Here is a 115,343-nt window from a genome sequence, read left to right as displayed (position 1 = left end):
TCCTTTTTTCTTGTAATAATGAAAAAAATCAGAATACAACACAATCTTCTGATACCAAGAAAGCATCAGAAATAAAGAAAAGGCTTGAAACCTATATCAACCCATTAGATATCGATTATACCTATATGGTGTATAATTCAACGCAAAATAAATCGTACCGTTCAGGTGCAGATCCAGCGGTTATAGAGTTTAAAGGAGAATATTACATGTTTGTAACTCGTTCTTTTGGTTATTGGCATTCTACCGATTTGATAAACTGGAATTTTATTAAACCAGAACAATGGTTTTTTGAAGGTAGTAACGCACCTACAGCTTTTAATTACAAGGATTCATTGGTGTATTTTGCTGGAAATCCTGCAGGTTACGGAAGTATTCTTTACACAGACGATCCTAAAGGAGGAAAATGGACACCAACCGCTTCTATATCTACAGACATTCAAGATTCTGAATTATTTATAGATGATGACGGACAAACTTATTTGTACTGGGGCTCTTCTAATGTGAATCCACTTCAAGTAAAAATGTTGAATAAGGACGATCGTTTTTTAGAAACAGGTGTTCGTAAAGAATTGTTTAACCTCGATGAAGAAAAACATGGATGGGAACGTTTTGGAGAAAACAACTTTCACCCAACTTTAAAGGAAGGCTATATGGAAGGCGCTTCTATGACCAAACACAACGGAAAATATTATTTACAATATGCAGCACCTGGCACACAGTTTAATGTGTATGCAGATGGAGTTTATATTGGAGACACTCCTTTGGGACCTTTTAAATACATGAAAAACAACCCGATGAGTTTTAAACCAGGCGGATTTACAAATGGTGCAGGACACGGAATAACGGTAAAACAAACCAATGGTCAATATTGGCACTTTGCAACCATGGCGCTTGCTTCTAACTCACAATGGGAGCGTCGTTTAAGTATGTTTCCTACTTATTTTGATGCTGACGGATTAATGTATAGCAACACATCCTATGGTGATTATCCGCGTTTTGGAGCAAATCATCCTACAAAAGCAGGAGAACACAATGGTTGGATGTTATTGTCTTATAAAGGAGCTGCTACCGTCTCTTCTTCCTTAATGCAAATCAAGAAATTTACGTCTGATGATGATGCCGTAGAAATCACAGAATTACCTTTAGAAAAGAATACTGATGGTCAAATAATTTCTAAAGTATTAACAGATGAAGATCCTAAAACATTTTGGGTTGCAGACGCCAATGATGATAAACAATGGATCTCCATTGAAATGCAAAAACCAGGAAATATCAATGCTTTTCAATTGAATTTCCATGACCATGAATCAGGAATCTACACACGTACCGAAGGATTAAAACATCAATTTACTATTGAAACTTCGGAAGATGGTGTTAATTGGGAAACAGTTGTAGATAGAAGTAAAAGTGAAAAAGACACACCAAATGCTTACATTGTTTTAGACGACCCTGTAAAAGCAAAGTATGTACGTTATAACAATATAAAAGTACCTGGAGCAAACTTTGCAATGTCCGAGTTTAGAGTCTTCGGATTAGGACTTGAAGATAAGCCAACAGGAGTTACAGGGTTCAAAGTAAAAAGAGAAGCAGATCGTAGAGATGTCTCTTTTTCTTGGGATGCCCTAAAAGGTGCTCAGGGTTATAATATCCGTTGGGGAATTGCAAAAGATAAATTATATCAGTCATGGCAAGTCTACGATACGACAGAACATTTTATGCGTTCTTTAGACAGAGATACACCCTATTATTTTACTATAGAAGCATTTAGTGAAAACGGAATTTCAGTAAAAAGTGATATCATTTATGCTGAATAAATAGTAACAAACAAAATAATTTTAGATACTCTAAAGCATAAAAAAACTCCGAATTTTCATTCGGAGTTTTTACTTTTGATAAACTAATAAATAGTTTTACTTATTCATTGGTTTATCTAAATTCATATACATAACATCTGTATCGGTAGCTTCTTTACCTAATAAATATTTACTAAAATGATCTGCTCTTAGCCAAAAAGAATATTCGGTCATATTACCAAAACCATGTCTTTGTCCTGGCATAATCATGTATTTAAAACGTTTATTTGCCTTAATTAGTTCGTTTGCCATTCTTATGGTTCCAGCAGGATTTACGTTATTATCCATATCCCCATGGATCAACATTAAATGTCCTTTTAAGTTTTTTGCCAAAGATTGATTGTCATCAATTTTATATACATGAGAAATTTTTCCCTTCTCATCTATTTCTTCTTTTACACCATTGTGCGTTTCACTCCACCAAGAATTGTACACATTATTATCATGATTTCCTGCAGATGAAACTGCAGCCTTAAAGAAATCTGGATACACTAACATGGCTGCTGTAGACATAAATCCACCACCAGAATGACCGTAAATTCCTACTTTTTCAATATCAATAAAACTATGTTTGTTTGCCAATTGTTGTGCAACATACTTTTTATCAGCCAAACCATAATCACGTAAATTACCGTAACCATAATTATGATACCATTTAGATCTATCTGGATGTCCCCCTCTATTTCCTAAGGTAATTACCACAAAACCAACTTGCGCCATTCTATCTACACGATCCATTCTAAAAGAAAAAGATTTATTTACCGCTTCCGTTTGCGGACCAGGATAAACATATTCTAATAAGGGATAAACCTTTGTAGAATCCATATCAAAAGGCTTATACATTACTCCGTAAATATCGGTAATCCCATCATCTGCTTTTACTTTAAAAGTTTCCGGAAATTTATATCCTGATGCAAATAACTGCGATAAATCTGCCGTTTCTAAATCCATTACTTTACGTCCGTTCGCATCTATAAGTTCAGATTTTGGTACGGTATTTACTCTAGAAAAGTTACTTACAAAATACTGATTAGAATCTGCCATAGAAGAAGTTGCTGTAAAATCTCCAGGATTTAAAGTCTTCATTCCCGTTCCATTCAAGTTAATTTTATAAGAATGTGCGTAATAAGGATCTTGTTTTTTGTTAACTCCGTTTGCAGAAAAATACAAAGTTCTTGAACTTTCATTTAAACCTGCAAAATTAGCTACATGATAATCGCCTTCCGTAACTTGGTTTTTTAAGTTTCCTTCTGTATCATATAAATAAAAATGTGCCCAACCATCGCGTTCTGCCCAGTGCAACATTTCTTTTTCATCATTTAATAAAATCAAAGGACGATCTTCTATATAGGTATTAAAACGCTCTTCAATTAAAGTTTTATATTCTCCTGTATTAATATCAGCAACATTTATATCAAACTTTTTACGATCTCTAGAAATAACACTGAAATATACTTTTCCTTTTTTAGATAAAAGCAAAGTAGGTTTAAACTCATCGTCTCTACTAGATTGTTTTCTTGGTGCTCTAAAAACAGAAATACTTTGTTGTTTAATAGTATCTAAAGGTACTTTTACGTGCGATTTTGTTGGAATATCAAAAATTAGTAATTCAGATTTATAATATTCTTGTTCTCCTGGCATGTGGTATTTATAGGTTTCTAAGGTTGGTCTTTTTTTACCTGTAGAATTAATTACCCATAAGTCTTTAATATGTCTAGAGTCAGATTTTTGAAAAACAAACTTTTTAGAATCGTGAGACCAAATACCACCAACACCATTTTTTTTGTCTTTGTTTTTTTCTTTATCAACATTATCTCCTCTAGAACCACGTCCGTAAGCATAATTTTCTTCACCATCTTTTGTCCATTGATTTTCTACAACTGTACTATCTTTTTTGTCTTTAATAAACTTTTTAAAGTTTATTTTATCCATCCAATACAAGTTGTAATTTTTAGAATACAAAACAATAGAGCTATCTGGTGCAATATTTGCCCATTTTTTCCAATCTTCTTTTTCTTTCTTAATGGTATCAATAATTGTCAAGCCATTTCCACCTAATTTATACTCTAAATGGTAGACTTTTTTCTCCATTTTAGGTTTTTTAGACTTTGCTTTTTTGGTTGATGTAGAGTCTTTTTCTACCTCTTTCTTTTCTTCTTTTTTATCATCAATAACTTCAACTTCTTCTGTTGATGTTACTCTAAAACGAATAGCATCTTCTGCTTCATTAAATTTAAAACTAAAACGAGGTAAGTGTTTTGCGTCGTATGGATCTTTAGTCATTTCTGTTAACCACTTTGCCATCTTTACATTATCGAAAAGTGTTTTTTTAGATTTTTTATCTGCATCCACTAAATAATAATTAGCACCTTCTGATGTTTTATAAGCATACCAAAAACGGTTTCCTTTTTTTAACCAATGCGGACTTACAGATGTAGAGTGCACCATTTTTGCCAAGTTTTTTGGCGAGTACTTAGCAGCAGCTCTATAATTAGGGGTTGGAGTTTCTTGTGCAGAAATTGTTGAAACAACAATAAATGGCAAGAATAAAAGTAAGAATTTTTTCATGAAGTAAAATAATTTGAATTAGTTGACGTAAAGTTTCTCTAAAACAAATTATCTCACAAATTTTTAAGATTTATTTACAAAAAGTTTAACAATTCAATAATTAATTTAGATTCCGTTTTTCAATAAAGAATCTCTTTAATAACTGAGAACATTCGTTTTCTAAAATTCCACTAACAACTTTTGTCTTTGGATGTAGTGTCGTTTTTAAATTTACAAAACCTCTATCTGGTTCTGTTGCTCCGTAAACAATTTTACCTATTTGCGCCCAATAACTTGCACCAGCACACATTTGGCAAGGCTCTAGCGTTACATACAACACACAGTCTTTTAAATATTTCCCCCCTAAAAAATCAGCAGCAGCTGTAAATGCTTGCATTTCTGCATGTGCAGTTACATCGTTTAATGTTTCTGTTAAATTATGTGCTCGAGCAATAATTTGATCTTTAAAAACAATAATTGCGCCTACAGGAACTTCGCCTTTATCAAAAGCAGATTCGGCCTCTTGTAAGGCTTTTTTCATAAAATAGGTATCGTCAAAAGGTTGTATCATGTATGTTGATTATAAATATCAAAATTAAGTAAAATATTTACGATAGATTTGTATTTATTAACTCCCGTTTTACGGACGCACTATTTGATGTTGTATTTTTACGTTTGAATGAAAAATTTGTTAGACAATATATTAAACCCAGAAGATTTACGAAAATTAAATCAAGATCAATTACCTCAACTCGCAAAAGAATTGAGAGATTTTATTATTGACATTGTAGCTACCAAAGAAGGACATTTAGGTGCTAGTTTAGGCGTTGTAGAGTTAACGATTGCTTTGCATTATTTATTTGACACTCCTAATGACTTATTGGTTTGGGATGTTGGCCATCAAGCATACGGACATAAAATTTTAACTGGTAGAAAAGACGTTTTTCATACCAACAGACAATTTGGTGGAATTGCAGGTTTTCCGTCAAGAAAAGAAAGTGAATACGATGCTTTTGGCGTAGGGCACTCCTCTACTTCTATTTCTGCAGCTTTAGGAATGGCAATTGCATCCAATATAAAAGGAGATACAGAAAAACATCATATTGCGGTTATTGGAGATGCTTCTATTGCAAGTGGAATGGCGTTTGAAGCCTTGAATCACGCAGGAGTTTCTAAGGCAAATTTATTGATTATATTAAATGACAATGCTATTGGAATTGATCCTTCCGTTGGTGCTTTAAAAGAGTATTTAACAAAGGTTAAAACTGATAAAAGACTGGCGGCTCAAAACAATATTATAAAAGCTTTAAATTTTGATTATTCTGGTCCTATTGACGGACATGATTTACCAAAAGTTTTATCAGAATTAAAAAGATTGAAAGATGTTAAAGGTCCAAAATTCTTACATATAATTACTACAAAAGGAAAAGGTTTACAGCAAGCAGAAGAAGACCAAGTAACCTATCATGCGCCTGGTAAATTTGATAAAATTTCTGGAGAGCGATTAAAAATAGCCAAAAGTTTATATACAAAGTATCAAGATGTTTTTGGAAAAACAGTGGTAGAATTAGCCGATAAAAATGAGAGTATTGTTGGCATAACTCCAGCGATGTTAACGGGAGGTTCTCTAAAATTCATGTTAGAAAAGCACCCAAAGAGAACTTTTGATGTTGGTATTGCAGAACAACACGCAGTAACCTTAGCGGCAGGTATGGCAACGCAAGGTTTAATTCCGTTTTGCAATATTTACTCTACTTTTTTACAGCGTGCTTACGATCAAGTAATACATGATGTTGCTTTACAAAACTTACCTGTTGTTTTTTGTTTAGACAGAGCTGGTTTGGTTGGTGAAGATGGCGCAACGCATCATGGAGTTTTCGATTTAGCATATTTGCGTTTAATTCCGAATTTAATTGTTTTTGCTCCAAGAAATGAAATTGAATTACGTAATATCCTGTACACCGCTCAATTAGGATTAAAAAAACCTATTGCCATTCGATATCCAAGAGGAACAGGAGCAATTATCGATTGGAAAAAACCTTTTGAAAAAATAGAACTAGGAAAAGGAGTTTGTTTACAAGAAGGAAATAAAACAGCTATTTTATCTATTGGAACCATTGCTAAAAATGTTTCTGAGGCTTTGGAATTAGTAGAAAATCCAGATCACTTTTCTCATTACGATATGCGTTTTGTAAAACCTTTAGATGAAAATTTATTACATCGTATTTTTGATAAACATCAAACCATTGTAACAATTGAAGACGGAACGATAAAAGGTGGTTTTGGAAGCGCTATTTTAGAATTCGCATCAGAAAATAATTATCATCATAAAATAAAAACGATAGGAATACCTGACAATTTTATTGAACATGGAAATGTTTTAAAACTGCAACAGACACTTGGTTTAAATGCAGAAAAATTAGCTAGTACGTTTAATGTATTCACATAAAAAAAGACGCTATTAAGCGTCTTTTTTATCAATCTAAATTTATTTATAACTCTTACATTGGAAAATCCATTGTTTTCTTTTTAGTTAAGGCTACTTTAAAGAATTTCATTTTTTCATTTTGCAAATAACTGATTACAGCTTCTGTATCCTTTAATACAAACGGAATTTTTTCTTCTTTTATCTCAACTGATTTTTTTGAATTAAATACTGGTTCTAAGCTATCTGTATTGTTATCTTGTTTAATAAATGTTTGATATTTACCCAATCCTTGGTTTTTTAAATCAGCATATTTATCTTTAAAATAGATCCCTTTTATCTTGATATTTTTAGTATCAAGATTTGTGTTTTCATCTAACATTAAATAAATACTGTATCCAGAATCACCACCTCTAACACCAGAACTTTTTGTTTTATAATAAGATTCTAATATATTTAATTCGGGCTTTTTTTCTAGTTTATAAGAGTTTGCGCATCCTAATAAAAAAATTAAAATACAGAAACTAATAAAATTTATTTTAGACATATTTTTAATTAATTTTTAATGAACTTAAAATTCTGATTTTTACCATCAACACTTAAATTTATAAGGTAAACACCATCATTTAAATACTCTACATTAATTTTTTGGTCTTTTAAAACTCCTTTTTTAACAACCTTTCCTGTTAAATCTGAAATAGTATAATTTAAGTTTTGGCTTAAATCTAATGTGTTGCTTTGTAAGTTAAGTTCTTTTTTAGTTGGGTTTGGATAAAATGATAATTGAAGAGCACTTGCATAAGAGTTCGTAGAAAGTGTACCTTCTATAGTTGTTTCATACATTCCGTTACCATGCGTTCCTATTAACAATTTATTATCTGCAGGACGGTACGCTAATGAACTAATTAAAGCCAAGCCTATATTACTTTCTCCCTCCATTTCCCAGTTTACACTTGTTGGATCTGTAGAACTATATAAACCTCTTGCAGTTCCTATAAAATAGACAGTTTCTTCCCCTACTTCCGTTATTTCTGCAGATCGGATTGAATGGGCATTTAAATTTCTTTCTACTAAAGTCCACGTTGGCAATTCATCCGTAGCATTTGTAGTTAAAAATATATTTGAAATACCATAATTTGCATATACTACTAAAACAATATCTGGGTTTGTTGGGTGAATAGCAATATCACTAACAATAGTATTGGAAGAAGTAGTTGCACCCGTTGGAGTAATATCTACAGCATCTAAAAGTGTGCTTGTAGGATCTTTTGGATCTTTTAGTTTAAAAACTCCACCTTTATCTCCACCAATTAATAAGTAACTTAAAGCAGAAGAATAAGTACCTCTTGTTGTTGCAAAAGTTCTTAAATTTTGAACATTTGATAAAGTACCAGCATCCGTCCATGTAGAATCTGTTACAGCAGCAGAGGCATTGGTTTTATACAACTTACTTTTTGCAGCATAATACAAGTAATCCGTATTGTCTGGGTCTAAATAGTAATAAGTAATAAATTGAGCATCAACCCCCGTAGGCGCATCTTTTGGTGTTATTTCTCTAAAGCCATCAGGATAATTTGTATAAATTGCCCCTTGTTGAAACCCTAAAAAATACTGTAATGCTGTATTATTATCTCTTCTTGTAAGACCAACGGCAACTCCATCTCCACCAGCAAGTTGGTTCATTGTAGTATTATTAGCGAGACCAACATGTGTACCACCAATAGTAGTTCCATTATCTTGTGCCCCACCCATAATAATGTTACTTCCTGTAAAAGGATCTAAAGTAACATGGTAATATTGATATGTAAGATAATTATTATTTAAACTTAACCACGCTATACTTGCCTCATTAATATCTAGTGTTTTATGTACTCCTCCATCGGTACCACTATAAAAAACATCATTATTGTTTGGATCAAATTCTAAAACATGTATATCTGGATGATGATTTTCGTATTGTGAGTAACCAGTGTTATTTGCATAACCTCCAATTCTAGAAAATGAAACATCAGTTCTAATATCTGCTATTTTATAGGCATTAGTACCTCCAATTGTTACAAAATTTTCATTATCTGGTTTTACTGTTACTACCAAATCATAACCTCCTTGAACAGCAAAAGGGTCATTTCCATCAGAATCACTACCGGGTTCATCTGGTAATTTAGATGAATAATTTGTCCAAGTAGTTGTTGTAGCATTGTACTGCCATAAATCTCCCTCTAAACCACCTGAATTACCGTTTACATATAACGCATATATTATATTGTCTGCAGATGGTGCTTCACCTAAAACTATTCTACCTGCAGCAGACCAATCTGTTGGCGTACCATTTTGTGCAATTTGTGTCCAAACGCCATTTCCTGTAGGCGACATCCATACACCTCCTAAAGAAGCACTTCCATCAAAACTAGCATACACGTTACCATTAGGTGTTATTACTAAATCTGTTGAACTTGTAGAATTACCTTCTAACTTTAATTCTTGATTTAAACTCACACCATCATATCTATAAATTCTTCCAGAAGTTGCTATGAACAGTTCTCCTGTTATAGGGCTAACTTCTAATGAGTTTGTAAAATCGAAATAACTATCAAATACAGTATGATCGGAATCTGTACCAGGAATTACACTCCATGTCAATCCACCATCTATAGATTTCCAAACACCTTGACCTTTATAAGCAGAACCTAAACTTGCGCTATTTCCAGACCATTCTCCAGTTCCGTAATACCATATATTTTGAAACCCCTCTCTAGGATCTTGTGTTAATGCAGAAACGTTATGGATTTCTCCTAATGGCGTTACTTTTGTCCAACTTAAGCCTCCATCAATAGTTCTAAATAAACCACTACTTACACCTCCAGAAAGCATTGTATTACTAGATGTATCTGAAATATCTACAGCAAAAGCTCTGGTTCTTCCTCCTAAATTTGAAGGACCTCTAGATGTATATGTACTAGATGTCTTTTTTCTAAGTTTTTTTTGAGCCATTAGCCCAAGAGAAGTATTTAATTCCTTTAATTTTTCCTCTTTAGGAATCTCTCCCGTTAATGGGTTTTTCTGCATATTTGACTCATATTCATCTCTTTTAATTGAATATAACTGTCTAAAGTTCTTAGGTTTATTTTTAGGTTTTAATTTACCTTCTAATGTAATATTAATGAATTCTTCGCTATTATTAGTCTTTTGATTTGTGATATAAAATACACAAATAGCAGCAATAACAATAAACGGAATTAGTAATTTTTTTTTCATATTAATTTTTTAAAAATATATTCTCTAATATTACACTATTATTTCTAAATAATATTTCCCTTTAATTTTTTATGTGTTCTAATCGCATAACTATCAGACATTCTAGAAACATAACTGCATACTTGCATAATTCTTTGATACAAACTTGTTGATTCTGTTTGATATTCTTCAGGTAATAAATTCAACACTAAATCATCAAAATTAGATTCTTTACCATCAAACTTATTATTTAAAGCAGTGACAAAAACATCTAATAAATCAGCAATAATTCTATAACCAGCAATTTCTTTTTCTACAACATCTTTGCTTTTATAAATTTTAGCAACACTTAGTTTGATAATGTCTTTTATTTGCGCTTCATATTTACATCTATCTAATAAAGACCTCTCAAAGGTTCCGTTTAAAATAGCTTCTTCATTTGCTAAGAAAATGGAAACTGCTTCGTTTATTAACACCCCAATTGCCAAAGCTCTTAAGTAACTTATTCTGTCTGTTTTATGTTGTAGAGAATGATACTTTTTAATATCGATTGTATCTTTCACCAACTTAATCATATATTCTAAAGCAAACTCCTCTTCAATTAAGCCTAAATTAATTCCGTCTTCAAAATCTATGATTGTATAACAAATATCATCTGCAGCTTCTACTAAATATGCCAATGGGTGTCTATAAAAAGAAATTGCCGAAGTAGATTTTTGTTTCATCCCTAAATCTTCTACAATTTCTAAAAAAGCTTCTTTTTCAGATTGAAAAAAACCATACTTTTTATCTACAATATGGTTTGTAGGTTTCTTTGGCAGACTCTCTTTTGGATATTTTAAAAAAGCACCAAGTGTGGCATAGCTTAAACGTAAACCACCAGAAATTCCTTCTCTCGATTCCGTTAAGATTTTAAATCCGTTTGCATTCCCTTCAAAATCTATTAAATCTTGATATTCTTTATCAGACAATAGGTCTTTATATTTTAAACCATTACCTGTTTTAAAATACTCGCCTATGGCTTTTTCTCCAGAATGCCCAAAGGGCGGATTTCCGATATCGTGCATTAAAGAGGCAGTTCCTACAATAGCTCCAAAATCGTTAAACGTATATCCTAATTCTTCTAATTTAGGATGACGTTCTAACAACACCTTACCTACTCTTCTACCCAAAGTTCTTCCCACAACAGAAACTTCTAGACTATGTGTTAATCGTGTGTGTACAAAATCTGTTTCTGATAAAGGTATTACTTGTGTTTTGTCTTGTAAACTTCTAAAAGCAGATGAAAATATAATTCTATCAAAATCTACATCAAAACCCAAACGAGTTTCATCTTGAGTTGCTCTTGGGCGTTTTTGTGTATCGCCAAAACGTTTTAAAGAAAGTAATTGTTCCCAGTTCATTTATTTTAATAATAAAGTTTAGTTGGTAAAAATACAAACTATTATTTTGAGGTGATGTTTTGATTAAAAAAACATTTTTTTATCAAAAAATTAAGAGAAATTTAATGTAAAAAAGTTTAAAATGTTCTCAACTTAACTTATTTTTATGAAAATTTTTTAATGAAAACTAAAATATTATTTCTTATTCTAATTTTACCTACCATAACAAACTGTAAGTCAGTAAATGTAACAGACCACGACGACGCTATTACAGAAAAATATTGGAAACTTAAAACTTTATATGGAAATGACATTAAAATGGAAGACAACCAAAAACGTGAAATAGCTATCACCTTAAAAACAAAGGACAATAGATTTAGCGGGTTTGCAGGTTGTAATTCTATTAATGGCGAGTATATTTTAGAGAAAGGCAATAAAATTAAATTCACAAAAATTATTTCAACAAGAATGTTTTGTAATAATACCGATGAATCTAAATTATTAAAAGCAATTAATTCAACAGATAATTATACTATTAAAAATAATAGATTATCTTTAAATGTTGGTAAAAGAGCGCCTTTAGCAGTTTTTGAAGCTGTTTACATGAATTAAAAAAAGATGCGTATCCATTCAATTATCAAATTTATAAATTAAGCTATTATTCATGATAAAAAAATTATTTATTACCCCGTTTCAAAAGTTTGTAAAAATTGAAAGTTTTAGCGGAATCCTGCTACTAATATGTACTTTAGTTGCTTTATTTTGGGCAAACTCACCTCTTCATGAAAGTTACTCTTCTATTTTAGAATATAAAGTTGGTTTTTCAGGCGAAAGTTTTGAATTAAAAAAATCTGTTTTATTTTGGATTAATGATGGTTTAATGGCTATTTTCTTTTTCTTAATTGGATTAGAAATTAAACGTGAAATTTTAATTGGAGAACTAAACACAGTTAAAAAACTAGCTTTCCCTTTGTTTGGAGCTGTTGGTGGAGCACTTATTCCTGTTGGTTTATTTATGCTTTTAAATCAAAATCCAGAAACCTTTAAAGGTTGGGGAATTCCTATGGCAACAGATATTGCTTTTTCTTTAGCTGTATTAAACACATTAGGAAAACGTATACCTCTTAGTTTAAAAATATTTTTAACTGCTTTTGCAATTGTAGATGATATTGAAGCCGTTTTAGTAATTGCTGTTTTTTACAGTGAATCTATTCAAGTTGCATTATTATTGATAGGCTTAGGATTAATAGCACTATTGTATGTATTAACAAATAGAGGGTATTACTCTAAATTTGTGATGATTGTTGTAGGTATTATCGTTTGGGTATTGTTCTTAAAATCTGGAGTACACCCTACTGTTGCGGGTATTTTAATTGCATTTTCTGTACCAATTAGACAAGAAATAAAAACAACTACTTTTCTTTCTCAATTAGAAGGTATTTACAATAGCATTAAAAGTGCACCTGTATTAAAGGAACCTATACTATCTAATCAACAATTAAAATTAGTAAATAACTTAACGCATTGGAGTAAAAAATTTCAATCTCCTTTGCAGCATTTAGAACATAACCTACACAATTGGTCGGCTTATTTTATAATCCCTGTTTTTGCACTTGCCAATGCAGGTGTGTTAATAGATAGTTCTGTTCATATAGACATGGCTTTAGTCTTCCATATTATACTCTGTTTAGTATTAGGTAAGGGACTAGGTATACCACTAGTTATATTGGTTGCAAAAAAGTTAAATTTAATTCAAATACCTGCAGACATTCACTTTATACAAATTTTAGGAGTTTCATTTATTGCTGGTATTGGGTTTACTATGGCTATTTTTATTGCTGGTTTGGCCTTTTCAACATCACCAGAATTTATTAGCTCTGCAAAAATAGGTATTCTTTTAGGCTCGCTTATTTCTGCGATAATTGGTTATCTTATTTTAAGATTTGCACCAGTTAAAGACTTTATTAAACTTTAGTAAGTATTTAAAATATTATTTATAAAAAAAGAGAAGCTTTTAAGCTTCTCTTTTTTTATATAATTACATCTTGTTTTCTAAAATGGATTCTTTTTTCTGATTGTAATAATTCAGCAAGGTATTTACACTCGTATTGCCATTTATTAAAGCAAATGGACTTCTGTAGCACAAAAACCACACTAACCAAACCTCAACAGGTATATAAAACTGTATTTTAAAGCGATTTTAGATAGATATATAAACTTTTATCACTTCTACAAGACTCTATTGGTTTTTAATAATAAAACCTCTTACGTGTTTTATTTTAACTTATTTATTTTTCTTATTTCAGTTCACTTAAAAATACTAGAGATTTAGTGATATTTTAAAGCATCTCTATGAAGATTTAAAAGAGAAATCTTTATACTAAAATAGCACACAAACAAGTTTAGCCCAGATTGAAACATTTGTTTGAGCTCTTTTTTGTCTTATTCTGAAAAAAAAGCGAGTGCCTTTCGACTAAGCTCAAGATAAACTCCAAGCTCTAAATAGCTTCAATAAAAAAAAAGAGAAGCCTTTCGACTTCTCTTTTTTTTATTTAATTAAGCAACTCTCCAAAGTGATTTAATTTCTTCACATATAAGCTCTACTTCTTTTATCGATTTATTATAATCTTTAGGAGCAGAAATTGTACTACTTCCAAAAACATCTATGGATAAACACAATTCCGGTAAAACCTCTGCATTGTATTTTTCTGATAACTCCAAAAGGTATTTATTCAATATTGTAGCAATAAATCTTGATTGTTTATTATCAAATATGTTCCTACTTGAAAGATGTAGCTTAACAGCTCCAATATATCTAGTATCATTATGATGAATAATAAAAATAATATCAGGGGAAACCTTTACTTCAACATTATTAATAAATGTTGATTTCACATTTTTCTCTTTAATTATTTCTAAATTATGATTTTTGAAAAAAGCAGGTATTTTAAAACCTAGAAAGCGTTTCATTGCGTCAATTGAAACTTGTCTATTAACAACTTGTTGAGGCTTACTTACTATTTTGGTTTTTAGTCGCTCTATACCTTCTATTAAGAAATCTCTTTCACCTTTATTTATTAGAGATTTTTTTATACAAGCTCTAGAGGTTTGATACCATCCAACCCTAAAAATTGATGGATCTTTTTGATCTCTAATTATTCTTCTTTTTTTTGATTCTGTACCTTTAAAAAAATCTACTAAAGGATTTATTGAAATTTGATATTCCATTGTTTTTCTGTATTATAGAGTTAATAACTATTTATATTTTTGTTAATAACTCCGTTATCAAGTCTAAAACATGGCCATAACCCACATATAACTTGTTAAAAAATTAGAAAAATAACTTGGTAAAGAGAATCGTATTTTGTAGTTTTGAAGAACAAAATGGAAGGAGATTGAGTAATCTCAAAATTCTTTTTAATTAACTAACTTTTAGCCGGGAAGCAAAATTTAGAAAAATTACACCAAGAGCGATATTTCAAGTATCGCTTTTTTTATGCTTATTAGTTTTATCTCAAATAAAATATTTTAATCATTTCATATTAAAGAGAAGCCTTTCGACTTCTCTTCTAATTTATTTTATTACTAATTACCCTTCGCAACTAGCACATTCTTTCTTTTGCTTAAATTTCTGAGCAGCATTCATACTGTGTTGGTAATACATAGATTTTACACCTAATTTCCAAGCATTAATATAAACCGAATTCACTTCTTTAATTGGCATATCTGGATGTACCATAATATTGATAGACTGTCCTTGATCTATATGATTTTGTCTATTAGCTGCCTGATATACAATTACATTTTGATCAATTTCTGAATAGGTTTTAAACACATCTTTTTCTGCTTCTGTTAAAACACTTAAATGTTGTACAGAACCATCATTATCTCTAATACTTTTCCAAATATCTGATGTATTGTGTCCTTTTTCTTCCAATAATGCTTCTAAAATTGGATTCTTAATTGTTGTTTTAATTTTTGCAATATCTTTTACATAGATATTAGACCAAATTGGCTCAATTCCTTGAGAAACTTGTCCTAAAATAAATGCTGATGATGTTGTTGGTGCAATTGCATTTAAAGTGGTGTTACGTCTTCCGTATCCTTTTAATACTTCTGGCTCACCATACAACTTCGCCATTTCTTCTGATGCTTTGTAAGATTTCTCTTTAATTACCTTAAAGATTTCACTGTTTAAAGCATACGCTTCTGCACTGTCAAAAGCATGCATTTTAGATTGTAATAAAGAGTGCCATCCTAAAGCACCTAAACCTAAAGCTCTGTTTTCTTTAGCAAAATTATACGCTTTTTCCATAAAACGGAACGTAAACTGATCGTCTCTATCGTCTGAATCTTTATATACTTCTAACTTAGTGATAAACTCTTGCATTACTGCATCTAAGAAATACGTAAGAGTTTCAACTGCATCCGTATCTTTCCACTTATCATAATGTAATAAGTTTACTGATGATAAACAACATACAAAAGACCAATCTTCATTAGAAGGCAACATGATTTCTGTACATAAGTTACTCGCATAAATTTCGTGGTTTTTGTCTTTGTAAACATCTACCGTTCCGTTATTTGCGTTGTCTCTAAAAAGTATATAAGGATATCCTATCTCTCCTCTTCTTTGTAATATTTTAGCCCAAATACCTCTTTTTTCTACATCACCATCAATCATTGCTTGCATCCATTCGTCACCAACAGTAACACCATGCGTTAATTCTTGAATTGGGTTTCCTTCTGTTCCTATTTCTAAAAACTCTTTAATATCTGGATGATCTACTGGTAAATATGGAGAAAAACGTCCACGTCTTACAGAACCTTGACTAACAACATCTACCATTTTTTCGAACAACTGCATAATGTGTACAGAACCAGAAGATGAACCGTTGTTTTTTACATCGGCACCTCTTTTACGCAACTTACCAAAGTATCCAGAAGTTCCTCCTCCTAATTTAGACATCATACCAACTTCTGATTGAGAGAACAAAATATCTCCCATATCATCTGCCACATGCGATCCAAAACAGCTAATTGGCAAACCTCTTTTCTTACCAAAGTTAGACCAAATTGGTGAAGCTAAAGAGTAATACCCCTCTGCCATATATTTATAAAACTTATCAGAAAACCCATCCATATTTAAAATACGCTCTGCATTGTCTGCAATTTCACGTATTCTTTCTTCTGGTGTAGTATCTCCTGTTAAATAACCAGATTGTAAAAATTTACGACTATTTTCTGTTAGCCATGTAATTTCTGGCTGGTCTTTACCTTTAAGCATTTCTTTCCTAGCAGCGTTTCTAACTTGAATTAACTGTTCGTGTTCTGTAAGTTCTGTTGTTTTTGTTTCGTTCAAGTTCATAATTTAAAATAAGTCGTCGCTAGTTATACTTTTTGTTCTTTTACTATAGTTGATTGATCTTTTTACAAAGAAATCACCATGTTTGGTTCCAATAATTTCATCATCAAACCAATCTGTTTCTGCTAATAATTTTTGATCTACCTCAAATACTTTTGCAATACCAATACTTTCTAAAGAATTATTAAATCTATTTTTAATAAATTCATTAATTACATCTTTAGGTAGAAAGTCTAATTCTCCTTTTTCGAAAATCCAATCGATTAATTTACTTTCAGAATTAAAAGCTTCTTTACAAGTTTCTTGAACCAATAAATTGTGCTCTTCACTAAACCATTCTGGGTTTTCTTCTTTTATAATTTTGATTAAATCGATACCAAAATCTCCATGAATCTGCTCTTCTTTAGAAGTCGCTTCTACCACGTTAGAGATACCTTTTAATACATTTTTATGCTTGTTAAAAGCCATGATAATCAAAAACTGAGAAAATAAAGACACGTGCTCTATAAATAAAGAGAACAATATTATAGACTCAGAAAACTCTTGATTGTCTTCACTGTTTACATTCTTTAACGCGGCTTCTAAATAGTTAACACGTTTCATTATAACAGGGTTCTTCTTTAAGTTTTTAAACTCATTATTTAACCCTAAAATCTCTAATAAATGAGAATACGCATCATGATGACGCACTTCACTTTCAGAAAAAGTTGCACCTACAGAACCAATTTCTGGTTTTGGCATCTTTTTATAAATGTCTCCCCAAAAAGTTTTAACAGCAACTTCTATTTGAGAAATTGCCAACATGGTATTTTTTATCGCATTTTTTTCTACCTCGGTAAGAGAGGTTTTAAAATCCTGAATATCACTTGTATAATTAAATTCTGTATGAATCCAATAAGAATGTCTAATAGCATCTACATATTCTCCTAAAGCAGGATAATCGTAAGGCTTTAAGTTAATTCTCTTCTCAAAAATATTTGGTTTTCTACTTCTAGTTTGTTCGTCTCTATATAATATGTATGCCTTTGCAACGTCATGAAAAGGACTGTCCATTAATTTATATTCTACGATATCTTGTACTTGCTCTACTGTAGGAATATAATCTGGTTCATTTAACCTTCTTTCTAATAATGTACCATGTACAATATTTGATATAGCAATAGCATCATTTCTAGAACCATTGTTAACGGTAAGCATTGCTTTTTCTATAGCATTAATAATTTTCTCTAACTCAAATGTGGTTGTTTCTGAGTCTCTTTTTATAATATGCGTAATTTCCAAGGTAAATGAAGGGTGTTTAATTGTTATTTTTAGTGTTAACAAAGATTGGATTTTTTGCTCCAAAATAAAAGTTATACTTATTCACAAAACCCTTGAAGTTTTTAACAAATTAACAGTTTTTCGAAATTTAACGCTAAAAAAATGATTTTTTAAAAATCTCATTACCACACAATTATCAATACAAAATCGCTGTAACTACTATCGGTATTGAGTTTCTTAAAAGACCTCTATTAAATAATTTTTGTAACAATTATTTACTTTTTCACACTTACAATCTGTTACGTTATACTTACAAAAAGAAAACAATTATTTAAAACCACATTTTGGTAATATCAATTAATATAATCTTATATTTGCAGTATTATTAACATTTATATTATATTATTTTGAAAAAAGGGACAGTAAAATTCTTCAACGAATCTAAAGGATTTGGATTTGTAACAGAAGATGATTCAAACACAGAGTACTTTGTACATGTATCAGGATTAATTGACGAAATTAGAGAAGGTGACGCAGTAGAGTTCGACCTTAAAGAAGGTAGAAAAGGTTTAAATGCAGTAGACGTTAGAGTTCTATAATTTTAAATTTTTTGAAAAGAACAAGTCGCTTAATTTTTTAAGCGGCTTTTTTTTGTCTTATTTTTTTTTACAAAACAGGCACTTTATAAAAAACAAAGGATCATTTTAACTAATTGAGTATAATTATTTAGAAAACGAAGCTGTTTTAAAAACATATTGGCAAGTATTTCCTTTTTTACAAGAACAAGTCGTTTAATTTATTTTAAACGAATTTTTTTTGCCTTATTTTTGTAAAAACTTTTATTTATAATGAAAAGTAGCTTCACAAAAACTGTACAAATTGCCATTATATCTGTTTACTTAATTTTTTTAGCAGGCTCTGTTGTTAGAATGACTGGCTCAGGAATGGGATGTCCAGATTGGCCAAAATGTTTTGGCTATTATATTCCGCCTACAGCGGAAGAACAAATTACCTGGAAACCAAATTCTGAATTTAAAAAAGGTTTTATCATCATTAAAGATGAGGCGCTGTTTGTTGCAGAACACGATATTAAAACGACGGAACAATTCAATAAAAGTAATTGGGCTACTTATACAAAACATGATTACGCAAAATTTAATAAATTTCACACCTGGACAGAGTACATAAACAGGCTATCATCTGTTTTAGCAGGTTTTGTTTTCTTATTCTTAATATACGGTGCTACAAAATTCTGGAAAACAGATAAAAGAATTCCTATACTTGCTTATACTGCTTTCTTTTTAATGTTGGTAGAAGCTTGGTTAGGAAAAACAGTAGTAGACACAAATTTAAAACCTTCTATAATAACTATTCACATGGTTATTGGTTTAATTATTATCGCGCTGTTATTACAATTAAAATTTATTACTTCAGATAAAAAGAAAACCTACAATTACAATTCACTATTTAGTAAATTACTTATTATTTCTGCCGTATTTTCTTTAATTCAAATAGCAATGGGAACTCAAGTAAGGCAATTTATAGACGAGCAAGTAAAGCTTTATGGTTTCGAAAACAAAGATTACAGTTTAATGAATCCGAGTTTTAAATTCTACTTTCATAGATCTTTTACCATTGCAATTGTATTGATAAACTTTGTTTTATTTTACATAAATCAGGCTAAAAACCTAGGATACAAATTGGTAAATTGGGTAGTTGCATTAATCTTTTTAGAAACCATTACTGGAATGTTAATGTATTATGCCGAGTTTCCTTTGGGTACGCAAGCAACACATTTATTGGCAGGTGCTATTTTATTTGGACTACAGTATTATTTATGGTTGCAAAGTAGACCGGTTAAGTAAACAGTATTCAGTAGCAGTTAACAGTTGCTCACTGTTGTGTAAGTTGCATACTAAAAAAATTGACCACATAGAAACATAGAAAACACAGTTTTCTTAAACTTTTAAACTTGTTTAAGACGCCATCTGATATCCGCTAGCGCGAGCGTCCCGCTCGTGCAAACACCAATAACACGTGGAGTAATTTCCACAAACTTACTCAACAATATTTTAAGAAAAGATACGAGCGAGACGCCCGCACCAGCATTGAGAATGTAACTAAGAGCCGAAAACTAGAATTAAGGATGTGCATTCACCCAAACTTCTCCGTCTGAAAAATATTCTTTTTTCCAAATTGGAACCGTTTCTTTTAAAGTATCAATTGCAAATTCACAAGCTTCAAAAGCGGCTTTTCTATGCTTAGAAGACGTAGTTATAATCACTGGAACTTCTCCAATTTGCAACATTCCTTCTGCGTGATGAATAGCTATTTTTTTAATATCGAATTTTTCTAAAGCCAAATCTGCAATTTTTTGCATTTCTTTAATCGCCATTGGTTTATAGGTAGAAAAGTCTAATTGCGTAACTTCTTTTCCTTGAGTATCATTTCTTACCGTTCCTATAAATGCAGAAATTCCGCCACAAGAATCATCTTCTACAAAACGATAACATTCTTGTAAATCTAATTTATCTGAAGTAATTTTTATTGAAGTTCTTACCATTGTTAAGCAAAAATAGGGAAACAAAGTTGTATTTTTGCAAAAATAAATGAATCGTCTTTACAAGGGATTTTCTGTACATTAAGAATTAGTAATATTCAACAGAGAATACCTCCAAAAGTTACATTGACAAAAATTATCAATATGAAAAATATCTTTAGAATTGTAAGTATTTTAGAAGGAGTTTCTTATCTATTATTATTATTTATTGCTACACCTATAAAATATTTACAACACGATGATTCTTATGTAAAAATGTTAGGAATGCCTCATGGAATCCTTTTTATGTTATATGTAGTATTGGCTATTGTTATCAAAAAAGAAATGAATTGGAACAATAAAACTTTAGGGATGGTTTTAATTGCTTCTGTGATTCCTTTTGGTACTTTTTATGTTGATAAAAAATATTTTAAGAAATAGTTGTTACACTGAGACTCGCAGAGAAAACACAGAGATTCACTGAGGGTAACTAAAAATCTATTCAAAAGAGATCACAAGAGTACCTCTTCCCTATGGAAAGATTAAGATAGACTTTAATGTTAACCTCCGCTAACTGGTGGAATTATAGCAACTACATCATTCTCTTTTAGAAGAAAATCATCAGTTGCATAACTTTCATTAACAGCAATTGCATAAGAGTTCAACTTTTCTAATTGCTGATACTCCTCTTTTAAAGAGTTTTTAAAATCTGCAACAGTAGCAACATCCGCTATATTAAGTTCTAAAGCTGATAAACCTACTAAATCTGTGGTTATTCCGAAAAAAAGTACTTGAATTTTCATGTATCAAAAATATTAAAACATACTCAATCGAAGCAATAAACCTTCATCTTTAATTCCTCCGTGAAAAGATCTTACATAATCTACTCTTAAAAAACGCCATTTACCAAAACCTATATTATCTAAACCAATAGAGTATTCTGTATACGGTTTTTTATCTGCCATCACTAAGGTTTTTGCTCCACCAACTAAATGAAGATTTAATTTATTTAACAACGGAATCTTCCCTAAAACAGCTCCTTTAAAATCATGCTGAATATGTGCTTCTGCATATTTATCATTGGTATAAAATTTATAATATTCTAACAAACCAAAGCTACTTAACTCACGATCTAACGGAAAAAGTAATTGGTTTCCGTTGGCTTGTAAAAAGTCCATAAAAGCTATGTCTTTCTTTTTAAGAAATACTCCACCCCTAACATTATAAGAAAATTCACCATAATTTCCTGCATTGATATCTTGTGTTAAATTTGCTGTGAATACATCTGAATTTAATTCGGAATTAGAAGCTCCAAAACGTTTGGTATAATTAACATTCAATGACGGATATTTTTCATTGTCTATATTTTCTTTTCTATCAGGATAAGACAAATATTTTTGTCCGAATACAAAAGTAGCGCCTACATTTAAAGTAGCAATTTTATGCTCTTCAAACACATCAATAACATCTGAGGGATTATTAGGCTTATAACCTCCGTTTTTATCTTGCTTTGCAAAAGAGTAATCTGTGGTATTAAAAAGTGGTTTTCTATTTGCATATTCAAATGATGTAGCTAGGTAAATTCCATTTACAATTTCTTCTGAATAATTAATTTTAGCAAACTCCTTTTCGTAAATTCTTAAATAATTTAACCTCCTCATCAAAGAACTCACGGTGTTATTTAATTTCATTAAAGGATTTCTACCATTAAACTGAGCCGTTGTAATCCCTCCAGAAATTGTCATCTTAGGTCTAGAAATATCATTCCAATTTTTAGTTAAAAAGAAAGTAGGCCTTATACGTTTGTCCGAAAAGCCATAATTTACCTTTCCTCCTACATTCCACCATTTCCCTGTATCATTTTGCTTTTTAAAGTAACTACCTCCTAAAGAAACATTAAAACCTTGTACCGTATTAAAGTTAAAGTCATTAATTAAACCATTGTAAGAAATAGCCCATTTCTCATAAGAATTCCTATACGTATAACCTGTTATAGCAGAGAGTAAATTAAACTTGTTTTGTTTTTTATTTACAGAATCTAAATATTTTTTAGATTTTCTTACCACTTTTAAACTGTCTTTAAATTTATAATCAACAGTTTCTTCCTCCGTTAAAGGTACAGGTCTTAAGGTATTCCAATACAAGGTATCTTTTTCGGTTGCTTGTTTCTCAAACGATAAAACCTCATTGGTAAACGTGTTTTCGTTATATTTTGGTGTAAAATTATATGCAGAATATGCTGATGAAAAGCGCCCATCAAAATTAAAACCTAATGCATCTACTTTAAAATCTATACTCTGACTTATTAGCACCCAAGCATCGTTTGCTTCTGAATAATTATAGTTTTGTTTTAGATTTAATACATCTACAATTGGTATGTTTACCTGCGCTCCGGTAACGGAAACATCTGCACCATAAATAGCCCAATCATCTTCTACAATGTATAAATAACCATTAAAAACGCGATCATTTTTACGCTTTGGAAGTAATTTTATTTTATTGATGAGTTTTCCATTTGTATCATAAAAAGATCCTTCTAACTTAAAGTTATAATAACCAAAAGCATTGGTAGATATTGGCGAAATTAAATCGCTACCAAAAGTAACACTATTATCATAAAAATTAATATTTGCATCTTCTGCCCTATTAAAACTAATACCATTATCTGTTCCGCTTACTTTAGAAGCAATAATTTTTTCTTTAAACTTTTTCGGGTTTTTCTGAAAATGAATTTCAGAAACCGTTTCAGAAAGATAAATAATTCCGCTTCTTGTAGAATCTAAAGCTCCACCAAAATCGCCCAAATTTTTACCTAAAAATTTCTCTGGAGCATCTTTAATTTTATACAAACCTCTAGAGTAAAATTTAGCAGTATACTTTGCATATTTATCAGTATTTTTATCCTTATTTGCTATTGTGTTTCTAATAATTCTATTAGCAGGATTGTCTTTTGTAGAGATAGAAATTCCTGCCAACTGTACGTTTTCTTCTTCTAATTGAACATTTAAGTCAAAAGGAAAAGACGTAATATTTATTTCCTTTTTTAACGTTGTATATCCTAAAATTTGAAAAACAACAGTATGTTTTCCTTTTTTAGTAATGTTTAAAACATATGCTCCGTTATCATTAGAAGTTGTTCCTGTAACGGTTTCATCCAAATAAATACTTACAAATGATAAAGGCGCATTATTTGTATCTGTAATGTTTCCTTTTACTTGTGCTAAGACAGATATTGATACCCAGAAAAATAGAAGAAAAGTATATTTTTTCATAGTTTAGTTGTGTTGATAAGAACAAACATAAACTTTATGATCGACCTAAATCTTTAAAATTTGTTAAACAACAAAAAATAGTGCCCTAACATCAAGGTGTTTAAAAAAATAAAAGATCTAATTTTATAAAAATTAACGCCTATCAAAAGATTTGAAAATAAATTCTCTCTTTCACTGAAAATCATATATTTGTAAGCTTAAACAAGCAAAGACTTATTATATGAGCGATTCTAGAAAAAGACACGAAGCTTTATTATATCACGCAAAACCAAAACCAGGAAAAATAGAAGTGGTTCCTACTAAAAAATATGCCACTCAACACGACTTAGCTTTGGCATACTCACCAGGTGTTGCAGAGCCTTGTTTAGAAATTGAAAAAGACAAAAACAATGCTTATAAATATACAGCTAAAGGAAATTTAGTTGCTGTAATATCTAACGGAACTGCCGTTTTAGGTTTGGGAGATATTGGTCCGGATGCCTCTAAACCAGTAATGGAAGGTAAAGGGTTACTCTTTAAAATATTTGCAGATATTGATGTTTTTGATATTGAAGTAGATGCAACAGATGTAGAACTTTTTATACAAACGGTAAAAGCAATTGCACCTACTTTTGGTGGAATTAACTTAGAAGATATTAAAGCACCAGAAGCTTTTGAAATTGAAAGACGATTAAAAGAGGAATTAGATATTCCTGTTATGCACGATGACCAACACGGAACAGCAATTATTTCTGCTGCAGCCTTAAAAAATGCGATTGACATTACCAATAAAGATATTAGTAAAGTAAAAATTGTAGTTAACGGAGCTGGAGCTGCGGCAATTTCTTGTACCCTTTTATATTTAAAACTAGGTGCAAAGAAAGAAAACGTAGTAATGTGCGACAGTAAAGGTGTTATTAGAAGTGATAGAGACAACCTTACTTCACAAAAAGCAGAATTTGCAACCGATAGAGATTTACACACTCTAGATGAAGCAATGCATGATGCTGATGTTTTTATTGGTTTATCTAAAGGAAATGTAGTTACCCCACAAATGCTTTTAACCATGGCTAAAGACCCAATTGTTTTTGCAATGGCAAACCCTGTGGCAGAAATAGATTACGATTTAGCAGTTGCTACAAGAAAAGACATTATAATGGCTACGGGAAGATCTGACCATCCTAACCAAGTGAATAATGTACTTGGATTTCCATTTATTTTTAGAGGAGCTTTAGATGTTAGAGCTACCAAAATTAATGAGGAAATGAAAATGGCAGCCGTTCATGCTTTAGCAGATTTGGCTAAAAAATCGGTACCAGAACAAGTAAACATTGTTTATGATGAAGTAAGTTTAGCGTACGGAAGAGAATACATTATTCCAAAACCATTTGATCCAAGATTAATTTATGAAATTCCACCAGCTATTGCAAAAGCAGCAATGGATTCTGGTGTTGCTTTACAACCTATTGAAGATTGGGATAAGTATAGAGAAGAATTAATGGAGCGCTCTGGCTCTGGAAATAAAGAGATTAGACTTTTACACAATAGAGCAAAAAGTAATAGAAAACGTATTGTCTTTGCAGAAGCAGACCATATAGATGTTTTAAAAGCTGCACAAAGAGTACATGATGAAAAGATTGGTCATCCAATATTGTTAGGAAGAAAAGAAGTAATCTTAGCTTTAAAAGCAGAAATAGGTTTTACTGAAATTGTGCCAATTATAGATCCAAAAACTGATGAAGAAGCAGAACGTAGAGAGCGTTTTGGAAAAATTTATTGGAAAAATAGAAGACGTAAAGGACGTACTTTATCTGAAGCGACAAAATTAATGCGAGAACGTAATTATTTTGCTGCAATGATGGTGAATGAAGAAGAAGCAGATGCATTAATTACAGGATATTCTAGACCTTACCCAACTGTTTTAAAACCAATTTTAGAACTAATTGAAAAAGACAAAGGAATTACTAAAATTGCTGCAACCAACTTAATGTTAACCAAACAAGGTCCGTTATTTTTAGCAGATACTACAATTAACATAAACCCTACGGCAAAAGAATTGGTGAAAATTTCGCAAATGACTGGTAATTTTGTAAAAATGTTTGGTATGAAACCAAACATGGCAATGGTTTCTTTTTCTAACTTTGGATCTTCAAGTTCAGAAACTTCTAAAAAGATAACCGAAGCTGTTTCTTACTTACACAGACACTTTCCAGACACTATTATTGATGGAGAATTACAAGCAGATTTTGCTTTAAATCCAGAAATGTTGGCAAAAGAATTTCCGTTTTCGAAACTAAATGGTAAAAAAGTAAATGTTTTAATTTTCCCTAATTTAGAATCTGCAAACATTACTTATAAGTTAATGAAACAATTAAACCACGCAGAATCTATTGGTCCAATAATTTTAGGATTAAGTAAACCTGTACATATTTTACAATTAGGTTCTAGTGTAGATGAAATGGTGAATATGGCTGCATTAGCTGCCGTAGATGCTCAAGAAAAAGAAAAAAGAAGTAAAATTAATAATAATTTAGCATAAGATTAATTTGATGTAAGAATCGGGTTTAAATAAAATAGAGATTAGACATTTATTTGTTATCATTTAAAGTCTAATCTCTTTGATTTATAAAATATAAATTGCGCTCACACCAAACCTAAAATAAATTCTTACTTTAGAGGCTTAGAAAAAGAAATATATGATTACACAAGTTAGAGGAAGGTTGGTAGAAAAAAACCCAACAGAGGTTGTTGTAGATTGCAATGGAGTTGGTTATTTATTACATATTTCTCTAAATACTTTCTCTAGTTTACCCGATGATGAAGCTGTTGTTTTATACACACATTTATCAATAAGAGAAGATGCACATACCCTTTTTGGTTTTTTTACAAAAACAGAGAGAGAAGTTTTTAAACTGTTAATTTCTGTTTCAGGTGTTGGACCAAGTATTGCAAGAACGATGTTGTCATCTATGACATCAGAAGAAATACAACATGCTATTGCATCAGAAAATGTTCCACTCATACAATCTGTAAAAGGAATCGGTGCAAAAACAGCACAAAGAGTTATTGTAGATTTAAAGGATAAAATTTTAAAAACCTTTAATATTGATGAAGTTTCTACTTTTACAAGCAATACCAATAAGGATGAAGCGTTATCTGCTTTAGAAGTTTTAGGGTTTAATAAAAAGCAATCAGAGAAAGTGATCTCAACAATTTTAAAAGAAAACCCGGAAGCTACCGTAGAAAACTTAATAAAACTAGCCTTAAAAAATTTATAAGAATTTTGAAAAATTTTTTGAAAAAAATATTTTTATTTCTTGCTTTTGCTTTCATAGCAAACACCTCTTATGCGCAAACAGATAAGGATACAGATTCCATAACAGTAAAAAAGGACACTCTAGACTTAAGATATAACTTTAAAAAAGAGCAAACTGGTGGTTTATTTTTAGATTATCTGGCAGAGAAAGAAATTATTTTTGATAAAGATTTAAACAGGTATGTAATTGTAGAAAAAATAGGCGATTATTATACAAAAACACCTATTTATCTAACACAAAAAGAATACGCAGATTATCGTTTAAGGCGAGATATGACGCAGTATTATAAAGACAAAGTAAGTGCTACGAACTCTAACAAAAAAGGATCTAAAGAAGCTCAAAAAGACCTACTACCAACCTATTATGTAAAATCTGACTTATTTAAAACTATTTTTGGAGGAAGTGAAATTAAAGTAACCCCTACCGGAAGCTTAAATTTAAAGCTAGGTTTTATTTATCAGAATACAGAAAACCCGCAATTATCCGAAGAAAACAGAAGTAGTTTTACCTTTGATTTTGACCAACAAATTAACGCAAGTATTCGTGCACAAGTAGGTACACGTTTAGATTTTACAGCAAATTACGACACACAATCTACTTTCGATTTTCAGAATTTAGTGAAAATTGGGTACGAGCCAACAGAAGATGATATTTTACAAGGAATAGAAGCTGGTAATATTTCTATGCCCATTAAAAACTCATTAATTAATGGGGCACAAAGTCTATTCGGTGTAAAAACACAGTTAAAATTTGGTAACACAAATATAACCGCTGTTTTCTCACAGCAAAACTCAGAAAGTACAACAACAGTTTCAGAAGGTGGTGCTTCTATACAAGAGTTTCAATTAAAGGCTACAGATTACGATAATGACCGTCACTTTTTCTTATCGCAATATTTTATAGACAACTACGCAAATTCTCTTAAAAATTATCCTTTAATTAATAGCCAAATTAATATTACAAGGGTAGAAGTTTGGGTAACCAACACAAGTTCTAGCACAGAAGATTACAGAAGTATTGTAGCTTTAGCAGATATTGGTGAGTCTGATACCGATGTTTTAGTAAACCAAACAGGAGCAGTACAACCTACAAGTCCGCCAACAACAACCGGAGGAAATATACCAACAAACGAATCTAATAATTTATCTAATTTACTTACTACAACTAGTGGTATTAGAAGTATTTCTACCATAAATAGTACCTTACAACCTTATAATATGAGTGAGGGTACAGATTATTCTGTGTTAGAAAATGCAAGAAAATTGAACACTAGTGAGTTTACCTTAAACTCTCAATTAGGTTTTATATCTTTAAATAGTAGGTTAAATGATGGTGAAGTTTTAGCTGTTGCTTATGAATATACTGTTGCAGGAGGAATTAGTGGCAGCACAGAAACTTCTTTTAAAGTGGGTGAATTTTCTAATGATGGTATTCAATCTCCACAAACTTTAGCAGTAAAATTATTACGTAGTGAGATTTTAAAAACAAAGCGTGCAAACATAAACACAGGTGAAGATGAAGCTTTTCCTACTTGGCGTTTAATGATGAAAAACGTCTATGCTTTAGGTGCCTATCCATTATCGCAGGATGGTTTCTATTTTGAAATTCAATATAGAGATGATCAAACAGGTATTTCATCTAATGTTTTACAAAATGCAAATACTGCAGGTATTACCAATTTACCATTAATACAAGTTTTTAAATTAGATCAATTAGATCAAAGTCAATATAGAACTCCAGATGGATATTTTGATTTTGTAGAAGGCATTACTGTTAATTCTCAAAAAGGATTTATCTTTTTCCCAGAACCAGAACCTTTTGGAAATGATTTGGTACAACAGAACACCAATGATGTTGGTTTAGATGAGACTGTAGACAATAACTATTTATTTAAAGAACTCTATTTAAATACAAAAGTAAACGCGCAAAACAACTATCAAAATAAAGATAAATACTATTTAAAAGGATATTTTAAATCAGAAAATTCTGGAGGAATACCAATTGGTGCTTATAATGTACCTAGAGGATCTGTTACAGTTACCGCAGGTGGAAGACAATTGGTAGAAGGTGTAGACTATGTGGTAGATTATCAATTGGGTCGTGTACAAATTATAGACAGTGGCTTGCAAGCTTCCGGAACGCCAATAAGTGTTTCTACAGAAAACAACGCTGTATTTAATCAACAACAAAAAACATTTATGGGAGTAGATGTTGAACATAAATTTTCAGATAAATTTATTATTGGAGCAACCATTTTAAATGTAAATGAAAAGCCTATTACTCCTAAAGTAAATTTTGGTTCAGACCCAATAAACAACACCATGTTTGGGGCAAATATAGATTACACAACAGAAGTACCTTATTTTACAAAATTGGCAAATAAATTACCCTTTGTAGACACAGATGTGCCTTCTAATTTATCGGTTAGAGCAGATATGGCATACTTACTTCCTGGTACGCCAAGTGGCATTGATGTAGCGGGTACTGCAACCTCTTATATAGATGATTTTGAAGCTTCTCAAATACCTATTAGTATCTTATCACCATTAGATTGGCATGAAGCAAGTACCCCCAAATTTTTCGCAGGTTTTAATGGAGATCAAGAAGATTTATCTTACAATTATCAAAGAGGAAAATTAGCGTGGTATAATATAGATCAAATTTTTTACGGTGCTGGAGATACACCTCCAAATATTAACGCTGCAGAACTTTCTAGAGCAGAAACTAGACAGATTAATTATAGAGAATTATTCCCTAATGTGCAGTTAGATATTACACAGAACTCAGTAATAAGAACTTTAGATTTAGCTTATTTCCCATCAGAAAGAGGTTCTTATAATTTTGATACCGGTATTAACGTAAAAGCAGACGGAACTTTCTCTGACCCACAAAATAGATGGGCAGGAGTTATGAGAGCTTTAACAACCAACAATTTTGATCAAGCAAATGTTGAATATGTGCAGTTTTGGGTAATGGATCCTTATGAAAATTATTCAATTACTGAAACAGAAGGTTTACCTATAGGCATGAATCCAGAAGATCCATCAAACCAAATTGGAGATTTATACTTAAACTTAGGTAATGTTTCTGAAGACATCTTAAAAGATAGTCGTAAAATGTTTGAAAACGGTTTACCAGAAACTGGTGGAGAAATAAATACCGTAGAAACAACTTGGGGTAAAGTACCAACAAACTCCTCTATAATTTATGCTTTTGATGAAAATGATGAGTCTAGAGCAAATCAAGATCTTGGATATAATGGTTTAAATGATGCTGAAGAATTTGCGAAGTACAGCACAACCCTTCCTAACTTTAGTAAATTAAACCCTAATGATCCTGCATCAGATAATTTTCAATATTTTAGAGGTAGTGAGTTAGACGCAAATCGTGCTTCTATAATTACTAGGTATAAAGATTATAACAATACACAAGGAAATTCTCCAACCTTAAATCAGTCTACAGAAAGCTACCCTACCTCATCTACAACCTATCCAGATGTAGAGGATATTAATAAAGATCAGACGATGAATACCGTAGAAAGTTACTACGAGTATAAAGTTTCTATGAATAGAAACGATTTGGTTGTTGGTAAGAATTTTATTGTTGATAAAAAAACAACAGATGTAACTTTAGAAAACGGAGCAAACCAAACAACAACTTGGTATCAATTTAGAGTACCTATTAGAAGCGGAACACCTGTAAATGGTATTTCAGATTTTAATAGTATTCGTTTTATGAGAATGTTTTTAACTAATTTTAAAATACCGGTAGTACTTCGTTTTGGAGAGTTAGATTTGGTGCGTGGAGATTGGAGACGCTATACAAAAACATTAGACGAATCTATTTCTACACCAGAAGATTTAGATGAAAATGAATTAAAAGATTTTGAAGTTGGTGTTGTAAGTATAGAACAAAATGAAGGAAGCTACATTCAGCCTCCAGGAATAGAAAGAGAGCAATTACAAGGTAGTACTAGCGTACAATTACAAAATGAACAATCTGTTACCTTAAAAGTAAATAATTTACCTGCAAACGAAACCAGAGCCATTTATAAAAACATAAGCATTGATTTAAGAAGATTTAAAAACTTAAAAATGTTTATGCACCTTCAGAAAAATGAAGGAGCACTTGCTATTAATGATAATGATTTTTCTGCAGTTATAAGATTAGGTACAGATTTAGATGATAACTTTTATCAAATAGAACTCCCTTTAAAAGTATCTCAAAATGGTACTTCTGCTTTAGATCTTTGGCCAGAAGCAAATAATTTAGATGCCTTTCTAGAAACTTTTGGATTGGTAAAATTAGAAAGAGACAGAGCTGGTGTTGCCATTACAGATATCTATACTTCTATTGAGCAAGATGCCGAAATACCGTATACAATTTCCGTAAAAGGAAACCCAACGTTAGCAGAATTAAAAACAATTATTTTAGGAGTAAAAAACAAAACAACATCACCAATTAGTGGTGAGGTTTGGTTTAATGAGTTACGTTCTTCTGGTTTTGATAATGAAGGTGGATGGGCAGCTGTACTAAATGCCGATGCAAATTTTGCCGATGTAGCAAATATATCTTTATCAGGTAGTATGTCTACCATTGGTTTTGGTAATGTAGAAGACAGAGTAGGACAACGTAGTTTAGATGAAACAAAACAATATGATGTTGCTACTACTATAAATTTAGGTAAAGTATTAACTCCTAAAAAATGGGGAATTCAATTACCAATGAGTTATAGTATTGGTGAGGTTTATATAGACCCAAAATACGATCCTCAGTTTCAAGACGTAGAATTAGCAGATGCTTTAGGTGAAAATGAAAATAGTGAATTTTCTAGAGATTATACCAAAAGAACAAGCATTAGCTTTACTAACGTTAAGAAGAATAGAAACCCTAATTCTACAAAAAAACCTAAGTTTTATGACGTAGAAAACGTAGCTGTTTCTTATGCTCATAACAAAGAATTTCAAAGAAATTACAACATTAAAAAAAGAATTAACGAAAGTGTAAGAGCTTCTGCATCTTATAATTTTAGTTTCGATTCTAAACCATTAGAACCATTTAAAAATAATGATTCTATTTTTAGAAATAAATATTGGCAACTTTTAAAGGACTTTAATTTTAATCCAATTCCTAAAACTTTTGCAATTAATTCTAGTATCAACAGATATTATAATGAACAACAATCTAGAAATTTAGTGTCTGGTTTATCAGAACAACCAGAGTTAAAACAGCGTAGATATTTATTTGATTGGGATTATACTATTGGTTTCGATTTAACAAAATCGTTACAAGTAAACTTTAATGCCACCAACAGCTATATTTACGATACTTTTGGTAGCGATGATGAAATACAAGTTTTTGATGACTTTTTTAATACAGGAAGAGCCAATCATTACCATCAAGCATTAAACGGAACATATAATTTACCAATAGATAAAATTCCTTTTTTAAAGTTTATAAAAGCAGATTATGCATATACAGCAGATTTTGATTGGCAAGCAGCGCCACAAAGTACCATAGACGTTAATGGTCTAGATGTAGCTTCTGTAAACTTAATAGGAAACACCATACAAAATGCAAATACGCACAATTTAAATACCACTATTAATTTTGATGCTTTTTACAAAGGGCTTGGTTTCGAAAAATTATTATTGACTAAAAATCAACGTAAAAGTGCAAAAGGAGATCAAGGTGCAAGTTTACCAAGAACTCCAGGAAGAGTTAAGCAAAACAAAAAATTATCTATCGGTAAAAAGATCTTAAAAGGTACTTACGATGTTCTAACTTCTGTAAAACAAGGTAAAATAAGTTATTCAGAAAACAACGGTCAATTATTACCAGGGTATACAGAAGATGTTGGTTTTTTAGGCGGAGCTCCTACCTCTTTCGCTTTTGGTAGCCAAGTAGATATTAGAAATAAAGCTTTAGAACAAGGTTGGTTTGTATCTAGAAACAATGGAGAAGAATATTACAGTAAAACTTACAGCAAAACACATTACAATAAATTAGATTACACATTTACACTAAAACCAATTAAGGATTTAAATATAGATGTTAGAGGTAATAAAATACAAACAAGAGATCTCTCTCAGCAACTAGACCTTGTATCTGGCAGCAATGAATTTGAAAATACTCCTTTCTTTGAAACAGGAAACTTTAGTACCAGTTACTCTATGATTTCTACTGCATTTACAGACGGAGATGTTTTATTTCAGAATTTAAGAAATTATAGAAGTATCATTTCAAACAGATTAGCTACAGAAAATGTAGTACCTGCAAGTGGTTTTGGTGCCAATAGTCAGCAAGTTTTATTACCTGCTTTTATAGCTGCTTATTCTGGTAAAAGTCCAGATAAAGTAAATACAGGTCTTTTTAGAGATATTCCTATCCCTAACTGGACATTGCGTTACAATGGTTTAATGAAGTTTAATTTCTTCAAGAAGAACTTTAGTAATTTTGTAGTTTCACACGGTTATAGATCTTCTTACACTGTATCTAGTTTTACTAATAATTTACAGTATGATACCAATAATCCGTATGCAAACTTAAATGCTGCCAACAATTATGAATCAGAATTGTTAGTATCTGCAGTTACTTTAGTAGATGAATTTTCTCCACTAATTAAACTAGATATGAAAATGAGAAATTCATTCTCTTTAAGAGGAGAAATAAAAAGTGACAGAACGCTTACCATGAATTTTAACAACAGCACCTTAACAGATATTTCTGGAACAGAATTTATATTTGGAATGGGCTATGTTTTTGAAGACGTAAAATTCAATACGCGTTTTACAGGAAAGAAACAAACACTAAAAGGAGACGTCAATTTAAGAGCAGATGTGTCTTTAAGAGATAATATTACACAAATTAGATCTGTAGATGAAGATAATGATCAAATTAGTGGTGGACAAAAACTTTTTTCTATTAAATTTACCGCAGATTATAGATTAAGTAATAGTTTAACCGCATCATTCTATTACAACCATCAAACATCTAGATATGCAATCTCTACCACTTTTCCTAGACAGGCAATTAATGGAGGATTTAATATTATTTATAACTTAGGAGGAAATTAAACATAACATAACAACAAAAACTATTTAAAAAAATGAATTTACCATCAGAATTAAAGTACACTAAAGATCACGAGTGGATTAAAATTGAAGGAGACATAGCAACTGTAGGAATTACAGAATTTGCACAAGGAGAATTAGGAGACATCGTTTATGTAGATGTAGATACTTTAGACGATACTGTAGAAGAAGGAGACGTTTTTGGCTCTGTAGAAGCTGTTAAAACTGTTTCAGATTTATTTATGCCTTTATCAGGAGAAGTAATAGAGTTTAATGAAGAATTAGAAGAGGAACCAGAATTGGTAAACTCAGACCCTTATGGAAAAGGTTGGATGATTAAAATTAAAATATCAGATAGTTCACAAATAAATGATTTATTGGATGCAGCAGCGTATCAAGAGCTTATTGAAGGATAACCTTTTTATCATTGCAATATTCATAACAATTACAATTGCTTATTTGAGTTTAAGGAGAATGCCTAAGATAGAAATAGGTATCGATAACGTTGATAAAATATATCATCTTATTGCCTACTTTACACTTTCTGTAACTTGGTTATTCTCTTTTTATAGAAAACCAACTCTAAAATATGTGATTGTTATTTGTTGTATTTTTTTTGGCATAATTATTGAAGTTTTACAACAGACATTAACTACATATAGAACAGGAGATTATAAAGATGCAATAGCAAATACAGTAGGTATTCTCTTAGGTTTTATTATTTTTAATCTAATTTTGAAAAAAAATACAGTTAATTCATACTAAGACTTGTATATAAACCAATAATTTAATTAAATTAGCGAACTATTAAAAACTCTTTACAATGGAAATTAAAAAAAACCCGAAATCAAATTTAGAAAATTACAGTAAAATTTTTATGCAAATAGGTTTGGTTTTAGCACTATTTGTAACTTACGCAGCTATAGAGAACAAAACTTATGATAAAGTTATTGGAGACTTAGGTACAGTGAGTATGAATGCTGATATGGAAGAAGAAACAGTAATTACTGAAAAAATAGAACCTATTAAACCAAAAACTCCACCACCTCCAGCACCAGAGAAAATAGAAATTGTAGAGGATGAGGAAGAAGTTGAAGAAACTGTAATCGAATCTACTGAAACAGATGAAACTGAAGCTGTAGAAGTTGAAGAAATTGTAGAAATTCAAGAAGTAGAGGAAGTTGTAGAAGACGTAAGTTTTATGATTATTGAAGATGTACCTGTATTTCCTGGATGTAAAGGAAGTAAAAACGAGTTAAAAGCTTGTTTTAGTAAAATGGTACAAAAGCACTTCTCTAGAAAGTTTGATGCTAATTTACCAAACGAATTAGGATTATCTTCTGGTAGAAAAAGAGTATTTATAGGTTTTAAAATTGATAAAAACGGTAATATTGTTGACGTTAACGCAAGAGCTCCACACCCAAAAATTAAAAGTGAAGTTATTAGTGTAATGAAAAAATTACCTAAAATGAAACCAGGTAGACAAAGAGGTAAGCCAGTAGGAGTAAAATATAGTATTCCTTTTACTTTAATTGTAGAGTAATTTATAATACATTATATATAAAACGTTTAGAGATAAAACTCTAAACGTTTTTTTTATGCCTTAAAATTTTTTAATATTCATAAATTATAACAAATTAAATATGAAAACTTACTTAATATTAATATTTTCAATTCTACTTTTTTCTAGTTGTAACAAAGATATTAAAAAAACAGAAAACTTATCACCTTTAATAGACTACCAATATCTAATACAAACAAATAACGATTTTAAAATCCCTACCGAAACTTATAAAATTCGTTACAAATCTGATGGTCTTGAAATAACGGGTTATCTAACAAAACCGAAAGATTTACAGAAATATCCTACCATAATTTATAACAGAGGAGGTAATAGAGATTTTGGTACTTTTACACCGAAAAGTTTAATATATCAACAATATTTAGCCTCAAATGGTTTTATAATACTGTCTTCTCAATTAAGAGGAAATATGCACAGTGAAGGAGAAGATGAATATGGAGGAAAAGATTTAAATGATATCCTTAAACTTATTGAAATCAATAAATCCCTTAAATTTTCTAATCAAAATATTGGAGTATACGGAATATCAAGAGGAGGTCTAAATGCATACCAAATTTCGAGATTAACCGATGAAATTAAAGCTATTGCGGTTGTTGGTGCTCCTACGGATCCAAGACTTGATTTTGATACTCGACCAGAAATGTATGAAAAAGTATTAAAAGAATTAGTTGGTGACACTATCAATTTTAAAAAGGAGTACGACTATAGGTCTCCAATAAAATGGGTAAATGAAATAAATGAACCAACGCTTATTTTACATGGATCGGATGATTGGAGAGTAAAGCCCATAAATGCAGAATTGATGATTGAAGAAATGAAAAGACTGAATAAGGAATTTGATTATCAAATTGTAGAAAATGGTGACCATGGATTAAATACTCACCGTAATATTAGGAATGAAAAAGTAATAAACTGGTTCAAAAAGTACTTAAAATAACTTGATGTAGCGATATTATGTAACGATACATAGCACAACAAGCTCATTAAATAAACTAGAATTAAAAATAAAAGTAGATAGGCTGTTCTTATATTTAAAACTAACAAACTATATTAAAACAGTTCTTATTATAGAAATGAAAACGTTTTAATAAATAACCAAGTGTAGTTGGTCCATAAAAAAACTCCAAAAAATTACTTTTTTGGAGTTTCAATAGCCCGTTAATTGGCTAAACAAAAATAAAAATTATTTATTAGCAGCAAATTTAGCTTCATGTTTCCATAAATTTACGCTAACAATTGCATTGTTGTTATAATTAATTTCTTTTAAAGATTCATCATTCCAAACAAACCACTTCCCTACTTTTTTGCCATCATTGTATTTGGCAATTTGAGTTTTATTCCCGTTTTTATCAAAACGAGTCCATTGACCTGTTAATTTTTTATCTTTAAAGTACCCTTCAGTACTGATAGAACCATCTTCGTAATAATAAGTAGCTTTCACTAAATCTCCTTCTATGGTATAAGTTGTTTCTCTATCTTGTGCGTATCCTATTGTTGCTACACAAAGAACTATAAGTGTTAGTATTTTTTTCATGATGATAATTTTTTATTGTTACATTACATGTTCAAATATACGTAGAAACTTACAATTAAGCAACCTTTTGGTAACATTAATTTAACATTGAAGTTTTAAGAATAAAAACAATACCTTTACTATATATAAATTTAAAACAAACATGATGGCAATTATGAAGGTTATTGAAGTATTAGCTAATTCTGAAAAAAGTTGAGAAGAAGCGACTAGAATAGCAGTAAAAGAAGCTTCTAAATCAGTAAAAAATATAAGATCTATTTTTGTACAATCGCAAAGTGCTGTTGTTAATAATGATGAGCTTGCTGAATTTAGAGTAAACTTAAAAATCACATTCAAGTAAATTAAAAGATAAAAGAACCTACGGTTTTTTTTGATGAAAAATTAAATCAATCTAACTAATACAACACAATGAATACTATACAAATAATTCTTATCAGCTTAGTTGCTATCATTCATATATATATCGTTTATTTAGAAATGGTTGTTTGGACCTCAGAAAAAGCAATGAAAGCCTTCGCTATAAAAACCAAAGAATTTGCAGAAGAAACAAAAGGAATGGCTGCAAACCAAGGTTTATATAACGGCTTTATAGCTGCAGGACTAATATGGTCTTTAATAGCTGTAAAAGTAGATGTTGCAATCTTCTTTCTATCTTGCGTTGCAATAGCAGGACTTTATGGAGCCTATTCTATAAAGATAATCCGCATACTTTATATACAAACGATACCAGCAACCCTAGGTATTATTTCACTTTTAATATTATAGTTAAACTTTTTCTTGTTCAATAAGAAACCTTTATTTTTGCATTTAATTCTTAAACAGAAGATAAAAAATGAAAAAATATTTAGAGTATTTAGAAGGATTAATTATTGAATATACGCCTAAAGTATTAGTAGCATTAGCCATTTTAATTATTGGTTTATTAGTTATAAAACTAGTTGTTAAAGGTGCTAAAAAGGCAATGAATAAAGGTGGTATTGACATTACGCTTCAAACTTTTTTAAGTAATTTACTTGGTTGGGCACTAAAAATATTATTAATTATAGTTGTTATCTCTAAACTAGGAGTAGAAACAACCTCTTTTGCAGCAATTATAGCAGCAGCAGGTTTAGCTGTTGGTTTAGCACTGCAAGGATCTCTTGCTAATTTTGCTGGAGGTGTTTTAATTATGATTTTTAAACCTTTTAAACTAGGTGATTTTATTGAAGCACAAGGTGAAAGCGGAACTGTAAAACAGATTGAAATCTTTACAACGAAACTAAACACTACAGATAATAAAGAAATTATAATTCCTAATGGAACGTTATCTAATGGTAATATTGTTAACTATAGTACAGAAGCTACTCGTCGTGTAGATTTTACTTTTGGTGTGGGATATGATTCTGATATAAAGAAAACAAAAGATCTTCTTTATGGCATTTTAAACAACCATCCATTAATTTTAAAAACTCCTGCTGCTGCAGTTAATTTATCTGAATTAGGAGACAGTTCTATCAATTTCTTTACCAGAGGTTGGGTAAAAAAAGAAGACTATTGGACAGTTAAGTTTGAAGTTATGGAACAAGTAAAAGAAGCTCTAGATGAAGCAGGAATTGATATTCCTTATCCACACAGAGTAAACATCAACAAAAACGAATAATATTTTAAAAGGTAGGTTTCTTTTTCTTTTCAGGAATAACCACAAAATCTTTTAAGTAAAATGGTTCAAAATAAGCGACATCTTCGATGTCGTTTTTTTTGTACTTATCATAAGATAATATTGCCATTTCTTTCGCAGAAGGGAACTTATCATCAATAAAAACAGCATTTTTATGGGTAATTATTTCTTTACATTTATGCGCTCCATCACCTAAAAAGTAAACGGTATTTGTTTCTAAATAATCTGAAAAAGAATTTTCATCAATTATCTCTGCTTTAATATCTCTTATTTGCTCGTAATCCTCATTAAAAACAGTGGAATACACCTCCATTCTTCTAGCATCTAACATCGGTATAATAATACCTTTGTCCACAGAAGTAGCATGCGCTAAAGATTCTAATGTTTTAATAGAAATTAAAGGCTTATCAAAAGCAAAACAAAGCCCTTTTGCAGCAGAAACTCCAATTCTAAGACCAGTATAAGATCCCGGACCTTTGCTAACGGCTACAGCGTCTATTTCAGTAGAAGTAATATTTACTTCATTTAATACATCTAAAATAAAAGGGTGTAATACTTCTGCGTGAGAATAATTACCATTATTCAATTCTTTTATTGCTATAACTTGTCCGTCTTTTGCAAGACTTACAGAGCAGTTCTTGGTTGCCGTTTCTATGTTAAGGATAATTGCCAATTGTTCTATTTTTATGCAAATATAAGTTATAGAAAAAAGAAAACCTCGCAAATGTGCGAGGCTTCATAAGGAATCTTTATTTTTTTATTCTAGAATCAATTCTCCAGAATAGAATTGTAAAACTTTTGTTTTAAAAACATAATCGTATTTAGAGCTTATCATGGTAGCTTCTGCATTTACCAAACGGGTTCTTACTTGATCAAAATCAAACAAAGTAATGGTTCCGTAATTATAACGCTCTTGTGCATTTTTAAAAGCTTCTTTCTGTGCTTCTAAAGAAATAGTTGAAGCTTCGTAGGTTTTTAATGCAGACTTAACATCTAAAAAAGATTGTTCTATCGTTTGCTTTAAATTTAATTTTTCACTCTCTAATTGAGTTTCAGAAATCTCTTTATTGATCATCGATTTAGCAACACTATTTTTTGTTTGAAATCTGTTAAAAATAGGAATACTAAGAGAAACACCTAATCCGTGTTGTAATCTGTCTTCAAACTGGGTGAAAAAAGAAGAGTTTGTTTGATTTGGTAACAAGTTATTAAACTGATGATAATAAGAATTACCAGAACTAACTGAATACGATAAAGTAGGTAAAAAAGCTCCTTTAGAAATATCAATATTTAAATCTGCATTTTCTATAGCCAATTGAGCTCTTTCGATTTCTGGCATTTCCTCTAATGATTTTTCATATACATCATCAGAATTTTTAAATAATAAAGTTGATGTAGGAGTACCAACATCTATAGAAGTAATATCGAAATTTTGAACTGGTACTTGTAATAATTGCGCTAAGTTTAACAATGCTAAATCTAAAGCATTTTCTTGTGCAATAACATTTTGTAAGTCGGTAGCAGCTGTAGATTGTGCGTTTAAAAGATCTCCTTTAGCAATAACTCCAGAATTAAATCTACTCTCGGCAGCTTCAATTTGTTTTTTACTAATCTCATACTGCACTTTACCAGAACTTAAGTTTTCTTTGGCAAATAATATATTTAAATAACCATTTACAACAAATAAAGAAATATCATTTTCTATTTTCTTTAGATCTAACAAACTAGATTTTACACCTAATTGAGCTTGTTTATAAGTGTTCGTATTTCTAAAACCATTAAAAATAATTCCGCCACCAGATAAACTTAAACTAGATGAAAAATTATTTGTATTTTTTAATACTCCGTTTTCATCAGAAGATAAACCTGCATTAAATCTTCCTCCAGTAGAAAGGTTTAAGTTTGGTAAAAAATTTCCCTTAGCAATAGCAACGTCTTTTTTAGCTAGCTCTAAGCTTAATTTATTTTGTTGGATAGAAATATTTTTCTCTAAAGCTTGATCTACACATTCTTTAAGTGTCCATTGTTTCTGAGAAAAGGTAGTAATAGTAGTTAAAAAAGCTACAAATAGGATCAATTTAGTTTTCAAAACGTATTATTTTTTAGTTGATATAATATAAATTGTAATTACAAAAGAATAACTTTTCTTTTGAAGTTAAAAATAAGACGACTAAAAGTAAAATTTGTTACAAAAAAAAACACTTATAATCCTATTTCTCATTTATCCTTTTATATCTATAAATTACAAAAAGTAAAAGACCTACTAAAAGATAGGGAAATACCATTAAATAGGTTATTCCATTATTAATACCTTCTGCCATAGAACTATCTCCATTTTCTACAACAGCTTTACACATTGCACATTGAGAAAATGAAATTTTCGATGTAAAAAACATCATCAAAAACAATACTAAAACTCTTTTTTTATACATAATAAGGAGATATCATTAAATAGACAATCACACCCGTAATGGCAACATACAACCATAAAGGAAATGTAAATTTGGCTATTTTTTTATGTTGTGGAAAATTACCCAATTTTGCTCTCATATAAGTTGTGAGTACAAATGGTATTACAATTATTGATAAAATAATATGCGTTATTAAAATAAAATAATAAATATATTTTATAGCACCCTCACCTCCAAATTTGGTAGAGTTTGAGGTCATATGATATCCAATATAAAGCAAAAGAAAAATAAGAGAACATGCTATTGCAACTGTATTAAGTTGCTCGTGTAATTTTACATTTCCTTTTTTAACTGCAATAACTGCTGCAATTAAAAGAACAGCTGTAAAGCCATTGATAGAAGCGTAAATTGGTGGTAAAAATGTTAACGGTTCTACATTAAAACCTAAATCTTTTAGATTAACACCAAACAAAGCTGCAACAGCTATAGGAATTACAATGGATAAACCAGTTATAATTTTCTTATACTTTTTTTCTTGTGCTAAATTACTCATTCAACAAAATTTTAATATCTTCTTTTAATTCTTTAACCTGGTCTGCAAAACCTTGTTCAGACAAAGCTCTGTAATACATAATAGGATTACCGTACTCGTCTTTTCTAGATCTAATATTTCCTTCGTTATCTACCAAAGCAAATAAGCCAGAATGTTCAAACCCACCATGTTCTTCAGCACCTTTACCCGCAAACAGTTTAAAACCTTTATTAGCTAAATCATACACTACATCTTCTCCTTTACCAGTTAATAAGTGCCAGTTTTTATGAGTAATCTGATTCACTTTAGCATATTCCTTTAAAACTTCTGGAGTATCAATTTCTGGCGTTATAGAAAAAGAAGCTATTCCAAAATTATTATTGGAAGCAAATTCATCTTGAATTGTAATCATCTTTTGATTCATTAAAGGACAAATAGTTGGACAAGTAGAAAAGAAAAATTCTACCACATATACTTTTCCTTTATAATCTTTATTGCTAATAGTTGTTCCGTTTTGATCTACAAACTCAAAATCTGGAACTTTGTTAAATGTATATAAGTCATTTTTGCTTGTTCCTTTTTTATCAACCATATTCAATCTATCTTCTTGAACAAGATCATTGTTATTTATTCTGCTATCTATGTTTCTAACAACATAAATTCCGAATAAAAGAATAATAAATGAAACACCTATATAAGAATACTTTTTGTTCATAACCCTACTTCTTTTCTATCTGCTTTGTTCTTATTATTTTCTTTAAAAGCTGCATAATACTCGTAATAAAGTACCAATACATCATCTTTTAATTTTGCGTTTAACACAGAAACTGAATTCATATTATAGCCAAATAATTTTCCATCAACGCTATCTGCATCATTCACTCTACCTCTTAAATCTCCATTTTTATCAATCAAAAAAACATTAGATGTATACAAGTTAGATAATGTATCATTTGAATTAAACCCAGCGTGTAATGCTTTAATTTGTTCTTTAGAGCCTGCTGTAAATTTCCATTTTACCATATCGGTAAAAGCACCTATTTCTTTTTTAAGAACAGCTACCTCATTCTCTTTTCCTTTTGGATAAACAGCAATGATTTGAAATTGATTATATTCTATAAATTTCTTATAAATTTTCTCATTCAAATTAAAGAATCCACCCTTATTAGAATCCATATCGTTTCCTAAAAAACAAACAACAGAAATCTTTCCTTCAAATGTGTTTGATGAATCTAACGTAGAAATATCTACAACATTGCTTGTAACAACAGGTAGTTTACTAAAATTATTTGTTCCGGTTGATAAAATTAAAAAACAAATTAATGGGAAAATAAAAAGTAAAAATAAAACAACTCTTTTTTTAGTAAGTTTCATCATTGTTAAAAATTATAAATTAACCGCAAAAAGCGTAAAGTATTTATTTATCATCCCAGGTAAGTTCTTTCTAAGTCTTAATTGGTAATAAAGAAATTCTAAATATTTTATTATTAGTCTTAGATTATAAGAACCTATATTTTGTATATAAAAAAAGGTGGTTAAAACCACCTTTTTAAATTTTTAAATTACCATTTTACAAGTGGTGCTAAAACGCTATGTAAATAATTACCTTCTATTAAAAAGAGTGTTAGTAAATAACAAATTAAGAAAACAGAGGTCCAAACTACAGAACGTCTTAACCATTTATTTTCTGCTTCTAAGTGCATAAATGCCCATGCAATATAATAAGCCTTTACTAATGTTAAAATGATAAATATCCAGTTTAAAGGACTTGTACCTAAAATACTAGTAAGGTGTAAAGATGCTGGTTTTATAATACCTAATACAACCTCTACAGTAGTTATAAGTGTTAATAGTACTAAAACTATCCAGATTCTTTTTGTGTTTGATTCGTGTGCGTGTGCCATTTTTTAATCTTATTTTAGATTCCTACTTTCGCAGGAAAGACAATTTAATTAGAACTTTTAGGCAATGCCTAGAGGTCTTTATTTTTTATACTAAGTAGAAGAATGTGAATACAAATACCCAAACTAAATCTACAAAGTGCCAATACAACCCTACTTTCTCTACCATTTCATAATGTCCTCTACGCTCATAAGTACCTAGTACTACGTTAAAGAAAATAATGATATTAATGATAATTCCAGAAAGTACGTGAAATCCGTGAAAACCTGTGATAAAGAAAAAGAAATCTGCAAAACTTGTGTTTCCATATTCATTAACTTGTAGGTTAGCTCCTTCAACAACCATTTTTGTTTTGGCTAATTGCGCCATTCCTTCTTCTCTAGAAAGGATTATCTTTTGTTTTGTTGCTGGGTCAATCAATTCAGAACGAATTAAAACGTCTGGATTTGATTTGTATGATTCCTGAATTTGAGCAACAGAATACGTAGCAATCGCTTCTTCTTTCTCAAACCACAATCCGTTTTCTCTTTCATGTAATACTCTTCCGTCTGTTCTTTCTCCTACAACAAAATCAGACAATGCTATTTGATGAAATATTGGTTCTCCATCTGCATCAACACCATCTTGTGATGCAAATTGTAAAAGTCTACCATCTGTAGTTTTTACAGCACCATAAGTACCATTAATAAAGTTTTTCCACTCCCAAGCTTGAGAACCGATAAAAATTATTCCAAAAATAATAGTAGCAAACATGTACCAAGCTACTCTTTTTTGTTTCATTTGATGACCTGCATCAACGGCTAAAACCATTGTTACAGAAGATATAATAAGAATAAAGGTCATTAATGCAACATAATACATTGGTGCATGTACACCATGTAAACCAGGAAAATGCGTAAATACTTCATCGGCGATTGGCCAAGAATCCATAAATTTAAATCGTGTTAAACCGTAAGCGGCTAAAAACCCTGAAAAGGTTAAAGCATCAGAAACGATAAAATACCACATCATCATTTTACCATAACTTGCTCCTAGTGGTTTTTGTGTCCCACCATTCCAAGTATCTTTACCATCTGTAGGTATAGCAATATTTGCTTCCATATAATAATCTCTGTTAATTAATTCTTAGTTAGTTTGCCAAAAATAACTATTTTTCATCACCTAATAAAATAGAAAAAGAAAAATAGATAAATCCATAGTATATCTACAAAATGCCAAAAGATTGCACCTAGTTCAAACCCAAGCATATTGTCTGATTTGTATTTGTATTTAAAATGATTATAAATAACAACCAAAAGCACTAGAACACCTGCTAACAGGTGTAAAATGTGCATAAATGTAATCCCTATTATAAAAGATGTTGATACAGTACTCTCTGGTCCTGTAAAAAATAATCCCACACTTTTTAACTGATTAAAGCCAACATATTGTTGCCAAATAAACCCTATTCCTAACAATAAAGTAACCACAACCATCACTAAAGAGAGTTGTCTTTTATCATTTTTTAAGAATTTTTGCGAGAAAAAAAGCGTAATACTACTTGCAACAATTAAAAATGTACTGATATAAAATGATTGCGGTAAGTTAAAAGTAACCCAATCATCTCTTTCCATACTTATTACATAAGCACTTGTTAGTCCTGCAAAAAACATAACCATACTAATCATGGAAATCCATAACATAGGTTTTGCAGTCTTCTTCTTAGCAATCACTAATTCTTCCTCTATTCTCTGTTCTCTTACCATTATTAATGTAAAAATTTATCAACTACGTATACAATTTGCACTACTGTAATATATAAAACACTAGACAACATTAATTTTCTTGCATCAACATTATCTTCACTTTTATGCAACTTAACCCCAAAATATAACATATATACTCCTAAAAGAGCAACAATTACGGCCGTTATTGGGTGAATGTAGAATGCTCCAGATAATTTTAAAACCGGAGAAATCGATACCAATATCATTATTACCGTATAAAAAATAATCTGCTTTACGGCTCCTTTATTTTTTTGCCCCATTGGCAACATATTAAAACCTGCTTTTTTATACTCTTCATGTTGTAACCAACCAATAGCCCAAAAATGTGGAAATTGCCAGAAAAACTGAATCATAAACAAAAAACCTGCTTCCATACCAAATTCATTGGTAGCTGCAACCCAACCTAACATAAAAGGAATGGCTCCTGGAATGGCACCAACAAAAACAGATAAAGGTGTAACTGGTTTTAAAGGTGTATAAACACTTGTATATAAAAATATGGAAATAGCGCCAAACAAAGCTGTTTTAGCGTTGATACTATATAAGATAGACAACCCAGAAATGGTAAATAGAATTGCAATTGTAAGCGCAACATTAACAGACATTCTACCGGTTGGTAAAGGTCTATTTTGCGTACGTTTCATAATAAGGTCTGTATCTTTTTCTATAATTTGATTAAATGCATTTGATGCACCAACCATAAAAAAGCCTCCAATAGCTAACATTAGAAGTGTAAAATAATTTACAACATCTATGGCCAATAAATAACCGGCAACGGAAGAAAACACAACACTTAATGACAAACCAACTTTTGTAAGTTGTTTAAAGTCTGAAATTATAGCTTGCATAGATATTTTATTGTCTGTAATTACTGTTGATTCCATTCTATAAAAATAGTTTGCAAAGATATTTGTTAATTATGACTTTACCACCCTTTTAGTTGGGTTTTAACTATAAATAAAAAACCCACTCAATAAATTGAGTGGGAAAATTGCTATGAAAAAGAAAAAGTGTGACTTAATTAAAAATCACACTACAAATGTATGTATAAAACTCTTATGTTTTTCTTAAAAAAATACTAAAATTTAAAAATCGAAGTACCAATTAAATAAATCTGCCCTTACACCAACTGAAAACCAAACATTTGAACCAGATGGATAACTTGTTAAATCTGAATCTGAAGAGAAATTTCTGTAAGATAAACCCGCAAATAGATTTGTATTCGTAGAAGGATTAATTAAATAATTGGCTTGTACGTCTGCAATAAAGATATTTGCAGCATTACCTTGTGCAAGCTCTATACCCGTATCTGATAATCTATCGTTATAAGATTGATAAATATCACCACCATAACTTATTGCCTGATCTTCTAAATCGAACCCTTTTTTACCTACAATAATTTTTGCACTACCACTCCATCTATCTTTTTTATATCTGGCAATAGCAATTGCTTCCCAAAAATTAGCACCCCACAAATGCCCAAGAGGCTGACTGTAATTACCGTAATTTAATATTGGTGATTTATGTGCAAAGGTATAAGGACGCGCACGATTGTACTCTAACTGTAAAAACAAATTATCAACCTTAAAAGCATCAAAGTATTTTACACCCAATTGATATGCAAATTTATGTTTCCAATCGCTCATATCACTAAAGTTCCCTACAGAAAACTCATCAATTACTAATTGAGAATATAAAGAGACATTATTATTAAGCTTATATTTTCCTGTTAAACCAATAATTGCGTTTCCAGAATCTTCACCTCTATTAAACTCTAAAGACCTGTAAAATATAAGTGGATTTAAAAAACCTGCGTCTATTCCGTTTTCTCCAGCAGAAATTGCTGTTTCAAAAAATCCTAAATTTAATTTATCTGTAACATTCACACTCAAATAATGAGCCGCCACATACTTTCTTGCATGTTCATTAGGATCTGACACTGAACTTAAAGACGGTTCTGTATTCCACATCCAAATATTGGTATATTGTATTTTCCAAATATCTAATTTCATTTTTAAATAGGTAGTTGGAGAAGAAACGTCAGACAAAATAAAAGACCTATATCCATCTCCTATAAAGTTTTTACCATTTCCAAACTGAAACTGCATGTATTTATTTGGTGTATATGCCAAATAACCTTCTGCCACAGGATAATCGTGTGAATCCTCTTTAAATCCTTTTGTTTTACCTCTTCCAGGAACCAAACCTTCGGAGTTTTGGGGTCTTACATTGGCTGCATTATTTGTTACAAAGCTATTTACATATTCTGCAAACCTACCTTGACTTTCTGCATACGTTGTAGAAAATGAAAAGTTGTTTCCAATTTCTCCATTTACATTTATAATTCTAGAATTATTAAATGTATAATCTACATCAGAGTTATCTTTCCCTATTTGAAGGTCAAACAGCAAATCTACTGTAAGCCAATAATCGTCTTTTTTAACTTGTACCAAATGCTCGTTCCATACCTTTTTACCTAGCCAAGTATCTTTATTTGGTTTTAAAAACTTCTTTTTTTCCTTAGTTAAATCGTAATATGGCTTTATATCATCATACGAATAAGGTTTAGAAGCAGTGTGTGTTCCTTTTGCTTTATGCAACGCAAATTCATAATCTACATAACTTCTATGTGTAAAAGGTATATTTAGTTTACTACTATGTTCTAAAAAAGTAGAATCTGCAATTCTCTTTTTTGCCACAACATCGATTAAGCTTTCTTTTTTAATTTCTAATACAGTATTGTCTACAAAAACATCACCATCATCAGTTAAAGGAAATTTTATAGGAAGCTCGAATTTCATTTCTATTGCATGGTCATTATACCAAGCAGGTGTAATTTTAGAAAACACTTTAAAAGCTCTCTTTACCTCATCTCTAATTTCATCAAAAGGTGTGTCTACATATATTAATTTAAACTCTCCTTCTGCTGTAACCGCAAAAATAGTATTGGCAGAACCAATAAAACCTTCTTCGTTTGCAATTGCTGGTGTTTTAAATTCTGCAAAAAACAACTCTTTTGTTTGAGCATAAAAACAATCTTTTAAAGATTGAACTTCTACATCTTTACAAGCATCAAAAACGGGGTACTTTTCTTCTTGTGCAAAATATATTGAGGGAAATAATAAAACTAGAAATATGTATTTTTTTATCATCCTATAACTTTATAATGGTATTATTTTTTAATTGATATGTTTCATTACTCTCTTTACAGATTGCAATTCCGTTTTTATTAAATTCTAATCGATGTCCGTATTCACTTACCCAACCAATTTGTTTAGATGGATTGCCAACAACAAGTGCAAAAGGTAAAACTTCTTTTGTTACCACTGTTCCTGCTCCAATAAGTGCATATTCTCCAATAGTATTTCCACAAATAATAGTAGCATTTGCTCCAATACTTGCTCCTTTTTTCACTAAAGTTTGTTGGTATTCATTTTTTCTTTTGATAGCACTCCGTGGATTGATTACGTTTGTAAAAACCATAGAAGGTCCTAAAAAGACATCATCTTCACAAATTACGCCTGTGTAAATAGATACGTTATTTTGCACTTTTACATTTTTACCTAAAATAACTTCTGGAGAAACCACTACATTCTGACCAATATTACATTGTTCACCAATAATACAATGAGACATAATATGACTAAAATGCCAAATTTTGGTATCCTTTCCGATACTGCAATCGTTATCTATTACAGCCGTTTCATGTGCAAAATATTCTATCAAATTTAGTATCCTGAATTACTGTTTTGTTCTTTATTAACAATCTCTTTAGAAGATGATGTGCCAATTCTATCTACTCCTAAAGCAACCATTTTTAAAGCCGTTTCATAATCTCTTACGCCACCTGCCGCTTTTATTTTTAATGGTTTTGCATTTTCTGCAATTAATTTCATTGTTTCTAACGTTGCTCCGTTAGGCAAATTGTTTTCTGTTTTAAAAAAACCTGTTGATGATTTCACAAAAACATTCTCTGCATTTTCTTCGCCAAAATCAGTAAAAACAATATTTTTAATTAAGCGCGAAATTACAATTATTTCTTTGTTTGTTAAGGCAGCAACTTCAATTATCCATTTTATTACTTTGTTATTATCCAAAGCAAGTGCAATCCCTTTTGTGATTTCATTGGTAACCAATTGTAATTCGCCTCTTTTAAAGGCTTCATAATTCACAACAAAATCTAACTCATCTGCACCCAAATTAATAGCTTCTTGTGCTTCTTCTAATTTTTCTTGAATAGTATAAGTTCCTTCATGAAAACCAATTACAGTTCCAATAAGAATACTTTTATTTGCCTCTTGAAGCATTTCCTTAGCTAAAGGAATGTATTTAGCACGAATCATAATTAATTTATAATCGTACAAAATAGCTTCTTGAATTAAATCAATAACATTTTGTTTATTTTCTTCTTCCGTAAGATTCGCTTGACTTGCTGTTTTTAAGTAAGTAGCGTCTAAATATTGACTGATTTTCATCTTGCTAAAATAACAAATAATAAAATATTTTCAACATAAAACCCAACCTTTTGGTTGGGTTTTATATTATTCTAAACTAAAAGCAATGGGCAAACTGTACCTTACTTTAACAGTTCTACTATTTTGTATACCTGGTTTAAATTTTGGTAACTTCTTAATAACTCTTAACGCCTCTTTTTCTAATGTTTTATATGCAGTCCTTATTTTAACATCAACTATTTCTCCTTTATCATCTATAACAAACTGCGTATAAATTTTATGTTTACCAGCATGCAATCCTACTTCATTTGCCAATTCCACATCAAAATTACACTGTACAAACTGTTTCATTTTTTTCTCAAAACAAACCTTATTTTCTTCTTTTGATAAATTATCACATCCTTTAAAAATAGGTGCATTTTGTATGTTGATAAAATCTACATCTTCTACAAATTTCTCTTCAACATTAACCTCTACAACATTTTCGATATCTATTAAAACAGGATTTTCTACTTTAACATTATCAATAATATTTTCAATGATATTATTATCACCTTTTACAACCTCATCTACAAGAAATGGTACTGCTTTTACAATCTCTATTTTAGGAATAACTTTAGGCTCTTTTGTAAAAACAACCTCTGTATCTGGTTCTACATAAACGACTTCTCTTTTAGTAGTTTCAAAATCGGCCACTATTTTCTCTTCGGTTTGGTGCTCTAGTGTTATAAAGATAATAAAGAGCACTAATACCAACCCTAGCTGCGTAAAAATATTAGAAAATTTCTCTAATTGTTTTCTTGGTAATTTCTTGGTGTTTCTCATAATTCAAAAGTTTTTAAATGTTAAAACTTTGTTAAAACAATTAACGTGCCATAAAAAAAGCATCAAATTTCTTTGATGCTTTTTACTTCTATTTATTTCTGATAAAATAATTTACTTATTTTTCTAAATGTTTTGCGGCAATTACCTCTAATTCATCATACCAATCTTGTCCAAATTTCCTTATCAAAGCTTGTTTTACAAACTTATAAATAGGTACTTGTAATTCTTTTCCTAGAGAACAGGCATCATCACAAATTTCCCATTTATCATAATTTACAGCAGAAAACTCACTGTATTCTTTTATTCTGATAGGATATAAATGACAAGAAACTGGCTTTTTCCAATCTATTTCTCCTTGGTTATACGCTTCCTCTATTGCACAAAGCGCTGTCTTTTTTTCATCAAAAATAACATAAGCACAATCCGCACCATTAATTAAAGGAGTTTCTAATTCTCCCCACTCACTGGTTACCCAAGTACCTTGCTCTTCAATAACAGCGATTCCTTCTTTTCTTAAAAAAGGTTTTACTTTAGGATATATTCTTTCTAAAATTTTGGTTTCTTCTTCATCTAAAGGAGCTCCGGCGTCGCCATCTACACAACAGGCACCTTTACAAGCAGATAAATTGCAAACAAAATCTTTTTCGATAATATCTTCTGAAACTATAGTTTTTCCAAGTTGAAACATATCGCAAAAATAGTATTATTTTTTTCTATAACTTTACGTTTTCCTAAACAAAGTTGTCTAATTTTGCAAAATATATAAAAAAATTATGAATTTTAATTTTAAAGAAGCCTTTACAGCCTTTATGGTTTTGTTTGCAGTTATAGATGTTATTGGTAACATCCCTATTATTATAGATTTAAGAAAGAAAGCTGGCCATATTCAATCAGAAAAAGCAGCTATTATTGCGGGTGTGATTATGATTGTATTTTTGTTTTTAGGACAAAGTTTACTAAAACTAATTGGTATTGACGTACATTCATTTGCTGTTGCAGGTGCTTTTATACTTTTTTTTATTGCTTTAGAAATGATTTTAGGAATTACACTTTATAAAGATAATGAAGACGATGTAAACGCAATTACCGCTTCTGTTTTTCCGTTAGCTTTTCCTTTAATTGCTGGTCCAGGAAGTTTAACAACGTTACTTTCATTAAGATCTGAGTTTTATTTAGAAAATATTATCATTGCTGTTTTAGCGAATATTATTTTAATATATATTGTTTTAAAGACCTCTTCTAAAATAGAAAAGATGATAGGTCCTATTGGAATACAAATAATTAGAAAAATATTTGGTGTAATCTTATTAGCTATTTCTGTAAAATTATTTGCAGCAAATATTAAAGTGCTATTTATATAAATGAATTTTGATGTTCTAATTATTGGTGGTGGTGCTTCCGCATTGCAGTGTGCCTTGGTATTAGGTTCTGCAAAAAGTAAAACTTTTGCAGCTGGTAAAACTATTGGAATTATCACTCACCAGAGAGCTTCTCATTTACAAGATGCCTTATTTAATAATGTATTAGGCATACCTGCCCAAACTTTAGGTAAAGACATATTACTTAACGGTAAAAAACAGCTTTCTACTTTATACCCACATGTACAACAAATAGAAAACGAAAAAGTTATTTCTATTTTAAGCAGCGAAAACGGGTATGAAATAACAACCAACCATACTACGCATTTTACTAAGGTTGCAATTATCGCTTTAAATTACTCTAAACCTTTTACAATAGAAGGACTAGACTCTTTTATAGAACCTCATAAAAGAGCTAACCCAGCAAAAGACAGAATTCAACTTAAAAATAAAAACCACCTTATAAAAGACGGTTTATACTGTTGTGGCACCATCTCTGGTTGTAGAAGTCAATTTGCAATTGCTGCAGGAAGTGGTGCAAGTGTTGCTACAGATATTCTTACAATTTGGAACAATAATACACCTACCAAAGTACATGACAAAGTATGATGAAAATCATATTTTAAAGTCCTTTAAATTATTAATTTTACAATAGAAAATCAAATTTACAAGAATTCGATAATCTATCAGCTATTTTTTAATAACGAAGTTAAAATTATACACTTTTAAAGGATTTCAAAATGGACATTAAGAAAAACCCAGAACAACAGTTAGAAAATTACAGTAAAATTTTCTTACAAATAGGGTTAGTATTAGCCTTATTTATTACCTATACTTTAATTGAGCACAAAACTTATGAAAGGAATGACCTAAAAAGTTTAGGACAAGCAAACATGATTGATGATATGAAAGAAGATATTCCTATCATTGAAATGCAAGAGGTAATACCTCCACCAAAAAACACACCTCCGCCTATTGTAGAGCAAATTACAGTGGTAGAAGATGAAAAGGAAATTGAAGAAACAGTAATCGAATCTACAGAAACAGACGAAACAGTAGGTGTAGTTGTAAATACCGATGATATTGTTGAAGTTGAAGAGGTAGAAGAAGTAGTAGAAGATATTCCTTTTATATTAATTGAAAACGTGCCAGTTTACCCTGGTTGTAAAGGAAACAATAAAGCATTAAAAGACTGTTTTACAAAAAAAGTTACAGAATTTTTTGGTAAAAGATTTGATATTAATTTAGCCTCTGAATTAGGCTTAGACCCAGGTAAAAAGAAATTGTTTGTAATTTTTACAATTAATAAAAAAGGGAAAATAGCAAATGTTAGAGCGAGAGGACCACACCCTCGATTAGAAAAAGAAGTAGTAGAGATTATTAATGCTTTACCTACAATGACTCCAGGTAAACAAAGAGGTAACCCTGTAGGTGTTAGCTACAGCATACCAATAACATTTGAAGTTAGAACATAAATAAAAAGAAAAACCCAACTTTAAAGTTGGGTTTTTCTTTTTTTACTCAAAATCTACACAGTAGCAGTAACCTTTAAGGTTTAGAAGCAATCTCTTATGATTTGTATATAACCAAAATCTTCTTTTTTATACCTAATTATAAAAAATAAGAAATTCACCTATTGAACAACCTTACAATGTTATCTATATTTGTAGTATAAAACAAGTACATGGTTGATAATCAAATAAATTAAATCATACTAAAAAAATATTTTATTAAAATATCTTCCCCCACTATTTTAATAATTCATTAATATATTAGTCCCCCAATTATATTAATAAAAAAGCTAAACAACCCCCTTAAAGTTTAGCTTTTTGTTATTATATAAACTTTGTAAACTAAATAATATTTTTTGGAATTAAACCTTTTAAAGATTAGCAACCTAATAGTTATGCTATCTTTATTGCCTCAATTAATTCATCAAAATCTTTAGCTTTATCAAAAAAGGCAAACGCTCCGTATTTAAAACACGTTTTTCTTAGCTCTGTACTTATAGAAAAAACAAAGACTTTAGTATCCTTTTTATCTTTCTGAAGCATTCTTAACAACTCTATCCCATTACCATCAGGTAACTTCAAATCGAGTATTATTACATCAAAATTAGTTTTGTTGAAAATAGAAATTGCTTCATGCAAAGATTTTGTCAAGCAAATATCTCTTATACTATCAATTTGCTTAGCGGCATCAAAAATATTCCTCCCTATAAAAGGGTTATCTTCTACTATCAGTAAATTATGAAATGCTGCTTTCAATATAAGGTTGGGTATCTTAATTAAAAGGCAAGATAAATGGTTTTTACAGATATTTTCATAAGCAAAGTGCTTATCATTCTATTTTAACAGCTATATAAAAAAGTATATACCTATTAAATACCTAATGAAGTTAACCCTTCTTGAATGGCATATTTTGTTAATTCGGGAATAGTGAATAAGTCTAGTTTTTTCATAATGTTATTTCGATGTACATCAACCGTTTTAGGACTTAAAAATAAAATTTCTCCTATTTCTTTAGAAGAACGCCCTTCTGCAATTAACTGTAATACCTCTTTCTCCCTAGAACTTAATTGTGTTTTTTCTATTCCTTTAGGCTCTTTTAATACCGAAAGAAACTCTTGATTAATATCATTTGAAAGATATTTTTTATTTTGCATTACAGTACATATTGCTGTAATCAATTCATCTGAATCTCCATCTTTTAACAAATAAGCAAAAGCACCAGCTTTAAACATACTCTGTATAAACTGCTTACTGGAATGCATAGAAAGACCAATTATCTTTATTTCTGGATTGTTTTTATGAATCTGCCTTGTTGCTTCTACACCATTTAAACCAGGCATAGCAACATCCATAACAACAACGTTTGGCAAAAGTTTTGGACATATTTTTATAGCCTCTCTACCATCGGAAGCTTCGCCAATTATGTGCATATTAGACCTCTGCTCTATAATGTTTCTTAAACCATCTCTTAATAGCTTATGATCATCTACTAATACAATTTTAATATCTTTTAAATAACTCATTTAGATAAAGGTATAAAAATTTTAACAGTTGTACCCATATTTATTTTTGATTTTATTGTAAATTTTCCTTGAATGTTTTTAATTCGTTCCTGAACAGTAAACAAACCAAAACCAGAACCTGAATGATTGTGAAGACTACTCAATACTGCTGTATTAAAACCAACTCCATTATCTGTAATAAAAATATCTAACCCAAACTTATTCTTATCAAGATCTAAAGTTATTAAAGATGCATCTGCATACTTTATAGCATTGGTTAACACTTCTTGTATGCTTCTATACAGTAAAATAGATTTTACTTCATCAAGATTAATATTATCTACATTACTATTAACTACGCAAGCAATCTTATGTGTAGTCTCTACATTATCAAACAACCAACTTAGCGCTTCAATAATACCTAATTGATATAATACCGGAGGTGAAAGTTCGTACGTAATTTTACGGCTATTTTCTAAAGCTTCAGAAATATGAGTTTCAATAAATTTTAAATCCTCATCAATAAATTTTAATTGAGGTCTTTTTTTCAACTCATTAATTTTCATTTTTGAGATTACTAAAGACTGACTTAAATGATCATGTATGTTTGTTGCAATTTCTTTTTTCTGTTTTTCTTCTATCAACGTCATTTCTGTCGTTAATTTCTGAAGTGATGATTGGTATTCTTCTATTTCTTGCTTCGCCAATACCCATTGTGTTATATCTCTTGCTGATGAAATATAGGAATTAATCATATTATCTTTATAAACTGGAGAAGATAAAAACTCTAACCAAACGTAATGACCTTCTTTATGCAACACTCTACAACTAAATGCATCAGTATACATATTACTAAATGTTCTTTCAGACATTACTTTTAATAAAGGCTTAATATCTTCTTTATGAACAATACCAAACACTTTTGTCCCTAAAAGCTCTGATTGCTCATAACCTAATAAGTTATGTATAGAAGGACTGATATATTTAAAGGTACTATCAACTTCATGCAAACAGATTAAATCATTAGAGTTATCCGTTAATATACGGTACATCTCTTCTGCTTTCTCAATTTCACTTCTTGCTTTTTTTTGAGCAGTAATATCTTGATTGGTACCTTTTAAACTGACTACTTCCTTATTTTTACCAAATATGGGCTTACATATAGACCTTATGGTTTTTTCTACATTATTTGGTAAACAAATTCTAAACTCAATATCATAAGGCATTCCTTTAATGTAAACTAAAGATGCTGCATTTTCAAAATAATCAAGGTCATCTTTATGAATTCTATTTAAAATATCTACTTGCTCTGGTGTTGGTTTATTTAAATCAAAATCCCAGATACGAAACGTTTCATCTGACCATTCTGATTTTTTTGTTGAAAAATCAAACGACCAACTACCAACTTGGGCTAACTCTTGTGCTTCTTTTAACCTATTTAAAGATTCTCTTTTTTCAGATTCAGCATCTTTTATATTTTGTACACTCTGTATACTAACAGGAACTGTTTTTTGCTGTTCTAAATTTAGAGGAATTGGAATTGAAATTAGAGCCGCAAACTCATCACCCTTAAAAGTTTTATAATTTACTTCGGATGTAAATGTTTTCTCCTTTTTCCAAATTGAAATGATAAATTCGGCAAATACTTTATGCGCACCTGTACCAAATGTGTTTTCCATGTTCTCTTCTAAAAACTCTTTTTCACTATTTGCTTTAAAAAGTTTTACAGTAGCCTTGTTCACTTTGTTTATGACTACCTTTTTAAGTATCGAAAAGAACACCTCAGGATGCTGCTCTAAATAAACTCTAAAATTAGATATTTTAAGCTTTTTAAGTTCTTCTAATTGTTCTGTTACTGCAGATAGATCTACATTCCAAACAGAAATCGTTGCATTATCAAAAAGATTTCTATACCTCTCTGTTATTATTAAATTTTCGTTTTCTATTTGTTTTCTCTCGGTAATATTTTGAAAAACACCTCTTCTACCGATAACCTCTTTTTGCTCATTAAATAAAGGTTGAACTATCATTCTTGCCCAAATCTCTTCATTTCTTTTATTAATTAATTTTAGCTCTATATCATAAGGGCTTCCATTAAACTCAAGATCAAAAGTCACTTGTCTTATCTTCTCTTGAGAATCTTTATCAAAAAAAGCAATAATTTCTTTTAAAGATGGTACTGCACGTTTAGGATCCAATCCAAAAATATAATAAAGATACTCAGACCATTTAACAGTATTTGTAGAAACATCATATTCCAAATACCCTATTTTAGCCATTTTACTAGCCTCATTCTTAGAATATTCACTACTTTCCAATAACTCTAAAGACCTCTGAATATTTTCTCTAGAAAGTTCTAATGCAAACTGCGCTTCTTTAGAAGCTGTAATATCTTGAAAAACTCCTCTTCTACCAATAACCTCTTTTTGCTCATTAAATAAAGGCTGAACTATCATTCTACCCCAAACCTCTTCTTTCTTTTTATTAATTAACCTAAGTTCAATATCATAAGGAATACCATGTTGCTCAAGATCTAAAGTCACTTGTTTCATCTTTTTTTGCGACTCTTTATCTAAAAAATCAATAACTTCTGTTAAAGGCGGTACTGGTTCTTTTGAATCCAATCCAAAAATATGAAATAGAAACTCAGACCAAACAAAAGTATCTGTAGCATTATCATATTCCAAATACCCTATTTTAGCTAAATTACTAGCCTCGTTCTTAGAATATTCACTTTTTTCTAACAATTCTAAAGAGGTTTGAATATTTTTCTTAGAAACCTCTAATTCAAACTGTGCTTTTTTAGACGCAGTAATGTCTTGTAAAACTCCTCTTCTTCCTATAACTTCATTTTGTTTGTTATAAACAGGCTGACCAAAATTTCTTACCCAAACTTCTTCTTTATCATTGGTAACAAGCTTCAACTCACAATCTAAAGGAGTCCCATTTTTAATCAGTTCTTGAGTTGCTTTCGTATACCTCTCTACAGATTCATCATCAAAAATTGCAATAACATCTTCACGTGATGGAATCCCTTTTTTTATATTAAACCTTAAAATATCATAAACATAATCAGACCATATAAAAGTATCCGTTGCATTATCATATTCTTGGTAGCCTATTTTAGCTATTTCACTTGCTTTTCTCAAGGAATATTCCTTTTTCTCTAAAAGTTTTAAAGCATTTTCTATCTTTTCTTTAGATAGCTCTAATTCTTGTTGTGCTTGCTTAGATTCTGTAATATTCTGTAAAATACCTCTTTTACCAACAATTTCATTCTGTTCATTGTAAATAGGTTGCGCTACATTTCTAACCCAAACAACTTCTTCTTTTAGATTAATAAATTTCAATTCTAGATCATAAGAAATACCACTAATAGTAAGTGCTGTAGTTGCTTCTACAAGTTTTTCTTGAGATTCTTTATTCATTTTCTTCAAGAGCTCCAGCTCTGATGGAATTCCATTTTCAGAATTTGATCCGAAAATACGATGCACGTATTCAGACCACACAACAGTGTCTGTTAACAAATCATGTTCCCAATATCCTATTTTAGCTACTTTACTAGCCTCATTCATAGAATTCTTTCTTATTCTTGACAGTTTTAAGGAAGTCTGAATCTCTTCTTTAGAAAGTTCTAATTCTAGTTGAGCTTTTTTAGAAGCTGTAATATTTTGTAAGACACCTCTTCTTTTAATAATTTTATTTTGTTGATCGTAAACAGGTTCAACTGCTATTCTAATCCAAACTTCCTCATTTCTTAGGTTTGTTAATTTCAACTCAATATCAAAAGGAACACCCTCTGTATCCAATCTAAAGGTAGCTTTCCTCATCTTTTCTTGAGATTCTTCGTTAAAAAGTTCTGCAATTTTTTCTCGTGAGGGTACGGGTTGTTTTATGTCAAACCCAAAAATATGATATATATATTCTGACCAAATATAACTTTCAGTTGCAATGTCATCCTCTAAATATCCCATTTTAGCCATCTTACTAGCCTCACTCTTAGAAAACTCACTGCTTTCTAACAATTTTAAAGACTTCTGAATCTTTTCTTTAGAAACCTCTAATTCTAGTTGAACATTTTTAGAAGCTGTAATATCTTGCAAAACACCTCTTCTTTTAATAATTTTATTTTGTTGATCATAAACAGGTTCAACTGCAATTCTAATCCAAACTTCTTCCTTTCTTAGGTTTGTCAATTTCAACTCAATATCAAAAGAAACACCCTCAGTATCGAGTTTTAAGGTAGCTTCCCCCATCTTTACTTTAGATTCCTCGTCAAAAAAATCTGCTATTTCTCTACGTGAAGGCACTGGTTGTTTTATATCAATCCCCAAAATATGATATATATATTCCGACCAAGTAAAAGTTTCAGTTGCAATGTCATACTCTAGATACCCTATTCTAGCCATTTTACTAGCTTCATTTTTAGAGAACTCACTAATTTCCAACAACTCTAAAGACCTCTGAATCTCATCTTTAGAAATTTCTAACTCTATTTGAGCATTTTTAGCAGCTGTAATATTATGCACTACACCTCTTCTTCCAATAATTTCATTTTTATCGTTGTAAACAAGATGAACCACTTGTCTTACCCATAACTCTTTATTTTTTTTATTAATTAATTTCAATTCAATATCATAAAGAGTGCCTTTTAAAGTAAGGTCTACAGTAGATTTTGCTAACTTTAACTGAGAATCTTTATCGTAAAAAGCCACCATTTCCTTACGTGTTGGAATATCCTCATTTAAAGCCAAACCATAAATTTCATACACATAATCAGACCAAACAAAAGAATCAGTTGCTATATCATACTCCCAATGCCCAATTTTAGCAATCCTACTAGACTCAGTTAAAGAATGATCTCTCTTTTCTAAAAGATGTAACGAAGATTGTATCTTTTCCTTAGACAGTTCTAATTCAGATTGTGCCTTTTTCCATTCAGAGATATTTTGCAACACACCTCTTCTTCCAATAATTTCATTTTGTTTGTTATATATAGGCTTAGCTACATTTCTTACCCAAACCTCCTCGTTATTTCTATTAATTAATTTTAAAACAATATTATAAGGTGTGCCATGTGTATTCAACTCTACAGTGGCTGCTAATAATTTATCTAGCGACTCTTTATCACAAACCTTTACTGCTTCTTTATGTGGCGGAATTCCTTCATTTGGGTTTAATCCATATATATGATAAATATAATCGGACCATGTATATGTATCTGTTGCAGTAATATAATCCCAATACCCTATTTTGGCCATTTTACTACTCTCATTTAAAGAGTAGTCCTTTTTTTCTAATTCTTCTAAAGAATTTTGAATCTTTTCATTAGAAAGCTCTAAGGCTAATTGGGCTTTTTTAGAAGTTGTAATATTCTGTAAAAGACCTCTTCTTCCAATAACTTTATTTTGTTTATCGAATACAGGTTGCACTATATTTCGCACCCAAATTTCTTCCTTTTTTTTATTAGTTAACTTTAATTCAATATCATAAGGCGTTCCATTTGAATTCAACTCTAAATTTACTTGCACAATCTTTCTTTGAGATTCTTCATCAAAAAGTGCTACAATTTCTTCTCGTGGAGGAATTCCTTTTTTAGGATCAAATCCAAAAATGTCATAATGATAATCAGACCAGATAATATTAACCTGTTCGTTATTATACTCCCAATAACCAATTTTTGCCATTCTACTCACTTCATTCAAGGCATAATCCTTTTTCTCTAAAAGCTCTAGAGAAGATTGAATCTTTTCTTTTGACAGTTCTTCTTCAAATTGTGCTTTTTTAAAGGCTGTAATATCCTGCATAATACCTATTCTACCTACAACTTCATTTTGCTCGTTGTAAATAGATTGGGCTACAGTACGCTCCCAAACAACTTCATTTTGTTTGTTGACAAACCTTAATTCTACATCACAAGAAACTCCTTTTATAGCAACATCCTTTACAGCCTGTACTATTTTTTCTTGTGACTCTTTATCATATAGAGAGATCAGTTCTTTTTGAGAAGGAACTCCATTTACGGGGTCCATTCCATAAATAGTATACATATAATCAGACCAAGTAAAAGTCTCTGTTTTAATATCATATTCCCAATATCCTATTTTAGCAACTTTACTAGCTTCCTCTAAAGAGTGTTCCTTTTTTTCTAATTCTTCTAAAGAATCTTGAAGTTTCTTCTTTGATAAAACTCTCTGCGTAATATCTCTAGCAGAGGTAACAAAGTAACTAATTTCATCTCCTTCATAAACGGGAGATGACAAAAACTCTAACCAAACAAAATGACCTTCTTTATGATGAACTCTAACAGGAATAGCTTCAGAAATAACACCTCTACTAATCAACTTTTTTGATAGTACTTCGTTTAAAAAATTAAGATCTTCTTTATGAACAATACTAAAAACTTTTTTACCTACTAAATCTTGTTGTTCGTAGCCTAATATATTCTTTATAGAGGGGCTAATATATTTAAAAGCACCATCTGGTTCTTGTAAGAAAATTAAATCATTAGAGTGATCAGTTAGTATACGATACATCTCTGTAGTTTCTTCAATTACTTTTTCTGCAGATTCAAATTTCTGCTTGTAAGTTAGAGGCTCAAAAACATCTTTTATTTTAAACACGCCTGTTAGCTGCTTGTTTAAATCAAAAAATCTTAAATAAAAATAAAGAAGCGCACTATAAAAGACTGTAAAAATCCCTTTAGATATAAGTCCTGATACGATAATTGACTTTAAATTATCTACTCCCCAAAAATTAAGGGTTACAAAGAATAATGTATCAAAACTTACAACAATTAACATGGTAACACAAATGCGTAAGAATAAACATTCTACTCTTTTAGATATATATTCGAATAAAAGTATAATTAAAAAAGCATCTAAAAATAACACAATTGTACCAATAAATAATTCTCTTAAACTTATATCGAAAAGGTTTACTGATGCATTATAAGTTCCTTGTATTGATGTATTATTAAAATGTAAGTTTAATGCCTGTACAAGAATTGTCATTACTATATTTACTATAAACAGCGCATAAATTAGTTTTTTTGTTTCAATGGCATCTTCTTTTATATATACCATAAGTATCACAAAGAGAGATGCCGTAAAATAAACAACAGAGCCTGGTGAAACAAAAAAACTATCTGTAATTGAAACAGAAACTCTACTGTATAAAAATAATTGTACAAATTGAAATAATCCCAGGCATGCAAACATAACTCCAATACCCAACTGTTTTCTAAGGTGAAATAAAAAAAGAATTACCAAAGCAACTAAAGTGCCCTGCATAAACAAAAGGGCTATTTGACTATAATTCATAGAAATAGGGATAATTATATAGACATAATAAAATGAAAATCTTTTCTATTTTATATACTACATTAAATATTTTAAGGACTAAGGTAAGTATATTTTTTTTTTACATATCAATATACAATGTTGATATTTAACTAATCACAAAATTTAAGTGTCATATATTACTTTTATTAAATAAAAAAACCCAGCTATAAGCTGGGTTTAATTTTATAAAGTGTAATAAAAATTACTCTACCGTAACCGATTTTGCTAAATTTCTTGGTTGATCTACATTCTTACCTAACATCACTGCAACGTGATAGGATAATAATTGAAAAGGAATTGTAGTTAATAACGGTGTTAACGCTTCTTCTGTTTCAGGAATTTCTATAACATGATCTGCTATATCTCTAACCTGTGTATCTCCTTCTGTTACAATTGCAATAATTTTACCAGACCTCGATTTAATTTCTTGAATATTACTCACTACTTTTTCGTAATGACCTTTATTGGTTGCAATAACAAAAATTGGCATGTTCTCATCAATTAAAGCAATTGGACCATGTTTCATTTCTGCTGCAGGATATCCTTCTGCATGTATGTAAGAAATTTCTTTTAATTTTAAAGCGCCTTCTAATGCTACCGGAAAGTTAAAACCTCTACCTAAATACAAACAGTTTTTTGCATCTTTATAAACAGCTGCAATTTCCTTTACTTTTTCATCAATCTTTAAAAGTGCCTCTATTTTAGCCGGAATTAATTCCATTTTTTGCAAATACATTCTAAAAGCAGAGTCCGACATTGTTCCTTTTGCCTTTGCTAACTTTAAAGAAATTAATGTAAGTACCGTAATTTGAGTTGTAAATGCTTTTGTTGAAGCTACTCCAATTTCTGGACCAGCATGTGTATAAGCTCCTGCGTGTGTTTCTCTTGCGATAGAAGAACCTACTACATTACAAATACCAAATACAAAAGCTCCTTTAGATTTCGCTAATTTAATAGCAGCTAAAGTATCTGCAGTTTCTCCAGATTGAGAAATTGCAATAACCACATCATTTGGTGTAATTATAGGGTTTCTGTATCTAAACTCAGATGCGTACTCAACCTCAACAGGTATACGCGCCATATCTTCTATTAAATACTCACCAACTAAACCAGCATGCCAAGAAGTACCACAAGCAATAATTATAATTCTATCAGCATTTAAAAACTTATTTAAATTGTCATCTATTCCAGACATTTTAATAAGTCCTTCATTAGGTAACATTCTACCTCTATAAGTATCTATAATAGCCTTAGGTTGCTCATGAATTTCTTTTAACATGAAATGATCATAACCACCTTTTTCTATCTGATCTAAACTCAGTTTTAATTTCTGAATATTAGTATCAACCATAGAGTCGTCTTTAATCTTACGAACTTTTATGTCTTTACCAATTTTAACAACTGCCAATTCTTCATCCTCTAAATAAATAGCATTCTTTGTATACTCTATAAATGGCGATGCATCAGAAGCAACAAAAAATTCACTATTATCTTTTCCTACTCCAATTGCAATAGGACTTCCTAATCGAGCAATAACTAACTCATTTGGTTTTGTTTTATCAAAAACAGCAATTGCATAAGCACCTACAACACTTGTTAATGCTAGTTGAACTGCTTGCCCAAGCTTACAACCTTCGTTCTTTTTTACTTCTTCTATTAGATTAACTAAAACCTCAGTATCTGTATCACTCTTAAAAACATAACCTCTAGATATTAACTCTTTTTTTAAAGTGTCGTAGTTTTCAATAATACCGTTATGTACAATAACTAATTCACCAGACTGAGAAACATGTGGATGAGAATTTACATCATTTGGCACCCCATGAGTAGCCCAACGTGTATGGCCAATTCCTATATTTCCTTTTTTTCTTTTTTCGTCATTATCAGTTATAGCTTCTAAATCTGAAACTTTTCCCTTGGTTTTAGAAAGATGTATTTCTTTCCCATCATACATCATTATCCCAGAACTATCATACCCTCTGTACTCTAGTCTTTTAAGTCCATTTACAACGATCGGGTAAGCATCTCTAAAGCCAATATAGCCAGTAATTCCACACATAAAATTTTCTTTTAGTTCGTTTTTTTTTAATCCTTTTTCTCTGAATATGAAATCTTTAACTCTACCTTTTTATTACCATTTATAGCTTCATGATTAAAAAGCGTTACTGCCTTCGGATTCCAATTATAATTCTTAAATATAGTATCTGTAACTGTTAGTAAGTCTGTAGCGTTAATTACTTTAAGTCTTAATGTTGGAGAGTAATTTGTTTCACCACTTAATAAGTCTGAAATATAATCTGTAATTCTAAAAGTGTACTTCTCTTTCTTTCCATTAGAGTCTCTCTGTAACAAACCTCCAAAAATAGTAGCTCCCTCAGAATAAACATCTTTTACTTGACTGTAAACAGGTGGTACATTTTCATCACTCTTGTACAAGAATAATTGATAAGGAACAGCTGTTGTATCTATAGATTGATTAATATAAAAAGTTAAAGAAGCATCATTTATCAACAGATTTCTAGCTCTTAATTCTTCTATTTTATCAGCAACTCCATTACCATCTGTGTCTGCTCCAAAAAGGTTTATTTTAGCTTCACTTCCTGCAGCTCCTTGTAATACAATTTTATCTGAAGGATATACTTTATCATCCATCTTATAAGTACTTGCTCTTACTCCAGATAATAAAAAACTATCATTTTTGTAAATTGTATCTATAATAACTCCTCCAGCAACAACTGTATTTGTATAATAAACTTCTAGTGATGGCTTAACCGTAGCATTAAAATTAAAAGAAACTAAAGATCCTTCGTCTCCTGTAGCTTCTAGAATAAGTCCTCTAAAATAGTCATTAAACGCAGCCTGAGAATCAAAATCTGATGATTCATATTTATCTAGGAATAATTCTTTAATTTTATCTTCTTTTAAAGGAATTACTGCAAAAGGTACTGGTATTGTAGCAGATGTAGAATTAAAATATTTTACAGTATCTTGGGTAGCTACAGTTTCATCACTTAACCATCTTTTAACTACAATTGAGTCTGTTAAGCTTGGTAAAAATTTAAAATCTGAAGTAACATTCAATTCAACTCCTTCTTTTTCAAATACATCATTAGATTGATAACTATTCAATTTTGAAGGTTCTGTAGGATTTAATATACTTAAATAAGTACTGGTTTCATAAACATTTAAATTAAACGCTTTAGTTTGATCTCCTATAATTGAATCTAACTCATACGCTGTACCATCATCATTAAAAGTTACTTGATATGGTAATTTTACAAATGCAGTATCTATTGTAGTAACCACAATAGTATCAGAACCGTAAATATTTTCATCATCAATTACCTTTAAACCTGAACTTAAAGCTAGTTGAGAAACTATAGAAGCTTCTATTTTTTCGTAATCACCATTTGTCCCAGTATGAACACCTAGTAGATATAAACCTGGCTCTGCAGAAATATTATCAGAAGTAACACTTGTAATAGGGCTATTTTCTATAACAATTCCTTTAACAGTTAAGGTATCTGTATCAAACTTTGTATTACTAATAATACTAGACTTAATATCTGTAAAATCTTTTTCACAAGAAATAACAGCTGTAAACACGAATACTAAAGCTACAATAAATGTGCTTTTCTCAAAAAATCTCCTCACTTTATAAAATAATTAATTAGCTGAAATTAAATCAGCATAAAAATTTAAATAACTTTCCTTTAAATCTTCAGATTGATATTCTAAAACCGGAATATCTTTACCTTCTATAAAAGAAGCTAATTCTTCTGAAATTTCCTCACTACCATGTATAATTGCGTCAGAATTTTCTATGGCACTTTTTAATATGTTTGTAAAGTTTGGTGTTTTAATTGTAGCAATTTTCTCGTCACAAATATTATCAAATTTCACTTTATCAGCTAAAGATTCATCTAACGTTCCCTCAAAAGGGTTATTATATAAAGACGTTATGATTTTACTTTCTGTAAACAAAGGTTCTTCTTTATAAAACTCTTTTAAATAAAGAGGTAAAAGAGAAGCCATCCATCCATGAACATGAATAATATCTGGCGCCCAGTTTAATTTTTTTACAGTTTCTATAACTCCTTTTGCAAAGAAAATAGCGCGCTCATCATTATCCTCAAACAAATCATCATCTTCATCAGTAAAAACGGCTTTTCGTTTAAAATATTCTTCATTATCTATAAAATATACTTGCATTCTTTCTTTAGGAATAGAAGCAACTTTTATAATTAATGGCATATCCATATCATTAACTACTAGATTCATCCCAGATAAACGAATTACTTCGTGTAGCTGATGTCTTCGCTCGTTAATTACGCCATATCTTGGCATGAAAATTCTTGTTTGTACTCCTTTAGAATGTGCGTTTTTTGCAACATTAAAGGCTGTAGATGATAACTCTGTTTCGGGTAAGTATGGAACTACTTCAGATGAAACAAATAATATTCTCTTGTCCTTCATTAAATCAAACTCTTTTATAAGAAGCGCAAAAATACAAATTTTTATGCTAATATCGTGTTAAATTGGTAAGTTTGCAGACTATACTTAATTTTTGAAGATGAAAATTTTTAACACTAAACAAGAAATAAATGCATATTTAACCTCTAAAAAAGAGGGTAATAAAACCATAGGTTTTGTGCCAACAATGGGCGCATTACACGAAGGTCATTTATCTTTAATTAAAAAAGCAATCGAGAAAAACGATCTAGTTGTAGTAAGTATTTTTGTAAATCCAACCCAGTTTGACAACCAAGAGGACTTAATTAAATACCCAAAAACCATAGAAAATGATACTAAATTACTAGAAAGTGTTTCTTGTGATGTATTATTCCTACCTTCTGTAGAAGAAATTTATGCAGAAAACATAGCTTCAGAAAAATTTGATTTTGACGGACTAGAACACCAAATGGAAGGCAAATTTAGAACAGGGCATTTTGATGGTGTTGGTACCATCGTAAAAAACCTTTTTGAAATTGTAACACCTAATAGAGCTTATTTTGGTCAAAAAGATTTTCAGCAATTGCAGATCATCAAAAAAATGGTTAGAAAAAACAGACTGCCTGTAAAAATAAAAGGATGTCCAATTTTTAGAGAAGCAGATGGTTTAGCAATGAGTTCTAGAAATGCTAGATTATCTAAAGAACATAGAGAAGCAGCACCATTTATTTACAAAACTCTTAAAAAAGTTAAAAGTAAATTTGGCATAGAAAATGCTGTAACCGTAACTGAGTGGGTAGAAAATCAATTTAAAGAACACCCTTTATTAGAATTAGAGTATTTTACAATTGCTGATGAAAAATCATTAGAAACCATAAAAAACAAAGAATCTAACAAGAAAAACCGTGCTTTTATTGCAGTTTACGCAGGAGAAATACGATTGATAGACAACATTCGATTAAAATAGTAGTAATCAAAAAAAATAGTATTTTTGCCCCATGTTAGTACAAGTTGTAAAATCAAAAATCCACCGTGTAAAAGTTACAGGTGCAGATTTAAATTATATAGGAAGCATTACCATTGATGAAGATTTAATGGATGCTGCCAACATTATTGAAGGTGAACGCGTTCAAATTGTAAATAATAATAATGGAGAGCGTTTAGAAACATACGCGATTCCTGGACCTCGTGGAAGTGGAGAAATCACCTTAAATGGAGCTGCAGCAAGAAAGGTTGCTGTTAATGACGTTTTAATTCTAATCGTTTACGGATTCATGGATTTTGAAGAAGCAAAAAGCTTTAAGCCATCTTTAGTTTTCCCTAACGAAAAAGACAATACACTTACATAGGTTTGAATATCAAAAAAATATTAAAAACTGTACTACCTCTCGTTTTGGGAGGTTTTTTAGTATGGTACTCTCTCTCTAAAATCTCTTTAGATGTTCTAATAGGGTATTTTAAAGATGCAAAATATGGCTGGATTCTCCTTGGGCTATTTTTCGGAATTTTGAGTCACCTTTCTAGAGCTTATAGATGGAAATTTATGCTAGAACCTTTAGGTTTTAAGCCTAAATATACAAATAGTGTTTTAGCTGTTTTAGTAGGTTATTTAGTAAACTTAGCCATACCAAGAGCCGGAGAAATCTCTAGAGCAACCGTAATGGCAAACTACGAGAAAATTCCGTTCGAAAAAGGATTTGGAACTATTGTAGCCGAACGTATTGCTGATTTAATCATGATGCTTTCTATCGTTGCAATAACACTTTTTGTTCAATTCGATTTTATCTACGAACTCTTAACCAAAAACTTTAATCCAACAAAAATCATTATTGGCTTAACGGTTCTTATTCTTGGTTTTTACATTTTAACATCATTTATAAAGAAAGCAAAATCTGGGTTTTTATTAAAAATTAAAACCTTTGTTGCCGGCTTATTAGAAGGTGTTACTAGTATTTTTAAAATGAAAAATAAATGGGCATTTATTTTTCATACCGTATTTATTTGGGTAATGTACGTTGCCATGTTTTGGGCAACAATTCCTGCAATTGAAGGATTACACGTTCCGTTTGGCGGAATATTAATCGGTTTTATTGCTGGCGGATTTTCCATTGCAGCAACAAATGGCGGAATTGGATTATACCCAATTGCTGTTGCTGGTGCCTTGGCTTTGTTTGATGTGCCTACAGAACCTGCAACCGCTTTTGGTTGGATTATGTGGACCGCACAAACTGCAATGATTATCATTTTTGGAGGGTTGGCATTTTTTGCACTACCAATTTACAATAAGAATAAATAACTTTTTATAATTGCTTATACTGTAAAAAAGGAATATGTTTGCCTTTATGGAAAAAAAAACATTAGCAATTGTAGGTTGCGGCGGACTTGCAAGCATCGTTGTACAGGCTTTAGATAAAGGCTTGTTGCCAGATTTTCAAATTATCGGCACATACTCAAGGACTTTCAATAAGGCCGAGGTTTTTTCAAATCATATTAATAACACAGATAGAGGATATACCTGTACAGCATGTCATTCTCTAGAAGAATTATTAATGCTAAAACCAGACTATCTTGTAGAAGCATCTTCACCAGATTCTTTAAAAGAATTAGCGTTGCCAACCTTAAAAAACGGAACATCAATAGTAACAATCTCCATAGGAGGTCTTGCAGATGCCGATTTTTACGAAGAGGTTAAAAAAACAGCTTCAGAATATGGTACACGAGTTCATATTGCATCAGGAGCTGTTGGAGGATTCGACGTATTAAGAACTGTGTCTTTAATGGAAGAAAGCGAAGTGACTTTCGAGTCTACAAAATCGCCAAGAGCCATGAGAAATAGCCCAGTTTATAACCCTATTATAGAAACGCAAGAACACCAATCTTTTGAAGGTACTGCTGTAGAAGCTATCGCACTTTTTCCAAGACAAGTAAACGTTTCTGTAGCGGCTGCACTGGCATCAACAGGACCAGAAAACGTAAACGTTTCTATTAAAACTATCCCAGAATTTGTTGGCGATAATCATCGTATAGAAATAAAAAGCCAGGAAATTCATGCCGTTTTAAACATTTATAGTCAAACGGCAAAAATTGCTGGCTGGAGTATTGTTAATACATTAAGAAATATTACTTCGCCTATTGCTTTTTAAAATAAGCTGTTAAGTTAGCTAACACCTTTTCGCTTAATCTAACAAATGCTTGTTGTGTTCTACCTGTAGAAACTTCTAAGCAATTAACTTTAGGGTTATCTAAAAGCTCTTTATCACCTAAAGCGCCAAGAGTATCACAATATACGGCATTGTCACCTGCTGCTAGCCACTTATTAAAAGGCTCAGCATCCCAAGCAGGTGATAATCCTGTATTGAATAATATTTTATGATTACCAAATTTAATAAACTCGTTTTCATGCAATAAAACAGTGTTTTTATTTAAACAAGCAATCACAACTTCATTTGTTTTCATTAGTTCTTCTAATGGTAAAAACTCATAGCCTTTTGCTTTAGCATCTTGTTTTTCACTTCTGGCAAAATAAGTAATTTCAGCACCTAAAAAGTGAAGTGCATCCGCAACCATACCACCAGATTTTCCCAAACCTACAATCCCTACTTTTAAACCTGTAATTTCCCTAGGAATTCCGCCCCAAGCATTTCTTGGTTTACCATCAGAAGTAGTACCAAAACCATGTAAACATCTTACCAACTCACTAATTACATACTCTACAACTCCCTCGTCTCCATAATCGCGCACACCAGTAACAGTAATGCCACGTGAGTTTGCATAGTTAATATCTACATTCGCACTTTCTGGCGCATACAACGAACAACACATACCTATATATTTTACATTTGGGCAGCGTTCTAAAATTTCTTTTGTTAATGTTGTGGTGTAACTTAATAAAACACCATCTGCATCACCAATACGTGCTACAATCTCATCGTCTGTTGTTGGTCTGTCTGTGTATAATAGTAGGTTTTCTGTTAAAGATTCTAATTTTATATTAACCGAATCAATTAACTCTAAAGGCTCTATTCCTATAAGTTTTTTAAACATAATTCACTTTTTTATTTGTTGTAAATGAAAGGCGGCAACATAAGAAATATCCCTTGTAAGAACTAATTTTTAACGTAACTTTAAGCTATTCTTTAGTCTATATAATTTCTAGGGCGTTCCCTAAAAAGGTCGCGCTTTCACTACTCGCTTTTTTCTTATGCTAAAAAAATAGCATCAAAAAAAGAGCTCAAACAGGTAGTTCAATCGCTAACGCAAATATTTGCTAACTTTTTGGGAATCTTTTTTTTTATTACTTTTTTTAAAACTTATAAGCTCATAAACTTTGTAACTTTGTTCCTCAAAAAATTGTAAACTTTTTCTATAATGGCTAAAACCAAAACAACTTTTTTCTGTCAGAACTGTGGAACCCAACATGCAAAATGGGTAGGACAATGTGGTGCTTGTAAAGAATGGAATACCATTGTAGAAGAAGTAATACAAAAAGAAGAAAAACGCGTTTGGAAACAATCTACAACCGCAAAACAAACCGTAAACAAACCTTTAAAAGTTGCTGACATTCAGTTAAACCCAGAAGAAAGAATTGTTACCAACAACAACGAATTAGACACTGTTTTAGGTGGAGGATTGGTAAAAGGTTCTGTAACACTTTTAGGTGGTGAACCCGGAATTGGAAAATCGACCTTATTATTGCAAGTTGCTTTAAATATCAGCCAGAAAGTACTGTATGTTTCTGGTGAGGAAAGTCAGTCTCAAATAAAAATGAGAGCAGAAAGATTAGAAGCAAACAACTCTAACTGTTTAATTTTAACGGAAACCAACACCCAAAACATCTTTAAAAATATAGAAGAGACAATGCCTGATGTTTTGGTAATAGATTCTATACAAACATTACACACAAGCTCTATAGAAGCATCTCCTGGTAGCATTTCTCAAATTAGAGAAACTGCAGCAGAACTGATTAAATATGCCAAAGAAACAGCAACTCCGGTTTTATTAATTGGTCATATAAATAAAGATGGAAACATTGCTGGTCCAAAAATTTTAGAACACATGGTAGATGTTGTTTTACAATTTGAAGGCGACAGAAATCATACGTACAGAATTTTAAGAAGTCAGAAAAACAGATTTGGTTCTACGTCTGAATTAGGAATCTACGAAATGCTTTCTAGCGGATTAAGAGAAATTTCTAATCCGTCTGAAATTTTAATTTCTAAAAAGGATGCAGATTTAAGCGGAACAGCAATTGCAAGTACTTTAGAAGGTATTAGACCTTTAATGATAGAAATACAAGCTTTAGTTTCTACCGCCGTTTACGGAACACCTCAGCGTTCTACAACGGGGTATAATTTAAAACGTTTAAACATGATTTTAGCTGTTTTAGAAAAAAGAGCAGGTTTTAAATTAGGCGCAAAAGATGTCTTTTTAAATATTACTGGAGGAATAAACGTAGACGATCCTGCAATTGATTTAGCAGTGGTGGCTGCTATTTTATCGTCTAACCAAGATGTTGCTATTAATCCGAATGTTTGTTTTGCTGCAGAAGTTGGTTTGGCTGGAGAAATAAGGCCAGTTTCTAAAATAGATCAAAGAATTACCGAAGCAGAAAAATTAGGTTACAAAACTTTAGTCGCCTCTAAATACAATAAAATTGCTTCTAAAAATCACGGAATTCGTTTGGTTTTGGTAGGTAAGATTGAAGAGGCTTTTGCTACTTTGTTTGCTTAAGCTTTATTTTTTTTACTATTAAAAAAACAAGGAACCTTAATTATTTTCTATTAGCTAACAAACAGGTTTAGCCCTGATTGAAGCGGCATCCTTTTTTTGTTTTTAACAAAAAAAGATATAGCGAAAAGCAGGAAAAAGCTTCTAAAAAAAAACAGTACAAAACAAGTTTTCTAAGCTTCTAATTTTCGAATTACTTTACAAGGATTTCCTGCTGCAAAAACATCTGCAGGAATATTTTTTGTAACTACACTTCCTGCTCCAATTACGGTTCTGTCTCCAATATGTACACCCGGACAAACTACCGTACTTCCTCCGACCCAAACATCTTCTCCAATAGTTATTGGTTTTGCTAATTCGAGTCCGGAAGCTCTTTCTTTATGATTTATAGGATGTGTTGCTGTGTATAATTGCACATTTGGACCAATTAATGTTCTAGAACCAATTGTAACGGGAGTTACGTCTAAAACAACACAATTAAAGTTAAAATACACATCGTTTCCTGTAATTATATTGTAACCATAATCGCAATAAAAGGGAGTTTGTATAAATAGATTCTTCCCTTGATTTGGCAGTAATTTATGTAAAATAACATTTTTTGATTCCGCTTTATCTTCTGATAAATCATTTAGCTCTTTTAATAACAATCTTGCTTCTAATCGTTCTTTGGTAAGTTGTATATCTGAGGCATCATATAATTGACCAGAGAGCATTTTTTGTTTTTCAGTTTTCATTTATCAGTTCTATTTGTACGAAGTTACTAAGATAATTTATTTTCTAAAAACTAATAGTAAAAACCCCCTTCAGGTTCCCAAAACCTGAAGGGCCTGAAAGTATTTACCTATAAAATAACATACCTTAAAATAATTTCTATTAGTTAGCAAACAGGTTTTGACCTGACTTCCCTAAGAATTCACTAATTAAGGTTTAGATAAAATTGAATCAGTATAAATATCTAATATCAAACACCTCATAAAGGGTTTTAAACTTTTATGGGGTAAAATTTCAAATTAACAAATCATTTCTTTATTTGGAATGAGTTCATATCTAATGCTATTGTTATATTATTAATCTTAAAAAGGATTGATATTTGAACTTTATAACTAAATATCATTAACTTAAAACAATACATATGAAATTAAGAATATTAAGTATTATCTGTTTAACTTTAATAACACTTGTAGGCTGTAAGGAGACTAAAAAAGAAAAAGTGAACGATACTCCGGAAAAAAGTACAAAAATTACCTTAGAAAAATTAGAAAACTCACCAGAATACGCTACTGCTTCGCTTAAAATGATAACACCAAGTGATACAGTAATAAAAACTGTTGGCAAAACTGCTTTTAATTTTGAAGTAAATAATTACGAATTAGGTGCAATAACAAAAAGTAAAGACACAGCACTTTTAGCAAATTCAGAAAAAGGACAACATATTCACTTTATTTTAAATAACGAGCCATATTCTGCACATTATGAGCCAACATTTAAAAAAGACATGCCTAATGGAGTGCATCATTTGGTGGCTTTCTTAAGCAGGTCTTATCATGAATCTGTTAAAAACGAAAATGCTGTAGTTGTTAAAAAATTAATTGTTGGAGAAGATACTAAGGACGATAACAATTTAGATATAAATGCACCAACACTTATTTATAGTCGACCAAAAGGAGAGTATACAGGAAAAGATACAGAAAATCTATTACTAGATTTTTTCGTATTAAATACAGAACTTTCAGAAAATGGTACTAAAGTTCGTGCAACTATTAATGACAAAGAATTTATAATAACAGAATGGGCACCAATGGTCATTAAAGGTTTACCAAAAGGAAAAGTTTCTATAAAATTAGAATTAATAGATGCTGAAGGAAATTTAATTCCGGGACCTTTTAATAGTGTTGAAAGAACAGTTACTTTAAAAAAGTAATCAAATTTATAACTGAAAAAAAATCATAAAAAAACCAAGCAAAATTGCTTGGTTTTTTTTATGTAATTTATAGCGTTTTAAGAAATATTACTTCTTATTTGCTAATTTTATGTATTTATCTAAAGCCATTGTCATAGAAGGTGTTTCTGGTGACGGCGCCGTAATATCACACTTAAAACCTGCATCTGTAACAGCTTTTACAGTAGAGTTACCAAAGGCAGCTATTCTTGTTGCGTTTTGTTTAAAATCTGGAAAGTTTTTTAATAATGATTCTATTCCTGATGGGCTAAAGAACACCAAAACATCATAAAATACATCTTCTAAATCAGACAAATCACTAACGACTGTTCTATATAAATCTAATCGTTTCCAAGTGATTCCTAAACTATCTAACTCTTCAGGAATTAAAGGCTTTAACTTATCTGAACTAGGTAATAAGAATTTTTCTGTTTTATGTTTCTTAATTAATTTTGTTAAATCAGGAAACGTTCTTGTACCTACATAAATTTTTCTCTTTCTGTAGACTACATATTTTTGTAAGTAAAAAGCAACTGCTTCTGACTGGCAAAAATATTTCATAGCATCTGGCACTTTAAATCGCATCTCGTCTGCAATTCTAAAAAAGTGATCAACAGCATTTCTACTTGTTAAAATAATAGCTGTAAAGTCATGTAAATCAACTTTTTCTCCTCTTACTTCTTTGACAGATATACCTTCTACGTGAATAAATGGTCTAAAATCTATCTTTACTTTTTGTTTATCAGACAAGTCAAAATAAGGGGAAGTTTCAGTCTTTGGTTCTGGTTGCGATACTAAGATCGTTTTCACTTTCATATGCTTCTTTTTTCTAGTTAAAATAGCAATCTAAACAGTACAAATAGCGGTGCTATTTCGACGGCGCAAAGGTACAAAATAAAATAAAACAACTCGCTAAAAACCAGCTTTTTATTAATTACCGCATGAAATATAAATCGAATAGAAAATAAAAGTGCCGAAAAATAGACTAAAAAAGGGGTGTCTAATTGTGAGTATTCTACTAAAACAATAGCTATAAGTAGAAAAAAAGAAACAGAATAGAAATAGACTGACTTAGAAACTAAAAAGAAATCTAGCTTTTTATCAATCTTAAAAACTACAGAAAGCAAGAATTCTAATAGCCTTTTAATCGTTAAATATGAAAAAACAACTCCAAAAATCTTCAGAAAAGTATAAAAACCTTGTTCTGCAGAAGAATTATAGTACAAATAGATTTTATAGGTTAATAAAGCAAGAACTGTAATAGAAAAAATAAAAATGACATTTTTAAAAGGGTTAAAAAAAGAAGTATTCTCTTCTATTTCAGAATCGATAAAACTTTCATTAAACAAAGAAGATACACTACCCTTTAACCTTACTACACTCAACCCTCTTAAAAGGAAAACACAGGCAAACAAGCACACCAATAATATGGTAATCCAACTGTTATCTATTACTACTCTTTCTATTGCTTGCACCTATTTTTGTTTTGGTAAGATTAACACAAAATTAGTAATTAAATAATGTATATTTGTCTACTTACCACATGAAATTTTATTTATGTCAGATGCGTTAGTCATAATACCTACTTATAACGAAAAAGAAAATATAGAAGCTATTATTAGAGCCACTTTTAATCAAAAGCAAGAATTTCATATTTTAGTTGTAGATGACAATTCTCCTGATGGAACCTCAGCTATTGTAGAAAACTTAATTTTAGAATTTCCAAATCAGCTTTTTTTAGAAAGAAGAATCGGTAAAAGTGGTTTAGGTACTGCTTATATACACGGTTTTAAATGGGCCATTGCTAGAAAGTATGATTATATTATTGAAATGGATGCCGACTTTTCTCATAATCCTGATGATCTAATTCGTTTATATGATGCATGCCATATAGAAAACATTAGTGTTTCTGTAGGTTCTAGATATGTTAATAACAAAATAAATGTTGTTAATTGGGATATAAAAAGATTATTACTCTCTTATTTTGCATCTAAATATGTTCGCTTAATTACAAGAATTCCTTTATTTGATACCACTGCAGGTTTTGTCTGCTGGAAAAGAGAAGTCTTAGAAAATATACAATTAGAAAAAATAAAATTTGTGGGTTATGCCTTTCAAATAGAAATGAAATTTAAAGCATGGAAACGTGGTTTTAAGATAAAAGAAGTTTCTGTTATTTTTACAGACAGAACTTTAGGGACTTCTAAAATGAGCGGAAATATAATATATGAAGCCTTATTTGGAGTTATAAAAATGAGATTACAAGGTATATCAAAATAAAATGTATAATGAGCGAGATTTCTATTAGAACTGCAACTTTACAAGATTTAGAAACCCTATTAGAATTTGAACAAGGAGTTATAACAGCAGAAAGACCTTTAGATCCTTTTTTAGGCGATGGTAAATTGTCTTATTACAATATACCCGAATTAATTTCTAATGAAGACATTTATTTTATTGTTGCTACTTCTAACGATCAATTAGTTTCTTCTGGATACCTAAGAATAGAAAATTCTAAACATTATCACAAAAACCCAAAACATGGTTATATTGGTTTTATATTTGTAAAACCAGCTTTTAGAGGAAACAAGATTAGTAATTTAATTTTAGAGTCTTTAAAAAATTGGGCAGTAAAAAAAGATTTGAAAGAATTAAGATTGGATGTTTATAGCAATAATTCTGCGGCAATAAAATCTTATGAGCGCTTTGGTTTTACCAAAATCTTAGTGAACATGAAAATGAGTATTTAATAGATAGGAATAGTAAAAAAAAACAATTAAAAACTTTACTAACTTTGCAAAAATCAGCAAAGTATTTTCAGTAAAAATAATTATAAAAAATGGCGAAATCAACTTTAATAAAAAACGCAAGAATTGTAAATGAAAACAAAACCTTTTTAGGGGATGTTCTCATTGAAAACGGAATTATAAAAGAAATTTCATCAGATATAAATGCAACTGAAAATGTTGAAATTATTGATGCAGAAGGGAAGTTTTTAATTCCTGGTTTTATAGATGATCAAGTACATTTTAGAGAACCTGGCTTAACACATAAAGCAAATATTGCTACAGAAAGTAGAGCTGCTGTAGCTGGCGGAATTACTACTTTTATAGAAATGCCAAACACCGTACCGCAAGCTACAACGCAAGATTTATTAGAAGATAAATTTAAAATTGCAGCAAACGATTCTTACGCTAATTATTCTTTTATGTTTGGAGGAACAAACGATAATTTAGAAGAATTATTAAAAACAGATCCTAAAAAAGTAGCCGGAATTAAATTATTTTTAGGTTCTTCTACCGGGAATATGTTGGTTGATAATGAAGAAATTCTAGAGAAAATTTTCTCATCAACAAAAATGATTATTTCTGTACATTGTGAAGATGAAGCGACTATCAGAAAAAATACACAAGAATTTGTTGATAAATATGGCGATGATATTCCAGTAAAATATCATCCAATTATTAGAAGTGAAGAAGCTTGTTATTTATCATCTTCTAAAGCTATTGAGTTGGCAAAGAAAACAGGTGCAAGATTGCATATTTTTCATGTTTCAACCGCTAAAGAAACCGAACTTTTTAGAAATGATATTCCTTTAGAAGAAAAACAAATTACCGCAGAAGTTTGTGTGCATCATTTATGGTTCTCTGATAAAGATTACGAAGAAAAAGGGACTCATATTAAATGGAATCCAGCAGTAAAAACAGAAAAAGATAGACTTGGTTTATGGGAAGCCTTGTTAGATGATAGAATTGATGTTTTAGCAACAGACCACGCTCCGCATACTTTAGAAGAAAAAACAAATGTATACACAAAAGCACCAAGTGGCGGACCTTTAGTACAACATGCAGTTATTGCGCTTTTAGAAAAAGTAAAAGAAGGAGTAATTCCGATTGAAAAACTAGTTGAAAAAATGAGCCATAATCCGGCAAAATTATTTCAAATTGAGAAACGTGGTTTTATAAAAGAAGGATATTTTGCAGATATCGTTTTAATTGATACCAACAAGCCACAAACTGTTTCTAAAGACAATATTTTATACAAATGTGGCTGGTCTCCTTTTGAAGGAACTACATTCTCATCAACCATAACCCATACCTTTGTAAATGGAAATTTAATCTATAATGAAGGTGTTTTTAATGATAATATTAAAGGAAAACGCCTGACTTTTAATCGTTAATATGAAAAACTTAAGCTATTTTCTTGTTTCTATTTTCTTGGTTTCTTGCACAAGTAACACCATTTTTAAAGAGCCAAAAGACCTTATTCCTAGAGACACCATGACCTTATTACTTGGGGATATGATGATTGCTTCTTCTGCAAAATTTGTAAAAAACAAAAATGAGCAAAAGAAAGTAAATTACATGGCTTTTATATATGATAAATATAAAATAGATAGCCTACGTTTTCAAAACAGCAACCTATTTTATACCTCTAAAATAGATTTATATGAGGAAATGATTACCGATGTTAAAAAAGACTTACAAGAAAAAAAAGATTTTTACAATAAAATGAGCTCTCGAAAAGACTCCATTAGAAGGGATTCTATTAAAAAAGTTGGAAAAAAATTGAAAGAATTAGATTCTATTAAAGAAATTGAACCAATTTTAGAGCCTACTAAGGCAGATTTTGAGATAAAGAATTAACATATCTAACAGACACCTCTTTTATAACATCATCAATTTGCTCAAACTGAAAAGACATCGTTGTTTCAATCTTTTCTGAGGAGTATTTAGATATTGAATGTGCACTTCTTGCTGAATATTTACTCAACAATGGCTCCTTTCTTGAAAATAGAGACAACACCCAAGAAACTCTCCAAAAAATAGCGGTTTTCCAAGGCTTAATATTTTTTGTTGGTCTTTTTTTACCGAAAGCATCTGCGATAGAAAAGAAAATTTCTTTAAACGATTTATTCTCTGCAACTAAAATAAAACGTTCATTTTTAATGCTAGAGTTCATCAACTTAATCATTGCTGCAACAACATCTTTAACACCTACAAAACCAGTAATTCCTTCTGTGTAATAACTAAAACCGTTATAAACCTGTGTAAACATTTTACCAGAACCAGCAGTATAAAATCCGCTTCCTAAAATAACACCTGGGTTTACTATAGCCACATCTACACCCTCTTGGCTTGCACGCCAAATTTCCATTTCTGCACCAAATTTCGTTATCGAATATCCACTATTATCAGATTCTGGATTCCATTCATTCTCTTCGGTTATAAAGTCACCTTTTAGAGAATCTCCCACAGAAGCAATCGAACCTACAAAACAAATTTTACGAACATTAGCATCAATGGCAAGGTTTACAATAATCGCTGTTCCATGTATATTTACTTTGCGCATTTCCCTATAATCTTTCGGATTAAAGGAAATAAATGCTGCGCAATGATATACTTTTTCAACTCCAATAAAAGCAGGAATCATAGCAGGAACATCTGTAATATCTGCTTTAAACCATTCTATTTTAGAAATTAAGTTTGTAGCATCATCCGTATAAAAAGAAAAGACTTCTTGTACTTTTTTAATTCTTTCTTCAGAACGGTAAATAGCACGTATTTTTTCATCATTTTTAACTAAATGATACAATAAATGTGCGCCAACTAAACCTGTTCCTCCAGTAACTAAAATCATAACGCGAATTTATGATATTTTCATTGATAAGTTTATCTTTGCATAATGAAAAATAGCAAATAAATAATTGCTATAAGATGTCAAATTGAGCTTGTCTAGATTGATAATTTAAACGATCAAGACACAAAACTTAAACAAGCTGAATTTGGCATTCGTATTTTGAATTGAATTAATTTAGACTTATAATGACAAATTTTGTTGAAGAATTACGCTGGCGTGGATTATTGCATGATATTATGCCAGACACGGAAGACTATTTATTAAAAAATAAAACTGCTGGTTATATTGGTTTTGATCCAACTGCAGACTCACTACATATTGGTAGTTTGGTGCAAATATTTATTTTGAAACATTTTCAAAATGCAGGTCATAACCCTATTGCTTTAATTGGTGGAGCTACTGGTATGGTTGGTGATCCTTCTGGAAAATCTGCAGAACGTAATTTGTTAGATGAAGCTACTTTGGCAAAAAATGTTGCTGGTGTTAGAGAAAATCTAGAACGTTTTTTAGACTTTGATGCCGCTGCAGAAAACAAAGCAGAATTGGTAAACAATTACGATTGGATGAAAGATATTTCATTAATCGATTTTGTAAGAGATACAGGGAAACATATTACTGTAAACTACATGATGGCCAAAGATTCTGTTAAGAAACGTTTGAGTTCTGAATCTTCAGTTGGTATGAGTTTTACAGAATTCACCTACCAATTATTTCAAGGATACGATTTTTATCATTTATACCAAGAAAAAAATTGTAGACTGCAAATGGGTGGTTCAGATCAGTGGGGAAATATTACCACAGGTACAGAATTAATTCGTAGAAAAGCACAAGGAAAAGCGTATGCAATTACAGTTCCTTTAGTAACAAAAGCAGACGGAACCAAATTTGGTAAAACAGAAGGCGGAAATGTTTGGTTAAATACAGATAGAACTTCTCCATACAAATACTACCAATATTGGTTAAACTCTTCGGATGAAGATGCAGAGAACTTTATTAAAAAGTTTACATTTTTAGACAAAGAAACTGTAGAAAACTTAATTGCTGAGCATAAAGAAAATCCGCATTTACGTTTGTTACAGAAAAAATTAGGGGAAGAAGTTACTATTTTAACACATGGTAAAGAAGCTTATGAAAATGCTTTAAAAGCTTCTAATATTTTATTTGGAAAATCGACTGCTTCTGATTTAAAATCTTTAGATGAACAAACATTTTTAGATGTGTTTGATGGAGTGCCACAAGCAACTGTATCTACTACAGATATCGAGGAAGGTTTAGATATGATTGGTGCTTTAGCTGCTAAAACAGACTTCTTAAAATCTAACGGAGACGCTAGAAGAGCATTAAAAGAAAATGCAATTTCAGTAAATAAAGAAAAAATAAAAGAAGATTATTCGATTACTAAAGAAGATCTAATTGCAAATAAATATGTGTTATTACAACGTGGTAAAAAAACATATTATTTATTAGTAGTTGAGTAAAATATGAATCCTATGGAGTGGTATTTCCAAACATTACAATATCTAAAGTTATTTTGATTAAAGCAAGATAGCGGTGCTATAGAGATTTCTTAATCGCTATAAAAGCTAATTTAGAAATGACATAAGGGATAAAAATAAAAAAGAGCTGATTATATCAGCTCTTTTTTTTTACAACATTCACAAAATCCCCCGACATTGCTTTCAATCTTCATTATTTATTAATTTTTAACCAGTTTTTGTCTGCTTTTATTTTTAAATCTTCAGCACCTTCTTCCTGCCATAATTTTAACGTATTTATTCCCCAAGAATTGTAGAATAGATATAATTTTCCATCTCTAATCTCAAATGTTTCCGGATCTATAGAAACCTTCTCTCCTTTTGCTCCAATTGCATATGCACAATATCCTCCATAAGCAGGAACGTATTTTTTAGGTGATGTATTAAAAATTTCTAAATTCTCTTTTGATGAAAACTTAAATTGCACACCATCGTAATCTGCAACAAATTTTTTATCTCCTTTTACTGCGGTGCTGTTAAAATAAGAAACCACATCATACCCCTCTGCAACAAAACCTTTTTTGGTATTGTAATCTTGAGCATATAGTGAAGTGGAAATTATAAGAACTAAAAGTATAATTACGTGTTTCATCGATTGTATTTTCTACATAGTCGATGAAATTTTCGATAAATTACAAATAAAAGTTAAGATATACAGGATTTTATGAATTTTTTTAACATAAAAATCAGTTCTGGTGCGTTTTCAATATGACTCATATGTCCGTCAGGAAAAATAACGAGTTCAGAATTTGTTTTTTCAGCCTCTTCTTTAGAATTTTCTAAATTTAAAACTAGATCTTTCTCGCCAACAATAATCATTTTATTAAATTTACTTTCTTTTAAATATTGATTTAAATTAGGTCGGTTTTTCATCCCTTCATTCGCAGCAACATAACCCTGTAAAGAAGTTTGTAAAGCCTCTTTTTTAACCACATTTATTTCCTCTTTAAATTTTAATAAATTTTCTTGATTAAATAAATTTGAAATGGACATTTTTACCATAGATTCAAAATTATTTTGAACCATTTTATTTGCTCTTATTCTTATTTTTATTCGTTCTTCAGAATCTTCATTAGAAGTTGAATTTAATAAGCACAAGCCCTTTATTTTAGTAGGATTCATTTTGGAAATAGCTAAAGAAATATAACCTCCTAAAGAATGGCCAACCAAAATAAATTTTCTAATTTTTAAATGCTTTAAAACAGCTTCTATAGTTTCTGCAAACAATTCCATAGAGTGTACATATCCCAAACAATCAGATTTTCCATGACCTAACAAATCAACTGTAACTACTCTGTTTCTTTTGGTAAGTTCAGGTACAATTTTATCCCACATTGTGGAATCCTCTAAAAAACCATGTATAAGAACAACAACGGATCCTTTTCCTTGATCTTTATAAAAAATATTAGCGTTTTTGTAGACTAAAATCATGGAAACAAATATAGTGTTTGATTCGTTTTTAGAAATCTAAAACATGGTAAAACTATTTACTATATTTGGAGTGAATTCAACAACTTTACTATATGTTTCTTAAAAAAGCAATACTACTCTCCCTTTTCCTTATTTCATTAACCTTAAACGCACAAATTGCCGAGAAACAACTCGATAATTTAATAGAAGAAACCTTAAAAACATTTGATGTTCCTGGTATTTCTGTCGGAATTTTAAAAGATGGAAAAATAGTTTATGCTAAAGGACACGGAGTACGTTCTTTAACCAACAAAAAAGACATGAATGAAAATACCATAGTTGGTATTGCTTCTAACAGTAAAGGTTTTACATGCTTTGCATTAGCAATGATGGTCGATGCAGGGAAATTAAATTGGGATGATAAAGTAAGAAAACACATTCCGGAATTTGAAATGTACGACGCTTGGATTACTCAAAATATTACAGTTCGTGATTTAGTGACACACAGAAGTGGTTTAGATTTAGGTTCTGGAGATTTAATGTTTTTTCCTGAAAACAATGATTTTACTACAGACGATATCATCAAAAATATAAAATACTTGAAACCGACAAGTAAATTTAGAACCGATTTTAAATACAACAACAATATGTTTATTGTTGCTGGTGAAGTTTTAAAACGTGTTAGCGGACTTACATGGGAAGAGTTTATTGAAACTAAAATAATGAAACCCGTTGGTATGACCAACAGTAAAGCATCTTACAACCGAGTTACCAACAGAACAAATATTATTGATGCACACACGAGAACAGAAGAAAAAGTAATTCAGATTCCGCATGATTGGAGCGAAACTGCAAACCCTGCAGGTGGAATTATGAGCAACGTAAACGACATGTTAACTTGGGCTAATTTTTTAATGAATGATGCAGTTACCAAAAACGGAGAGCGCTTGCTAAGCGAAACTCAATTTCATGAACTTTGGCAATTACAAACTCCTTTAAAAGTAGCTAAAAACGATTCTTATAATTCTAACTTTAGAGGTTATGGTTTGGGTTGGTTTGTAACCGATGTAAAAGGCGGACATAAACAAGTCTATCACACAGGTGGTTTATTAGGTACCGTTACACAGTTTACGATGATTCCAGATTTAGATTTGGGAATTATTGTATTGACAAATCAAATGAACGGTAGCGCTTTTAACACTGTTACAAATACTATTAAAGACGCTTATTTAGGATATGAAAATAGAAACTGGATCGAAAAACTAGGTACAAATAATACCAAATATTTAAAATACAACGACAGTATAAAAGCAAGTGTTTATAATAAAGTTGCATTAGCCAAAGCTGATAAAAGCTTACCGAAACCAAATCAAATTGTAGGAACCTACAACGATGCCTGGTTTGGAAATATGACCATTTCTAATGATGGAAATTCTTACAGCATAAAATGTGAGCGTTCAGAAACTTTATTTGGAGAATTATTGCCATACAACCAAACAACCTACGTTGCAAAATGGAACAACAGAAGTTATGATGCTGATGTTTTTGTACAGTTTTCTTTTGATGAAAAAGGAAATACCACAGGAGCAACCATGAAATTTATTGCACCAATTACAGATTTTAGTTTCGACTTTAATCATTTAAACTTTAAAAAAGTAAACTAAATTGAACAAAACAAGAGATATTTGGATTGCAGGTTTTGCATTATTTTCACTCTTTTTTGGGGCTGGAAATTTAATTTTACCACCAACTTTAGGCGTTAAATCTGGATCAGATTGGTGGATTGTTGTTTTAGGTTTTATCTTAACAGCCATCATTATTCCTATTTTTGCCATTTTTGCACACGCAAGATTGCAAGGTACTTTGTACGATTTTGGTAAAAAGGTATCACCTGTATTTAGCACTGTTTTTTGTTTTTTAATCTACATTATTGCAGCGGCAATTCCAAGCCCAAGAACTGCTGCAGTTACACATGAAATGGCAATTCAACCATTTTTTGACACACCACCTATTTTAACAAGTATTGTTTACTTTGTTTTAGTCTTTATTTTTGCGGTAAATCGTTCTAAAATTATCAGTTTAATCGGTAAATTTTTAACACCAATTATTGTTGCAATTCTATTAGTAATTATTGCTATCGCTACGGGTACGGCTCCCGGAACCGTAAGTCCATCAACCTTTAAAAATCCTTTTATAGATGGAATTTTAGAAGGATATCAAACTTTTGATGCTATTGCAGGTGTTGTTGTTGGTGCTGTTATTATTATCTCTTTAGATTACAGCAATCACAACACTTTTAGTGAAAAAAGAACATTGATTAGAAAAGCGGGGTATATAGCAGGAATTGGTTTATTATTAATTTACGGAGGCTTAATTTTAAGCGGATCTTTATTCGCATCAACCTTTACTGAAGATGCTTCTAGAATAGAAATTCTATCTGGCTTAAGCACCCAAACTTTAGGTCATTACGGAACCGTTTTTTTAAGTGTCTTGGTAGCTTTAGCTTGTTTTACAACAGCAGTTGGTATTGTTACCGGAACTGCAGATTATATAAAAGGAATTTGCAACAATTCTAAAACTGCGTATATTATTACAGCAGCAATTGCATCTATTGTGGGTATTATTGTTGGTAGCTACAATGTTGGTTTTATTATAGATGTTGCGGTGCCTGCATTAATGTTTGTGTACCCAATTACAATTATGCTAATCTTACTAAACGTTGTACCTGAAAAATATGCTTCTAAATTGGTTTTTAGAGGTGTTGTAATTGTAACTTTTATCTTTAGTATTCCAGATTTTTTAGGGTTTATCATTCCTAGAGAAAACTTAACCGGCATTAAAAGTTTTATTCCGCTTGCAGAACATAGTTTAGGTTGGGTATTGCCTGCTTTGGTCGTTTTTGTTTTATTGAATTTAATTCCAAATAAGACAAATGAATAACCTTATTTAAGAAAAATAAATTTTAAATGATTTCTATTTTTAGCATCAAAAATTATAAACCCTAAATTGGTAATAAAATGGCTAAAAAGCATAGAAATTGCGGCTCCCATTATTTTGTAAGTAGGAATTAAAAGAAGTCCTAAAGTTAAATTTAAAAAACAGCCTATCATAAATCGGTATACATTTTTTTTAAGTTGATTACTATTGATCAGGTGTTTTTCAAAAACCATCCCTAAAAAAATAAATATTGGCGACCAACTAAATATTTTAAGCGGCGTAGCGATAGAAGCATAACTTTCATTAAAAAAAGTGCTTAAAATAGAGGTTCCAAAAAATGTGTAAAATAATCCTATTAGAACTCCTAATAATAGCATGTATTTATACAAAGCGCTTATTTTTTTCTGATATATATTCATATCCGTTTTATAAGATTCTGCCAAAGAAGGATATAATGCATTAATTATTGAAAAACCAATACTCCAAGTAAGAGCTATAACTAAAAAATCGATGGTAGCGAAAAGACCTATTGCAGCATCACCAAAATAGTATTTTAAAATAAAATCATCAATAGAAATATAGAGCGATACTAATAAATTTGAAAGGATTAAAGGATAAGAGTTTTTTAATAAATATTTAGCCATCAATACAGAAAAATATTTATTTTTAAGTTTAATAGCCGTTTTAGTAATAAAAATAAAGCCGTAAATAATTCCTTGCAATAAGAAATCAATAATTAAAAGTGATGCAAAATATTGAATTCCAAGTTGATGTTCAACGCCATAATATTGCAATAAAACAATACAAAATAAGCTTGAAATTTTACTTATAAAAATATAATTCGTTTTTTTAATAGCATAAAAATAATATTCGAAAACATCTGTAATCCTTATAAAATAACTAAAACCAATTAAAAAGTAGAGCCAAAATAGTTCGTTACTATTATAAAAGTAATTGTAAATTAAAAGTCCTAGAAAAAATAAAATCCAGCTAAAAAGACGCAAGTAGAAAGCAGTTACTAAAATTTCTTTTGTTTTTTTCGGATTAAAAATAATCTCTCGAATACAAATTGCAGATAATCCTAAAAATAATACAGGTGCAAAAAAGGCAATAAATGTTTCAGCAAACTTAAGTTTCCCAATATTTAAAACACCAAGTGAATTAAATATTTTAGGAATAATAAAGATACCAACAAGTAACTGAATTAATTTTTCGGCAATAAACCACTTTGTATTAAGAAAATCTTGTTTACTAAAAAGCACAGGTATCTATTATAGAATTGAATGTATAAAGATTAAACTTTTTTTGTAATCTTGTAGCCTAAATTATTAAAATGTCCCCAGAGTTTCTAAGGCGCTACTATATCTTAAAAATTATTACAAATCCAAAAGCTTTTGGTGTGGATAATGATTTATATGTAACGCATAAAGAACTTCAACAAAAACTACAAGATAAACAATCAGAATTTATTGAAAATGAATTTTTAAGTAAATTAAATTCTAACAGCCCAAAAACGGTTCATAGAGATTTGGATTTTATTAAAAAGGAGTTTGGCGTTCATATTTCATTAAAAAGAGGCTATGGATATTTTGTTAAAAGTGGTAATGTATCCGAAGAAATTACAGATATTTTTAATAGATGCGAGCACTTATTAATAAGTAAAAAAGCATCAGAAAATCATTCTTGTGTAGCTACAGAAAAATCTTCATTAAATAGTAAGTTAGATCTATTAGTGCTAATTAATGCCATAGAAAACAAGTATGTAATTCATATAAGTTACAAAGGCTGGTATGATGATAATCATTTTGAAGAAATTAGTAAAAAAGCCTTCCAACCTTTACATTTAAAAGAAAAAGATAAAGCCTGGTATTTGCTTGCATATTGCCCTTTAGATGCTAAAATTACGTCATTTTGTTTAGATGAACGTTTACAGGAAATTAGAATCTTTAAAAGAAAAATGTTAGCAGCAATTCCTTTTGATCATAATGCTTATTTTAAAGATGCAATTGGTATTTTAAATGATGAAACAAAAGCAGAGAAAATTATACTACAAGTTGCCAATCACCATTTAAAATATCTGATAAGCAAACCAATACACGCTAGTCAACGTCTTATTGTTGAGCCCGTAAAATGGAATTCAGAGGCATTAGATTACGCTGATCCTGATATTTGGGGAACGATTGAAGTTGAACTCAAACCAAATTACGAGTTTATAATGGAGATGCTAAAGTTTAACCAGTGGATTAAAATTATTTCACCAAAATCTGTGGTAGATAATTTTAAAGAACACCTTCAATCTATTGTAAATTACTATAGGTAATTTTTCTTAACCTTTTTTAATTTTCCTTGAAATAGACTTTGTTTGTCTTTTTGACGGTTCTATTTTTGAAAATTATAAGCTACATATGCCAGCCTTGAAATTTAAACATTCTACGAATGTGAAAAGCGAATATATTGGTTATGATTTATCTGTTATAATTAGCACCCTATTTTCTAATCCAATGAATGAAAAAGAAAAAAATACATGTTGCTTTTATGAGAGTTAAAGGCATATAAATACTAGGTTTTTAGAGTATAGAATTATTCAAAATAAAAGAAATTATAAAATTTATATTGGGGGATATAAGTTTTATAAAAATAAAGAATACGCAAAATTATCGCGTATTCTTTATTTGAAATTAATCTTTTACATAGTATATATTATTGTTAAGTCTTTTGAAAAAGGAAAATTAAAAATTGCTATGAATTGTAAAAGGGGGAAATGATGTATTCATTTACCCCTTTTTATTTTTAAGAGCGTTTTATAACAATTTACTGACATTAATTGTTACCCACTTTTTACAATCAACTAAAACAACGTATAGCAGTTCAGCACATCGTAAATTTATGTTTTGATCGCGTTTTGTAATTAAATTTTAGATTTTATCCTACTCAACGTTTCTTGAGAAATATTAATATAAGAAGCTACAATTTTGTTTGGTAAACGTTTTACAATGTTTGGGTTTATCTTGAATAATTGCTTGTATCTTTCTGATGCATCTAGTGTAGTAAATGAGATCAATCTCTTAGAATTATTTACATATGCCTTTTCTAAATAGATGCTATAAAAATCTTTCCATTTAGGAACAATCGTCATAAGATGCCTAAAATCATCATGAGTTATGTATAGAAGTTCACTGTTTTCAATAACCTGAATTGTTTCTTGTGCCGGTTCATTGGTTATAAAACTAACCAGTTCTGTAGCAAATTGATTTTCAAATGCAATATAACGTGTAACGTCTTTTCCTTCCTCATTTATATAAAATAACCTTAAGCAACCTTTTTTTACAAAGTAACTAACCTGACTATTTTTTCCATTGGAAAGCAAAATTTCATTCTTCTTTTTTTTAATTGTTTTAAAATAAGACAACACGATTTTCAAATCTTCATCATCAATATCTATATTCTTTTTTATGAAATTCGTGAGTTCTATATTGCCCTTCATCTATTTGTAGTCTCTTACAAATTTACGATAATGAATAATATCTTGTATAGATAACACCATCAAATTATGTTCATTTGCAAACTCTAAAATGGTGTCAATTTTTGCCATTGTTCCATCATCATTCATTAATTCGCACAGTACAGCTTCTGGTTTTAAACCCGCTAATTTCATTAAATCTACACTTCCTTCCGTATGACCTTTTCTTTCTAAAACACCATTATCTTTGGCTCTTAAAGGAAAAATATGTCCAGGTTTTGCTAAATCGTAGCTTTTAGCATTTTCTTTACTCGCAGCTTTTATTGTTGTTAACCTGTCTTTGGCAGAAACCCCTGTAGTAACGCCTTCTCTTGCCTCGATTGAAACTGTAAAAGGTGTTTGGTAGCTACTTGTATTTTCTTTTACCATATAAGGCAACTCTAATGCATCTGCTTTTTTATTAGGTAAACAAAGACAAACAATACCACTACATTTCCGAATCATAAGTGCCATTTGATTATTGGTCATATGATGTGCAGAGAATACCAAATCTCCTTCATTTTCCCTATCCTCATCATCCATTAAGATAATTCCATTTCCATTTTGAAGATGTATAAGCGCTTTTTCTAATCGCTCTTTACTATCATTACCAAACATTCTTAATGTATCTAATTCTGTAAGTACCATTTTAAATTATATTTAATTTTGCGTATGCAAAACTACTATTGTCTCAAATGAAATTATTTGATGTAGGTCAATAAATTTATTTATTTTTAAAAGTTGAATAAATTTTGCATTTAGAAATAAAACGTAAAGTTTATAACTATTTTTACGACCAACAGATAAAATAAAATATGGCAGTTCAAGACATTGTAAAGTATTCCTTTAAAGAAACCTTTTCTGTAAGCACCGTTCAATTTGAAAAAGCATGTACCATAGATCATTCTGTGCAACAAAACGCCTATTCAATTTATTGGATTCAAGAAGGAAAAGGAACTTACAATATCGATTTTGAACAATATCAATTTGAAGATAATGTGCTATTTTTCTTATCACCCGGACAAGTTTTTACGGTAGATTCCGAACAAATAAAAACTGCTTATAAATTAACTTTTGTAAGAGATTTTTACTGCATACAAACCCACGATCAAGAAGTGGCTTGTAACGGAATTTTATTCAACAATATTTATGAAACTCCGTTTGTAAAACCATGTGAAAAAGATACGGCAAAACTCAATTTTATTCTTGAGAGTTTAATAGAAGAATTTCAGCAAGACGAAACGGCACAATACGATATGTTACAATCGTATTTAAAGCAATTTATTATTTCTTCGGTTCGTGTAAAAAAGGAGAATCATGTAATTAAAGAAGACACCGAAACACGTCTTTTTAAAGATTTTAGTTTATTGGTAGAGCAAAACTTTAGAACCATGCATTCTGTTACCGATTATGCCAATAGATTAGGACTTTCGCCAAAATCGATTAGTAAACACTTTCAAAAGTTGGGCGCAAAAACACCATCTGACTTTATTAAGAATCGTATTTTGTTAGAAGCAAAACGTTTATTAATTTATACTGATAAAACAGTAAAAGAAATTGCTTTCGAACTCGGTTTTAACGATCCTGCCTATTTTACGCGCTTCTTTACTAAGGCTATTTCTAAATCTCCTTTGCAATTTAAAAAGGACTATTAGTCGGTAATATATTTACCTCAACTTTATTATAAGAGTTTTACAAAACACAAATCGACAAGGTTTGTGTTTTTGTTCGTTCAGTTTTGTCATTTCGAACTTTTGAGAGAAATCTTATAAAGTTGGTTGGTGTTGTGGTATCACTGTTATGGCATTTCTCCTGTCGTCGAAATGACAAATCTGTGAATTATTGTTCTGGCTTAACTCAATATTTTATTTAATTTTCTTGGGCGTGCCCTTATCAGGTCAGGCTTTCGCAACTCGCTTTATAAAGTTTTATCAAACTTTAAAAGAGCTCAAACAACTTGCTCTATCCTTCACGCATGCATTTTTGCCAACTAATTTCCGTAGTCCAAACAGTAGGAACTTTTGTCCATTTTTAAACCTTGATGTTGGTTGCATCTTTGCAGTGTGTAACAATAACAACACAACAACAAATAATTTATCCTGCGTTAGCAGCAACTAAAAATAAGAAAAAATGGAAATTCAATTAGAACAAATAGACGTAAAAAATATTATAGAAAACAACAGCAATGTATTGTTCGATTTTTATGCAGAATGGTGTGGACCTTGTCAGACTTTATTACCAACTATCAACAAATTAGCAGACGAATTAAAAGACGATGTAGTCATCAAAAAAATAAATGTTGATGATTACCCAGAATTAGCAGCAAAGTATAGTGTAAGAAACATACCAACGTTAATTTTCTTTAAAAATGGTGAGCCTGCAGACAGACATACGGGTTTAATTACAGAAAGAAATTTAAGAAGTAAAATAGACAGACTAAAATAAGCACTGCAATCATCAAAAAAAAGACAAATTTTTAACGAGTCCTAATCAAAGGAACTTTTGTCCAATTTTCGAAGTCACTATCGGTTGCATCTTTGCAGAGTCAATTATCAGAAACGCTTTTTGAAAGCATTTCAAAAAAAACAAAAAAGTGTCATTCCCATGAAAATGGGAAACTAACTAAAAAAACAATAATTATGAAAACAATAGAAAACGCACAATGCCCTAACTGCTGGGGTTACCAAACATACGACGAGCAACACCAAGCACAACAACTTTGCGAATGCAAAGCATAACAATAAATAAGATTTAAAAATATTAATAACAAAACAATTTAAAATAAAATTATGAGCACATTTAACGTACCAACAAAAAACGAAGTATCAGAAAACAACCAAGCAATTTTTAACCAATTAGAAAAAGGATTAGGTTTTGTACCCAACTTATACGCAGCCTTTGCACACAGTGAAACTGCATTAGGTAACTTTTTAGCAATAGGACAAGGAAAAACAAGTTTTTCAGCTAAAGAAAAAGAAGTAATCAACTTAGCGGTAAGTCAAGTAAACGAATGTGTTTATTGTTTATCTGCACACACTGCAATTGGTAAAATGAATGGTTTTACAGAAGATCAAATCTTAGAATTAAGAACAGGAAACGCTTCTTTTGATTCAAAATTAGATGCTTTAGCAAAATTTGCAAGAAGTGTATCACTTAATAGAGGAGCTGCAACAACAGAAGCAGTAGAAAACTTATATGCAGCAGGGTACACAAAAGGAAACTTGGCAGATGCAATTATCTTAATAGGGGAAATTACCATTACCAATTACTTTCATAAAACAACAGATGTTGCAGTAGATTTCCCTGTAGCACAAACTTTAGAAGTAGCAACAATTTAATACATAATCAATTTTAATAATAATAATAATTAGTAATACACAACAATCATGAAAAAAGTAATAGCAATTTTAGTAATAGTTTTAGGTTTCGCATTCAATACAAATGCACAAGAAGTAAAAACAGTTTCATTAGAACAAACCAAAGGTGAGTTTACTCAGAAACAACTTACATTATCTGAAGGAACGTATGTTTTTGAAGTAGCAAACAACAATGTAGGTCATAATGTAGGGTTTGTTTTAGCTCCAAAAGCAGATGTAAAAGCACACATTAAAAACGCATATGTTACTGCACAAGTAAAAAATAACACCAAAGAAAGCTCTAAAGAAGTAACGCTTAAAAAAGGTGAATATGTTTATTTCTGTCCTTTAAACCCTACACCACAATATACTTTAATCGTAGAATAATTTTCTTAATTCAAGTAGTGATTGGCGAGCAGAAATGCTCGCCTTTTTTATTAAATAAACGACCTCGTACAAATAAGTACGAGGTCTTTTTTCGAAATAAATATTTCTCGTTTTAAGAAAATCCTCAGTAAATTAAAATTTTTCTGGCACAAATGTTTGGTAATCCATTGGTGGTCTTACATACGCTTTACCGTCTGGTAAAGGAGGTAACTCAATTGGTTTTATGTCCATTTGTTCATAAGGAATCTTACTTAACATGTGGCTAATACAATTTAGTCTCGCCTTCTTTTTGTTATCAGAGTTTACGACAAACCAAGGTACTTGTTTGGTGTCTGTATGTGCAAACATTTTATCTTTTGCCTCAGAATATTCTAGCCAACGCGAGCGTGATTGTAAATCCATCGGACTAAATTTCCATCGTTTTAAAGGATTAGAAATTCTATTTTTAAAACGTTTTTCTTGTTCTTCATCACTAACAGAAAACCAATATTTTAAAACAATAATGCCAGATCTTACCAACATACGTTCAAACTCTGGACAAGAACGTAAAAATTCATCATATTCATCATTCGTACAAAAGCCCATTACTTTCTCTACTCCTGCTCTATTGTACCAACTTCTATCAAACAACACAATCTCTCCTGCAGCCGGTAAGTATTGCACATAACGTTGAAAATACCATTGCGATTTTTCTTTTTCAGTAGGAACACCCAAAGCAACTACTTTACAAATTCTAGGGTTTAAAGGCTCTGTAAAACGTTTTATAGTCCCTCCTTTTCCAGAAGCATCTCTTCCTTCAAAAAGGATGACTACTTTTAATCCTTGGCTTTTAACCCACTCTTGCATGTGCACCAATTCTGTGTGCAATATTTTTAATTCTTCGTCGTAATTAAATTTCTTTTTCTTAGTGCTAACCTTCTTTTCTTTATCCATCTACGCAATCTACGAAAATTCAAAAAAATATGAAATACATTTATTTTTAGTGGTGCTATTTTAAATTAATTATAAATAATATCGCTTTAAAAAATCACTAAAAATCACATCAAAATTAAAAGTCTTATTTTTGCACTTCAATTTTTAATAGATATCAAAAACAACTATTTGCTAAACTACTATTCATATCCGCATACAACCTCTAAAGAATGGGTTACTTTTGTTCATGGAGCCGGAGGAAGTAGTTCTATTTGGTTTAAACAAGTAAGGGACTTTAGAAAACATTTTAACGTTTTAATTTTAGATTTACGTGGTCATGGAGATAGCAAACCAACACTAAAAGATACTTTTAAAGCAAAATATACTTTCGATTCTATTACTGCAGATATTGTTGAAGTAATTGATCACCTAAAAATTAAAAAATCTCATTTTATTGGTATTTCTTTAGGTACCATTTTAATTAGAAACCTTGCCGAAAAAAGACCAGAATTGGTAAAAAGCATGATTATGGGAGGTGCTATTATAAAAATGAATTTCCGCTCTCAGGTTTTAATGAAAGTTGGTAATATCTTTAAATCTGTAGTGCCATATATGTTGCTTTACAAACTCTTTGCATTTATTATTATGCCAAAGAAAAATCATAAAAACTCTCGATTGCTGTTTGTGAACGAAGCGAAAAAATTATACCAAAAAGAATTTTTACGTTGGTTTAAATTAACATCAGAAATCAATCCTTTACTACGTATTTTTAGAACAAAAGATATTAAAATCCCTACATTGTATGTAATGGGAGCCGAAGATCATTTGTTTTTACCTTCTATAAAAAACATCGTTTCAAAACATGTCACGGCATCACTTTTTGTAATTGAAAATTGCGGTCATGTGGTAAATGTAGAACAGCCAGAAATGTTTAACAACCAAACAATCCGTTTTATTACATCTTTATAATTACATTCATTTAATTCCGTGTAAAACACTTTTTTAATAGATTTTTATGAGGTATATTTACCTTATAAACATTTTTATTATGAATCAGATAATTACATTTGGAGAGGTTTTAATGCGAATTTCACCTTCAGGAAACAAAAAATTTATTCAATCTAACCAAGTAGAATTTTATTTTGGTGGTACCGAATTAAATGTTGGTATTTCTGTAGCTAATTTTGGACAAGATGTAAAACATATTTCATGTGTTTCTGATGATTTTATAGGAGATACAGCAATTTCTTTTCTAAGAAAATTTGATGTTAGTACTTCTGCAATTGTTCGCTCTAGCAGACCTTTAGGTGTTTATTTTTTAGAAGTTGGTGCTGTTATGAGACCGAGCTCTATTTCTTATAATAGATCTCACTCTTCTTTTTCTGAAATTCAACCAGAAATGGTAAATTGGGAAAAATCTTTAAAAAAAGGAAAATGGTTTCATTGGACAGGTATCACTCCTGCGCTTTGTAAAGGTGGTTATGAAACTTTAAAAGAAGGTTTAATTCTTGCACAAAAAAAAGGTATGGGCATTTCTGTAGATCCTACATATAGAAGTGGTTTATGGAAATGGGGAGGTACTCCAAAAGAAATTTTATCTGAATTAGTTAATTATTCTACCGTTTTTATTGGTGGTGTAAATGAAATAAATGAACTTTTAGAAACCAATTACTCTTACTCTAACGACGATTTTATTGAGGCTAGTAAACAGTTAATGGAAACATATCCTACCATAGAAAAAGTGTTCGATAAAATTAGAACTTCTATCAATTCTTCTTGGCATAAAATTAGAGCGAGAATGTGGAATGGTAAAGAATTTAAAGAAACTCAAGATTTAGACATTACGCATATTGTAGACAGAATTGGTACTGGCGATGCTTTTGCTGCAGGAATAATTCATGGTCTACAAAAACTTGATGACTATAAAGCGATGCAATTTGGTAGTGCTGCTTGCGCCATTAAGCATACCTATTTAGGTGATATTAATTACGCAAACGAAAAAGAAGTAATGAGTATTCTAGAAGGAAACACTACTGGAAGATTACAGCGATAAATAATAAAAATACAGACTAATATTTAATAAAGATAAATTTATCCTTATTAACTATTAGGAAAGGTTAAATAAAAACAAGATATTTGCGCCGTGAAAATAGCAGCAATCTTTTTATCGTTATTCTTGCTTTCTAAGCCCTTACTTCCATTATTGGAGTATGCTGCCTTTTACGATTATATTAAAAACGAACTTTGTGAAAACAAAGATGCTCCAGAGTTACAATGTAACGGAAAATGTCATTTAGCAAAACAGATTGTTAAGGCAGGAGATTCTGAAAGTGGCAATGAAAAAAAACAATCTTTTAAAGTAGAAATTTCTATTGTTTATTTTCAAGAAACAACTCACAAAGAATCTTTTCTTTTGTCTAAAGACGAAAATTTAAAAATAAGTACTTCATATAATAACACCTATAAATTCCATTATACGGATGTTGTTTTTCACCCACCACTCGCTTAATTTCTTCATACTAAGAAACACAATACACCAAATAATTGGTGCTTAATTAATTTAATTAGGCTTCTAGTTATATGCTATCAATTAGAAATAATTAATAGTAAAAAACAACGCACAGTTAAGTTTTTTTTTAAACAAAAGCTTTTTATACGGTGATTGGTAAGCGTATTTCTTAACGATTTCTTTTTAGTAGTAAAAATGCAATTATAGCAATTGTGTCTAGTTGATAATGTGCAATATACTTTCTTAAAAACGAGTAATTGTTCACCTATTTGCTGCTACTAGTTTTTCAACAGTTTTTTAATAAAACAGTCCTAAAATAATGAAACATTTACAGATAATTGTAATTGCAATTTCTATTGTAATAACTTCTTGTACGCTAGATAAAACAGATTACGAGGCGGAATTAATTGTAGAGACAACGGAATATATTGAGTTCGAAGAAGTAACTACCATAAATAATGAAGATTATAGCATTAGCGTAGAGGCTTTAAATGGTACTTTATATAAAGGTTATAATGAGGTTCATCTAAAAGTCATCAACTTAAAAACTGGTGGAAGTATCGAGAATTCAGAAATTACCTTTTTACCAATTATGACCGATGCAAATGGAAACAAATCTTCTTGTCCGCATGAATATAATCTAACATACAATTCAACTGAAGGGTATTACAAAGGATCTGTTGTATTTACAAATGAGAGTAGTTCTACAGTAGATTGGCAATTGTATATGGATTTTACAGATAATAATGAAATTCAATCTATCGATAAAGTTATCACTGTAGAAGAGCAAACAAACATGAACCTTAACATGACCGCATTTACAGGTAATGATGATGAACAATATTTTATTGCTTTAGTTGCACCTCAAAGTCCGCGTGTGGCACAAAACGATTTGGTTGCTGGTATTTACAAATACAACAAGCCAGCTAATGCCGCAGGAGAATTTCCTGATGTTACGCAATTTTCGTATTCAGCAGTAGAAAATCATACTTTATTGTTAGATCCGAGGATGCCAGAACCTTCCATGGGAAATCATTCATCACTTTATAATGAGGATTTATCCCAAGAAAGCGATGGTTTGTACCATGGAGTTGTGAATTATACCATGACAGGGAACTGGACGTTGAATTTCATTTTAAAAGATGAAAATAAACAAATAATAAAAGGAAACGAAGTTTCAACCGAATTTACTCCGGGAGTAGAAGGAGAAAGAGGTGAACTTCATATTGATATCTTATTTTAAAAATATGAAAGCAATAACAATAGTAATCCTATTATTAGCAACCTTGGCAAATGCACAGACTGTTGAGAAAAAAAAAGATAGTTTAGGAGGCATCTTAGATGAAGTAATAATTATAGCCGCTAAAAAAAAGAAAATAGAAACAGACATGAAAATGGCAGTTTCTGTAGATGAATTTTTAGCCTCGTCAGACAATATCAGTTTTATTAAACGTGGTGCCTATGCATGGGAACCTCTGCTTAATAATATGAGCACAGAACGCTCTATAATTACCATAGATGGTATGCACGTTTTTGGTGCTTGTACCGATAAAATGGATCCGGTAACGTCTTATGTAGAAAGTAATAATTTATCTGATATTGATATAAAATCAGGACAAGAGGGTAGTTTGCACGGAGCAACAGTTGCTGGTAGCATCGATTTGAAAAGGAAAAGTACCGCATTTACAATTGGGGAGAATTACAAAGGTGCTTACCAAACAGGATTCGAGTTTAACAACAAACAGTTTTTTAACCTTGCAAACGCCTCTTATTCTAGTGACAAATTAGTAGTAGATGGAAGTATCTCTAACAGAAAAGCAGAAAACTATACTGACGGTAATAATGACGAAGTACAACATTCTCAGTTCGAAAAACTGAATGCTTCTTTAGGAGTTGCCTACAAAACGAGTGATTTATCATCGCTAAGAGTAGATGCAATTTTTGATAGAGCTAAGAATGTTGGTTTCCCTGCATTACCAATGGATTTGTCATTATCTAGAGCATTAATTACATCGGTTGCCTACAAACAATTTTTCGAGAAAGGAATTGTAAAAGTATGGGATACTAAACTGTATTTTAATGCGGTTGAACATTATATGGATGATACCACAAGATCAGAAAATTTGGTTCACATGGACATGCCTGGATGGAGCACTACGTATGGTTTGGTATCTAAAGTAAATCTTCAAAAAGGTGATTTATCTTCAGAAGTGCAATTAAATGCCTACAACAATTTATCTATTGCAGAAATGCGTATGTATCCACAAGACAGAAGTGAGCGAACCATGTTTGCCTATAGTTGGCCATGGGTTACCACAACTTATGCAGGTCTTTCTATGAGCAATTTATGGGACATTTCTGACACAAGTCAATTAAGTTTTGGAGGTTCTTTAGGTGTCAATTACAATTATTCTAAATATGTAGAATTCAATTGGATTTTTCACCCAGGAACACCACAAGAAAAAACAAGATTTTTACCAAGTTTAAATACAAGTTATAATTTAAATGTTGGAGATTTTAATTTTTCTGTTGGTGCTGGTTACGGGCACAGAGCGCCTTCTGTTTCTGAAGGTTATGGATATTATATTTATAATAGTTTCGATCGTTACGATTACATCGGAAATCCAGATTTAAAAAATGAAATTTCTTATGAAACCAATGCTAGTGCTGGTTTTAAAAATGAAAAATTGAGTGTGCAAGCCAAAGTAAACTATTTCTATATTCAAAATTATATTATAGGAAGAATTTTAAGTTTGGGGAGTCCAATGAATTATCAATCTGTAGGTGTAAAAGGATACACCTCTTTAGATTATGCAACATTGTTTAATTTCTCACTAAATACCAAGTACAATATTTTGGAAAACTTGCATTGGAAAGGAACGCTTACGTATGCGAGAGGTTTAGATGATAATCAAAATAACCTACCTTTTATTCGTCCGCTGAGTTACCAAACTTCATTGCATTTTTCTCATAAAAATTTCGGAATACTAACATCGCTAAATGGTGATTTCAAACAAAATAATTACAGTCCAGAATACGGAGAAGACGAAACGCCATCTTACAAAAACTTCAATGTTTCTGCAGATTATACTTTTTACATTAATAATTACAAAACAGTTTTTCAAGTAGGTACAGAAAACCTGTTTAATGAATATTACAGCACCTACGCAGATTGGGGAAATATCCCAAGAATGGGACGTAACATTTTTACGTCTTTAAAAATCAATTTTTAAACAAACACAATCAATTAATAATCACAAATTTTAAAAACAATGAAAAATTTAAAGAAGTACCTTTTAGCATCATTAGTCTCATTATCAATAATTTCTTGTAGTGAAGATAGTATTCCTGTAGCCAACGACGTAACATTAGAATTTAACAACACATTTGGAGCAACAACAATTGTTTTAGGAGATGCAACCTCCACAGATGCAACTGTAAATACTTCTGCTGAAGGGCAGGTTCATCATTTTGAGGAATTAAAATATGTAATTAGTAATATACGTCTTATAAATGCAGAAGGTAACGAGTTTGCTTATAATACACAAAATTTAGATGAAGGTGCAACGGTTGTAAACCAATCAAAACCAGAAACATTACAATATGTTTTAACAAACATTCCTACTGCAGATTATACACAGATAAAATTTGGATTAGGTGTAAAATCTGACTTAAATACTTTAAATGAAGAAAGTTTTCCTATTTTTTACGCGGCAGCAGGTGAAAACGATACAGAAATGCACTGGGAATGGGGAACAGGATACCGTTTTACAAAAATTGAAGGTTTTTACGGAGCTGATAATGCAGATTTGTCTATCCATACAGGTAGTACTTTAGACGAAGATCCAAACGGAGGAGAGGCTTATGTACAAGGTGTAAATGCTTATAGAGATATTACATTAGACTTAACTACAAATGCAGAAGTTGGTTCTAGTTCACCTAAAATTACTATTAAAGCAGATTTTGACAAATTATTAAGTGCAGCTACTAATACAATTACATTAAGTTCTAATAATGCAACACCAAGCATACATCATGCTGGTAATATGGTATTAGTTGTTGACAACATTGGTGGTAATGGAGATACTGATATTAATGGAATGTTTTCTATTGAAAGTGTAGAAAACTAATCTAATCTTTTTGGGGCCAGCTTCAATCAATCACTGTAAGCTGGCTCTTTTTTTAAATAATTAAAATGAAAAAATTTATACTGAGTGTTTTTACCTTATTTCTAATTTCATCTTGTACTAAAGAAGATGTTTATGAGCCTTTTATTTTTAATAATCCAGAAATAGAAGTAAATATTCCTATAAATTTCCCAGAATTAAACAATTCATTTTACTCCAATAAACCTACAAAATACGGTGTAGAATTAGGTGAAAAACTTTTTTTTGATAAAAAACTAAGTGAAAATAACACAATTTCTTGCGCTAGCTGCCACATACAAACAAATGCTTTTACAGATAATACAGCACAAGCCATTGGTATTTATGGAAGATCTGGATTTAGAAATACACCACCAGTTCAGAATATGGCATTTATGCAATTTTATAATTGGGACGGAAATAAACAAGTTTTAGAAAGTCAACCATTAGTCCCTATTATTACACACGAAGAAATGGATTCTTCTATTTTAGAAGTAATTGGTAAATTAGAGATTGAAGAAGATTATAATACTCTTTTTTACAATGCTTTTGGTGACGATAAAATAACAGGAGAAAGAATTTACAACAGTATTGCTCAATATGAATACACCTTAATTTCTGCCAATAGTAAATACGACAAAGTAAAAAGAAATGAAGGAGAAATCTTTACTGAAAATGAAGATTTAGGATACCAAGTTTTTCAAAACAAATGTGCCAGTTGTCATAGTACAGAATTATTTACAGACCAAAGTTTTAGAAATATAGGTTTTCCTATAAATCCAAATACAGATGAGGCAGGACGTGCTAGAGTAACGGGTGAAAATGAAGATTTATATCGTTTTAGAGTGCCATCATTAAGAAACATAGCCTACACTGCTCCTTATGGTAGTTTTGGGCAATTCGCTACTTTAAAAGAAGTGTTAGATTATTTAGATAATGGTGTTTTAGACGCCGAAAATCTAGACCCGATTTTAAAAGATTACGGAAATAGAATTCCACTTACAGAGGATGAAAAAGAGCACCTTATTTCATTTCTAAACACCTTAAGTGATACTGATTTTATAACAAAATAACAGATGTAAGAATCTGAAATAAATTCCGATAAACAAAAAAAGCGAGTCTTAAAACTCGCTTTTTATATTTATTATAAGACTTAACCTTGCATTATATCTTCGATTTCATCTGCTTCAATAGGTATATTTCCCATTAAGTTAAACGGCTCTCCTTTTTCTTGAATCACCACATCATCTTCTAAACGAATTCCAAAACCTTCTTCCGGAATATAAATTCCTGGTTCTACAGTAAACACCATATTTGCTTCCATCGGTTTGTGTAATAAACCATAATCATGCGTATCTAAACCAATATGATGGCTCGTTCCGTGCATAAAGTATTTCTTATACGCAGGCCAATCTTTTGGTGCATTTTGTACATCAGCTTTGTCTAACAAACCTAACTTCAATAATTCAGAAGTCATAATATCACCAACTTCAACATGATATTCTTTCCACAAAGTTCCAGGAACCAATAATTTTGCAGCCTCCTTTTTAACGTAATTTACAGCATTATAAACTGCCTTTTGTCTATCGGTAAACTTACCAGAAACAGGTATTGTTCTTGTTAAATCACTTTTATAATTAGCATATTCTGCGGCAACATCTAATAAAATTAAATCTCCACTTTTACACTCTCTATTATTCTCCATATAATGCAAAACATTTGCACTATTTCCAGAAGCTATAATTGGCGAATATGCAAACCCTTTAGATCTGTTTCTTGCAAACTCATGCAATAACTCAGCTTCTATTTCATATTCCCAAACACCAGGTTTTACAAAATCTAAAATTCTACGGAAACCTTTTTCTGTAATATTACACGCCTTTTGCATTAAATCCAATTCAATTTGGTCTTTAACAGCACGTAATTTATGTAAAATAGGGCTGCTTTTAGCAACTGAATGTGCAGGATATTTTGCCAATAACCACTTTGTAAAACGATCTTCACGAGTTTCCGTTTCTACATTTGCTCTATAATGTTCGTTGGTGTTAATGTAAAAAGTATCTGCATAGGTAGAAAGTTCAAACAACACCTTCTCTAAATCTTGCAACCAGAAAACTGTTTTAATTCCGCTTGTTTCAAAAGCAGCTTCTTTTGTTAATTTTGCTCCTTCCCAAACCGCAATATGGTCGTTGGTTTCTCTAACAAATAATATTTCTCTGTAAGCTTCATTAGGGCAATCAGGAAACAAAAACAATACACTTTCCTCTTGATCTACACCACTTAAATATAAAATATCTCTGTGTTGCTCAAAAGGCATTGTGCTATCTGCACTAATCGGATAAATGTCATTAGAATTAAAAATAGCCAAACTATTTGGCTTCATTGCAGCAGCAAAGTTTTTTCGATTTTTTATAAATAATTTTGAGTCTATTTTATCGTATTTCATACTGATGAATTTATGTTGAAATACAAAGGTAGCAATATTTCGGTGGCTACAAATTCAACACTCATAAAATATAAAAATCTCTTACTACAAGTTTGTATTTTACAATTTAACTCTATACCCAAAACTAAAAACGTCCCTTATAATTATTGTTTTTTTGGGCGTTCGATCGGGATTGTAATTTATCTTGAGCGAAGACGAAAGGTTATATCTTTTTGAGAAAAAGTAAAAAGGATGTCATTACAAATGCAAAGCATTCACGATTTCAACAATAATAAAAAAGGATGAGTACTCCTCCCTAACGCAAAACAAAACCTCAACAATTGTCTTTTCTAGATTATTGATAAGCCACATAAAAAAAGAGATCACAAAACTAAACACACAACTTGTCATTTCGAAGTATTGAGAAATCGCATAACAGTGACGACACAATGCCTAACAAGCTTTATGTGATTTCTCAATCGCTTAAAAAAGCTCATTTCGAAATGACACACTTGGTAGTTATTGAGTGTATGAATACTTCTCTAAAAGTAAAAATCCTACAAGGTTAAAACCTTGTAGGACAATAAAACTTATGTAAATTAAAGTAATTAGTCTCTAAAACGCTTCTTTTTCGGCGCTCCAGTTCTTCCTCTTCCAGAAGTAGAACCTGCTGGTTTATTTCCTTTAAAATGAGGTTTATTTTTTGGTTTGTCTCCTTGAGAAGAACCACCATTCGAAGATCTAGTTTTCTTACCAAAAGATCCTTTGCTTTGTGTTGCTGCCCTTTTAGGTGCCGCAGTATCAGTAGGCTCAAAACCTGCTACAATAGAAGTGTTTAACTTCTCTTTTAATAATTTTTCAATTTCATTTTGGTATTCAGTTTCTTCACTACAAACTAAAGAAATTGCTTCTCCAGCTGCTCCTGCCCTACCCGTTCTACCAATTCTATGCACATAATCTTCTGGTACATTTGGCAACTCAAAGTTAATAACGTGAGGTAATAAAGGAATATCTAAACCACGTGCTGCAATATCTGTTGCAACTAATGCTTTAATAGTGTTTTCTTTAAAGTTTCTTAATGCTTTTGTTCTTGCACCCTGACTCTTATTTCCGTGAATTGCTGCAGCAGAAATTCCTGCTTTAATCAATTTCTCGGTTAATTTGTTAGCTCCATGCTTGGTTCTTGTAAAGATTAAAACTTGGTTCCAATTTCCGTCTTTTATCAACTTAATCGTAAACTCTGTTTTTTGGCCTTTATCAACTTTATAAACATTATGAGTTACTTTTTTGGCTGTAGAATTTTGAGGTTCAGCTTCTACAGAGACAGGATTATTTAAAATACCTGATGCTAATTTTTTAATATCAGCAGAAAAAGTTGCCGAAAACATCAAATTCTGACGCTTTGCAGGCATAAAACTAATCAGTTTATTTAAGTCTCTTGCAAAACCCATGTCTAACATTCGGTCTGCTTCGTCTAAAATTAAAACATCAATTCTGTTAAAAGAAACTGCTTTCTGACTGTGTAAATCTAATAATCTACCTGGTGTTGCTACCAAAATATCTACACCACTTCTTAGGGTTGCTATTTGTGGTTTTGCGTTTACACCACCAAAAATTACAGCAGATTTTATATTTACATATTTACTATACTCTCTTACATTATCGTGTACTTGCGCCGCCAATTCTCTTGTCGGCGTTAACACTAACGCTCTTAAAGGTCTATATTTTGGGTGCTTTGTTTCAGCTAAATGTTGTAAAACTGGTAATGTAAAACCAGCTGTTTTTCCTGTTCCTGTTTGTGCAGAAGCTAAAATGTCTTTACCTTCTAAAATATGTGGAATTGCTTTTTCTTGTATTGGGGATGGTTTGGTATATCCTTTTTCTTCAACCGCTTTTACTAATGCAGCGGATAAACCTAAATCTTTAAATGTCATAAAAATACTTTTTTGAATGCAACTTTATGTAGTTGTTTCAGCCTACAAAGATACGTTGTTTAAAATTGAAGTTGAATTTTTCTTAAAATTCCTTTTTATGTTAATTTTTTTGATATTGATTTTACATGTAGTAATTTCATCACCTTAAAACAAACCTCACTTTTTATGAAGTCTATTTTCACTTTTGCATCACTCTTTCTTTCAGGATTTTTAATTGCACAAACAGTAACAAGTTCAGATATCACGCAACAATCTTTAGAGAAAAAGTCTCAAATGATGAACTCTTCTTTGGTAAAAAATGTTGAGTTTACCAATATTGGACCAACCGTAATGAGCGGTCGTGTGGTAGATATGGATGTAAATCCAAACAATACAACCGAATTTTATGTAGGCTATGCTTCTGGTGGATTGTGGTATACAAACAATAACGGTACAACACTTACACCTGTTTTAGACAATGCTTCAACCCAAAACATTGGTGATATTGCAGTAGATTGGAAAACTGGAACCATTTGGGTAGGTACAGGAGAAAATAATTCTTCGCGCTCTAGTTATGCTGGAATTGGAATTTTAAAATCTACAGATAAAGGCGAAACTTGGCAAAATGTTGGGTTACCAGATTCTCATCATATTGGTAGAATTTTGATCAACCCAAATAATGCTGATGAAGTTATTGTAGGCGCTATTGGTCATTTATATTCTTCAAATGAAGAAAGGGGGATTTTTAAAACTACAGATGGCGGAAAAACATGGACAAAAACATTATTTATTAATGAAGACACCGGAATTATAGATGTTGATGTTGCTCCAGAAAATTTCAATATTATGTATGCTGCTTCTTGGGAAAGAGAACGCAAAGCATGGAATTTTGTTGGAAATGGAAAAAATTCTGCTATTTACAAAAGTACCGATGCTGGTACTTCTTGGACAAAAATTGCTGATAAAAGCGGTTTCCCTATAGGAGATGGAGTTGGTAGAATTGGTTTAGCCGTTTTTAATGAAAATACGGTGTATGCTTTGCATGATAGCCAATACAGAAGAAAAGCAAAAGGTAAAAAAGTAGCTTCTTATAATTTATCAAAAGAAGAATTTAACAAGTTAACTTCTGCAGAAGTGTTAGCTCTTAGAAATAAAACTTTAGACAACTATTTAAAAGAGTATGGTTTTAGAGAAAAATTTAGAGCTGAAAATGCAAAACAATTGTTAAGACCAGGTGGTTTAAAACCGAAAGAACTAATGGCTTTTTTAGACGATGAAATGGCAATCGCTTTTGAAGAACCTGTAATTGGTGCCGAAGTTTTTAAAACAACTAATGGAGGAACTTCTTGGAAAAAAACACACACTGAATATTTAGACGGAGTCAACAGTTCTTATGGATATTATTTTGGAGAAATTAGAGTGAATTTACAAGATGAAAACAGCATTTATGTTTTAGGGATTGGCATTATAAAATCTAAAGATGGCGGAAAAACATTTTCTTCCATCAGTAGAGAAAATGTACATGCAGATCATCAGGCATTATGGGTAAACCCTAAAAAACCAGGTCATTTAGTAGAAGGAAATGATGGTGGTTTAAATATTTCTTATGATGATGGAGAAAGCTGGATAAAATTAAACAATGCTGCCGTTGGGCAATTTTATTCTGTAAATGTAGATAATGAAAAAAACTATAATGTGTATGGCGGTTTGCAAGACAACGGTGTTTGGTTTGGACCACATAATGCAAAAATTGATAAAGCATGGCATAAATCTGGGCAAAACCCTTTTAAGTCGATTATGGGTGGAGACGGAATGCATGTTCAGATAGACAACAGAAACCATAATATTGTATATACAGGCTATCAATTTGGTAATTATTACCGTATTAATTTAGAAACTGAAGAAAATATATACATTCAACCAAAACCAGAAAAAGGAGCCAAACCTTACCGATTTAACTGGCAAACTCCAATTCATTTATCTAAACACAACCAAGATATTTTATATTTAGGTGGAAATAAATTACACCGATCTTTAAACCAAGGAGATACTTGGGAAACAATTTCTGACGATTTAACAAACGGCGGAAAAGAAGGAAATGTTGCTTACGGAACATTAACCTCTATTTCTGAAAGCCCGTTCCAATTTGGATTAATTTACACTGGTTCAGACGATGGTTTACTGCATGTTTCTAAAAACGGAGGAGGAAGTTGGACTAAAATTTCTGAGAATCTTCCAAAAGATTTATGGGTTTCTAGAGTGATTGCTTCTAAGTTTAAGAAAGAGCGTGTGTATGCAACTTTAAACGGATATCGTTTTGATGATTTCACTCCGTACGTGTATATGTCTGATGATTACGGACAAACCTGGAAAAACATTGGAAACACAATTCCAACTGCTGCTGTAAACGTTATAAAAGAAGATTCTGAAAATGAAAACATAGTGTATTTAGGTACAGATAATGGATTGTATATTTCTTTTAACAACGGAACTTCTTGGGAAGCTTTCAGTAAGAATTTACCAAATGTTGCCGTACATGACTTAGTGATTCAGCCAACTGAAAAAGATTTAATTGTAGCAACACACGGACGTAGTTTATATAAAACGAATATTACTGCAATCCAAAAAATGAATGACAGTGTTTTAGTAAAATCTATTGCACTTTTCGATGTAAATAATATCAAAAAAAGTAAAAGATGGGGAAGCTCTAGAAGTCAATGGAGAAAAGCAAGTACGCCAGAAATTAAAATTCCTTTTTATGTAAATGCTGATAAAAAAATAACGCTTGATATTTATGCAGATAATGTAAAAGTAAACTCAATTTCTGTAGATGCAGACAAAGGTTACAATGAAACTGTTTATGATGCTTCTTTTTCTAAAAAAGGATTGAAAGACTTTAAGAAAGCTAATAAAAAATCTGAAATTGAAAAAGGAAATAACGATGTATATTATTTACCTAAAGGAAAATATACCGTTAAAATTGGTGAGGAAAAAACAAGTTTTGAAGTAGAGTAATTTAATTACGTTTTTAAACAGTTATTACGTGTACTCGTTACAAACGAGCACCAGCTTGTGAGCAAATTATTATAGATTTATTAGTCGCTAGCGCTCGTTTGTAACGAGTGCTGGCAACAATAATAAAATATAATTTAATACTCAGTTTAAACCAGTTATAGCTTGTAATTTTTACATTTACAAAAGTGGTAGAACTACAAAAATTTTAGATCGATTTTAGCACCTTTTACCAAAATAGAATCATGATTAAAAAACACATTTTGACCATTAAATTCAGCTTCTATTAACCAATAAGAACCTTTAAAATAAGAATTTAAAACGGTTGCTTTTTCTTCTGATTTTTCTACTATTTTTATTTGATGTGGATATACTAAAACTGTTTTATTATTGATGTTGATTTCGTTTACATCATCAAATAAAGCGGCAACGTATTTTTCTTTTGGGTTGTTGTAAATATCTTTCGGAGCATTATTTGCTATAATTTTATTGTCTTTGATAATAATGAGTTTATCTGCAAAAGAAAGTGCATCATTTTTATCGTGTGTTGCAATAATACAAGCAATGTTTTTTTCTTTTAAATAACTGAATAAATTCCTGCGTAAAGAGTTCTTTTTAAAATTATCTATTTGCCCGAATGGTTCATCTAACAATAATAATTGAGGCTCTTTTGCCAAAGCTCGTGCAATAGCGACACGTTGTTTTTGTCCACCACTTAGGTTTTTAACCATGGTGTTCTCAAAAGCCTTCATCTGAATGACTTCTAATAATTCTTGGGTACGTAACTCACTTTCTTCTGGATAAAACCTCGACAAGAATTTTTTAATATTTTCCGATACAGAAATGTAAGGCATTAGATCGAAGTCTTGGGCTACATATTTAAAGTTTTCGAAACCGGGAACAAGATGCTTTTTTGGACCAAAAATTTGTTCGTCTTTCCAAAATATTTTTCCTTTATTTAAGTCTACTAACCCGTAAATGGCTTTTAAAAGTGTCGATTTCCCACAACCACTTTCTCCCATTACACAAAGGTGTTCTCCTTTTTGCAGGGTGAAATTAAAATCGTTTAATATTGATTTTTTTTTTTGGTAAGAAAATGAAACGTTATCTACTTTTAGCATTTTACAAAAATAAGGATTATAAATAAATTCTAACATGGATTTTTGAAACCTTGTAGGAAAATTGAATTTTATGTTATCACTGTTATGAAACTTCTCAATACTTCGAAGTGACAATTGTAGTGCAATTTTGATAGTTTTTATTCAGGCTGTCATTTCGACTTTTTTGGAGAAATCTCATAATGTTGTTCATTATTGAGTTATCAATGCTATGGGACTTCTCAATACTTCGAAGTGACAATTATTATGCGATTTTGTTGATTTTTATGTTTTTTTTACAACCAACTTTTGCGTTAGCGATTGAAACGACATCCTTTTTGCTTTTTCTGCAAAAAGATATAGTGTAAAGTGCGCCCCTTGTGGTAACGCCCAAAAAAACCGACACTTTCGCATCGGTTTATTTTTTTTGCACACAAATAATTGTGCACAAATTGTAATACTTAAAGACACTGCGTGTCTACCAGATTCTTACTCTTTCTTCTGGTTTTAAATACATTTTGTCACCTTCTTTAACATCGAACGCTTTATAGAAAGCATCTACGTTTTTAAGCGGCATATATGCTCTGTACATTCCAGGAGAGTGTGTATTTGTCATGATTAAGTTTTTAAGAGCTTCATCACGCATTTTTGTTCTCCAAATTGTTCCCCAAGAAAGGAAAAAACGTTGTTCTGGCGTGTAACCATCAATATCTGCTGGTCTTCCGTTCTTTTGTAAGAAAACTTGTAAACCTTCGTAAGCCGCTTGTACACCACCTAAATCTCCAATATTTTCTCCTAAGGTATATTCACCATTTAAATGCATAGAATCTATGGCAATAATATCTGAATATTGTTTGATTAATTGTCCGCCAATTTCTTTAAACTTTACAGAATCATCTTCTGTCCACCAGTTGTTCAGGTTTCCATCACCATCAAAACGAGCACCAGAATCATCGAAACTATGAGAAATTTCGTGACCGATAACCGCTCCAATTCCACCGTAATTCACAGCTTCATCAGCTTTATAATCATAAAAAGGAGGTTGTAAAATTGCTGCTGGAAAAACGATTTCATTATTTACAGGGTTAAAGTATGCATTTACAGTTTGCGGAGACATTCCCCATTCTGTTCTGTCTACTTCGCTACCTAATTTTGCCATTTCTTTGTTGTAGTTCCATTTGGTTACGTTAATAGCATTCTCGAAATAAGAACCACCATTTTCTAAACCTTTAACTTGTAATTCGGAATAATCTTTCCAAACATCTGGATACGCTATTTTAACCGTTAATTTGTGTAATTTCTCTAAAGCTTTTTCTTTAGTAACTTCACTCATCCAAGGTAATTGTGCAATTCTTGCTTCGAAACCAAGCATTACATTATCAATCATTTCCTTCGCTTTTACCTTTGCTTCTGGTGGAAACATTTTTTCTACATACAATTTACCTAAAGCTTCACCGATTGCACCGTTTAAGCTACCTAAAGCACGCTCATCTCTTGCACGTTGTTTTTTAGCTCCACGCATTTCTTTAGAATAGAATTCCCAATTTGCAGTTTCTAAGTCTGTAGATAAAGAACCTAAAGAGCTATTTATAGTATTCCAACGTAATAATAATTTAAGATCTGCTACAGATGCTTTTGTAAAAACATCACTAAAAGCTTTAAAATATCCAGGATCTGTAACAATTACAGTTTCTAAATCTGTAACTCCAATACCGTCTAAATGTGCTTGCCAATCTATTGAAGGAGACAATTTTTGTAATTCAGCAATCGTCATTGGATTGTAGATTTTACGAATATCTCTACTTTCTTCTTTAGACATCATTGGTGTTGCCAAACTAGTTTCTAAAGCAACAATTGCTGCTGCATTCTTTTTAGCTGTAGCTTCATCATCACCAAATTCTTGTAACATTTTTGCTACAAAAACTTCGTATTTTTCTAACTTGTCTTTCACTTTAGCATCAACATAGTAATCTCTAGATAAACCTAAAGAACCGCCGCCCATATAACCTGCATATTGACTACTGTTTTTTAAATCGTTATAAACACCAAAACCGTAAAAACCTCCACCACCATAAGGTGCCATGTTTGTTAAATACGTTTCTATATCTTTCTTTGTCTTAATTTCATCTACTTTAGCTAAATAAGGCATTACAGGTGCTTTCCCTTGTGCATTTCTAGCTACAGTATCCATTATTGTTTGGTAATAGTTTACTGCCTTTTCTTGATCTGAGTCAATTTCATTTCCTTTAGCATCTTTTATTTTAGGAAAATTACTTTCTTCAATTGCTTTGTTTAAAATAGTTAAAACATCTGCATCTGTCTTTTTACGAAGCTGGTTAAATCCACCCCAAGAGGTTTGATCATCTGGAATTTCGGTTTTATCTAACCAAGTTCCGTTTACGTGTCTAAAGAAATCATCTGTAGGTTTTACAGTTGTATCCATGTTTTCTAAAGCAATACCTGGTGCTTTTTCTTCTTTTGGGCTGTCTTGTTTACAAGCTACTAAACCTAAAGAGGCAATAGCCGAAACAAAAAAAACATTTTTAATTATCTTCATTATTATCTGATTTTTGTTGAGTTTAATTATTTGATTAGTAACAAAAATAGCATATTGTTACATATTTTAAGATTTATTTTTTACTGATTTAGATATTTATCGAAAAAAAGAAAGTTTAAAAACGCATAATATTTACTGTTTTTTATCAAAAAATCTATTTAACTAAATCGATATTCTTCTTGTAGCATTTTTAATTATAGTAGTTTTGTAAGGATAAAACTATTTATGAAGGATTATATAATTATAGGAGTAGGACAATCTGGACTTGCGATTGCGTATCATTTAGCCAAACAAAATGCTAATTTTTTAATTGTTGATGCAAATAAAGAAACTGGTGAACCTTGGTTAAAACGATGGGATTCTCTAAAATTATTTACGCCTTCGGAATTTAATAGTTTACCAGGAATGGAATTTCCTTATAAAAAAGGACATTATGCTAACAAATACGAAGTTGCCGATTATTTAAAAGCGTATGTTTTTAAGTTTAATATTCCCATTGAATTTAACCAACGTATAACTTCTTTAAAAAAAGAGAATGGTATTTTTACTTTAAAAAGTGAAGACAAAACTTTTGAAGCAAAAAATGTAATTATTGCAACCGGTCCGTTTCATAAACCATTTACACCGAGTTGTCATAAAAAAATATCAAAAGACATTTTTCAAATTCATAGTGAACATTATAAAAGTCCGGATCAATTAAAAGAAGGCGCAACTTTAGTTGTTGGTGCTGGAGATTCTGGCGTACAAATTTTAAATGAAATTTCTAAAGCTAAGAAAAAGGTTTACTTTTCTGGTAAAACAGATATTGTTTCGCTTCCTCAAGAACTTTTAGGAAAAACATTGTGGTGGTGGTTTAGTAAAGTAGGTTTTTTAACGGCGAATAAATATTCTTTTATCGGAAAAAAATTGAGCAATAACGGTCAGCCAGTTATTGGTACAGATGTAAAAACGTTGTTTAAAAAAGAAAATATTACTTGCGTTGGGAGAACGTTAGATGCCAATGAAGAAACCATCACTTTCGAGAAACAACAAGTTACCGATATTAAAAACATCGTTTGGGCAACCGGTTTTAAACCAAATTTTAATTGGATAGAAAACATCAAATTAGACGAAAATCAGTATCCTAAAAATTACAGAGGCGTAAGCGACATGGAAGGTTTGTATTTTATTGGTTTACCATGGTTATACACAAGAGGTTCTGCCACTTTAGGAGGCGTAAAAAAAGACGCAAAATACTTATGTAATTATATTGCTAAAAAACAAAAAGATAGCCATTAATAACAGCTATCTTTTTTATGTGAAATATATTAATTTTAGATTCCTTCCTTTACAGGGATTAGAAACACCTAATTTTAAAAGGCTTAATTCTTCTTATAAAAATTACGATTTAATTTTAGCCGATATCGGATTTGGTAACTGCTCAAACCCCATATTAAATAACGTAAAACCAAAAATATCTGCATATTGCTCAATGGTTTTTGCAACAGGTGTTCCGGCACCATGACCAGCATTGGTTTCTATTCTTATTAATGTAGGATTATCTCCAGACTGTTTTGCTTGTAATTCTGCTGCAAATTTAAAACTGTGTGCTGGTACTACTCTATCATCATGATCTCCGGTAGTTACTAAAGTTGCTGGGTATTGCACACCTTCTTTTACATTATGTACTGGCGAATAGCCTTTTAAATATTCAAACATTTCTTTATTGTCATCTGCGGTTCCGTAATCATACGCCCATCCTGCTCCAGCAGTAAATGTATGGTAACGTAACATATCTAAAACACCAACTGCAGGCAAAGCAACCTTCATTAATTCGGGTCTTTGCGTCATAGTTGCTCCAACTAATAATCCGCCATTAGAACCACCACGAATTGCTAAAAACTCTGAAGAAGTATATTTTTCTGAAATTAAATATTCTGCAGCTGCTATAAAATCGTCAAAAACATTTTGTTTTTTTAATTGCGTTCCTGCATCGTGCCATTTTTTACCATATTCTCCTCCACCTCTTAAATTAGGCACTGCATATACACCACCTTGTTCCATCCAAACTGCGTTTGCAATACTAAAAGAAGGTGTTAAACTGACATTAAACCCACCGTAACCATATAAAATAGTTGGGTTTTTACCGTTTAACTCCACTCCTTTTTTATGAGTAATAATCATCGGGACTTTTGTTCCGTCTTTAGAGGTATAAAAAACTTGTTTACTTGTATATGCATCAGTATTAAAAGCGATTGAAGGTTTCCAATAAGATTCATATGTTCCGTCTTCTGGGTTGAATTTGTATGACGAACCTGGCGTACTATAATTGGTAAAAGAAAAATACAATTCTTTCGCTGCTGTTTTTCCTCCAAAACCGCCAGCAGTTCCAATTCCTGGTAATTTTACTTCTCTAATTAATTTTCCATCAAAACCGTATTGCAATACTTTAGAAACGGCATCTACCATATACGTTGCAAAGAAATAACCTGCACCAGAATTTAAACTCAATACATTTTCTGTTTCCGGAATAAAATCTTTCCAGTTTTCTGAAGTTGGGTTTGCAACATCAACAGTTACTACCTTTTTATTTGGCGCATTTAAGTTTGTTACCAAATACACTTTACTTCCAATATTTTCTATCGGATAGGTATCACTATCTGTATGCTCTAAAATAGTTACCAACGGACTATTTGGTTTAGAAAGGTCTTTAAAAAATAACTTATTTCCAGAGGTTGATACACTTGCAGAGATAAAAAGGTATTGATTGTCTTCAGAAACATTTCCACCAACATAACGGTGTTTTTCTGACGCCTTTTCACCAAAAACTACAACATCTTCTTTTTGTGATGTTCCTAATTGATGATAATACAATTTGTGTTGATCTGTTTTTGCAGACAACTCACTTCCCTCAGGTTTATCGTAACTAGAATAATAAAAACCTTCGTTTTTGTACCACGAGATTCCTGAGAATTTTACATCTACCAACGTATCTTCCTTTATGGTTTTAGAAACTGCATCCATAATGATAATTTTACGCCAATCAGAACCTCCTTCAGAAATTGCATAAGCAGCAATTGCCCCATCTTTAGTAAAACTTAACGAGCCTAAAGAAGTAGTTCCGTCATCAGAAAAATTATTTGGATCTAAGAAAATTTCTGGTTCAGAATCTCCTTTGGTTCTATAAATAACACTCTGATTTTGCAATCCGTTATTTTTAGAAAAATACGTGTAATCGCCTTCTATAAAAGGGGTTCCTACTTTTTCATAATTCCATAATTCAGACAAA

95 protein-coding genes and 1 pseudogene (2 of these 96 cut by a window edge) are annotated in these 115,343 nt (G+C 30.8%); 47 read left to right on the top strand and 49 right to left on the bottom strand.

Annotation, left to right across the window (positions count from 1 at the left end):
• Positions 1 to 1,814 carry the 3' portion of a family 43 glycosylhydrolase gene (locus GQS57_RS05825; RefSeq protein ID WP_165731633.1) on the top strand. The gene continues 34 nt to the left of window position 1, outside the view, so 1,814 of the gene's 1,848 nt are visible here — the last part of the coding sequence; its start codon lies beyond the left edge, outside the window; it ends in the stop codon at positions 1,812 to 1,814.
• 96 nt (positions 1,815 to 1,910) lie between these two features.
• On the opposite strand, the gene GQS57_RS05820 is transcribed toward GQS57_RS05825, so the two are convergent.
• A complete protein-coding gene (locus GQS57_RS05820; RefSeq protein WP_165731632.1) occupies positions 1,911 to 4,421 on the bottom strand; it encodes a prolyl oligopeptidase family serine peptidase in 2,511 nt (836 codons plus the stop codon).
• A gap of 100 nt (positions 4,422 to 4,521) precedes the next feature.
• The gene (locus GQS57_RS05815) at positions 4,522 to 4,971 is read right to left on the bottom strand and encodes a nucleoside deaminase (RefSeq protein WP_165731631.1); all 450 of its coding nucleotides are present in this window, start codon (positions 4,969 to 4,971) and stop codon (positions 4,522 to 4,524) included.
• A gap of 108 nt (positions 4,972 to 5,079) precedes the next feature.
• Between GQS57_RS05815 and dxs the strand changes: the two genes are divergently transcribed.
• Entirely contained in the window at positions 5,080 to 6,849 is a 1,770-nt protein-coding gene (dxs, locus tag GQS57_RS05810; RefSeq protein WP_165731630.1) for a 1-deoxy-D-xylulose-5-phosphate synthase, read from the top strand.
• A gap of 52 nt (positions 6,850 to 6,901) precedes the next feature.
• On the opposite strand, the gene GQS57_RS18830 is transcribed toward dxs, so the two are convergent.
• From GQS57_RS18830 to GQS57_RS05790, 3 genes are read right to left on the bottom strand one after another with little or no spacing between them, the layout of a single operon-like run.
• Positions 6,902 to 7,372, bottom strand: coding sequence for a hypothetical protein (locus tag GQS57_RS18830; RefSeq protein WP_205860216.1), 471 nt, complete (start codon positions 7,370 to 7,372; stop codon positions 6,902 to 6,904).
• Positions 7,373 to 7,380: 8 nt separating this feature from the next.
• Complete coding sequence (locus tag GQS57_RS18985; RefSeq protein WP_240915440.1) at positions 7,381 to 10,080, bottom strand: T9SS type A sorting domain-containing protein; 2,700 nt, start codon at positions 10,078 to 10,080, stop codon at positions 7,381 to 7,383.
• A gap of 44 nt (positions 10,081 to 10,124) precedes the next feature.
• On the bottom strand, positions 10,125 to 11,462 hold the full coding sequence (locus GQS57_RS05790; RefSeq protein ID WP_165731629.1) for a deoxyguanosinetriphosphate triphosphohydrolase: 1,338 nt from the start codon (positions 11,460 to 11,462) through the stop codon (positions 10,125 to 10,127).
• A gap of 159 nt (positions 11,463 to 11,621) precedes the next feature.
• On the opposite strand from GQS57_RS05790, the gene GQS57_RS05785 reads away from it, so the two are divergent.
• Both GQS57_RS05785 and nhaA read left to right on the top strand, forming a co-directional pair.
• The gene (locus GQS57_RS05785) at positions 11,622 to 12,053 is read left to right on the top strand and encodes an META domain-containing protein (protein ID WP_165731628.1); all 432 of its coding nucleotides are present in this window, start codon (positions 11,622 to 11,624) and stop codon (positions 12,051 to 12,053) included.
• 52 nt (positions 12,054 to 12,105) lie between these two features.
• Positions 12,106 to 13,416, top strand: a complete 1,311-nt coding sequence (gene nhaA, locus GQS57_RS05780; RefSeq protein ID WP_165731627.1) for a Na+/H+ antiporter NhaA — start codon at positions 12,106 to 12,108, stop codon at positions 13,414 to 13,416.
• 581 nt (positions 13,417 to 13,997) lie between these two features.
• Here the strand turns inward: nhaA and GQS57_RS05775 are convergent.
• The 3 genes from GQS57_RS05775 to GQS57_RS05765 form a co-directional block, all read right to left on the bottom strand.
• Entirely contained in the window at positions 13,998 to 14,669 is a 672-nt protein-coding gene (locus GQS57_RS05775) for a hypothetical protein (RefSeq protein WP_165731626.1), read from the bottom strand.
• 361 nt (positions 14,670 to 15,030) lie between these two features.
• Entirely contained in the window at positions 15,031 to 16,809 is a 1,779-nt protein-coding gene (locus tag GQS57_RS05770) for a ribonucleoside-diphosphate reductase subunit alpha (protein WP_165731625.1), read from the bottom strand.
• A 3-nt stretch (positions 16,810 to 16,812) separates the two neighbouring features.
• Positions 16,813 to 18,087 carry a ribonucleotide-diphosphate reductase subunit beta gene (locus tag GQS57_RS05765; RefSeq protein WP_165732010.1) on the bottom strand — a complete coding sequence of 425 codons (1,275 nt, stop codon included), beginning with the start codon at positions 18,085 to 18,087 and terminating at the stop codon, positions 16,813 to 16,815.
• A 386-nt stretch (positions 18,088 to 18,473) separates the two neighbouring features.
• Between GQS57_RS05765 and GQS57_RS05760 the strand changes: the two genes are divergently transcribed.
• Both GQS57_RS05760 and GQS57_RS05755 read left to right on the top strand, forming a co-directional pair.
• Positions 18,474 to 18,665 carry a cold-shock protein gene (locus tag GQS57_RS05760; protein ID WP_068447358.1) on the top strand — a complete coding sequence of 64 codons (192 nt, stop codon included), beginning with the start codon at positions 18,474 to 18,476 and terminating at the stop codon, positions 18,663 to 18,665.
• A 249-nt stretch (positions 18,666 to 18,914) separates the two neighbouring features.
• Entirely contained in the window at positions 18,915 to 19,931 is a 1,017-nt protein-coding gene (locus tag GQS57_RS05755) for a heme A synthase (RefSeq protein WP_165731624.1), read from the top strand.
• A gap of 275 nt (positions 19,932 to 20,206) precedes the next feature.
• On the opposite strand, the gene GQS57_RS05750 is transcribed toward GQS57_RS05755, so the two are convergent.
• Positions 20,207 to 20,629, bottom strand: a complete 423-nt coding sequence (locus tag GQS57_RS05750) for a molybdenum cofactor biosynthesis protein MoaE (protein ID WP_165731623.1) — start codon at positions 20,627 to 20,629, stop codon at positions 20,207 to 20,209.
• A gap of 141 nt (positions 20,630 to 20,770) precedes the next feature.
• Here GQS57_RS05750 and GQS57_RS05745 point away from each other — a divergent pair, with 141 nt between their 5' ends.
• A complete protein-coding gene (locus GQS57_RS05745) occupies positions 20,771 to 21,046 on the top strand; it encodes a DUF3817 domain-containing protein (protein WP_165731622.1) in 276 nt (91 codons plus the stop codon).
• 119 nt (positions 21,047 to 21,165) lie between these two features.
• Here GQS57_RS05745 and moaD read toward each other — a convergent pair whose 3' ends face one another.
• Together moaD and GQS57_RS05735 are read right to left on the bottom strand one after the other, a co-directional pair.
• Positions 21,166 to 21,408, bottom strand: a complete 243-nt coding sequence (moaD, locus tag GQS57_RS05740) for a molybdopterin converting factor subunit 1 (protein WP_165731621.1) — start codon at positions 21,406 to 21,408, stop codon at positions 21,166 to 21,168.
• A 12-nt stretch (positions 21,409 to 21,420) separates the two neighbouring features.
• Complete coding sequence (locus GQS57_RS05735; RefSeq protein WP_165731620.1) at positions 21,421 to 23,877, bottom strand: DUF5686 and carboxypeptidase regulatory-like domain-containing protein; 2,457 nt, start codon at positions 23,875 to 23,877, stop codon at positions 21,421 to 21,423.
• A gap of 220 nt (positions 23,878 to 24,097) precedes the next feature.
• On the opposite strand from GQS57_RS05735, the gene GQS57_RS05730 reads away from it, so the two are divergent.
• The 7 genes from GQS57_RS05730 (at position 24,098) to GQS57_RS05700 (ending at position 36,765) form a co-directional block, all read left to right on the top strand.
• Positions 24,098 to 26,395, top strand: a complete 2,298-nt coding sequence (locus tag GQS57_RS05730; RefSeq protein WP_165731619.1) for an NADP-dependent malic enzyme — start codon at positions 24,098 to 24,100, stop codon at positions 26,393 to 26,395.
• 157 nt (positions 26,396 to 26,552) lie between these two features.
• The gene (gene ruvA, locus GQS57_RS05725; protein ID WP_165731618.1) at positions 26,553 to 27,134 is read left to right on the top strand and encodes a Holliday junction branch migration protein RuvA; all 582 of its coding nucleotides are present in this window, start codon (positions 26,553 to 26,555) and stop codon (positions 27,132 to 27,134) included.
• Between the two features lie 17 nt (positions 27,135 to 27,151).
• Entirely contained in the window at positions 27,152 to 34,249 is a 7,098-nt protein-coding gene (gene sprA / locus GQS57_RS05720) for a cell surface protein SprA (protein WP_240915439.1), read from the top strand.
• Between the two features lie 32 nt (positions 34,250 to 34,281).
• Entirely contained in the window at positions 34,282 to 34,662 is a 381-nt protein-coding gene (gene gcvH / locus GQS57_RS05715) for a glycine cleavage system protein GcvH (RefSeq protein ID WP_165731617.1), read from the top strand.
• A 58-nt stretch (positions 34,663 to 34,720) separates the two neighbouring features.
• Positions 34,721 to 35,011, top strand: coding sequence for a VanZ family protein (locus GQS57_RS05710; RefSeq protein ID WP_240915438.1), 291 nt, complete (start codon positions 34,721 to 34,723; stop codon positions 35,009 to 35,011).
• 58 nt (positions 35,012 to 35,069) lie between these two features.
• Positions 35,070 to 35,789 carry an energy transducer TonB gene (locus tag GQS57_RS05705; RefSeq protein ID WP_165731616.1) on the top strand — a complete coding sequence of 240 codons (720 nt, stop codon included), beginning with the start codon at positions 35,070 to 35,072 and terminating at the stop codon, positions 35,787 to 35,789.
• Between the two features lie 100 nt (positions 35,790 to 35,889).
• Entirely contained in the window at positions 35,890 to 36,765 is an 876-nt protein-coding gene (locus GQS57_RS05700) for a S9 family peptidase (protein WP_165731615.1), read from the top strand.
• A gap of 246 nt (positions 36,766 to 37,011) precedes the next feature.
• On the opposite strand, the gene GQS57_RS05695 is transcribed toward GQS57_RS05700, so the two are convergent.
• On the bottom strand, positions 37,012 to 37,362 hold the full coding sequence (locus GQS57_RS05695) for a toxin-antitoxin system YwqK family antitoxin (RefSeq protein ID WP_165731614.1): 351 nt from the start codon (positions 37,360 to 37,362) through the stop codon (positions 37,012 to 37,014).
• Positions 37,363 to 37,507: 145 nt separating this feature from the next.
• Between GQS57_RS05695 and GQS57_RS05690 the strand changes: the two are divergent.
• The 3 genes and pseudogenes from GQS57_RS05690 to GQS57_RS05680 all read left to right on the top strand — a co-directional run bounded on the left by GQS57_RS05690 (position 37,508) and on the right by GQS57_RS05680 (position 39,001).
• A pseudogene (locus tag GQS57_RS05690) lies at positions 37,508 to 37,702 on the top strand (dodecin family protein).
• Between the two features lie 68 nt (positions 37,703 to 37,770).
• The gene (locus GQS57_RS05685) at positions 37,771 to 38,127 is read left to right on the top strand and encodes a DUF1304 domain-containing protein (RefSeq protein ID WP_165731613.1); all 357 of its coding nucleotides are present in this window, start codon (positions 37,771 to 37,773) and stop codon (positions 38,125 to 38,127) included.
• 67 nt (positions 38,128 to 38,194) lie between these two features.
• Positions 38,195 to 39,001, top strand: coding sequence for a mechanosensitive ion channel family protein (locus GQS57_RS05680; protein ID WP_165731612.1), 807 nt, complete (start codon positions 38,195 to 38,197; stop codon positions 38,999 to 39,001).
• A 4-nt stretch (positions 39,002 to 39,005) separates the two neighbouring features.
• Here GQS57_RS05680 and tsaB read toward each other — a convergent pair whose 3' ends face one another.
• The 15 genes from tsaB to GQS57_RS05605 form a co-directional block, all read right to left on the bottom strand.
• Entirely contained in the window at positions 39,006 to 39,692 is a 687-nt protein-coding gene (gene tsaB / locus GQS57_RS05675) for a tRNA (adenosine(37)-N6)-threonylcarbamoyltransferase complex dimerization subunit type 1 TsaB (protein ID WP_165731611.1), read from the bottom strand.
• Between the two features lie 84 nt (positions 39,693 to 39,776).
• Entirely contained in the window at positions 39,777 to 41,108 is a 1,332-nt protein-coding gene (locus GQS57_RS05670) for a TolC family protein (RefSeq protein ID WP_165731610.1), read from the bottom strand.
• Between the two features lie 121 nt (positions 41,109 to 41,229).
• Positions 41,230 to 41,451, bottom strand: coding sequence for a hypothetical protein (locus GQS57_RS05665; RefSeq protein ID WP_165731609.1), 222 nt, complete (start codon positions 41,449 to 41,451; stop codon positions 41,230 to 41,232).
• Positions 41,444 to 41,983 carry a DUF420 domain-containing protein gene (locus tag GQS57_RS05660; protein ID WP_165731608.1) on the bottom strand — a complete coding sequence of 180 codons (540 nt, stop codon included), beginning with the start codon at positions 41,981 to 41,983 and terminating at the stop codon, positions 41,444 to 41,446. The genes GQS57_RS05665 and GQS57_RS05660 overlap by 8 nt, the downstream gene beginning before the upstream one ends.
• Positions 41,976 to 42,677, bottom strand: a complete 702-nt coding sequence (locus GQS57_RS05655) for an SCO family protein (RefSeq protein ID WP_165731607.1) — start codon at positions 42,675 to 42,677, stop codon at positions 41,976 to 41,978. Before GQS57_RS05655 ends, GQS57_RS05660 begins: the two co-directional genes overlap by 8 nt.
• Positions 42,674 to 43,339 carry a hypothetical protein gene (locus GQS57_RS05650; protein WP_165731606.1) on the bottom strand — a complete coding sequence of 222 codons (666 nt, stop codon included), beginning with the start codon at positions 43,337 to 43,339 and terminating at the stop codon, positions 42,674 to 42,676. The genes GQS57_RS05655 and GQS57_RS05650 overlap by 4 nt, the downstream gene beginning before the upstream one ends.
• Before the next feature lie 185 nt (positions 43,340 to 43,524).
• Positions 43,525 to 43,866, bottom strand: a complete 342-nt coding sequence (locus GQS57_RS05645; RefSeq protein WP_165731605.1) for a cytochrome C oxidase subunit IV family protein — start codon at positions 43,864 to 43,866, stop codon at positions 43,525 to 43,527.
• An 85-nt stretch (positions 43,867 to 43,951) separates the two neighbouring features.
• Positions 43,952 to 44,965, bottom strand: a complete 1,014-nt coding sequence (locus tag GQS57_RS05640) for a cytochrome c oxidase subunit 3 (protein ID WP_165731604.1) — start codon at positions 44,963 to 44,965, stop codon at positions 43,952 to 43,954.
• A 56-nt stretch (positions 44,966 to 45,021) separates the two neighbouring features.
• On the bottom strand, positions 45,022 to 45,609 hold the full coding sequence (locus GQS57_RS05635; RefSeq protein ID WP_165731603.1) for a cytochrome c oxidase subunit 3: 588 nt from the start codon (positions 45,607 to 45,609) through the stop codon (positions 45,022 to 45,024).
• A 2-nt stretch (positions 45,610 to 45,611) separates the two neighbouring features.
• On the bottom strand, positions 45,612 to 46,514 hold the full coding sequence (gene cyoE / locus GQS57_RS05630) for a heme o synthase (protein ID WP_165731602.1): 903 nt from the start codon (positions 46,512 to 46,514) through the stop codon (positions 45,612 to 45,614).
• 201 nt (positions 46,515 to 46,715) lie between these two features.
• Positions 46,716 to 48,782 carry a gliding motility protein RemB gene (locus GQS57_RS05625; protein WP_165731601.1) on the bottom strand — a complete coding sequence of 689 codons (2,067 nt, stop codon included), beginning with the start codon at positions 48,780 to 48,782 and terminating at the stop codon, positions 46,716 to 46,718.
• Position 48,783: 1 nt separating this feature from the next.
• Positions 48,784 to 49,356, bottom strand: a complete 573-nt coding sequence (locus tag GQS57_RS05620) for an acyltransferase (RefSeq protein WP_165731600.1) — start codon at positions 49,354 to 49,356, stop codon at positions 48,784 to 48,786.
• Positions 49,357 to 49,358: 2 nt separating this feature from the next.
• The gene (deoC, locus tag GQS57_RS05615) at positions 49,359 to 50,105 is read right to left on the bottom strand and encodes a deoxyribose-phosphate aldolase (protein WP_165731599.1); all 747 of its coding nucleotides are present in this window, start codon (positions 50,103 to 50,105) and stop codon (positions 49,359 to 49,361) included.
• A gap of 66 nt (positions 50,106 to 50,171) precedes the next feature.
• A complete protein-coding gene (locus GQS57_RS05610) occupies positions 50,172 to 50,909 on the bottom strand; it encodes an energy transducer TonB (protein WP_165731598.1) in 738 nt (245 codons plus the stop codon).
• 115 nt (positions 50,910 to 51,024) lie between these two features.
• A complete protein-coding gene (locus GQS57_RS05605; RefSeq protein ID WP_165731597.1) occupies positions 51,025 to 51,597 on the bottom strand; it encodes a DUF3109 family protein in 573 nt (190 codons plus the stop codon).
• An 85-nt stretch (positions 51,598 to 51,682) separates the two neighbouring features.
• Between GQS57_RS05605 and GQS57_RS05600 the strand changes: the two genes are divergently transcribed.
• From GQS57_RS05600 to GQS57_RS05590, 3 genes are all read left to right on the top strand, one after another.
• Positions 51,683 to 52,270, top strand: coding sequence for a MarC family protein (locus GQS57_RS05600; RefSeq protein WP_165731596.1), 588 nt, complete (start codon positions 51,683 to 51,685; stop codon positions 52,268 to 52,270).
• Complete coding sequence (locus tag GQS57_RS05595) at positions 52,271 to 52,876, top strand: NAD(P)/FAD-dependent oxidoreductase (protein ID WP_165731595.1); 606 nt, start codon at positions 52,271 to 52,273, stop codon at positions 52,874 to 52,876.
• Positions 52,877 to 53,007: 131 nt separating this feature from the next.
• Positions 53,008 to 53,742: an energy transducer TonB gene (locus GQS57_RS05590; protein ID WP_165731594.1), complete on the top strand. Its 735-nt coding sequence runs from the start codon at positions 53,008 to 53,010 to the stop codon at positions 53,740 to 53,742.
• A gap of 429 nt (positions 53,743 to 54,171) precedes the next feature.
• Here the strand turns inward: GQS57_RS05590 and GQS57_RS05585 are convergent, their stop codons facing one another.
• The 6 genes from GQS57_RS05585 to GQS57_RS05560 all read right to left on the bottom strand — a co-directional run bounded on the left by GQS57_RS05585 (position 54,172) and on the right by GQS57_RS05560 (position 67,099).
• A complete protein-coding gene (locus GQS57_RS05585) occupies positions 54,172 to 54,534 on the bottom strand; it encodes a response regulator (RefSeq protein WP_165731593.1) in 363 nt (120 codons plus the stop codon).
• 113 nt (positions 54,535 to 54,647) lie between these two features.
• On the bottom strand, positions 54,648 to 55,301 hold the full coding sequence (locus GQS57_RS05580; protein ID WP_205860213.1) for a response regulator transcription factor: 654 nt from the start codon (positions 55,299 to 55,301) through the stop codon (positions 54,648 to 54,650).
• On the bottom strand, positions 55,298 to 62,572 hold the full coding sequence (locus tag GQS57_RS05575; protein ID WP_165731592.1) for a PAS domain-containing protein: 7,275 nt from the start codon (positions 62,570 to 62,572) through the stop codon (positions 55,298 to 55,300). Before GQS57_RS05575 ends, GQS57_RS05580 begins: the two co-directional genes overlap by 4 nt.
• Before the next feature lie 253 nt (positions 62,573 to 62,825).
• Positions 62,826 to 64,682: a glutamine--fructose-6-phosphate transaminase (isomerizing) gene (gene glmS / locus GQS57_RS05570; protein ID WP_165731591.1), complete on the bottom strand. Its 1,857-nt coding sequence runs from the start codon at positions 64,680 to 64,682 to the stop codon at positions 62,826 to 62,828.
• A gap of 26 nt (positions 64,683 to 64,708) precedes the next feature.
• Complete coding sequence (locus GQS57_RS05565) at positions 64,709 to 66,277, bottom strand: DUF4270 family protein (protein WP_165731590.1); 1,569 nt, start codon at positions 66,275 to 66,277, stop codon at positions 64,709 to 64,711.
• A gap of 12 nt (positions 66,278 to 66,289) precedes the next feature.
• A complete protein-coding gene (locus GQS57_RS05560) occupies positions 66,290 to 67,099 on the bottom strand; it encodes a glycogen/starch synthase (protein ID WP_165731589.1) in 810 nt (269 codons plus the stop codon).
• A 97-nt stretch (positions 67,100 to 67,196) separates the two neighbouring features.
• Here GQS57_RS05560 and panC point away from each other — a divergent pair, with 97 nt between their 5' ends.
• From panC to GQS57_RS05540, 4 genes are read left to right on the top strand one after another with little or no spacing between them, the layout of a single operon-like run.
• On the top strand, positions 67,197 to 68,042 hold the full coding sequence (panC, locus tag GQS57_RS05555) for a pantoate--beta-alanine ligase (protein ID WP_165731588.1): 846 nt from the start codon (positions 67,197 to 67,199) through the stop codon (positions 68,040 to 68,042).
• A gap of 31 nt (positions 68,043 to 68,073) precedes the next feature.
• Positions 68,074 to 68,424 carry an aspartate 1-decarboxylase gene (gene panD, locus GQS57_RS05550; protein ID WP_165731587.1) on the top strand — a complete coding sequence of 117 codons (351 nt, stop codon included), beginning with the start codon at positions 68,074 to 68,076 and terminating at the stop codon, positions 68,422 to 68,424.
• Positions 68,425 to 68,426: 2 nt separating this feature from the next.
• Positions 68,427 to 69,371 (top strand): lysylphosphatidylglycerol synthase transmembrane domain-containing protein, encoded by a 945-nt coding sequence (locus GQS57_RS05545; protein ID WP_165731586.1) that lies wholly within the window; start codon positions 68,427 to 68,429, stop codon positions 69,369 to 69,371.
• Positions 69,372 to 69,417: 46 nt separating this feature from the next.
• Positions 69,418 to 70,218 carry an aspartate dehydrogenase domain-containing protein gene (locus GQS57_RS05540; RefSeq protein WP_165731585.1) on the top strand — a complete coding sequence of 267 codons (801 nt, stop codon included), beginning with the start codon at positions 69,418 to 69,420 and terminating at the stop codon, positions 70,216 to 70,218.
• Here GQS57_RS05540 and GQS57_RS05535 read toward each other — a convergent pair.
• A complete protein-coding gene (locus tag GQS57_RS05535; protein ID WP_165731584.1) occupies positions 70,205 to 71,119 on the bottom strand; it encodes an NAD(P)-dependent oxidoreductase in 915 nt (304 codons plus the stop codon). The two genes, GQS57_RS05540 and GQS57_RS05535, sit on opposite strands and share 14 nt — an antisense overlap.
• A 324-nt stretch (positions 71,120 to 71,443) precedes the next feature.
• Between GQS57_RS05535 and radA the strand changes: the two genes are divergently transcribed.
• Positions 71,444 to 72,805: a DNA repair protein RadA gene (gene radA, locus GQS57_RS05530; protein WP_165731583.1), complete on the top strand. Its 1,362-nt coding sequence runs from the start codon at positions 71,444 to 71,446 to the stop codon at positions 72,803 to 72,805.
• Positions 72,806 to 72,975: 170 nt separating this feature from the next.
• Here the strand turns inward: radA and GQS57_RS05525 are convergent, their stop codons facing one another.
• Entirely contained in the window at positions 72,976 to 73,536 is a 561-nt protein-coding gene (locus GQS57_RS05525) for a sugar O-acetyltransferase (protein WP_165731582.1), read from the bottom strand.
• Between the two features lie 398 nt (positions 73,537 to 73,934).
• On the opposite strand from GQS57_RS05525, the gene GQS57_RS05520 reads away from it, so the two are divergent.
• Positions 73,935 to 74,723, top strand: coding sequence for a hypothetical protein (locus GQS57_RS05520; RefSeq protein WP_165731581.1), 789 nt, complete (start codon positions 73,935 to 73,937; stop codon positions 74,721 to 74,723).
• 87 nt (positions 74,724 to 74,810) lie between these two features.
• On the opposite strand, the gene GQS57_RS05515 is transcribed toward GQS57_RS05520, so the two are convergent.
• Both GQS57_RS05515 and GQS57_RS05510 read right to left on the bottom strand, forming a co-directional pair.
• Positions 74,811 to 75,557, bottom strand: coding sequence for a uroporphyrinogen-III synthase (locus GQS57_RS05515; RefSeq protein ID WP_165731580.1), 747 nt, complete (start codon positions 75,555 to 75,557; stop codon positions 74,811 to 74,813).
• Between the two features lie 17 nt (positions 75,558 to 75,574).
• Complete coding sequence (locus tag GQS57_RS05510) at positions 75,575 to 76,216, bottom strand: DUF4271 domain-containing protein (RefSeq protein ID WP_165731579.1); 642 nt, start codon at positions 76,214 to 76,216, stop codon at positions 75,575 to 75,577.
• 82 nt (positions 76,217 to 76,298) lie between these two features.
• Between GQS57_RS05510 and GQS57_RS05505 the strand changes: the two genes are divergently transcribed.
• The 4 genes from GQS57_RS05505 to GQS57_RS05490 all read left to right on the top strand — a co-directional run bounded on the left by GQS57_RS05505 (position 76,299) and on the right by GQS57_RS05490 (position 79,387).
• Positions 76,299 to 77,021 (top strand): polyprenol monophosphomannose synthase, encoded by a 723-nt coding sequence (locus GQS57_RS05505; RefSeq protein WP_165731578.1) that lies wholly within the window; start codon positions 76,299 to 76,301, stop codon positions 77,019 to 77,021.
• 8 nt (positions 77,022 to 77,029) lie between these two features.
• Complete coding sequence (locus GQS57_RS05500; RefSeq protein ID WP_165731577.1) at positions 77,030 to 77,491, top strand: GNAT family N-acetyltransferase; 462 nt, start codon at positions 77,030 to 77,032, stop codon at positions 77,489 to 77,491.
• An 89-nt stretch (positions 77,492 to 77,580) separates the two neighbouring features.
• A complete protein-coding gene (locus GQS57_RS05495) occupies positions 77,581 to 78,921 on the top strand; it encodes a dihydroorotase (RefSeq protein WP_165731576.1) in 1,341 nt (446 codons plus the stop codon).
• Position 78,922: 1 nt separating this feature from the next.
• Positions 78,923 to 79,387 carry a DUF4296 domain-containing protein gene (locus tag GQS57_RS05490; protein WP_165731575.1) on the top strand — a complete coding sequence of 155 codons (465 nt, stop codon included), beginning with the start codon at positions 78,923 to 78,925 and terminating at the stop codon, positions 79,385 to 79,387.
• Here GQS57_RS05490 and GQS57_RS05485 read toward each other — a convergent pair.
• Positions 79,359 to 80,381 carry an NAD-dependent epimerase/dehydratase family protein gene (locus tag GQS57_RS05485; RefSeq protein WP_165731574.1) on the bottom strand — a complete coding sequence of 341 codons (1,023 nt, stop codon included), beginning with the start codon at positions 80,379 to 80,381 and terminating at the stop codon, positions 79,359 to 79,361. The genes GQS57_RS05490 and GQS57_RS05485 overlap by 29 nt on opposite strands.
• 185 nt (positions 80,382 to 80,566) lie before the next feature.
• Between GQS57_RS05485 and tyrS the strand changes: the two genes are divergently transcribed.
• On the top strand, positions 80,567 to 81,859 hold the full coding sequence (gene tyrS, locus GQS57_RS05480; protein WP_165731573.1) for a tyrosine--tRNA ligase: 1,293 nt from the start codon (positions 80,567 to 80,569) through the stop codon (positions 81,857 to 81,859).
• Between the two features lie 211 nt (positions 81,860 to 82,070).
• On the opposite strand, the gene GQS57_RS05475 is transcribed toward tyrS, so the two are convergent.
• Positions 82,071 to 82,508: a YHS domain-containing (seleno)protein gene (locus GQS57_RS05475; RefSeq protein WP_165731572.1), complete on the bottom strand. Its 438-nt coding sequence runs from the start codon at positions 82,506 to 82,508 to the stop codon at positions 82,071 to 82,073.
• 53 nt (positions 82,509 to 82,561) lie between these two features.
• Positions 82,562 to 83,347 carry an alpha/beta fold hydrolase gene (locus GQS57_RS05470; RefSeq protein ID WP_165731571.1) on the bottom strand — a complete coding sequence of 262 codons (786 nt, stop codon included), beginning with the start codon at positions 83,345 to 83,347 and terminating at the stop codon, positions 82,562 to 82,564.
• A gap of 92 nt (positions 83,348 to 83,439) precedes the next feature.
• Here GQS57_RS05470 and GQS57_RS05465 point away from each other — a divergent pair, with 92 nt between their 5' ends.
• A complete protein-coding gene (locus GQS57_RS05465; protein WP_165731570.1) occupies positions 83,440 to 84,990 on the top strand; it encodes a serine hydrolase in 1,551 nt (516 codons plus the stop codon).
• Position 84,991: 1 nt separating this feature from the next.
• On the top strand, positions 84,992 to 86,266 hold the full coding sequence (brnQ, locus tag GQS57_RS05460) for a branched-chain amino acid transport system II carrier protein (RefSeq protein ID WP_165731569.1): 1,275 nt from the start codon (positions 84,992 to 84,994) through the stop codon (positions 86,264 to 86,266).
• A 2-nt stretch (positions 86,267 to 86,268) separates the two neighbouring features.
• Here the strand turns inward: brnQ and GQS57_RS19210 are convergent, their stop codons facing one another.
• Complete coding sequence (locus tag GQS57_RS19210; protein WP_165731568.1) at positions 86,269 to 87,525, bottom strand: polysaccharide biosynthesis C-terminal domain-containing protein; 1,257 nt, start codon at positions 87,523 to 87,525, stop codon at positions 86,269 to 86,271.
• Between the two features lie 71 nt (positions 87,526 to 87,596).
• Here GQS57_RS19210 and GQS57_RS05450 point away from each other — a divergent pair, with 71 nt between their 5' ends.
• A complete protein-coding gene (locus GQS57_RS05450) occupies positions 87,597 to 88,583 on the top strand; it encodes a YafY family protein (RefSeq protein ID WP_165731567.1) in 987 nt (328 codons plus the stop codon).
• A gap of 588 nt (positions 88,584 to 89,171) precedes the next feature.
• On the opposite strand, the gene GQS57_RS05445 is transcribed toward GQS57_RS05450, so the two are convergent.
• Positions 89,172 to 89,747 (bottom strand): Crp/Fnr family transcriptional regulator, encoded by a 576-nt coding sequence (locus GQS57_RS05445; RefSeq protein WP_165731566.1) that lies wholly within the window; start codon positions 89,745 to 89,747, stop codon positions 89,172 to 89,174.
• On the bottom strand, positions 89,748 to 90,410 hold the full coding sequence (ribB, locus tag GQS57_RS05440) for a 3,4-dihydroxy-2-butanone-4-phosphate synthase (protein WP_165731565.1): 663 nt from the start codon (positions 90,408 to 90,410) through the stop codon (positions 89,748 to 89,750).
• 167 nt (positions 90,411 to 90,577) lie between these two features.
• Here ribB and GQS57_RS05435 point away from each other — a divergent pair, with 167 nt between their 5' ends.
• The 4 genes from GQS57_RS05435 (at position 90,578) to GQS57_RS05420 (ending at position 93,505) form a co-directional block, all read left to right on the top strand.
• Complete coding sequence (locus GQS57_RS05435) at positions 90,578 to 91,417, top strand: helix-turn-helix domain-containing protein (protein ID WP_165731564.1); 840 nt, start codon at positions 90,578 to 90,580, stop codon at positions 91,415 to 91,417.
• A gap of 475 nt (positions 91,418 to 91,892) precedes the next feature.
• A complete protein-coding gene (trxA, locus tag GQS57_RS05430) occupies positions 91,893 to 92,207 on the top strand; it encodes a thioredoxin (protein ID WP_165731563.1) in 315 nt (104 codons plus the stop codon).
• Positions 92,208 to 92,551: 344 nt separating this feature from the next.
• Entirely contained in the window at positions 92,552 to 93,100 is a 549-nt protein-coding gene (locus GQS57_RS05425) for a carboxymuconolactone decarboxylase family protein (RefSeq protein ID WP_165731562.1), read from the top strand.
• Between the two features lie 48 nt (positions 93,101 to 93,148).
• Positions 93,149 to 93,505, top strand: coding sequence for a cupredoxin domain-containing protein (locus GQS57_RS05420; protein WP_165731561.1), 357 nt, complete (start codon positions 93,149 to 93,151; stop codon positions 93,503 to 93,505).
• Between the two features lie 132 nt (positions 93,506 to 93,637).
• Here GQS57_RS05420 and ppk2 read toward each other — a convergent pair whose 3' ends face one another.
• Positions 93,638 to 94,438 (bottom strand): polyphosphate kinase 2, encoded by an 801-nt coding sequence (ppk2, locus tag GQS57_RS05415; protein ID WP_165731560.1) that lies wholly within the window; start codon positions 94,436 to 94,438, stop codon positions 93,638 to 93,640.
• Between the two features lie 168 nt (positions 94,439 to 94,606).
• On the opposite strand from ppk2, the gene GQS57_RS05410 reads away from it, so the two are divergent.
• The 7 genes from GQS57_RS05410 (at position 94,607) to GQS57_RS05380 (ending at position 102,144) form a co-directional block, all read left to right on the top strand.
• Entirely contained in the window at positions 94,607 to 95,386 is a 780-nt protein-coding gene (locus tag GQS57_RS05410; RefSeq protein ID WP_165731559.1) for an alpha/beta fold hydrolase, read from the top strand.
• Positions 95,387 to 95,465: 79 nt separating this feature from the next.
• Positions 95,466 to 96,470 carry a sugar kinase gene (locus GQS57_RS05405; RefSeq protein ID WP_165731558.1) on the top strand — a complete coding sequence of 335 codons (1,005 nt, stop codon included), beginning with the start codon at positions 95,466 to 95,468 and terminating at the stop codon, positions 96,468 to 96,470.
• Between the two features lie 90 nt (positions 96,471 to 96,560).
• Positions 96,561 to 96,926, top strand: a complete 366-nt coding sequence (locus tag GQS57_RS05400) for a hypothetical protein (RefSeq protein ID WP_165731557.1) — start codon at positions 96,561 to 96,563, stop codon at positions 96,924 to 96,926.
• 319 nt (positions 96,927 to 97,245) lie between these two features.
• The gene (locus GQS57_RS05395) at positions 97,246 to 98,169 is read left to right on the top strand and encodes a hypothetical protein (RefSeq protein ID WP_165731556.1); all 924 of its coding nucleotides are present in this window, start codon (positions 97,246 to 97,248) and stop codon (positions 98,167 to 98,169) included.
• 4 nt (positions 98,170 to 98,173) lie between these two features.
• The gene (locus tag GQS57_RS05390) at positions 98,174 to 100,159 is read left to right on the top strand and encodes a TonB-dependent siderophore receptor (protein WP_165731555.1); all 1,986 of its coding nucleotides are present in this window, start codon (positions 98,174 to 98,176) and stop codon (positions 100,157 to 100,159) included.
• 39 nt (positions 100,160 to 100,198) lie between these two features.
• Positions 100,199 to 101,056, top strand: coding sequence for an MbnP family protein (locus GQS57_RS05385; protein ID WP_165731554.1), 858 nt, complete (start codon positions 100,199 to 100,201; stop codon positions 101,054 to 101,056).
• Between the two features lie 65 nt (positions 101,057 to 101,121).
• Positions 101,122 to 102,144, top strand: coding sequence for a cytochrome-c peroxidase (locus tag GQS57_RS05380; protein ID WP_165731553.1), 1,023 nt, complete (start codon positions 101,122 to 101,124; stop codon positions 102,142 to 102,144).
• 80 nt (positions 102,145 to 102,224) lie between these two features.
• Here the strand turns inward: GQS57_RS05380 and GQS57_RS05375 are convergent, their stop codons facing one another.
• A complete protein-coding gene (locus GQS57_RS05375; protein WP_165731552.1) occupies positions 102,225 to 103,517 on the bottom strand; it encodes an aminopeptidase P family protein in 1,293 nt (430 codons plus the stop codon).
• A gap of 587 nt (positions 103,518 to 104,104) precedes the next feature.
• Positions 104,105 to 105,430, bottom strand: a complete 1,326-nt coding sequence (locus tag GQS57_RS05370; RefSeq protein WP_165731551.1) for a DEAD/DEAH box helicase — start codon at positions 105,428 to 105,430, stop codon at positions 104,105 to 104,107.
• Positions 105,431 to 105,595: 165 nt separating this feature from the next.
• Here GQS57_RS05370 and GQS57_RS05365 point away from each other — a divergent pair, with 165 nt between their 5' ends.
• Complete coding sequence (locus GQS57_RS05365) at positions 105,596 to 108,424, top strand: sialidase family protein (protein ID WP_165731550.1); 2,829 nt, start codon at positions 105,596 to 105,598, stop codon at positions 108,422 to 108,424.
• Between the two features lie 194 nt (positions 108,425 to 108,618).
• Here the strand turns inward: GQS57_RS05365 and GQS57_RS05360 are convergent, their stop codons facing one another.
• Positions 108,619 to 109,542, bottom strand: a complete 924-nt coding sequence (locus tag GQS57_RS05360) for an ABC transporter ATP-binding protein (protein ID WP_165732002.1) — start codon at positions 109,540 to 109,542, stop codon at positions 108,619 to 108,621.
• Between the two features lie 454 nt (positions 109,543 to 109,996).
• Positions 109,997 to 112,075, bottom strand: a complete 2,079-nt coding sequence (locus tag GQS57_RS05355; RefSeq protein WP_165731549.1) for a M13 family metallopeptidase — start codon at positions 112,073 to 112,075, stop codon at positions 109,997 to 109,999.
• Positions 112,076 to 112,300: 225 nt separating this feature from the next.
• On the opposite strand from GQS57_RS05355, the gene GQS57_RS05350 reads away from it, so the two are divergent.
• A complete protein-coding gene (locus GQS57_RS05350; protein ID WP_165731548.1) occupies positions 112,301 to 113,353 on the top strand; it encodes an NAD(P)/FAD-dependent oxidoreductase in 1,053 nt (350 codons plus the stop codon).
• A 102-nt stretch (positions 113,354 to 113,455) separates the two neighbouring features.
• Here the strand turns inward: GQS57_RS05350 and GQS57_RS05345 are convergent, their stop codons facing one another.
• On the bottom strand, positions 113,456 to 115,343 hold the 3' portion of the coding sequence (locus tag GQS57_RS05345) for a prolyl oligopeptidase family protein (protein ID WP_165731547.1). It continues 272 nt past the right edge of the window; only the last 1,888 of its 2,160 coding nucleotides appear in the window; the start codon falls outside the window, past its right edge; its stop codon occupies positions 113,456 to 113,458.

Source organism: Polaribacter sp. 20A6 (assembly GCF_011378915.1).
Taxonomy (GTDB): domain Bacteria; phylum Bacteroidota; class Bacteroidia; order Flavobacteriales; family Flavobacteriaceae; genus Polaribacter; species Polaribacter sejongensis.
This window is presented reverse-complemented; position numbering and strand designations above follow the sequence as displayed.

What these genes read in the sequence shown, in the direction of transcription:
- GQS57_RS05660 (WP_165731608.1), bottom strand. Translation starts at nt 41,983, where the DNA reads ATGAGTAATTTAGCACAAGAAAAAAAGTATAAGAAAATTATAACTGGT.
- GQS57_RS05600 (WP_165731596.1), top strand. Translation starts at nt 51,683, where the DNA reads ATGAATTTTAATTTTAAAGAAGCCTTTACAGCCTTTATGGTTTTGTTT.
- cyoE (WP_165731602.1), bottom strand. Translation starts at nt 46,514, where the DNA reads ATGGAATCAACAGTAATTACAGACAATAAAATATCTATGCAAGCTATA.
- GQS57_RS05605 (WP_165731597.1), bottom strand. Translation starts at nt 51,597, where the DNA reads ATGTTTCAACTTGGAAAAACTATAGTTTCAGAAGATATTATCGAAAAA.
- GQS57_RS05815 (WP_165731631.1), bottom strand. Translation starts at nt 4,971, where the DNA reads ATGATACAACCTTTTGACGATACCTATTTTATGAAAAAAGCCTTACAA.
- panC (WP_165731588.1), top strand. Translation starts at nt 67,197, where the DNA reads ATGAAAATTTTTAACACTAAACAAGAAATAAATGCATATTTAACCTCT.
- GQS57_RS05355 (WP_165731549.1), bottom strand. Translation starts at nt 112,075, where the DNA reads ATGAAGATAATTAAAAATGTTTTTTTTGTTTCGGCTATTGCCTCTTTA.
- GQS57_RS05485 (WP_165731574.1), bottom strand. Translation starts at nt 80,381, where the DNA reads ATGATTTTAGTTACTGGAGGAACAGGTTTAGTTGGCGCACATTTATTG.
- GQS57_RS05515 (WP_165731580.1), bottom strand. Translation starts at nt 75,557, where the DNA reads ATGAAAGTGAAAACGATCTTAGTATCGCAACCAGAACCAAAGACTGAA.
- tyrS (WP_165731573.1), top strand. Translation starts at nt 80,567, where the DNA reads ATGACAAATTTTGTTGAAGAATTACGCTGGCGTGGATTATTGCATGAT.
- GQS57_RS05595 (WP_165731595.1), top strand. Translation starts at nt 52,271, where the DNA reads ATGAATTTTGATGTTCTAATTATTGGTGGTGGTGCTTCCGCATTGCAG.
- ruvA (WP_165731618.1), top strand. Translation starts at nt 26,553, where the DNA reads ATGATTACACAAGTTAGAGGAAGGTTGGTAGAAAAAAACCCAACAGAG.
- GQS57_RS05730 (WP_165731619.1), top strand. Translation starts at nt 24,098, where the DNA reads ATGAGCGATTCTAGAAAAAGACACGAAGCTTTATTATATCACGCAAAA.
- GQS57_RS05470 (WP_165731571.1), bottom strand. Translation starts at nt 83,347, where the DNA reads ATGATTTTAGTCTACAAAAACGCTAATATTTTTTATAAAGATCAAGGA.
- nhaA (WP_165731627.1), top strand. Translation starts at nt 12,106, where the DNA reads ATGATAAAAAAATTATTTATTACCCCGTTTCAAAAGTTTGTAAAAATT.
- GQS57_RS05420 (WP_165731561.1), top strand. Translation starts at nt 93,149, where the DNA reads ATGAAAAAAGTAATAGCAATTTTAGTAATAGTTTTAGGTTTCGCATTC.
- GQS57_RS05535 (WP_165731584.1), bottom strand. Translation starts at nt 71,119, where the DNA reads ATGTTTAAAAAACTTATAGGAATAGAGCCTTTAGAGTTAATTGATTCG.
- GQS57_RS05385 (WP_165731554.1), top strand. Translation starts at nt 100,199, where the DNA reads ATGAAAAATTTAAAGAAGTACCTTTTAGCATCATTAGTCTCATTATCA.
- GQS57_RS05610 (WP_165731598.1), bottom strand. Translation starts at nt 50,909, where the DNA reads ATGAGAAACACCAAGAAATTACCAAGAAAACAATTAGAGAAATTTTCT.
- GQS57_RS05775 (WP_165731626.1), bottom strand. Translation starts at nt 14,669, where the DNA reads ATGGAATATCAAATTTCAATAAATCCTTTAGTAGATTTTTTTAAAGGT.
- GQS57_RS05745 (WP_165731622.1), top strand. Translation starts at nt 20,771, where the DNA reads ATGAAAAATATCTTTAGAATTGTAAGTATTTTAGAAGGAGTTTCTTAT.
- GQS57_RS05360 (WP_165732002.1), bottom strand. Translation starts at nt 109,542, where the DNA reads ATGCTAAAAGTAGATAACGTTTCATTTTCTTACCAAAAAAAAAAATCA.
- GQS57_RS05425 (WP_165731562.1), top strand. Translation starts at nt 92,552, where the DNA reads ATGAGCACATTTAACGTACCAACAAAAAACGAAGTATCAGAAAACAAC.
- GQS57_RS05635 (WP_165731603.1), bottom strand. Translation starts at nt 45,609, where the DNA reads ATGGTAAGAGAACAGAGAATAGAGGAAGAATTAGTGATTGCTAAGAAG.
- GQS57_RS05505 (WP_165731578.1), top strand. Translation starts at nt 76,299, where the DNA reads ATGTCAGATGCGTTAGTCATAATACCTACTTATAACGAAAAAGAAAAT.
- moaD (WP_165731621.1), bottom strand. Translation starts at nt 21,408, where the DNA reads ATGAAAATTCAAGTACTTTTTTTCGGAATAACCACAGATTTAGTAGGT.
- GQS57_RS18985 (WP_240915440.1), bottom strand. Translation starts at nt 10,080, where the DNA reads ATGAAAAAAAAATTACTAATTCCGTTTATTGTTATTGCTGCTATTTGT.
- GQS57_RS05520 (WP_165731581.1), top strand. Translation starts at nt 73,935, where the DNA reads ATGAAATTAAGAATATTAAGTATTATCTGTTTAACTTTAATAACACTT.
- GQS57_RS05590 (WP_165731594.1), top strand. Translation starts at nt 53,008, where the DNA reads ATGGACATTAAGAAAAACCCAGAACAACAGTTAGAAAATTACAGTAAA.
- GQS57_RS05435 (WP_165731564.1), top strand. Translation starts at nt 90,578, where the DNA reads ATGGCAGTTCAAGACATTGTAAAGTATTCCTTTAAAGAAACCTTTTCT.
- GQS57_RS05395 (WP_165731556.1), top strand. Translation starts at nt 97,246, where the DNA reads ATGAAACATTTACAGATAATTGTAATTGCAATTTCTATTGTAATAACT.
- GQS57_RS05580 (WP_205860213.1), bottom strand. Translation starts at nt 55,301, where the DNA reads ATGAGTTATTTAAAAGATATTAAAATTGTATTAGTAGATGATCATAAG.
- GQS57_RS05350 (WP_165731548.1), top strand. Translation starts at nt 112,301, where the DNA reads ATGAAGGATTATATAATTATAGGAGTAGGACAATCTGGACTTGCGATT.
- GQS57_RS05735 (WP_165731620.1), bottom strand. Translation starts at nt 23,877, where the DNA reads ATGAAAAAATATACTTTTCTTCTATTTTTCTGGGTATCAATATCTGTC.
- GQS57_RS05680 (WP_165731612.1), top strand. Translation starts at nt 38,195, where the DNA reads ATGAAAAAATATTTAGAGTATTTAGAAGGATTAATTATTGAATATACG.
- GQS57_RS05820 (WP_165731632.1), bottom strand. Translation starts at nt 4,421, where the DNA reads ATGAAAAAATTCTTACTTTTATTCTTGCCATTTATTGTTGTTTCAACA.
- GQS57_RS05640 (WP_165731604.1), bottom strand. Translation starts at nt 44,965, where the DNA reads ATGGAAGCAAATATTGCTATACCTACAGATGGTAAAGATACTTGGAAT.
- GQS57_RS05785 (WP_165731628.1), top strand. Translation starts at nt 11,622, where the DNA reads ATGAAAACTAAAATATTATTTCTTATTCTAATTTTACCTACCATAACA.
- GQS57_RS05370 (WP_165731551.1), bottom strand. Translation starts at nt 105,430, where the DNA reads ATGACATTTAAAGATTTAGGTTTATCCGCTGCATTAGTAAAAGCGGTT.
- GQS57_RS05575 (WP_165731592.1), bottom strand. Translation starts at nt 62,572, where the DNA reads ATGCAGGGCACTTTAGTTGCTTTGGTAATTCTTTTTTTATTTCACCTT.
- GQS57_RS05390 (WP_165731555.1), top strand. Translation starts at nt 98,174, where the DNA reads ATGAAAGCAATAACAATAGTAATCCTATTATTAGCAACCTTGGCAAAT.
- GQS57_RS05755 (WP_165731624.1), top strand. Translation starts at nt 18,915, where the DNA reads ATGAAAAGTAGCTTCACAAAAACTGTACAAATTGCCATTATATCTGTT.
- GQS57_RS05750 (WP_165731623.1), bottom strand. Translation starts at nt 20,629, where the DNA reads ATGGTAAGAACTTCAATAAAAATTACTTCAGATAAATTAGATTTACAA.
- GQS57_RS05665 (WP_165731609.1), bottom strand. Translation starts at nt 41,451, where the DNA reads ATGTATAAAAAAAGAGTTTTAGTATTGTTTTTGATGATGTTTTTTACA.
- GQS57_RS05375 (WP_165731552.1), bottom strand. Translation starts at nt 103,517, where the DNA reads ATGAAATACGATAAAATAGACTCAAAATTATTTATAAAAAATCGAAAA.
- GQS57_RS05540 (WP_165731585.1), top strand. Translation starts at nt 69,418, where the DNA reads ATGGAAAAAAAAACATTAGCAATTGTAGGTTGCGGCGGACTTGCAAGC.
- GQS57_RS05770 (WP_165731625.1), bottom strand. Translation starts at nt 16,809, where the DNA reads ATGAACTTGAACGAAACAAAAACAACAGAACTTACAGAACACGAACAG.
- GQS57_RS05700 (WP_165731615.1), top strand. Translation starts at nt 35,890, where the DNA reads ATGAAAACTTACTTAATATTAATATTTTCAATTCTACTTTTTTCTAGT.
- GQS57_RS05490 (WP_165731575.1), top strand. Translation starts at nt 78,923, where the DNA reads ATGAAAAACTTAAGCTATTTTCTTGTTTCTATTTTCTTGGTTTCTTGC.
- dxs (WP_165731630.1), top strand. Translation starts at nt 5,080, where the DNA reads ATGAAAAATTTGTTAGACAATATATTAAACCCAGAAGATTTACGAAAA.
- panD (WP_165731587.1), top strand. Translation starts at nt 68,074, where the DNA reads ATGTTAGTACAAGTTGTAAAATCAAAAATCCACCGTGTAAAAGTTACA.
- GQS57_RS05625 (WP_165731601.1), bottom strand. Translation starts at nt 48,782, where the DNA reads ATGATAAAAAAATACATATTTCTAGTTTTATTATTTCCCTCAATATAT.
- GQS57_RS05495 (WP_165731576.1), top strand. Translation starts at nt 77,581, where the DNA reads ATGGCGAAATCAACTTTAATAAAAAACGCAAGAATTGTAAATGAAAAC.
- GQS57_RS05695 (WP_165731614.1), bottom strand. Translation starts at nt 37,362, where the DNA reads ATGAAAAAAATACTAACACTTATAGTTCTTTGTGTAGCAACAATAGGA.
- glmS (WP_165731591.1), bottom strand. Translation starts at nt 64,682, where the DNA reads ATGTGTGGAATTACTGGCTATATTGGCTTTAGAGATGCTTACCCGATC.
- GQS57_RS05645 (WP_165731605.1), bottom strand. Translation starts at nt 43,866, where the DNA reads ATGGCACACGCACACGAATCAAACACAAAAAGAATCTGGATAGTTTTA.
- GQS57_RS05475 (WP_165731572.1), bottom strand. Translation starts at nt 82,508, where the DNA reads ATGAAACACGTAATTATACTTTTAGTTCTTATAATTTCCACTTCACTA.
- GQS57_RS05405 (WP_165731558.1), top strand. Translation starts at nt 95,466, where the DNA reads ATGAATCAGATAATTACATTTGGAGAGGTTTTAATGCGAATTTCACCT.
- GQS57_RS05450 (WP_165731567.1), top strand. Translation starts at nt 87,597, where the DNA reads ATGTCCCCAGAGTTTCTAAGGCGCTACTATATCTTAAAAATTATTACA.
- ppk2 (WP_165731560.1), bottom strand. Translation starts at nt 94,438, where the DNA reads ATGGATAAAGAAAAGAAGGTTAGCACTAAGAAAAAGAAATTTAATTAC.
- GQS57_RS05790 (WP_165731629.1), bottom strand. Translation starts at nt 11,462, where the DNA reads ATGAACTGGGAACAATTACTTTCTTTAAAACGTTTTGGCGATACACAA.
- GQS57_RS05650 (WP_165731606.1), bottom strand. Translation starts at nt 43,339, where the DNA reads ATGATGAAACTTACTAAAAAAAGAGTTGTTTTATTTTTACTTTTTATT.
- GQS57_RS05445 (WP_165731566.1), bottom strand. Translation starts at nt 89,747, where the DNA reads ATGAAGGGCAATATAGAACTCACGAATTTCATAAAAAAGAATATAGAT.
- radA (WP_165731583.1), top strand. Translation starts at nt 71,444, where the DNA reads ATGGCTAAAACCAAAACAACTTTTTTCTGTCAGAACTGTGGAACCCAA.
- ribB (WP_165731565.1), bottom strand. Translation starts at nt 90,410, where the DNA reads ATGGTACTTACAGAATTAGATACATTAAGAATGTTTGGTAATGATAGT.
- GQS57_RS05525 (WP_165731582.1), bottom strand. Translation starts at nt 73,536, where the DNA reads ATGAAAACTGAAAAACAAAAAATGCTCTCTGGTCAATTATATGATGCC.
- GQS57_RS05365 (WP_165731550.1), top strand. Translation starts at nt 105,596, where the DNA reads ATGAAGTCTATTTTCACTTTTGCATCACTCTTTCTTTCAGGATTTTTA.
- GQS57_RS05465 (WP_165731570.1), top strand. Translation starts at nt 83,440, where the DNA reads ATGTTTCTTAAAAAAGCAATACTACTCTCCCTTTTCCTTATTTCATTA.
- GQS57_RS05380 (WP_165731553.1), top strand. Translation starts at nt 101,122, where the DNA reads ATGAAAAAATTTATACTGAGTGTTTTTACCTTATTTCTAATTTCATCT.
- gcvH (WP_165731617.1), top strand. Translation starts at nt 34,282, where the DNA reads ATGAATTTACCATCAGAATTAAAGTACACTAAAGATCACGAGTGGATT.
- GQS57_RS18830 (WP_205860216.1), bottom strand. Translation starts at nt 7,372, where the DNA reads ATGTCTAAAATAAATTTTATTAGTTTCTGTATTTTAATTTTTTTATTA.
- GQS57_RS05560 (WP_165731589.1), bottom strand. Translation starts at nt 67,099, where the DNA reads ATGAAGGACAAGAGAATATTATTTGTTTCATCTGAAGTAGTTCCATAC.
- GQS57_RS05685 (WP_165731613.1), top strand. Translation starts at nt 37,771, where the DNA reads ATGAATACTATACAAATAATTCTTATCAGCTTAGTTGCTATCATTCAT.
- GQS57_RS05705 (WP_165731616.1), top strand. Translation starts at nt 35,070, where the DNA reads ATGGAAATTAAAAAAAACCCGAAATCAAATTTAGAAAATTACAGTAAA.
- deoC (WP_165731599.1), bottom strand. Translation starts at nt 50,105, where the DNA reads ATGAAAATCAGTCAATATTTAGACGCTACTTACTTAAAAACAGCAAGT.
- GQS57_RS05710 (WP_240915438.1), top strand. Translation starts at nt 34,721, where the DNA reads ATGCCTAAGATAGAAATAGGTATCGATAACGTTGATAAAATATATCAT.
- GQS57_RS05655 (WP_165731607.1), bottom strand. Translation starts at nt 42,677, where the DNA reads ATGAACAAAAAGTATTCTTATATAGGTGTTTCATTTATTATTCTTTTA.
- trxA (WP_165731563.1), top strand. Translation starts at nt 91,893, where the DNA reads ATGGAAATTCAATTAGAACAAATAGACGTAAAAAATATTATAGAAAAC.
- GQS57_RS05500 (WP_165731577.1), top strand. Translation starts at nt 77,030, where the DNA reads ATGAGCGAGATTTCTATTAGAACTGCAACTTTACAAGATTTAGAAACC.